This is a genomic window from Marinobacterium lacunae, assembly GCF_000705555.1.
Classification (GTDB): Bacteria; Pseudomonadota; Gammaproteobacteria; order Pseudomonadales; family Balneatricaceae; genus Marinobacterium_D; species Marinobacterium_D lacunae.
In genome coordinates this window covers 115,344-209,293 of sequence record NZ_JMQN01000059.1, presented here as the reverse complement: position 1 = coordinate 209,293, position 93,950 = coordinate 115,344, and the positions used below count along the sequence as shown (strand labels likewise).

Genomic DNA, 93,950 nt, shown 5'->3' with positions numbered 1-93,950 from the left:
TCACACGTAATTATCCATACAAAAATTCAAGTTCGCCCACAAGCGGGCTGGGACCTCCACTGCTGCGCAGTTCCGGCCCCTTAATTGAGCGTTAGCGAATATAATATGATGTGAACCGAGGAATCTATGCGCAGGTTTCTGATTTTAACATTGCTAGCTTTATTATTATCGGCTTGTGCAAATGTATCGCGTTTCGAGAAAAACTCTTTGGTCGCATTTGGAGAATTGCTCGATACCTCTAACGAGCCTCTCTATTATTTAATTCGGATAGACCTGAAGAAGTCTGTTGATTCCCGAATAATGAGTTCTCAATTAAAGTTAACGCCTGAAAGTCCTCCTATTGCAATCGGCGAAATACAGCCAGAATTTGTTGCCAGTTATTTACCGCCGTTCATTCCTCCGCCGCAATGGCCGGACGCCTGGAAGCTAAAGGCAAAGGAGGAACAAGTTTATGCCGGTAACGGGTTTAACATTGTGTTCAAAGAGGGCCAACTTGTCTTCATTGGCATCTGTTCACTTTGTACAGGGGGAAGAGAAGACCCGATTGTCGGCGCACCAGACAGACAACAGTTCTATAGGCTACCCCTGACTTTACGGCAAGTTATAGAGGTATTTGGCAACCCTGATCGTATATATAAAGTGAATGAAGTGAGGTATTGACGCTAACCATAGCTTGCAGACGACGACTAAACGCAGCGCCTGAAGCGCGCGCTAAGCAGAGGAACTAACATGGATAGTGAAATCATTTATCATTTTAAGAAAAATAGAAAGCAGCTATCGCTAACTTATATTCGTATGGGAATAGCTTGTTGGGTTTACATGGCTGGACTCTATGGATATGAGTATTTTTTTGAAACTACTGTTTCACAGAAATTTCAGCTTTACTGGAATATTGTGTTTTTTATAGCGAGTGTTGTTCTTTTCTATGTTGCATGGTGGCATAGAACTCATCCGGCAACTTTCGAGGCAAAAATTACTAAAGACAGATTCATGGTGTCTTACCCAGAAGTTCCCGAATGGTCATTTGATGTAAAAATCGCTGATATAAAAAGATTCGAAAAACGGAATACTTTATCTCACGCAGGGAAAGGAATAATAAAGCACGGAATTCTTTTAAAGGACGGGACTTTCCATCATATATCTATGAACTACGGCAACAGCATCAATAAAATGCATAAAGTTATTCAGTCAATAGCCCCAGAAATCACTTTCCCGAAAAAAGTAAATATGAAAGTATTTGGGCCTATAGCCAAAGATTATGTTGAGTAATTTTTACCTGCTTAACAATCAAGTGGTGTGGGGAACTGTAGTTCCCCCGCTGTAGTGGACACTTCGATCTAATGCAGACGAGGTGTGAAATGCCAGCTTACAAGAACCAGAAGAAGACGCGACAGTACACGAACGAATTCAAAGCCAGAGCTGTTAAGCTGACCCATCTGAGTGGGGCGGGTGTGAAGGGTGTTATGTGTCAATGAGTGACGGAGTATTAAATTGAGAACGAGACAATGTTCTAGGTTGATGATAGTCAATGAGAAAAATGAATTACTTTTGTTCCAATATAAAGATGAGCACAAGCCTGATCCATTTTGGGCAACTGTTGGCGGGGAGTTAAAATCGGGAGAGTCTTATCGTGAAGCCGCAAAACGAGAATTATATGAAGAAACGGGTTTAACAGATGAGATCGGCCCGATGCTGTTAAAACGGGAAGATGTATTTGCTGTCGCTAGGTCAACACCAGCTATTTGGCAGGAGGAGTATTACCTTGTTGAATGTAATTCAAATAGCGAAGTTTTTGCCGCGCAGTGGACTGATGAAGAAAAGTATACCATTCAACAATGGAAGTGGTGGACATTGGCGGAAATGAAAGAAGAGGGTATTCAATCATTTAAACCAGATTGCATACCAAGTTTGTTAGAGTCAATATTAACTACCGAACAAAATACATAAGAAACGCCTTAACAAAGGACGTAAAAGGCTTGGCTATACGCCTGTTAGGCGGACTGTATGGACTCCACCTATTACCACAAGTACTAAAATGACTTAGTAAGGTGGTCGGACTGCCGCTCTACATTCGGCCTGTTTACTGGCTTCTCAGCCATGGCCATGATGAAACGCGCTGAACGGGACCTCATTCGTTAGACGGCCTTAAGTGGCCCTCCGCACAGGCAGGTTTACCCGTTCTGGTCTGAGCCTTACGTCATCAGCGCCCTCGCGATAATCCGGTGGGTGTCTAAATCGTTCGTCGCCTCAGGCGTTGAACGGTTTCGTTATGCCTGGCGATGATATCGAAAACACGCTCGCTCTCGTCGATACGCAGGTTAGCTTGTGGAATTCGCGAGCTTAGTAGTGGGCGCCGCCATAGGCTTCCATACCGATCAGGCAGTGTGGCAATAAATACGAGCAACTTGATACGTGTCAGAGTGCGACGAATGACCGGCTTGCCATGGTCATCGACGCCATAGATACTGAACGAAGTTTTGGCGAGATCAACGCCGATAGTTGAAATAGATATGGAGAACCTCCGATTGATCGCTGCTTATGCCCGCAAGTAAGCGTGGCACCTCAACCTAGGGAGGGGAGTCCATTTCATTCGTTATGCGAAGTTAGACATTAAGCAGTAATTCAATAGAGAAGTAGGGATTTGTTATGATAAAGATCAAGCGGCTCGGCCATGTTTTGCTTAAAACTGAAGATATTGATAGTGCTGTTGAGTTCTACTGTGATGTGCTTGGTTTTGAGCTTGTTGAATTTAAAAGTCAGGGTCACGATAAGATGGCGTTTTTGTCCTTAGGTGAAAAAGGACACGACATTGATCTCATCCAGGTTTCAAAAGGTGAAATTTCTAAAGTAGAAAGATCTAGAATGCACCACATCGCATTCGAGGTGGGCGGCTACGAATCTCTGCGTGATGCATATTTTTTCTTAACTGATAGTGGTGTGGAAATTATAAGAGCTATAGATCATGTCAGCCAAAAAAGTATTTACTTCAAAGATCCTGATGGAAATATTGTTGAGCTGTATCATGAGATTGAAAACTCCATCGACCTTTTTAGAAAGGGTAGGGAGGATGCGGATTCTCCTTTAACTTTCGAAAGGTCCGGCGCATAACAATCTGCAGCACGCGGCCCCAGTCATGCGCACCTATATGTGGTCGCTGCGCTCTTTTGCCCACATATTGGCGCGCGCGGCTGGGCTTTCTTCTCAAATAAAGTGGGTAGACTTTCTGATACTGTTAAGCAGGTCCACCATGATGGGTTCCTCCTGCACATCTTCATGCCAGGCCTACTCAGCCCTCGGTACCAGAATATAACCGTTGAATCAGTACCCGTGTGTCTACGTTTGAGGTAGGATCAGCGAAAACTCAATATACGGTCGTACAATGGATTATTTGCGCATAAACAAGGACGCGTGGGAAAAAAGAACAAAACTCCACGTTGAGTCAACCTTCTATGATGTTGACTCGTTTAAAAAGGGGCGATGTTCTCTTAACCCTATCGAACTAAATCAATTGAGGAGTGTTCAAGGTAAGTCATTACTGCATCTTCAGTGCCATTTTGGGCTTGATACCTTGTCGTGGGCCCGTCTGGGCGCCGACGTTACAGGTGTCGATTTCTCTTCAGATGCGATAAAACAAGCCAACGCATTGAAGCAGGCATTGGGGCTGAGCGCACATTTTATTGAAAGTGATGTTATTCAGTTTGGGAAAACGAATACGCAGCAGTTCGATATCGTATTTACCTCCTACGGTGTTTTGTGTTGGCTACCCAACTTGGCGGATTGGGCAACAACAGTCGCTAAATCATTAAGGGCGGGTGGGGAGTTTCATCTTGTCGAGTTTCACACGGTCAGCGACTTGCTCTCGGGTTACGCCTATTTTCCAAACAGCGAGCCTAGTGTGGAAGAGGAGGGTACATATACAGAAAACTGTGATGGCGAAACATCAACAGTCGTCACTTGGTCTCATCCAATAAGTGAAGTTGTAAACGCCCTTATTAATGCTGGGTTAACTATCGAGTCTTTTTCTGAACATCCGTATAGTCCTTATAATTGCTTTGATGGTTTAGAGTTCGTGCCAGATTTGGGTTATCAGATGTTGTATAACGGGCATCAGGTTCCGTTGGTGTATTCAATTAAAGCGCGGAAAGTGAGCTAATACACTATTAGGATATTTAGTCGTCAACACAAATACACACACTAATAGAAGGATGCGCAGTTATGTCAAATGAGACTGGAAAGCAGGAAGTCCATATTGTCGATATTAAAATGCCATTTATGTCGATGGTCGTGTTTATGGTTAAGTTTGCGATTGCCTCGATACCTGCATTTATTATCATCTCCATTATCTTCACCGTTTTGACCGCTATCTTCGGTGGCATGTTCCACGGCATGCGTTATTAAAAGGGGGGGCGCTAAAGCCCCTTAACGCCTTCAGGCAGTGTCATCGCTGCCAACTGGTCTCGTACGCTGCCTAAAAGGGCTGCTGCTGCCGGGCTCAGCGCACGGCCCCGGCGGGTGATAATGCAGATCTCTCTGTGTAGCTCGGGGTTACGCAGCGGTATGAAGCGCATCCGGGCGAAAGAGTGAGTGTCGGCGGCGAGGGCAGGTAGCACTGAGACACCCAGATTTTGGGCGATCAGGGCGGCAAGTCCCGCTGGGTTGGTCGCTTCAATCAGGGCATCTTTCATTTCGATGGGCAACTGGCCGCTGTCGGCGAAGCGCTCCAGCTGGGCCCGTATGCCGGTATCGCGGCTTAGCAGCATTAGTTCACTGCTGGGTACGTCTTTCCATTCCAGTGTTTTAGCTTGCGCCAGTGGGTGCTGCTGAGGCACGACAAGGCCATAGCGGTCCTGCAATAACGGCTGGTACTCAAGATCCGGCTGTTGAGAGTGGTTGCCGGCTATTGCGAAGTCCACTTCATTGTTTAACACCCGTTGCTCGAGGCTGCCGGCACTGTCGTCACGTATGTGCACACTGATTGTCGGGTGGTGGGCGCGGAAATGCGCCAATGCGCTGGGTAGAAAGCGGGTAACAACCGAAGGCGATCCGGCCAGATTGACGTGCCCTCGTTTGAGTTCGGCGCGGGATTGCAGGTCTGTCATGGCCGCTGAGAAGTCCGAAAGCAGACGTTCGGCCACGGGTAGGAAGCGTTCTCCTTCGTCGGTCAGCAGTACGCGTCGGGTAGTCCGGTCAAAAAGTTTGAGGCCCGCCTGCGTTTCAAGTTGTTGAATCTGAGCGGTTAATGTGGACTGTGTGAGATGAAGCCCTTCAGCTGCTCGGGTAAAACTGCCGCTGTTGGCGACCTCTACGAATGCCTGCAGTTGGCGAATCGATATATTGTTCACGTTCATCGATTAATCTATCGAATTTTATCGTTTGATTGATAAATAAGGATTTTGCATCATGGCGTCCATTGTGACCAGTTTTCCACGCTTTTAACGCACAGGTAGCCGCATGATCCCACGCATCGCCGAGACCGATACCATCAAGGATCTCTATCTCGAGTTTATCGAGGCCCTCAAGAACGACGGGTTCGAGGGGGATCTCAACCCCGACTACGCGAACCGTGTGGTGTTGGCCACCGATAACAGTATTTATCAGATTCTTCCGCAGGCGGTGCTGTATCCGCGCAACGTGCAGGATCTGGTACGCATTGCCGAGTTGGCTGAGCTGCCGCGTTTTTTCGAAGTGGTGCTCAGTGCCCGCGGGGGCGGTACCGGTACCAACGGTCAATCGCTGACCGACGGTCTGGTGGTTGATCTCTCCAAACATATGAATCGCATTTTGGAGATTAACCCGGACGAGCGCTGGGTGCGTGTGCAGGCTGGCGTGGTCAAGGATCAGCTCAACGCGGCGCTTAAGCCGTATGGCCTGTTCTTCGCGCCGGAGCTCTCTACCAGTAACCGCGCCACAGTCGGTGGCATGATCAACACCGACGCCAGCGGTCAGGGTTCGGTGATGTATGGCAAAACCCGCGACCATGTTCTGGAGCTGACAAGTGTTTGGCTCGGTGGCGAGGTTTGGAGCTCAAAGCCGCTTGAAGAGGCTGAGCTTAACGAGGTCAAAGCGCGTGAAGACCGTATCGGCGAAGCGCACCGTGTACTCGATGATGTGTTCACTGAGCACGGGGATCTGATCGAGCGCACCTTCCCCAAGCTGAACCGCTGCCTGACCGGCTATGACTTGGCACACATCCGCGATGAGCAGGGGCGATTCAATCTGAATTCCATTCTCTGCGGTGGCGAGGGTTCGCTGGCGTTTATTGCCGAGGCCAAGCTCAATGTGTTGCCGATTCCGAAGTATTCGGCGCTGGTCAACATTAAGTACGACAGCTTCGAGGCATCACTGCGCGATGCTCAGGCGTTGATGGAGTGGGGGCCCACCTCGATCGAAACGGTGGACTCCAAGGTGCTGAATCTGGCGATGGAGGATATCGTCTGGGATAGTGTTGCCAGCTACTTCCCGCAGAATGAGGGTGAACCTGCGATCAGCGGTATCAACCTGGTGGAGTACACCGGCGATGATGAGGCGAAGCTGCGTGAAGATGTCGATGCATTGTGCCGTCACCTCGACAGCGTAAGCGGTCAGCCCAGTGCAAGCTTCGGCTATACCGTTGCCTACGGGGCTGGCGAGATCAACAAGATCTGGGGAATGCGCAAAAAGTCTGTCGGCCTGCTTGGCAATGCCAAGGGGCAGAAGCGTCCGATCCCCTTTGTCGAGGATACCGCGGTTCCGCCGGAAAACCTGGCGGATTACATCATGGAGTTCCGCAAACTGCTGGATGATCATGGCTTGGCCTACGGTATGTTCGGCCACGTGGACTGCGGTGTGCTGCATGTGCGCCCGGCCATCGACATGAAAGATGAACAGCAGGAAACCCTGATCCGTACGATATCCGATGGTGTTGCGGCACTGACCAAGAAGTACAAAGGCCTGCTGTGGGGTGAGCACGGCAAGGGTGTGCGCTCGGAGTATGCACCGGAGTTCTTCGGCCCGCTGTATCCTCAGCTGCAGCGTATCAAGGGTGTGTTTGACCCGCGTAACCAGATGAATCCGGGCAAGATCGCAACGCCAGCCATTGAGGGCGCCGAGCTACTCAAGATTGATGCCGTTCCGACCCGTGGCCAGCAGGACCGTCAGGTGCCTGAGATTGTGCGCGAGCAATACGACTCTGCGATGAACTGTAACGGTAATGGCGCGTGCTATAACTATGATCCGAACGATGCGATGTGTCCTTCCTGGAAGGGCACCCGAGAACGTATTCACTCTCCGAAAGGGCGTGCGTCTCTGATTCGGGAATGGTTGCGGCTGATGGCGAAGCAGGGGATTAACCCTCTGGATGAGGCCAGCGCCATACGCGGCTCTCGGGGTATAGCCGCTCTGCCGGCGAAGATCCGCAACACCCTGCGCCGCAATAAGGGCGAGTACGACTTCTCCAACGAAGTGCATGACGCGATGATGGGTTGTCTGGCGTGTAAGTCCTGCGTCGGTCAGTGCCCGATAAAGGTGAACGTGCCCGATTTCCGTGCCCGCTTCCTCGAGCTGTACTACGGCCGTTACCTGCGCCCGATGAAAGACTATCTGGTCGGCAGCCTGGAGTTCATGATTCCGACGCTGTCGCGCTTCCCGGCACCCTATAACTGGGCAATGAGTAACACGCTGGTGCGCAGCCTTATGCGCCAGTTCGCCGGCATGGTGGATAGCCCTGTCATCTGTACAAACAGCCTGCGCCAGGGGATGGACGAACGCGGTATCGAGTGGGCCACGCCAAAGATGATCGAATCGCTGAGCGAGAGCCAGCGTGCGCGTGCGGTGATCATCGTGCAGGATGCGTTCACCAGCTACTTCGAGACCCAGCTGGTACTGGATCTGATCGATCTGCTTGGACACCTCGGCTTTTATGTCATGGTGGCGCCGTTTATGCCCAACGGTAAGCCCCTGCACGTACACGGCTTCATGAAAGCGTTCTCCAAGGCGGCCAAGCGTAATGCCAGAATGCTCAGTGAACTTGAGCGTACCGGGGTGTCGATGATCGGTATCGATCCGTCGATGACATTGACCTACCGTCAGGAGTACGCCGATGCCGTAGAGGGGCCGCTGCCGAAGGTGTCGCTTATTCAGGAGTGGCTCAGTGGTGAGCTTGGCCGGATCACACTGGAGCGCGATCTGCCGACCGGTGAGCACAAGTTGCTTGCGCACTGTACCGAGAAGACCTCAGCGGCGCCGTCTCTCAAACAGTGGCAGGCAATCTTTGAGGCGCTTGGGCAGAAGCTGGAGATCATCTCCTCCGGTTGCTGTGGCATGTCCGGTACCTTCGGGCATGAAACCGACAACTATCAGCGCTCAAAGGATATCTACGACTTGAGCTGGCGTAACATTGTCAACAAGCAGGAACATCGCGGCCAGCTGATGGCGACAGGGTACTCATGCCGATCGCAGGTGAAGCGCCTGGATAGTCAGTCTTTGCCGCATCCGCTGCAGGTGCTGCTGGGTGTCGTAAGCCAGAAAGGCTGACAGTCACTGTTTCCCGTAAGTGGCCTTAAGTTGTAATGCAATTGCACCACAGCTGGGCCACTATTGGGTTTTACCATTCAGATGCGTATAAGGAGTGTGCCGTGGAAGACCTTCTCCCTGAACTCTGTGATCAATTCCCCGATAAGGTGCGGGTGGTCGAGCCAATGTTTGCCAACTTCGGTGGACGGGAAAATTTTGGTGGCGAGATCGTCACGATCAAAGCGTTCGAAGACAACTCTCTGGTGCGCGAACAGGTGGCACAGCCCGGCGAGGGCAAAGTGCTGGTTGTTGATGGCGGCGGCTCCATGCGCCGTGCCATGCTCGGCGATATGCTGGCTGAAAAGGCGAGTGCAAACGGCTGGGAAGGGATCATCATCTACGGCTGTATCCGAGATGTGAATGCAATCGGTGCCACCGATATTGGCGTTCAGGCACTCGGTACTCACCCGATGAAAACAGACAAGCGTGGCATCGGTGACCTGAACGTTGAGGTTACATTTGGTGGCGTAACGTTCCGCCCGGGCGAGTATCTGTATGCCGATAATAACGGCATTCTCGTCTCACACGAGAAGCTTGAACTCGCCTGATAGCAATCCTCTGGCTAACAGTGTCAATGGGGCGCCCTAACCGGCGCCCCTTTTTGTTTTTCCGCCCCAATTATTCTGCTACTCATAAGACCTTGGGTTCAGTACGTTTGGTACTGGCTGATCTCCTATACCTCCGTGTTGCTACGGCTGTTGTTCCTATCGACGAACCCGGGGGCCGACCGGCGCTATACGCCGGACTGTCATACTCCCGTAACTATTGTCCCAACCCGTTCCCGCATCTGGCGATCAGCGCGCAAAGCAGCGCATAAACAGGACTCCCGTGCGATATGAAGCCGGACGCGGCATCCCAATAATCGGTCCCCATCAGGTGGGTGAGGGTTAATCCACCTGACTGTCATGACTAATAACAAGGGGATAATATGAAAAAGAAAAACCTGACCCGCTCTCTGCTCGCGCTGGCGATGGCTGCATCTGCTGCTACCGCTCAGGCCGAAATCGTTCTGTACGATAACGAGGGCACTACATTCTCGGCTGATGGTCTGCTCAACGCTTTCTATACCTATCAGGACCAGGGCGATACCAACGTATCCCGCGTCCGCATGGGTTTCCTGCCGAACTATATCGGCTTCAATGTTTCCAAGCAGCAGGGCGATCTGACCGTAGGCGGTCGTTCTTCGTTCTGGGTTAGCATCAACGACGTCAACAACGATGACCTCAACGGTGACAGCGAGACTGATACCGCTATCGATGTGCGTCAGTTCTACGCAACCGTAGACGGTGATTTTGGTCAGGTACTGTTCGGTAAGGACTTCGGTCTTTATGCCCGCAGCAATATCTTCAACGATGAACTGCTGCTGGGCGTTGGCTTTGCGCCGCAGTCTACAGTGCGCACAACCTTCGGTAACATCACCACCGGTTACCCCTACGCTAACCCGAATGCCCAGATCACCTACCGCACACCGAAGTCGAACGGCTTCCAGCTCGCGGTTGGTATGCTGGATCCCAGCTATACCTCTGATCTGAGCACCTACAGCGAAGAGCCTCGCCTTGAAGCAGAGCTGACCTACGGCGCTGAATACGATGGTGTCATGTTCAATGCCTGGCTCAGTGGCGCAACCGGTGAAGCAACGTCCGGTTCGAGCACCGTCGATGCGCAGGGCGTTGCCTACGGCGCGCAGATCGGCGTTGGTGGCTTTAAACTGACCGCCTCCGGCTTCGATCAGCAGGGTATACCCACGACGTTCACCAGCGATGTTTTGGCAGCCGAAACCGATTCGGATGGATATCTCGTTCAGACCTCCTACACTTATGAAGCAGTACGAGGCGTACTATCCTACGGTAATGTCGATGCAGGTGGTGCGACCAGTGAACTCACAGGAGGTGCGCTGTTCTACTCTGTTAACGACAGTTTGAAACTTGTTGCAGAGTACAGTGTCTATGAACCAGAAGGCGGTACTGATATGGATACCATTGCACTCGGTGCAGTACTGACCTGGTAACAATCGTCATCCTTTCAGCTTTCTTGCTGGCCGCAGCCCGAACTCCCCCCTTCATTCGGTCTGCGGCTTTTATTTTTCCCCCCTCCGCCTTACGAATCGTGTATTCAGTACTCAAGTAGCATTAACCCGTTATAGTGGCTGTGCCTACAATCAAGAGAACCAGTGAAAGATATAACGGGAGAACCCCGGATGAATGCCCCTTTGATTAAAGAGCCCGTGCTGACGGCGGTGTCTCGACACCAGGACCCCGAGCGTGCCGCACAAGAGTTAGCACAGAGCCTTCGTCATCCGGATTTGGGGTTCGTTCTGTTCTTCTGTTCCGCTGAATATCCGCTTGAGCGGCTGAGCGTTGAATTGGACAAAGCGTTCGATGGCGTTGAGGTTGCCGGCTGTACCACCGCCGGTGAGGTTACCCCGCAGGGATACGAGCGTGAGTCCATTACCGCGATCGGGTTTGACCGCAACCTGTTTGCTATCGATGTGGCGCTGATCGAATCACTGGAAGGCTTTTCCCTTGCCGATGCGCAAAAGCTCGTCGATGGGCTGGTTAATGCCTGTCGCGAGGACAGGGTTGCACCCATTAAGGGGCATAGTTTCGCGCTTACGCTGCTCGACGGGCTCTCCAGTCAGGAAGAGATGGTGCTGATGACGCTGAATGCCGCGCTGGGCAGCATTCCACAATTTGGCGGCTCCGCGGGCGATGATATCCATCTGACCAACACACATGTTTACCACCGGGGCCGTTTCTACACTCAGGCGGCGGTTGTGATCATGGTAAGTACACCTCTGGATTTCGAGGTGTTCACAACCCATCACATGCACGCGCTTGATGAAAAGCTTGTTGTGACGGCGGCTGATCCCGGTGCCCGCACGGTGTATGAACTCAATGCGGTGCCGGCAGCGGAGGAGTATGCGCGTACGGTCGGAATACCGGTGGACAAGCTGGACAATCAGGTTTTCGCATTCAAGCCGCTGGCGGTGCGTATCGGCAATGAGCATTACGTGCGCTCGATTCAGCGGGTCAACGAAGACGGTAGCCTGACGTTTTACTGTGCTGTCGAAAACGGCATCGTGCTCACCGCTATGCGGCCGGGGTCGATGATCGACAACCTCAGCGCCCGGTTCAATCATATCGAAAGCGAAATGGGAGAGCCGCTGATCACGATCGGCTGTGACTGCTTCCTGCGTCGGCTGGAGCTCGAGTATTGCGGTCAGGCGGAGGAGATGTCCCGTTTCCTGCAGCAACACCGTGTCATTGGCTTTAATACCTATGGTGAACAGTATGACGGTATGCACATCAACCAGACCTTCACAGGCGTCGTCATCGGTCGAAACAACCGGCATGGATGATGCGAGCCCTGCTGAACTGCGTGCGCGCATCGCGGAACTCGAATCCGAAAATGCCCGTCTTCACAAAATTCGCAATGCGCTGGTCGAGCGTGTAGAGGCAAGTAGCGCCCAGCGCGCCGCACCTTACGCCGCATTTGAGCACTCCGTCATTCTGGCCGAGCAGGTGCGTGAGCGCACAGAGGCGCTGAATGCGGCGCTGCATGATCTCAAACACTCAAATCAGGCCCTTAAACAGGCAAACGAGGAAGCGGCGACGGCACATCAGCGCCTGATCGACGCGATCGAGAGTATCTCCGACGCCTTTGCGCTGTTCGATAGAGATAAGCACTTGGTGCTGTTCAATAATCGTTTTCGCGAAATCTGGTCGTTGTGCGGCGTCGATATCCAGCGCGGTATAACGCTGGCTGAGTGTCTGGAACTGGCTGTCGAAAGTAACCTGATCGTCGAAACCCAGGTTGGTAATGAAGACGCTACGATCTATCGCCTGTGTGATGGACGTTGGTTGCAGATGAGCAGCCGGACCACCGGTGATGGTGGGCTTGTGGCGCTGTATACCGATATCACCGAGCTCAAGGCATCCGAGGCTGCGCAGCGTGAGCAGGCGCTGGAGCAGAAGTCGCGACTGCTCAAGAGTACGGTCGACAACCTTTCTCAGGGCGTGGTGTTGATCAACTCCGAAGGTCGGGTTGAGATCTGGAACGATCTGTTTCTTGAACTGTGTGCGCTTGATCGTGAGCAGATGAGCGAGTCGCCCAAGTTTGAGCGTTTGATGGATGGCTCGGAAGTGATGTTGCTGACCCCTGTGTCCAAAGACGAGATCGGTGATCCGCTCATGGAGATGACGCAGGAGTTGAGCGACGGACGTGTTGTCGAGATACGCACACACGCGCTGCCTGCTGGCGGCTACGTCAATACCTATACCGACATTACCGAGCACTCGCGCTACGCCGAAACCCTGCGCGAGAGCGAGCGCTGGATTCGACTGATCACCGACCATGTACCTGCATTGATCGCCTACGTCGGCGAAGATATGCGCTATCAGTTTACCAACAAGGTGTATGACGACTGGTATGGCTGGCCGCGAGGATCATTGCTCGGTGAGACCATCAGTCGCGTACATGGCGACGCTCAGTTTGAGCGTCTGAAACCCTACGCTGAGCGTGCGTTGGCAGGGGAGAGCGTCACCTTCGAGATCGAAGAGGCCAACGCCGCCGGTGAAAACCGGTACCTGCTCAAGGCTTATGTGCCCAATATGGACTCGCAGGGCAAACCGGTTGGTTTCTTTGTCATGATTCGGGATATCACAGAACGTCGCCGCACGGCCATCGCCTTGCAGCAGGCGTATCAGAATCTTGAACAGCGGGTCCGGGAACGAACCTCTGAACTGACTGAGCTCAACCAGCAGTTGCGTCAGGAGATAGGCGAGCGAAAGGCGATTGAGTCGCGTCTGAGGGAGGCCAAGCAGGAGGCCGAGCAGGCTAATCTGTCCAAGACCAAGTTCCTCGCGGCGGTTAGTCACGATCTGCTTCAGCCGCTCAATGCGGCCCGATTGTTTACCGGCGCGTTACTGGAGCAGCCGATGCCTGAGCGCATCGCACACCTGATTGGCTCGGTCAGTAACTCGCTTGAAGATGTCGAGCGTCTACTCAGCACGTTGGTCGATATCTCCAAGCTCGATGCCGGTGTCATCAAACCGGATGTGTCCTCGTTCAGGCTCAATGAGCTGCTCGACAACATCGCGCCCGAGTACACCCATATTGCTCAAAGCGAGAAGATTCACTTCCGTTCAGTCTCCTCAACGGCGGTGGTACAGACGGACCCGGCGTTGCTGGCCCGTATACTGCGAAACCTGCTCTCCAATGCGGTGCGTTATACCGGTGCCGGTGGACAGATCCTGCTTGGCTGTCGCCGTCGCGCCAGTGGCGTGGAAGTCCAAGTATGCGATACCGGCAGCGGTATACCCGCCGATCAGCTGAAAACCATCTTTCAGGAGTTCAAACGAGGGACGAACCAGAGTCAGGACAAGGGCTTGGGGTTGGGGCTTGCCATTGTCGAGAAAATCGTGCGCATGCTGGGGCACAGTATTGAGGTGCGCTCTGAGCCGGGTAAGGGCTCTGTGTTCTCGGTGCTGGTGCCCTATGGCGAACTTGCGCCGCAGCACACTGTGCCCCAGTTGCAGATTAGCGATATCGGTGAGCGGCTCAAGGGCTGCAATATCTGGATGATCGACAATGACCAGTCGATCTGCGATGGCATGGCGACACTGCTCAATGGCTGGGGTTGCAAGGTAACGACGGCGCTAAGTCTCGAGCAGTTACGGGAGCAGGTGGCTGTGGGAACCGCACCGCTGGATCTGCTTATCGCCGACTATCACCTCGATAACAATGTCATCGGTGTTGATGTGGTGCGTGAGATCATGAAACTGAGGCCGGACGAGCCGCCGGTGCTGATGATTACCGCCAACTACAGTAACGAGCTTAAACAGCAGATGCGAGAGCTGGGCTACCAGTTGATGCACAAGCCGATCAGGCCTCTCAAGCTTAAGACCATGCTCAGCCATCTTGTGCAGGGATAGCCGCTACGCCGTATCGCCGTAATGCTGTTGCTTTTGGGTATACATCCGCTTGTCGGCAAGGGTCGTGATCCGATCGACGGGGTCACGATCACTGCAGGCAAACCCGATGCTGAAGCTAATGTCGATAATCTGGCCTTCAATCGTGAGCCGGTGTGTTGCGGCTTCCCGGATGGCCCGATGCATCAGCTGCTCGCACTGAGCGGAGTCGACGTTTTCCAGCAGAGCCACGAACTCGTCGCCACCTGTGCGGCACAAACAGTCACTCTTGCGCATCAGCGATTCAAGAATGTTGGCAACCTCTCTTAGTAGCTGATCGCCGGCCGCATGACCTATATGGTCATTTACATACTTAAGCCCGTTCACGTCGATGGTCATGATACCGAGATGACCACTTCCATTACCGGTACGGTACTTCTCCTGCAAGCTCTGTAGCCTGGCATCGAAGTAGTGTCGATTATAGAGGCCGGTTAGTGCATCGTTATTGGCAAGTTTCTCGAGTTCAAGTGTCAGCATGGCCTGCTCAAGCGTTGCCTGAAGTACAGCGGCAAACAGTGTCAGAGCGTGACTTTTGAAGTCATCGAGATCGAGATGATCGTGCACAATAAAACCGGAACAGCGGCTTTTCAGGTAGATCGGAAACAGCGTGTGTCCTTTGACACCGAAACACCACTGCTGAATGCCCTGTTCGTTCAGTACAGGCGTTTTTTGTTTACGCCATAGCTCGACAAACCCCTCGGGGGCATCGCTGAGCAGTGAAAGCTCGGGAAGCTGATCGCTCCTGTTTACGATAAGGCCCACCCGGGCGTTGAGCAGGCGGCCGAGTGTATAGACGGTCACCTGTCCGATCTCGTCCAGATTTGTCTTGTGTTGAAGGTGAAGCGAGAACATGGTGAGCGCGTTAAACACGTCGATCTGATCAGAGCTGCGCGACAGGCTCTCCTGAAGCGCCTGTGCTGTCGCACGCAGAGTGTCGTTCGTTTCGTTAACGTTGATGAACTTCTGCTGCAACTGCTCTGACATGTCGTCCAGTAGCTCGGAGAGTTCGCTGAATTCATGATAATCCTGCACCTTATTGAAACGGGGACGCTCATGCTCCGGATCCCATCGTTTCAGCGCTAGTGTCATGTCGCGTAGTCGCTCGATCGGTGCGACGAGCCGCCGCGTAAGCCAGGTAGCGACGAAGTAAACGCAGAGCATACCGGTGAGCATCAATAGTAGCGTGTTGAACTCGGCGCCAATGACTCCGAGCATGCTGACCACTTCACGTTGGGTCTTGCCAACGACAAAACTTAAATCGTTACGGCTGGCGCCAAGCTCCATCGATTCATCGAACAGGTGATCGGCAATGGGGACTAACGGCCCATTTGCCGGATAAATCAGGGTGCCGTCCAGGAACAGGTTTAGCTGCGAGACGGGCATATCGGGACTGTCGAGTATCAGGCTGTGGGAAACCAAAGCGTCGACATCGAGTATCACCAGAAAAATGCCGACAACTTCGAATGGGCTGACCAGTGAGTCGCTGGATTTGATGATGGGGCGCATTACGCCCAGTAGCGTTCTATCGTCGCGTCGAGCCGCTTCGGGAAGGATGTCCTGATACTGGACCGCCTGATAGTAAACGCCCGCTCGATTAATCGTGCTGGTGCTGTGTATCAGTGACTGTATCAGACCGAAAAATGGCGCGAGATTCATCTTCAGGGACGAGATAGGACGGGCTTCGCTAACAAACGACGCTTTGTCGATGACCATTGTGGCTAGCGCGTGGGGGTGTGTGTCCAAATACTCCTGCAGAAGATTCGACGTACGGTCGTTAAGTAGATCGAGCCGGACCGATTTGATGACGCTGCCGTCGGCTGCAATTCGGTGCATCTCATCGGTATAGCTGTGCAACTCCCGCCGGAACTCGAACATGCCCCGGCGCAGCGCGTACTCCTGCTCCTGCTGTATACGCAGTTCCGATGCTTTGTACCGGCTGACCAAATGGCTACCGCTTAACAGCAGGGCCGGTACCACGGCTGCAAGCCAGATAAGGGCCGTCAGGGTGCGGCGAAAGCTTTTGGGACGTGCTCTCATTCGCTTCATGGTGCAGGGGTAACATTCTGTCGCTGTGTTTCGACCAGTTGCTGCATTAACTCCGCGGCCTCCTCCCCGGAGAGAAGGTGCAGCTTATGGCGCAGGTAGCCTTTTCGAATCGCGCCCCACGCAAGACTCATGGCGCTGTCGGCTGGCATTGGTCTGGATTTGGACAGGCAGGAGATCATCGCTTTCTCGTTGCCATTCATCTCAGAAACCGCCACGCGGTAGGCGTCGCCAGAAACCGGTAACAGTTTGAGTGAGCGCCAGATCTTCAACTGAACGTCATTACTCTGAAAGTAATGAATAAATGCCAACAGGGCATCGCGCTTGTGTCCAGCAAGGCTGTTGGCTGGAAATGCCAGTACATGGGTCGAAAACATCGGTACGACCGGCTGGCCCGGCGCGATTTCAGGTATGGTGGCGACCCCAAGATTGTCGCCGAGGCGCTCCTGATACTCTTTTAACGCCCAGTCTCCGTTGATCAGGTAGCCAAGCGTTCCAGAAAGAAAGCGTTGCTGACCACAGTTGTAATCGCATTGATCATCAGCAAGCCCGCTCTCGACCAAACCCCGGTAAAAATCGAGCGCTCTGGCCATGGCAGGGGTATCCAGCGTTGGCTCTCCGTCCGTGACCGGTGAGCCGCCAAAGCCACCTAAAAACGGCATTAGCCAGTACATCTCATCTACATTCCAGTCGCTGAAGTATAGCGGCTGTTCGCGATCTTTAAGCCTGAATGCATCGTGCTGACGTCGCATATCTGCCCAAGTGGTGGCCGGTGTCGAGATAATCGCCTTGTTGTAATAGAGAACCAGATGGTTACCCTGGGTGATTGGCACGCCATATAGCGCGCCGTCGCTGCGCGCACTGTTCCAGACATCTTTACCGACATCGTCGGTGCCCATGTCTGCCAGAAGCGGACTGTAGTGCATCAACGGATACAGTCCGACGTGGTCGGCCGGCACAAGCACAATATCGGGTGCATTGCCCTGCTCGATATAGGTGAACATGCGGGTTTTTAGGTCGCCTTGCTGTGCCCAGGCGACCTCGACTTCGATGCCGGTGTCGACGCTGAACTGCTCAACCAAGGGTAACCAGTTACGGTTTTCGTGGGTATAGATGAACTTCAGGCGCTCACTGGCAAAAGCAGATGCTGAGCTAAAAGCGAGAAGAAGGCATAGAAGTAGTCTGTACATCTGGAATCCGCTACACCGGCTATTAGGCCATTGTAGAGGAAGGAGCGGGGGATAAGTATCGCTTTTTATCCCCTGGTCGTAAGACGGTGCGTCTATTACAAGCGTTCTTAGCGGCGCAGATAGTGAGCGAAATCGATATCGCTGGCCGATAGTATCGCCTGAACGCGGTTATGTACCCCAAGCTTGCGCAGAATGGCCGACACGTGAGCCTTGACGGTTGTCTCGGCAATATTGAGGTTATACGCGATCTGCTTGTTCGATTCGCCCTGGGCCATGCGCTCGAGCACCAGTAGTTGTCGGCGTGTGAGTGAGTTGAGCAGTTCCGGCGGAATCTGTGGCTCGTTCATGCGCCGGCTACGTCGATTGTCGCCGCCGCTGGAACGAATGATATCGCTGGGAAGGTAAACGTTGCCGTTTAAAATCTGTTGAAGCGCGTCGGTCATCTGCTGGCGCGGAGCCGATTTGGAGATGAAACCGACCGCGCCACAGGTAATGGCCTGCAGAACGACTTGCTTGTCATCTTCGGCCGAGACAATCACAACCGGTACGGTTGGCGATTCATTGCGCAGCGAGATCAAACCGTTCAACCCGTGCATGCCGGGCATGTTGAGGTCGAGAAGTACAAGGTCGAGATCTTCGTCCTCGGTTGCCAGTTTGAGGGCGGTATCCAGATCTTCGGTTTCGATTGTCTCGGAGCCGGGAAAACCTGACTGGATGACATTGGTGATCGCCTCACGGAACAGCGGGTGATCATCGGCAATCAATATGCGATACACGTCTTTATCCCTCTTATGGTGCTTATTATCGGGGCAATACCCGTATTACACCTTTATGAGCGCGGCGACGAAATTAAACCATCGTGGCAGCGATATGGTACTAAAGTACTGTTTTGATGATTGGGAGTCGCTAACAGTATGATCTTTATTACTGTTTCGCGACAGCCTATCTGCCATAATGGGCCCTATTCAAGAATAGACGAAGTAAAGGTGCTTTCTCGATGCATGATGACAGGCGTCTGCATCCTCGCGTAGACACTGACCTGGACGCTCAGGTTTTGGTGGGGCAGGACAATCTACCGGTAAGAATGGTGAATCTGAGTGTCGGCGGTCTGATGATCGAGGGGAGCGGCCAGTTGGCCGGGCTTTCGGCCTCTCCGGCGACAGGTACGATCGAGATCGGCGTCAGGTTCGATCTTGAGCATCAGCCGGTAAACGGCACGTGCCGTGTGGTGTACAAGCGCCGGCTGTCGGCCGACAAGGCCGCATTGGGTCTTAAAATTATCGATATGGACGAAGCGTTGAGAGCAGCCATCGATCGCTACGTGCGTAAGAATCTGACGTACTGACCGCGTTGTTAAGCGCCATCCTGCTTAGAAAACTTCATCTGTTCAGTTTGTGCGGCGCGTACCGCCAACATCTATCCTTATAAAGGAGTTTTCGCAACATTAAGCAGGATGGGGGGCAGAGCAATGTCTATTTCATCTACAGTGCAACGTTATCTTGAACGTCAGCACATTCCGTATCACCTCAAGCACCACCCGTATACGGAGACCGCAATGACCTCGGCATTCGCGGCAAGAGTGCCCGCGCAGAGGGTTGCCAAGGGTGTGGTTCTCAAGGATGAAGATGGCTTTGTCATGGCGCTGGTGCCCTCTGACAGGCAGGTGAACGTCGACGCCGTGAATCACTCATTGAATAGGTTGTTGGAACCGGCCTCTCAACAGGATGTGAGAATACTGTTCCGTGACTGTGAAGCGGGCGCAGTGCCGTCTTTAGGGATGGCCTACAACATTAAAATGATCTGGGATGACAGCCTCGCACATGAGCAGACATGCTATATGGAGAGCGGAGATCATTCAGAGTTGCTTGAGATCGACAATCCGTCATTTATGCGCCTGATGGAGCATCAACAGCATGGCATGATCTGCCGTTGATTGAAACGCCACCGGCAGACCGCCGCTGCCGGTCAATGATTCGAACTATTTTCCCCCGTCTGTGCTATTTAGGGTTGCAGATTATTCCTATCGCGCAATAATCGAATGCGTTAACGACAATGCGCACCCCATTGAATAGATTGGGAAAAAATATGCTGAATGCACTTTCCGTTATCGCTCGTAGCCGTTTGTTCTGGTTCTTGGTATTGGTCGCCTGTCTACTGCTGGAAGGGACCGCCCTTTATTATCAATATTCTCTTGATTATGGTCCGTGCGTGCTGTGCGTCCACATCCGTGCCTGGATCGCGGGGCTCGGTGCTGTGGCGTTGCTAATGTTTCTTTTGGGCGGCTCAATGGCTGTGCTTGGGCATCTGGCCTCGTTGGCGCTGGCCTCTGGCCTCCTGCGCAGTAGCTGGATTACTTTGGGTGTCGAGCGTGGGACCATAGAGGACAGCTGTACCATGGATCCTCAGTTCCCGTCCTGGCTTCCATTGCATGAGTGGGTTCCGGCTATGTTTGAGCCTTGGGAGCCTTGCGGTTACACGCCGATGCTGCCTTTTGGCATGACCATGGCCGAAGCCCTGGTTCTCATTGGGCTTGCTTGGGTAGCCGTTTCGTTCCTCTTGCTGCTGGCCAGCTTCAGAAAGCCGAAACGAAAGCGCGATCTTTTCCTCTGATAAATCCATCTATACTGCGAACATTGCAGTAACGTTCACGATACAGCGGCGGATGGCCGTTCCGAATCACCAACCGGGAGGCGGCATGGAGATAGAACAGGCCCTGAAGTCAGATGCAGATGATTTGGCGTATCTGATTGATATCGCCGGCGAGGGCATGCCGCAGTATCTCTGGAGCAAACTGGCTGACCCCGGACAAGGAGCGCTAGCGTTGGGTGCTCAACGGGCAGCTCGGGAAGAGGGCGGCTTCAGCTACAGGAATGCTCTGGTATGTCGCGACCGCGGCAATGTGCTTGGCATGATCATCGCCTACCGCTTACCTGCACCCTATGTTGTCGGTGACCTGAATGATTATCCCGAAATCGTTCAGCCGTTGATTCAACTTGAGTCGAAGGCGCCGGGCAGTTGGTACATCAATGCCGTCGCGACCTACGAGGCTGCCAGAGGCCAGGGCGTTGCGCGAATGCTTATGCTAGAGGCTCAGGAGAAGGGGCGCCTTGCTGGATGCTCACTGGCATCGCTTATTGTCGCATCGGGTAACAAGAGCGCACGGCATCTGTACAAGCAGCTTGGCTATGAGGATGTCGCATCCGAGCCAATCATCGAATATCCGGGGTGTCCCTACGGAGGCGATTGGCTATTGATGACCAAACAGTTGGAAGGATAAAGACACCGTTGCGCAAGGTGCGAGACGGTGTCTTTGAGTGGGCTTTGTGATCAAGCAGATTGGAACCGATTCTGACTGCGGCGATGAACCCACTGCATGCCGGCAAGGATGATGCCCAAAGTCCCAAGATAGAACGCCAGATGTATAGCGGTCGGACGCTCCTGGTAACCAACCAGAATGTGCAGTAGCTGGCCGACGACTGACTTTTCTGAGAGCAGGCTACCACTGTTCCACAGAGGCGGCTCGTAGGGCAGTATTCCTGCTTGAATGAGATAACCTGCAGCAGAGGCAGCGAGGCCCGCAGCAAGAAGCAAAATCATCCAGCCGGTAATCTGGAACAGTCGACTGGCAGGAATGCGTAATAAGCCTGAATAGATCAATCGGCCCACCAGAACGCCTGCGGCGACACCAATCAGGCTTCCGCTCAGCATTGAGGTAGTGGAGCTCCCACTTGCGGCGACACTGTACATGAACAGAACCACCTCAGACCCTTCGCGCAGAACCGCCATGCCAGATGCGACGGTCAGAAAGTAAAGCGGCAGAGTTCCGTCGGTTATCTTGGCACTGACATTTTTCAGATGGGCAACCAGCTCTTTGGCGTGGTGCGACATCCAGATGTTATGCCAGGCAAGCATCAATACCGCAGTGAAGAGAATCGCAGCGTTCATGATCTCTTGGCCGGTGCCCTCAAAGGCTCCGGTAATAGAGCGTGCAAAGAGCGCGACGATACACGCCCCCGAAAGTCCTGCAAACAGTCCTGCGCATATCCAGCGGGTGCGGCCCGGTAAACCGCAGGTAGCGGCCATCAAAATACTGATGATCAGCGCTGCTTCCAGTACCTCGCGAAATACGATGACGGCGGAACTAAGCATAAGGCAACCTCAAAGCCGGTTATTCAACGATCAGAGCGCCTTTGGCAGTCGCCTCATGGAACTCGCCCACGAATTCATAACGTCCGGGCTCGAAGGGGCCAACAAATACGGTGCCTTTGCTATTGCCGGGAATGACTTTCTCTATATCAAAATCCTCGCCTTCAAACTCTTCCGGGGAGGCGTCGTCGTTGGAGATAATCAGTTTGACGCGCTCACCAGCCGGGATGGTCAATTCTGCGGGTGAAAACATGTGGTCTTTGATGGAGATCTCGAAAGTGCTCTCTCCGGCCAGGACTGAGGTTGAAATAACACCGAACAACGCAGCGATAAGCAGATTTTTCATGGTGCTTCCTTAGCGATATACAACGAACAAATAATAATCATTATCATATAGGGAGTTTAAGTGCCACGCAATACCACTGTAAATGTCTGGATATTCTTTGCGGGTAATCGACTCAGGTTACATCAGTGCGTTTGGGCAAGGACTGCGAGCGTACCGATCTTCTTGATACCGGTGCGAATGGGATAGAGAACCTGACCGGCCAGCCATTCTGGAAGGATGTCAGCAAATGGGTAACGATCGAGGTCAAGTGCCGGGATATAGGTCTGGGGGGACAGGGTTACGCCGGTTTCGAGTTCTTTCATACGCTGAAACGCCATATGATTAGCTTTCACCAGGCGACCGCGATGGTCGAATGCCAGTAAGCCTTCATGACGCCAATGCGTGAACATGGACCGCGTTGCGTCAATAATGCGTTGGCGGGTCTGGAAGTACTGCTGCGCCAGGTTGGTTTCGATCATCCGCGCAGCGGTTACCGCGAATTCGAGCGCATCGTGCTGATAGGTTTCAGTCAGTCCGGACAGGTCGACGGCGCCGATGACACTGCCGTCATGCGGATCGCGAATGACGTCAGCTGAGCAGGTCCAGTGCTTGATGCCATAGCAGAAATGCTCGGCTCCGTAGAGTTGAATGGGGCCTCTGGCTTTAAGCGCGGTGCCGATAGAATTGGTACCGACCGCATCTTCGCCCCATAGGGCACCTTCTACAAGGTTTACCTTTGTCGCATTGCTCAGAACTTCGTCATCCGACTCCATACGCAGTACTAGCCCATCCTTATCGGCCAGCAGTATCAGACTGTCGGTCTCAAACAGCAGCTCGCCCGCCCGCTTGAGGACAGGTTGCGCAGCGTCGATCAGCTCCCTGTTTTCGCGGCGTTTGTGTTCAAGGTGGTCTTGTTCAGAAAAAGGGGCATGCGACATCAGGGGATCGACGTTCGACTCCTGACAGCGGCGCCAAGAGTCCTCAACAATAGTCCGCATGGTGTTGGCCGGATAACTTTGTGCGACCACGAAGCGCTCCCAGATGTCGAGCAGCTGGTTGTGTTGTTCAGGATTACTTAACAGCTCAGCTTCGGTGCGCATCTGTTGCGTTGAGCGTGCCGCTTGCTCACGTGTATAGAACTGGCCGTGGAGCACAAAGCCGGCGATGACGCCGGGTTTCACTTCGGTCACATGCCCGTTCTCTTTTCTCTGAAGCACCAGCGCTTCCGGCAAGCCGTCAAGCAGGTGCATAGGTGCCTCTCTTCCGTCTGCAAAACGGGAGAGGTGTATTTCACCGGTTTCGAAGTCATAAAAGGCGGGTCGAAAGCCAAGTCCGCGGTTCTCTTCGCTGACACCTCCGCTGCCGCGAAAAATGCGGTTCTGTTCTTTAAGCAAGGCCAAGGTTAACCGTTGCTCGTTTAGCCCCGGTTCTGCCGTACTCTGATTGAGGTGGCTGGGGGTCTTGGCGTTCATTGTGACTCCTGGCATCGCGTGCCGTGTTATGCGTATCTACGCTGAGTATAGTCGCTTGGTGCAGACGGTCGTTTTCTATACCGGAATGATGAATTTTTATCCTGCATTGACCGATGAGTACCGTGTGAGTGCGTTAACGCTTACGGGATAGAATGTGATGAATGAGTTGATAATAGTAATTACACAATCTTCGGGATATCAGTAGAATGTTCTGCTCGTGAACCTGAGCCAAGTCCGCCATGAGCACCGACCCCCAGAGTATGACAGAGACAACCGCCTCCTTGCGTTGGCTGACGTTGTTCAGCATCTGTGTCGCTACCTTTTTGATGCCTCTGAGCCTTTCGTCGGTCAATGTTGCGCTGCCGGCGATCGCCTCTGATCTGCAGGCCGATGCCGTGTTGGTCAGTTGGGTGCCGACAATGAATCTACTCGGCGCGATTGCACTGCAACTGCCCTCGGGCAGAATTGCCGATATTCTGGGTCACAAACGAATATTTCTAGTTGGTGTGCTTCTCTATGCATTGAGCTCTCTGCTGGTGGTGGTGATCGACGATATTCGACCTCTGCTAGTTGTCAGGCTGTTGCAAGGGATATCGAGCGCTATGGTATTTGGCCCGGCTATGGCCATTATCAGCAAGGTGTTTACTGGCAGCAGCAGGGGCATGGCACTGGGTATTACTTCGAGCTCGGTCTATTTGGGGCTCACCTGCGGTCCGTTAATCGGTGGTTGGTTAACCGAGCTGTGGGGCTGGCGCTCGGTATTTCTGGCACCGCTGCCTCTCACCGTCATCACGATGGTGATGGTCGGATTTTTTGTTCAGGAGTCCACTCGAAATGCCGAAGAGCGTCTCGACTGGGTGGGCAGTATCCTGTTTACACTGGCAACCAGTGCACTGTTTATCGGGATTTCCGAAATGCCGAACTTAACCGGTACGCTTCTGGCTAGCACCGGTATCGCATTGATCATCGTGTTTATTTATCAGCAGGAGCGCTCGACCTGGCCGCTGATAAGACTTCGACGCCTGGTGGCGAACCGGGTGTTTTTCAGGTCGATCCAATCCAGCTTTCTGATGTACAGCGCCAACTACCCCTTGCAATTCATGCTCAGCCTGTACTTGCAATATATTCAGGCGTTAACGCCTTTGGAGGCGGGGCAATTGATGCTGCTACAAGCGTTGGTGATGGTTGTCGTTGCACCGTTGGCCGGACGGTTGTCAGACAGGGTCGACCCACGCATTCCGGCAACGACGGGCTGTATTCTATTTGGTGGGGGGTTCGTCAGTCTGTCTTTGGTGCATGCCGACAGCTCGCTAGTCTGGGTCGGCAGCTCTCTGGTGGTCATGGGACTGGGTTTTGGTCTGTTTTCTTCGCCCAACAATAATGCTGCACTCTCCTCGGTGCCGCCGGAACGGTTGGGTATCGGCTCTTCAGTACTGAATATCTCCCGCAGCCTTGGCAACATGATGGGAATGACGGTCGTGGTATTCCTCTTCAACCTGCTGATAGGAAACGCGCAAATAGCGCCTGACCAGTTCCCGGCGCTTATGCAGGCGCTGCAGATATCTTTTCTTATTTGTGCAGGGTATGCCGTGGTTGCCGCCTATACCTCATGGAGCCGGGGTAAAATTTCGCGTTGATCACCCTTTGGGCGGTCCGCTCCGGGCGCTGCGTTCGGGGTTGAAGCTGATGATCGCCAGCACTGTAAACAGGGTTGTGCAGCCAAGCGTTATCGCCAGTGCCTGAATGTTAAGCTGCTGATAGAGGGCAAAGCGAACCAGTTCAACGGCATGTGTAAAGGGGTTGTATTGGCAGATCCAATACAGCCATTCGCTCGATTCACGCATCTTCCATAGCGGGTACAGCGCGGAGGAGAGGAAGAACATGGGGAAAATGACGAAGTTCATGACCCCGGCGAAGTTTTCCAGCTGGCGAATGCGTGCGGATAGAAACAACCCGATGGAGCCAAGCAGCAGTGCAACCAGTACCAGGGCAGGCAGGGCTGTCAGCAGGCCAATAACCGGCGGTTCGACACCGGCAAGCCAGGCGATAGCGAGAAAGGCATACACCTGGAGCAAGGATATCAGGGCGATCGCCAGCAATTTACTGACGAGTAGCCATCCCCTTGGAATCGGGCTCATCAGCAGAACTTTCATACTGCCCATTTCACGGTCATACACCATCGAGAGCGAGCTTTGCATGCCGTTGAATAGCAAAATCATGCAGCAGAGCCCCGGTGCGATGTAAGTCTCGTAGGTTATGTAGGTCTCGTAGGGCGGAATGATGGCCACACCCAGTGCGGCTCGAAACCCTGAGGCAAAGACCACGAGCCAGAGCAGGGGACGTACAAGCGCGCTGAGGAAACGGCTGCGTTGCTGAATAAAGCGCCAGAACTCACGTTTCACGACGCCATTAAAGGCAAATAGATACTGAATAGCACTCATGCGGCCTGTCCTGTCGTACCGGTTAGGTGCTCGAACAGTTCGCCGATTGATTGCGCGTTCTGATCATCACACAGTGCTTGGCCGATACCCTGTGCCAATACCTTACCCTTATGCAGAATGATGGTCGGATCCGAAGTCTTCACCTCTTCCAATATATGGGTTGCCCAAAGCACCGTGAGCCCACGTTGTGCACATAGGTCGCGCACCGCGCCGTTTATCGCTTGCCGGGACGCTACATCAAGACCGGCACTGGCTTCGTCGAGTAGAAGAATAGAAGGGCGGTGAAGCAGAGAACGCGCGATCTCCACCCGTCGTCTGTGACCGCCGTTGAGCGCGCGAACTCGGTCATGGCTGCGATCTTTAAGCCCCAGCCATTCGAGCTCCTGCTCGGCCCTTGCACGAATCTCACGCGTTGATAGCCCGTGCAGCGCGCCGTGGTACTCAAGGTTTTGCAGCACAGTGAGGTCCAGATCCAGAGTGTTTTGCTGGAATACCACGCCCATGTGGGACAAAAACAGTCGAGGCTCGCGGTTGATCGATAGCCCGCCAAACAGTATCTCGCCCTGTTGCAGTTTGAACAGCCGCGTCAACAACGCGAAAAGGGTCGATTTGCCTGCACCGTTCGGCCCCAGAAGCGCGTTGAACTGGCCAGGTTGCAGTGTGATATCGACGCTCTCCAGCGCAACGCGGCTGCCGTATCGGTGGGTGACCGATTTGATCTCCAGCGAAGGTGTCGACATAGAGGGCTCCGTCAAAAGCTGGGCCGGGTGGCGAGCGCCACCCGGCTTAAAGGCTGAGGATCAGTTAACGGTGACAACGCCCCAGGGGTAGCGGCCGACTTTCACGGATTTAATCACCTTGAGATCGTCGACATCGATAACCGAGACATCGCCGCTGACACCGTTGGTGGTCAACAGGTATTTGTTGTCCGGCGTAAACGCCATCTGCCAGACTCGGCGTCCAACAAGCAGGTATTCAAGCACTTCGAATGTTTTGGCATCGATCACAGCGACATGGTTGGCAGGGCCAAGGGCGACGAATGCATAACGCCCGTCCGCGCTGAGTTTGACGCCAACAGGCTGCACTTTGTCCGGATGGATCCCCTTGATCTCGAAGGTGATGTTCTTGATTACCGCGCGTGAGTCTACATCGACCACGGTCACGGTACCGCCGATCTCGGATGATGCCCAGAGCTGTTTACCGTCCGGCGTGAACTGAACATAGCGGGGACGCTGATCCACCAGTGTGTTCTCGACCAGTTCATAGGTACTGGTGTCGATCCAGTGCAGCATGTTGGTGGTTTCGGTTGTATTCACTGCCCAACGGCCATCGGGGCTTACGGCCATGCCTTCGGGTTCGACACCCACTTCAATTTGGGCAACCACTTCGTGAGTTTCAGTATCGACCACGGTGACAAGTGCGTCATCTTCATTGGAGATGTAGAGCATCCTGCCATCCGGGGCCAACGCGAATTGCTCGGGGTCCTCCCCAGATGGCAGGTTCGCGATAATTTTATGTGTTGCAAGGTCAAGTACCTGCACGGTGTCAGAGTCGCTAGCGCAGATATAGAGCTTGGTTTTGTCTTTCGACAACTCGATGCCCCGGGGACGCTCCCCGACATCGATGGTATCGGTGACTGTCCAGGTATCGAGATCCAACACCGATAGTGTGTTGTCCTTCTCATTGGAGATGTAGGCGGTGGCTGCCTGAGTCGCACCGGATAACGTGGCTAAAAGAAGGGCGGCTACAAGTGGTTTCTTATTCATACTTTTCTCTCGTTTTAACGATCCACCCGACAACGGCTCTCCGGCTCGTCATAGCCCAGAGTGTCGAGTTCAGTTTTGGGGTGTAGGAATCCTGCCTGTGGCGATTGAGAGACCAACGCTCTTGGTTGAACCAGCGCGATGGGCTGGCGCAACTGGCCGCTCCAGCCACGGAAATTCAGCTTTCGGCCTTTAAAGGCGGCCAGCTCGAATTGATCGGACAGAAGATAATCTTTGATAGAGGCAGAATCGGCTTTACCCGTGCGGGTGACCGCTTCGGCGATGCTGCGCACCGCTGCCCAGCTGGCGTAGTCCTTTTCGTTCATCCAGCGGCCTGACTGCGCTTCGAAGCGGCTCTGTAACTGAGCGGCACCCCAGGCTTCAATCATTTTGTGCCAACCTACCGGCATCAGACCCTGAGTACCGACAACCGGTCGCGGAAGGCCTGTGTTGTAGGGAAGGAATTCGCCGAAATCGCCACGCTCATCCGCCACAACCACGACGTCATACTCTTTGCCCATGGTGAAAGGTGGCAGTTCTTGCTGAGCGGTGCGCCGTAAGTCGGTGTCGAAGCTCCAGTGTTTCTCCTCGACCACCTTCCCGCCGAATCGTTTGGCGGCGCGTTTTATAGCGGCTGCAAACGCCTCATCGTCGGCGGTGTTTCCGTCGATCAGCATCCAGCGAGACCAGCGTCGCATGATCAGCCACTGGGCGAGCGCATCGGCGAGCATGGCGCGCGATGGGATGGTGTGCAGCATGCCTGGCAGACACTGCGTGGTGCGAAGTGCATCATCCCGACTGCCCGCGTTGATGAGCAGGCTATCCATGGGTAATGCGTCTCTCAACTGCGCCAGCGTGTCGGCAGGTGTGTTTAATATAAAAAGTCGTACGCCCTTGCCATACAGCTCTTTCGCAGACTCGGTGAGCAATTTGGCATCTTCGCTTGAGGATTCATGCAGGGTGTAGTGCTGGTTAAGAAAACGGCCAGTCGTGTTGCTGTCTTTGATGGCAAGGGTGGCGCCTTGCGCACCGGCGTCGTCCGGTTCCGGAATCAGGTTCGAGAGCACCGGTCCCTGGTCGACAATCTGGCCGATATAGGCGATATCGACATTAACAGGCGGCGGTGCCGCGGTTGCCGAAAGCGAGATGATGCCAGAGATAAGCATGAGATGGCGGGCATATTTAAGCATAGCGAATCGTTTTTCTTGTTATCGATACCCCCAGCTTAGGTACTGGTTGATCCCAGTGAAATATGCTGAAGGTCGCAAAGAAATGGTACTCAAGTAGCATTTTTGGGTGCTGAGTAATCCCCTGCTGGCGTTGCCTGAGCCATACCCATCTGACGTTGACCGGAATTTAACCATTGAGGTGAAGAGGTAGGCGCATGCGAAAAACCTTGGCGCTGCAGCTCTTCACGGATAATTTCAAAGCAGGAGGGTATAGTTGACTACTACCAACGGACCATCTTTTGCCTGCCAAGGTGTAATCCCATGAGTGTTGTTGCTGAGCGATGATGATTTGCAGTTCTGTGCGTTCGTGTAATCCGACGCGGACCACATCCGGCTTATAACAAAAACGGGTGAGTATTATGGCAAAGCATCTTCACGTTTCCGCTCTGGCACTGTCTGCACTGATTGCTGCGGGTATCAGCTCTCAGGCGATGGCTCACGGTGATGTGACACCTCAGGGCGTCAACACCGAGGGTTTGACCCCGCTGGGTGAGGAATGGGCTGACACCAACCCCTACCGCAGCCCCAACAAGGATTTCGAGCGTGCTGTTGAGATTGGCTCGTCTGCCTACAACCAAAACTGCGCGCGCTGCCATGGTCTGGAGGCGATTTCGGGCGGTATTGCGCCGGATCTGCGCTTGCTGGCCCCGGACTTCGACGGTGACGAGTGGTTCAAATATCGCGTCATCAACGGTGCTGTCCGTGACGGTAAAGTCTACATGCCGAAAATGGCGGATTACCTGAGTCAGGAGGCGCTCTGGGCAATCAAGACCTATCTGGACGTGCGCCATGATGAGATGGAGTAATATCCCTGCACTGTTTGCACTCTGCCTGCTGATTCTCAGCGGGCAGGTGCAGGCCCGCCTGTATGATGACGTCGTGGCGTCCGGTTACATCCGTATCGGCGTCTATCGTGACTTCCCACCTTATTCCTTCGAGCAGGACGGAAAGCCGGCTGGCATTGATGTCGATCTCGGTCAGGCCATTGCCGATAGTCTCGGTGTTCAACTCAAGCTCCACTGGATCACGCCAGATGAAACCCTGGATGATGATCTGCGCAACAACGTATGGAAAGGCAGTGTGCTCGATAAGAGCGAAGAAAATCCGTTGGCGATGAAAGATGTTGCCGATGTGATGCTGCGTGTACCGTACGACCGCGATTACGCCTATAAGCGTGACTCTCTTGGTCAGCTGATCAACGAGCAGGTGGTGATGATGTCGCCCTATCATCAGGAGCGTTGGCAGCTTGCGTTTGACAGCGAAAAGCTTGAATCAGTGCGCACTCTGGCCAAGTTTCAATACAACCCTATCGGCGTCGAGATCGACAGCCTGCCGGCGTTTTACCTGACGTCCGCGTTGCAAGGACGCATGCGCAACAACACCCATCATTTCGCGAATCCGCGCTTAGCGTTTGATGCGATGAAAGAGGGTGAGGTGAGTGCTGTCATGGCGCTGAGAAGTGAAATCGACTGGCTGCTGTTCCGTGAAGGCGGAGATCGTTATCGCCGTGCGGAAAATGGTTTTCCTGATATGGGTAAGCAGGCGTGGGACATCGGTATCGCCATCAGGGAGAGTGATCGTGACCTCGGTTACGCGGTGGACGGTGTCTTCGAGCATATGATCGGTGACGGATCGATGGATGCGCTGTTTGCGCGCTACGGTGTCACCTATGAAAAACCGAGCCTTTTAACCGCGGCTCAGTAATCCACTCTATACCCCCTTCGAGGCCCGCACGTGTTGCGGGCCTCTTTATATAACTACGACCAAAAGCGCCCGCTATGGGCTCGAAAGTAGTATGTCCCAACGCGTGGTAGCTGATTAGGTTGATAGTGATGGTCTTTTCAAAATCACTAAAACAATAAGTATTGCTATGTATGCCACCCTTCTCAGAATCCTCTTACTGATCGCGCTGTACCTGCCTGCTGCGCTTCAGGCCCAGCCGCTGCCCCAGGTTCGCGTAGGGGTGCTTCAATACGGCACCGGGCATTGGGAGCTGGCCAATATCCAAAACGCTGGGCTTGATCGAGCCCAGGGCTACGAGCTTGTGCCTGTGCCACTGGCTAACAGTTCGGCGGCTTTGCTGGCGCTAACAAGCGGCAGCGTTGATTGGATCATCGGTGACTGGGTTTGGGCGGCCAAACGCTCTCAAAGCGGTGATCCTTTGCGTTTTCTTCCATTCTCTAGCCGCATCGGTGAGGTGATGGTGCCGGTGAGCAGTTCTATCGATAGTGTCGCTTCATTGGTCGGGAAGCGGGTCGGTGTGGCGGGAGGGCCAAACGGTAAAAGTTGGCAGTTACTCTATGCCGCCGCCAAGCAGCAGGGGGTCGATCTGCAAAAAGAAGCTGAGGTTGTATTTGGTGCGCCTCCATTGCTGAGTCGGGAATTGGAATCCGGGCGCCTTGATGCGTTGCTGACGTTCTGGCACTTTGCTGCCCGGCTGGAAGCGCAGGGGCGTTTCAAGACCGCTTTCAGTGCTCAATCAATCTCTGTAACTTTGGGTATAGATGAACGCCTGCCGATGCTTGGCTACCTGGCAGAGGAGAAATGGATCATTGAAAATCAAAAGCTTGCGATGGCTTTTGAACGTTCTGTCTATATTTCAAAAGAGCAGTTGAGATCTGACGAGCCTTGGCGCGCAATACGACCGCTTATGCGGGCTGAATCAGACGCTGTATTTGACGCGCTGAAAGAGGGGTACCGAAAGGGTGAACCACACAGAGCGTTGGATGCAACGCTGATCAGTTCGGCAAGACGAGCATGGCCGTTGCTCGGCGGTGATGGCGAGTTGCCGGTCGGCATTTTCGACGGTGTGGGCGCACAATGATCACCCGTCTTCGCGATTACGTATTGGTACTCGCGGTGCTGGCTGTATTGTGGCAGGTGTTGGCGCAGGTGCTGAACGATCCGCTTTTGCCTTCACCGGCTCAGGTAATGGCCACGATGTGGCATGAAGCAGTTAGGGGTGACCTGATATATCACCTGATGGTTACCCTGAGGCGTGTGGCCATCGCATTTCTGTTTGCGATGGTGTTGGGCGTTCTATGGGGGTGGTGCATGGGGCGATCCAGACGGATGAATCGTCTGTTTGACCCGCTGCTTGTCCTTTTTTTGAATCTCCCGGCACTGGTGCTGATCATCCTGTTGTACGTCTGGATGGGGCTTGTTGAGTCGGCGGCTGTGCTGGCGGTCATCCTCAACAAAGTACCCAATGTGGCCGTTACCCTGCGTGAAGGTGTCAGGAGTCTTGACCCTGAGTTGGAGGCGATGGCTCGCGCCTACCGGTTTACGCTAAGGCAGAGAATTCTCGATCTATGGCTGCCGCAGCTTTTTCCCTATCTCATGGCCGCCATGCGAAGTGGCTTGGCGCTTATCTGGAAAATTGTGCTGGTTGTTGAGCTGCTTGGGCGCTCCGACGGGATCGGATTTCAGTTGCATCTTGCGTTCCAGATGTTCGATGTCTCAACCATTCTCGCCTACAGCTTCAGTTTTATTCTGGTGGTTCAGCTGATTGAGTGGCTGCTTTTGCAGCCGCTTGAGAGGCGTGCGCGGCACTGGCAGGCGGCAGGAGAGGTACAGAATGCTTGAGTTGCGACTGGAGTCGAAATCGTTCTCGCGCCCTGTGCTTGGTCCGTTGGAGTTGAGGATAGAACCGGGGCAACGATTGGCGTTGGTGGGGCCGTCCGGATGTGGCAAAACGACGCTGCTTAATATCGTTGCCGGGCTTGATACGGATTTCCGGGGAGAGCGCATCCAAACACGTGAGAGCTTATGCATCGCGTACATGTTTCAGGAGCCCCGGTTGTTACCTTGGCGCACGGTCGCACAAAACCTTCAGCTTGTGGGGGTTGCGACCGATGAGATTGAAGCACGTCTTGAAGAGGTAGGGCTTGACGGCATAGCGGCGTTATACCCACGCCAGCTATCCCTGGGTATGGCCAGGCGTGTTGCATTGGCACGCGCACTGGCGATCAAACCTGATCTCCTTCTGTTGGATGAGCCTTTGGTGTCGCTAGATCCCGAAACAGCCCTGAAGATGCGACAGCTGGTTAAATCGCTACTGGATCAGCGCCCCTGGATAAGCCTTCTGTTGGTTTCTCACGATCCCGAAGATGCTCGTCAACTGGCTGATGAGTGCATCTATCTGACTGATCAAAAAGTCGGGGTATTACTACCAAGTGAGGAGAAAACTGCTTCTGCCGGTTAATTGTTGAAAAACTGGGGCGCTACAAGAATTAGCTACAGCATCGGGCGAAATATCCCGGTTGTCAGGGACTTTCCCAAACCAATAAGAATGATCCGCAAAGGAGACGACAATGAAACGACTCGGGCTCAGTACAGGCTTTGCAGTTACTGCCCTCGTTGCAGCGATGTCCTCGGCCACCGTTGCACAGGCCGGTGTAACCGACAAAGATATTTTGAACGACCAGATGACGACTGAAGATGTTGTCTCCAACGGTCTTGGTCCTCAGGGCCAGCGCTACAGCCCCTTGACCAAACTGAACACCAAAAACGTGCAGGAACTGCGCCCGGTATGGTCGTTCTCGTTCGGCGGTGAAAAACAGCGTGGCCAGGAGTCTCAGCCTCTGGTCAAGGACGGTGTGATGTATGTCACCGGTTCTTACTCCCGAGTCTTCGCCATCGATGTCAAAACCGGGGACGAAATCTGGGAATACAACGCACGTCTGCCGGATGGCATCATGCCGTGCTGTGACGTTATCAACCGTGGTGTTGCCCTGTATGACGATCTGGTCATCTTCGGTACGCTCGATGCCAAACTGGTTGCCCTGAACAAGGACACCGGCAAGACCGTCTGGAAAAAGACCGTCTCTGATTATCAGGAAGGCTATTCACTGACCGCCGCTCCGTTGATCGTAAATGGCAAGGTGATTACCGGTGTATCTGGCGGTGAATTCGGGGTTGTCGGTAAAGTTGAAGCGTATGACGCTAAAACCGGTGATCTGGTTTGGACCCGTCCGACTGTAGAGGGCCACATGGGCTACATCTACAAAGACGGCAAGAAAGTCGAGAACGGCATCTCCGGCGGCAAGCCGGGCCAGACCTGGCCGGGCGATCTGTGGAAGACCGGTGGTGCGGCAACCTGGCTGGGTGGCTACTACGATCCGGATACCAACAGCATCTTCATCGGTACAGGTAACCCGGCTCCGTGGAACTCCCACATGCGCCCGGGCGATAACCTGTTCTCATCCTCACGTCTGGCGATTGACCCGGATACCGGCAAGATCAAGTGGCACTTCCAGACCACGCCGCACGACGGTTGGGACTTCGACGGTGTTAACGAGCTGATCTCCTTCGATTACACCGACGGTGGCAAGACCGTTAAAGCGGCGGCGACTGCCGACCGTAACGGCTTCTTCTATGTCCTGAACCGCGAGAACGGCAAGTTCATCCGTGGCTTCCCGTTTGTCGACAAGGTTAGCTGGGCTAAGGGTCTCGACGAAAACGGTCGCCCGATCTACGTTGACGAGAACCGCCCGGGTAACCCGGCAGCAGCCGAAAAGGGCAGCACTGTAGTGGCACAGCCTTCATTCCTCGGTGGCAAGAACTGGATGCCGATGGCCTACAGCAAGGATACCGGCTACTTCTACGTGCCCTCTAACGAGTGGGCGATGGATATCTGGAACGAGCCGGTCAACTACAAGAAGGGTGCAGCGTACCTCGGTGCTGGCTTCACCATCCATCCGACCAACGAAGAGTACATCGGCGTACTGCGCGCCATCGATCCGAAGAGTGGTAAAGAGGTATGGCGTTACGAGAACTACGCACCGCTTTGGGGTGGTGTTCTGGCAACCGCCGGTAACCTGGTCTTCACCGGTAACCCTGAAGGCTACCTGATGGCATTCGACGCCAAGAGCGGTGAGATGGTGTACAAGTTCAACACCGGTTCCGGCATCGTCGGCTCGCCGATCACCTGGGAGATGGATGGCGAACAGTATGTTTCCGTCGTATCCGGCTGGGGTGGTGCGGTACCGCTCTGGGGTGGTGAAGTGGCCAAGCGCGTCAAGCACCTGAACCAGGGTGGTTCCGTCTGGACCTTCAAACTGCCGGCTAGTGCCGAGATGGCAAGCAAGTAAATAACGCGTGTTTTAAAAGGGCCTTCGGGCCCTTTTTTCGTATTTAAAGGACTCGACAGACTGAGTCAGTTTGAATTGCTCAACACTAAATCAGCACCGTAGATCAACGTGTGATTGTTTTCGTGACTTGAGTCGTCATCGACTTGAAGGTGGCTGTCCTGCAGGTAGAGGCCCACCACGCCGCGCCGTTGTCTTCTAAACGGAGCCCTGTCAGGGTTTGGCGTAGCGGCCATGCAGTATGCCCACGCGTTCGACGTAGGCTTTGGTTTCCGAATAGGGTGGGATGCCTCCAAACTTGGCAACCGCACCGGGCCCCGCGTTATAGGCCGCTGTGGCAAGTTTGATGTCACCCTTGTAGCGATCAAGTAGGGCAGATAGGTAACGCACGCCCCCGTTTATATTCTGGTGCGGGTCCAGCGCATTATCGACATCAAGATCCTTGGCGGTTGGTGGCATGAGTTGCATCAGGCCAAGTGCACCCTTATTCGAGCGGGCCTTAGGATTAAACGCCGATTCTGCATGGATAACCGCCCGCACCAACGCCGGGTCAACGCCGTACTCGGTGGCGGCAGCGATAATATCTGACTTGAACGCTTCGCGATTCAACGGGGTTTTATACCAGTCAACGGTTGAACCAACTCTACAGGCGTAACAATCGAATCGAAGGACTTCAAAATCCCGTATGTGAAGGGGACGTTGGTCGGTAAAGGCCAGCACGCCGTCGGGGCGGCGGTATTTGTAAACAGTTTCAGTCGAATGGTTGCCTGATGCCCGTTGGCTGGACTTTGACGGGGCGACGTTGGTGTATTCGATGCGTCCGTCAGGATGAACGATGCGCCGGATATTATCGGCACAGGCAACACCCGGCCACGAAACAACGGCACCGCAGAGCAGCGGCAAATACAGCAGTGTTGTGATGATAGGTGATCGTTTAGCCTTCATGGATGTGAGGATACTATTGATAGAGCATATTGAGTAACTGCGCCAGGCTGTTTTCTGCCCTGTGTCAGGTTATTCGATCCTGTGGGGGGCAATGGTAAAGCCGGTCACTTTATAGCCAAGGGTGACCACCTCGCCCACATAGCGCTCGTCACCGGTCGATGCAAATTCGAAGTGATACCGTCGCCATAGGTGGATTTGGCCATCGTCATCGCGCTTAAGCCAGATGGCTCGGAGCGCGACACTTTCGTCAAGCAACTGCAGGTCCATGTCGGCGCAGCCGTTTCGGGCATGACGCAGCGCGATCTCGCGCACTTTCTGCCCCCTCCACCAAAGCAGGCAAAGCGTGCCTGTTATGACCAGCCAGATCAGATCTTTCAGTTCGACCATTTCAATTCCTTTACATGCCCCGCCGGAATCATACCGGATACCGCTGAATGATGTTGAGCACTCAAACGAGCGGCATGTACCTTTGTCGCGTTTGCGACAGCAATCGATGTTCACATGTTTTTATGGGTTAACGCATTACGCCTTTTATCATAGCTATCTCTCTGGAATATAAGAAAAAAGGCCAAAAGTGGTTTTTTGGTAAGCCTTTTGCTGCTCTCCTATGACGGGTATGTTGCGCAAGCGAAACTGAGCGACAAGGCCTGCCATGTCAATTGCAGGAGGGCGGTATGATGGAGAAATTCAAAACGATCAGTGCACAGGAGCTTCCGGAATTGCTGGGGCGGTCCAATGCGCTGCTGCTTGATTGTCGAGATCTGCGCGACTACCGCAGCGGACATATCGAGAATGCGCTGCACCTGCATGACGGTCTGAGAGAATCACTTCTGATGCGTGGCGATAAACACCGCGAGATTGTCATCTATTGCTATCACGGCCATGCCAGCGAACATGTTGCCGAGATGTTCGCCGATTTTGGATTCTCAGAGGTGTACAGCCTGGCAGGCGGATTCAACGCCTGGATAGCGTAGGAGGCCATTATGGAACCGCTTGATCGAGAATTGGCATTGCGGATCGCACTGGCGACCCGAACGCTGCCCGGAGTTGAAGTCGGGGAGCTTCTGTCGATATTGCATGACCGGCTTGGGGCGCCGCTGGATGATGAAAAACTGAAGTCGGTCACCGTGACCAACCTGAAAACAGGGATCGGAAGTCTTGACGGTGAAGAGGACGGTGAGGATATCGGGATCGGGCTTGAGAATATCAAACTGGCGGTACGTTACCTCTGGGGCGAAGAGTCCGATGATGGATTGCCCTCTATCGATCGATATCGCGAGGGGGATATGCCGCATTCGGTTCGCATTGCGGTCGCCTCAAATGGAGGGGCACTTCTCAATGGCCATTTTGGATCTTGCCTGAGATTCCTTGTCTATCAGGTATCGGCGAGTGAGATTCGCTTGGTGGACATCCGCTCTACCATTGAGGCCGATAGCGCACCGGATAAGAATCAGTTCCGCGTGGACCTTATCAAGGATTGCAAAGTGCTGTTTGTGCAGACCATGGGCGGGCCTGCTGCTGCCAAGGTGATTCGCGCCGATATCTATCCGATCAAGGTGCCAGAGTCGGTCGACGCACTCATTAAATTGGCGGAGTTTCAGCGAGTGTTCGAGGCGCCTCCACCCTGGTTTGCGAAGATACTGGGGGTATCGGCTCAGGCGCGTAAACGGTTTATTTCCGATGAGTCCAATTTGGAGGCTATCGAGTAAAGCAGGGGACTGACGTCTATTCGCGCTACACTTTAGGTCATGGGTAATGTCATACCCAACGTTAGAAGAGCGGGAGGCGTGATGGCACTAACAGAGAAAAGCTGCATTCCGTGCAGGGGCGGTATGCCAGCACTTGACCCCGCTGAGGCAGGCGAGCTTGCGCTGCAGGTTCCGCTGTGGACGCTGGCAGAGGGCGGTAAACGTATCCGGCGCGAATTTACCTTTCGTAATTTTGCCGATGCGCTGTCGTTCGTAAACCGAGTGGGTGAGCTGGCCGAAGCGGAAGACCACCATCCCGAGATACGTTTCGGGTGGGGGCATGCAGAGATCGAGCTGTGGACGCACAAGATAGGCGGACTGCATGAAAACGATTTCATCTTGGCAGCCAAAATTGATCAGCTCTGACGGCTTCACGGTGCTGGAAAACAAAACGCCCGCAGTTGCGGGCGTTTTATATTGGGCAGGTTAGCAGGATTTAGCTGTGCTCGCGTAAGAACTCTTCGCTCAGGTTCAGCTCAGTGTTGCTGTTCACCTCAATGCCGCGATTAAGGATGTTGCGTGCGATCTGCTTCGCTTCGTCCAGTGAGTGCATGCTGTAAGTGCCGCACTGGTATTTGTTCAGTTCTGGGATGTCGCCCTCAGCAGCCACGTTCAATACGTCTTCCATCGCGGCGCGCCAGGCGTCGACGACATCCTGTTCGCTCGGGGTGCCGATCAGGCTCATGTAAAAGCCGGTTCTGCAGCCCATCGGTGAAATGTCGATAATCTCTACCGCGTCACCGTTGAGGTGGTCACGCATGAAGCCTGCGAACAGATGCTCAAGCGTGTGGATCCCTTTCTCGGACAGAATCTCCTGATTCGGCAGGCAGAAACGCAGGTCGAACACCGTAATGGCATCACCTTTCGGGGTGTTCATGGTCTTGGCAATACGCACTGCCGGTGCATGCATGCGTGTATGGTCGACTCTAAAGCTGTCCAGAAGTGGCATAGATCATCCTTTCAGACTCGGGTGAATGGTATCAATACGCCAGTATATCGCTTCTCCGACGGTATTTCTCGGATATTGCGGCGGGCGAGCCATTGCGATCAGTACGAAAGTATCGGTTTTTCGCTGCCAAGGGACCATACCGGGAAAGGGGGTGTGCTTACTAAGATGCGAGAGTCGAATAACAAATGGCTTCGCCTGCAAGGCGCAGTCTCTGGACATAAAAACAAAGAGGCTTACGACAATGATCTACGCACAGCCCGGTACAGAAGGTTCTGTTGTAACTTTCCAGCAGCGCTACGGCAACTACATCGGTGGTGAATGGGTAGCGCCGGTTAAGGGTCAGTACTTTACGAATATCACTCCGTGTACTGGCGAAGCTATCTGCGAAATCCCCCGTTCTACCGCAGAAGATATCGAGTTGGCGCTTGACGCCGCTCACAAGGCAAAAGACGCATGGGGCCGTACTTCCGTCACAGAACGCTCCAACATCCTGCTGAAGATTGCTGATCGCATCGAAGCCAATCTTGAAAGACTGGCAGTAGCCGAAACTTGGGACAACGGTAAGGCCGTTCGTGAGACTCTGGCGGCTGACGTTCCGCTTTCTGCCGATCACTTCCGTTACTTCGCCGGCTGTGTCCGCGCTCAGGAAGGTACAATCGGTGAAATCGACGAAAACACCGTTGCTTACCACTTCCACGAGCCGCTGGGTGTTGTCGGTCAGATTATCCCCTGGAACTTCCCGCTGCTGATGGCCGCATGGAAAATCGCACCTGCACTGGCTGCCGGTAACTGTATCGTGCTGAAGCCTGCTGAACAGACTCCGGCTTCGATTCTGGTTCTGATGGAAGTTATCGGCGACCTGCTGCCGGCCGGCGTGCTGAACGTCGTAAACGGCTACGGTGCTGAAGCAGGGCAGGCGCTGGCGACCAGCAAGCGTATCGCCAAGATCGCATTCACAGGTTCTACTCCGGTTGGTTCGCACATCCTCAAGTGTGCCGCTGAGAATATCATTCCGTCTACCGTCGAACTCGGCGGCAAGTCTCCGAACATCTACTTTGAAGATGTGATGGAGCATGAAGACAGCTTCCTGAGCAAGTGTGTCGAAGGTACTGTTCTGGCGTTCTTCAACCAGGGTGAGGTGTGCACCTGTCCGTCCCGTCTGCTGGTTCAGGAGAGCATCTACGAGAAGTTCATCGCCATGGTGATCGAGCGCATCAAGCAGATCAAGCGCGGTAACCCGCTGGATACTGAAACCATGGTCGGTGCTCAGGCATCTCAGGAACAGTATGACAAGATTCTGGGTTACCTGGATATCGGTCGCGAAGAGGGTGCTGAGTGCCTGATCGGCGGTGCAGCCGAGCAGTTGGGCGATAAGCTTAACTCTGGCTTCTACATCCAGCCGACCCTGCTCAAGGGTAACAACAGCATGCGCGTGTTCCAGGAGGAGATCTTCGGGCCGGTAGTCGCTGTTACCACCTTCAAAGATGAAGCTGAAGCACTGGCAATTGCCAACGACACCGAGTTTGGTCTGGGTGCAGGTGTGTGGTCTCGTGACATGAACCGCTCGTACCGCATGGGTCGCGGCATTCAGGCAGGCCGTGTCTGGACCAACTGCTACCATGCGTATCCGGCTCATGCAGCGTTTGGCGGCTATAAGAAGTCAGGTGTTGGCCGTGAAACCCACAAGATGATGCTGGATCACTACCAGCAGACGAAGAACCTGCTGGTCAGCTACAGCACCGATCCGCTGGGCTTCTTCTAAACGTATCTCTGTCCGTTGTGCTTGAACAGGGATAGCTCCGGGGGCTTCGGCCCCCACTATTCCAGGCCTTGTCCCCCACGAGGCTGCCGTCACTAAGCGCACTCTTCGGCTCCTTCGGGAGCCGATTTTTTTTCTATCCCGTCGCATGTTGTCTCTGTTCGTTTTGGGCGAGGCCAGCGCATTGCTACCATTTCGGGGCGCATTTAGTTCCAAAGTACCATATTGATTAGGATGGGCGGCTCCTAAGATCAAGGTGTGTTCAACAATAACAAACGAGGTAATACCTATGTGGACCAAGCCCGCTTTCACTGATCTGCGTATCGGCTTCGAAGTCACCATGTACTTCGCTAACCGTTAATCGCGCGCTCCGAGTGAAGCTGCCGACGATTTGTCGGTAGCCTTCCTCTCAGCCCGGATAGAACGTTCCTCTCCATCCACTCTGGGCCAAATACAATAACAATGAAAATACAGATCCTGGGTTCGGCCGCCGGCGGTGGTTTTCCGCAGTGGAACTGCAACTGCGATAACTGCACCGGTGTTCGTAACGGCACCCTTAACGCCAAGCCCCGCACGCAATCCTCCATCGCCGTTTCCAGCAACGGTATCGACTGGGTGCTGTTCAACGCATCCCCCGATATCCGTGCTCAACTGGCCGATTTCTCACCGATGCAACCGGCACGTGCCAAACGCGACACCGGCATTGGTGCCATCGTGCTGATGGACAGCCAGATCGACCACACCACCGGCTTGCTGATGCTGCGCGAAGGCTGTCCGCTCGATGTTTGGTGTACCGACATGGTTCACCAGGACCTGACGAGCGGCTTCCCGGTATTTAACATGCTGGAACACTGGAATGGCGGTCTGAATCGAAAACGCATTCCAGTGGAGGATGCGGTAAACCGATTCACCATCGAGTGTGCGCCGGGTCTTGAGTTTATTGCCGTACCGCTGATCTCCAGTGCTCCCCCTTATTCACCACACCGTAACGACCCCCATCCGGGCGACAACATCGGTGTGTTGATCCGCGATACCCAGAGCGGCAAATCCCTGTTCTATGCTCCCGGCCTTGGCCGGATCGAACCCCACCTGCCGGCGATGATGGCTGAGGCTGATTGCCTGTTGGTGGACGGCACCCTGTGGCGTGATGACGAGATGGCCCATAACGGCGTCGGCGACAAGCTTGGCGTCCATATGGGTCACCTGGCTCAATCGGGCGAGGGCGGCATGATCGCCTTTCTTGATACTTTAGATAAGCCGCGCAAGGTGCTGATTCATATCAACAATACTAACCCGATCCTGATCGAGGACTCGCCCGAACGCGCTGAATTGGCTGCTCACGGGATAGAGGTCTCGTACGACGGTATGAGCATAGAGCTGTAGGAGTGTCCGCATGAGTACACAAGCACCGATGAGTCGCGAAGCGTTTGAACAGGCCTTAAGGGCCAAGGGCGATCTCTACCATATTCACCACCCCTATCATGTCGATATGTATGCCGGGCGCTCGACGCCTGAACAGATCCGTGGCTGGGTGGCCAACCGCTTTTACTACCAGATCAATATCCCGCTCAAGGATGCCGCGATTCTGGCCAACTGCCCTGACCGTGAAGTAAGGCGCAAGTGGGTTCAGCGTATTCTCGACCACGACGGATATGACGATGCCGAAGGTGGTATCGAGGCCTGGCTGCGCCTCGGTGAGGCCGTAGGGCTGACACGCGAAGAGATTCTGTCGCAGGAGCATGTGCTGCCGGGCGTGCGCTTCGCGGTAGACGCCTATGTGAACTTCGCCCGGCGCGCCGGTTGGGAAGAGGCGGCCAGTTCGTCGCTCACCGAAATGTTCGCGCCGACTATCCACCAGTCGCGTCTGGATGCTTGGCCGGATCACTACCCGTGGATTAAGGAAGAGGGCTACCAGTACTTCCGTAACCGGCTGACCGAAGCGCGCCGCGATGTTAAACATGGCCTCGAGATCACGCTGGACTTCTACGACACCCGCGAGAAACAGGAGCGGATGTTGGAGATTCTCCAGTTCAAGCTGGACGTACTCTGGACCATGCTCGATGCCATGAGTATGGCTTACGAGATGGAGCGCCCCCCTTACCATACTGTAACCAGGGACAAGGTGTATCACCGAGGATTATTCCGATGAACGCAGCCGTTAAAACCGATTTTCGCGTCCCCGTCCTGGGCAGCCTGTTCCGGTTTCAATGGGAACCTGCCCAGCAAGCGTATGTCCTGCTTTACCCGGAAGGGATGGTCAAGTTGAACGAAAGCGCGGGCGAAATACTATCCTTGGTAGATGGGCAGCGTAACGTAAGCGCCATCACCGCGGCGTTGAGGGAAAAATTCCCGCAGGCGGGTGATCTTAGCCGTGACATCACCGAGTTTCTGGAGGTGGCCCGTGAACAGCACTGGATCGACTACCGCTAATACGCTGGCGCGCGAGCAGAAACCACACGGGCAGCCACTCTGGCTGCTCGCGGAGTTAACCTATAAATGTCCGCTGCAGTGTCCATACTGCAGTAACCCTCTGGATTTCGCCGACACCGGTGCTGAACTGACCACAGATGAATGGATCAGCGTCTTTCGTCAGGCACGCGAGATGGGCGCCGCTCAGCTTGGCTTCTCGGGTGGGGAGCCTCTGGTTCGGCAGGATCTTGAGCAACTGATTGCCGAAGCAAGAAAGCTGGGTTACTACACCAACCTGATCACATCCGGTATAGGTCTTAGTGCCGAACGAATCGCAGCGTTTCGCGAGGCGGGACTGGACCATATACAAGTGAGCTTTCAGGCCTCGGACGAAGAGGTCAACAACATGTTGGCCGGTTCAAAAAAGGCGTTTCAGCAGAAGCTTAAGATCGCCCGCGAAGTGAAAGCGCAGGGCTATCCGATGGTGCTTAACTTCGTGACCCATAAGCACAACATCGACCAGATCGACCGGATTATCGAGTTGTGTGTGGAGCTTGGGGCCGACTACGTCGAACTTGCGACCTGTCAGTACTACGGGTGGGCGTATGAAAACCGTGAGCAACTGTTGCCGACGCGTGCCCAGCTTGAACGGGCGGAACGGATTACCAACGAGTACCGTGAAACGCTCAAGGCCGAGGGCAACCCGATACGGTTGATATTTGTCACACCCGATTACTACGAGGAACGTCCGAAGAAGTGTATGAACGGCTGGGGCGAGATCTTCCTGACGGTGACGCCGGACGGTACAGCGTTGCCGTGCCATAGTGCCCGCATGCTGCCGATTGAATTTCCGAATGTTAAGCAGCAGTCGATCGAGGCGATCTGGAACGCGTCGAACGGTTTCAATCATTTTCGTGGCGATGAGTGGATGCAGGAACCTTGTCGCTCGTGCGACGAAAAGGAGAAGGATCATGGCGGCTGTCGTTGTCAGGCCTATCTGATGACGGGCGATATGAATGCCGCTGATCCGGTATGTGCCAAATCGCCTGACCATCACCTGATTGAGGCTGCGCGGGCTTCAGCCGAGGCTGAGCATCCCGCTACCGCGATCACCTATCGCAATGAGCGCAACTCCCGTGTTTTTGCACGATCCGGTTGAGCACCCCATCTCGGCCGCTGAAGCGGTCAAGGCGGTACGCGAATACGCCGGGCTGAGAACGCAAGGTGGCTCGGCGTACGGTGTCAGTTTCGATAGCCGTACCGGTAAAAACCAGCTCTGCCGCTTCGAAGCGGGAGAGCTGGAGTCGATCTTGCCGGCAGAGTTCAGTGTCCGAAGCCGAGTCCACGAGTACGGCGGTGGCGCCTGGTGCCTCTCCAGTCATAACGCGTTCTTCGTCAACGACAGTGATCAGCAGATTTGGTGTGCGAGTCTCTCGGGTGGTTTTGCACGTCAACTCACATCCATGCATCGATCACGCTTTGCAGACCTTACCTTTGACAGCGTACGGCAACGGCTCATCGCGATCTGCGAAACTCACACGCAGGGGCAACCTGAGCCTGAGAATCGCCTGGTCAGTGTCGGTAGCGACGGCCGGGTAAGAGTGTTGGCAGAGGGGGCTGACTTTTACGCGTCGCCCGCGCTGAGCCCTGACGGTTCGGAGTTGGCATGGGTAGAGTGGGATCACCCGAATCAACCCTGGCTAAGCACTCGCGTGTGCGCGGCGTCTTTGTCGGACCTTGGTTATCCAAAAGAGAAGCGTGTTGTATCCGATGTCGAGCGCGCCTGGGTTCAGCCGCGCTTCTCACCTGATGGGGTGTTGCATGCGGTGGTCGATCGTGATGACTGGTGGTCAATAGAATCGTTCAATGGCGAGGCGTTTACACCTTTGTCGGGTGACAAACCGGCCGATACTGAGTTTGCCTCTGCACCCTGGCAATTTGGGTTATCGTCCTATGGTTGGGATGAGAACGGGGCGCTTTGGGCGATAGGTCAGCATAGGGGCTATTCGAACCTCTATCGGCACGATGGTATTCGTTGGCAGCGGCTATGCCTTGATCTAAAAGCAAGCCGCTTACACTCCCTGGCGCTGGCCGATGGAGAGATCTGTTGCGTCGCCGAATTCAGTAATCGGCAGCCGATGGTGTTGAGGATCAGCGGCACGCCCGATACTTACGCAGTTAATGGCTATGCACTCCACGGTGGAGAGTTCCCGGATTATCCTGTTACAAACCCCGAGCCGTGTGGGGCTCCTCTCCCGGACGGCAGTCGCGTGCCTTATTTTCTGTATCGCGGGGTGAGTGCGGGCGTGGCCCCTAGCCCCACGATCATCTTTATACATGGCGGGCCCACCGCATCAACAGCGCCGATACTGAAGTCTGCCATACAGTTTTGGACCCAACGCGGTTACATGGTCGCCGACGTCAACTATCGTGGCAGCACCGGTTATGGGCGCAGCTATAGGATGATGCTGGCCGGTCGTTGGGGCGAGTCCGATGTAGAGGATGTGGAAAGTGTTGCACATGATTTGATCTACCGAGGGTTGGCAGATCCGGGCGCCATGTTCATTCGGGGCAACAGCGCCGGGGGCTATACCGCGTTAAGTGCACTTGCCAATAGCAGCCTGTTTACGGCAGGTGCCAGCCTTTACGGGGTATCCGAGCCATCGCGCCTGAATGATGTAACCCACAAGTTCGAGTCCCGATACCTCTCTTGGCTAATTGGAGATCCGGTTGCAGACAGTACGCGCTACTTGGAGCGCTCACCCCTGCATAATGCCCATAGGATAAGTTCACCTGTTATCTTTTTTCAGGGAGAAGAGGATAAGGTGGTATTGCCCGAGCAGACTCGCGAAATGGCAACGCGTTTAAGAGAGCAGGGCGTCCCGGTTGAAACGCATTATTTCAGTGACGAAGGCCATGGTTTTAGGTCTCCCGTGAACCAAATCAGCGTGTTGGAGCTTGAGCTGGCATTCTATTCGCGCTGGATATCCCAGTAAGGGTTACGCCTGACGTTACATTCCTCTACCGTTACCTGTCTCACGATCCCCGCACAACCTGACCCTCTTGGGATAGCGTCGGGCTGGGGATACGTGGACTTATGGTATTTTATTGGCATGATCTTGATCCTGACATCGCATGAATGGTCAATGCCGGCCATCCGGTAACGTCAAGGCATGAGCGCAGGTCAGGGCGCTAAAACACGGCGATAAAAGTGGAAAGCTGTAGATGAAAGGAAGTTGTTTGTGTGGGGCTGTCACCTATGAGCTTGATCAAATAGACATGCCGATAGGACACTGTCATTGCAACACATGCCGCAAGGCCCACGCGGCCGCATTCAATACCACAGCGGGTGTGCTGCGAGAGCATTTCCGTTGGTTGACAGGCGAAGACACGTTATCGGTATTTGAGTCCTCGCCGGGTAAACTCAGGCACTTCTGTTCAGTCTGTGGGTCTCACCTGATGGCAGAGCGGGTGGGCAAGCCCCATGTCGTGGTCCGCGTGGCGACTCTGGATGACGATCCCGGAATGAGCCCGCAATACCATATTTGGACCTCCCACAACCAGCCCTGGCTATCATATGAGGGGCTGGCAGAGTTTGAGCGGTGGCAGCCGGACAGGTCTTGATATTGCGGCTGGTCATGCGCGTTGCAAATTTCGTATGGCGGTACCAAAGGTGAAGTGCTGTTGGCGGAGTTTTGTCGCATACTTCAGAGTCTTAGAGACAACAATAATTAAAGATGCGGCAGCTGTTATGCCGCCAAGCTTGAGGCAGGAACCATGTCCAACGAAGTTTCCAGTCTTCGGAAGTTTGTCGCGCCAGAGATCATATTCGGCAGCGGCGCACGGAAAATGGTCGGCAACTATGCCAAAACCTTCGGTGCACAGCGTGTAATGCTTGTATCAGATCCGGGGGTGGTTAACGCTGGCTGGGTCTTGGAGATCGAAACGTTACTGCATGAGCAGGGACTGGATGTGGTGCGCTTTACCGATGTGTCACCGAATCCTCGCACTGAGGAGGTGATGCGCGGCGCGGAGATCTACCGGGAGAAAGGGTGTGACGTCATTGTCGCGATCGGCGGTGGCAGCCCGATGGACCGTGCCAAGGGTATCGGCATCGTGAGTACGCACGGTGAACAGATACGGGTCTTTGAAGGCATTGACCAGACCACCTATCCTATTCCGCCGCTTATTTTTATTCCGACTACGGCTGGTACATCGGCGGATGTGTCCCAGTTCGCGATCATTACCGATCTAGAACAGCGGGTTAAGTTTTCCATCGTCAGCAAATCGGTTGTGCCGGATGTGTCGTTGATCGACCCGGATACGACCAGCACCATGTCGCCGTTTTTGACCGCCTGTACGGGAGTCGATGCTCTGGTTCATGCCATAGAAGCATTTGTGTCGACCGGCAGCGGCGCGTTGACTGATATGCATGCACTCGATGCTATTCGTCTGATCAATAACCACTTGGCGTTACTCGTCGAACAGCCTGAAGACAAGTATCTGCGTGAGCAGATCATGCTGGGCTCTATGAAAGCAGGGCTTGCCTTTTCAAACGCCATTCTCGGTGCGGTACATGCCATGTCCCACAGTCTGGGCGGTTATCTCGATCTGCCGCATGGTCTTTGCAACGCAATGCTTGTTGAGCATGTTATCGATTACAACTACACCTCGGCACAGGAGCGTTTTGCAGTGATTGCCCAAACGATGGGTATCGATACCCGCGGTTTGACCAGCAAGCAGATACAGAAACGGTTGCATAATCATGTCACTGCGCTCAAGCGCGATGTGGGGCTGAAAAGCACGTTGGGCAAGTATGGCGTCAATGTGTCCGATATCCCATATCTGAGTGCCAATGCTATTAAAGACCCTTGTATCTTGACCAACCCGCGTCGCTCGAATCTGCGCGACGTCGAGACCGTGTATGAAGAAGCCCTCTGAGCCGTCTGTATCTGTAGATGACTTGATCGGACTGGGTGGGCAGTCTGCCCGCAAAAGCTACTACCCCGCACTACAACGCAAGATTGAAGAGCTTGAGAACGAACGGAATCGTTACAAGTGGCTGTTCGAGAATGCCTTACACGGCATTTTTCAAGCCAGCATGGATGGTTTAATTGAGCGGGCCAATCCTACTTTAGCCCGCATCTGCGCTGTTGACGACGGTGTGCTGACCGATGGCCAGGTTACGCTTTCCTGCCTGCTGGAGGGCGGAGAGGAGGAGTTCGCAAAGATACGCGTCCGCTTGGCGAGCGAAGGCCAACTCTTCCTCTATCAGACGCGTTTGAAGCGCTCGGGCGGCGGTTTGATTCACGTGTCGATGCACATGCTGTTAAGACCCGATGAACACGAGACGATCATAGAGGGATTTGTTGCCGACATCACAGAGCGCGTTCGTATGCAGAACCAGATGCAGGCGATCAATGAAGCGCTCGAGCAGCGGGTGAGCGAACGTACCTATGAGCTTTTGCAGTTGAATGACCGCTTGCGTGAGGAGGTGGCTGAGCGTCATGCAGCCGAACAGCAGATGGCGTTGGCGAAAGAGGCCGCTGAAAACGCGAATAGGAGCAAAGACAAGTATCTGGCAGCCGCCAGTCACGATCTCCTTCAGCCACTGAATGCCGCGCGTTTGCTGGTATCCGCGTTGCGAGAGCGCGAAATCGGCGATTATGAGGGCGATCTGGTCGAGAGGGTTCACCGTGCGCTATCGGGCGCTGAACATCTACTGTCAGACCTGCTTGATATCTCCAAGCTGGATCAAAATGCGGTCCAGCCGGATATGCAATCCTTCCCGCTATCTCATCTGCTTCGCAATATGGAAGCTGAGTTCCAGTCGCTGGCGCATGAAGCTGGTTTGGCGTTTCGTATTCGCGCGCCGAATCTTGCAGTGCGCTCCGATTTACGTCTGCTGTCACGTATACTGAGAAACCTTATAGGTAACGCAATACGGTATACCGAAAACGGTACTGTTCTGCTTTCGATGCGTCGTCGAGGGGATCAGGTGTTGATCGAGGTTTGGGACACCGGCCCTGGAATTCCTAATGAGCAGAGAGAGGAGATATTTCTTGAGTTTCGTCAGCTCAAGAAGCGCGGGCCGAAAAAGGGCGGTGTGGGGCTTGGGCTAGCGATTGTTGACCGGATTGCCCGGGTTCTTGGGTATCATATTCAGCTCGATTCGATCGAAGGCAAGGGGTCTCGTTTTGGATTGCTTGTCCCGCTTGCCGATGGGGGGGATGTGGTCAAACGGTTCGAGCCCGTTCCGCATCAGAGTGATGCCCTGAAAGGTGAGCGTATACTGGTGGTTGATAATGAGCCCGAAATCCTTGTCAGTATGCGTGCTTTGCTGGAGGGTTGGGGTTGTCGGGTGTCGACTGTCGAGAGCCTTGATGAAGCGCTTGAAGCGCGTTTGGAACGCCCCGCCATGATCCTCGCTGATTACCATCTGGACAACGATGCCACTGGCATTGATGCGGTGCAAAAATTAAGAAAATACTTTAATCACCCGGTGCCGGCCGCGATATTGACTGCAGATCGAAGCGGAGAAACCCGCAGGCTGTTTAGAGAAAAGGGTTTGGCGGTTTTGAACAAGCCGCTCAAGCCGGGGAAGTTAAGAGCATTGATGAACCATCTGCTCGAACAATGACCGGACTGGCTGGACACTGAGGGGTTAAAGGAATTTATCCATACAGTTCTTTGATCGATACGTTGGGTTACAAGCACGCGCAGATGTGCACTGACGGCCGAGACTGTAGACGAACAATCAAGATTCCAATTTTCCAATTAACCTTAGTTCTGCTGTAAGGAAATTTTTATGACAGGTACCAGTAGCCTCTATCAGCACGTCGTCATTGTTGGCGGCGGAGCGGGAGGCTTGGAACTCGCAACCCGTTTGGGGCGCAAATATGGCCGCAAGGGGTTGAAAGTAACCTTGGTTGATCGCGAGACCACTCACGTCTGGAAACCGTTGCTACATGAGGTGGCGACCGGGCGTCTGGATTCAAGTATCGATGAGCTCAGCTATCGCGCTCAGGCGCGTCAGGCTGGCTTCCAGTTCCAGATCGGAAGTCTGGAAGGTCTCGACAGGGGACAGCGCTGTATACGTCTAGCACCACTGCTTAATAGCGCCGGTGAAGAGTTGGTGCCGGCTCGTACGCTCTATTACGACTATCTTGTGCTGGCTATTGGCAGTCAGACCAATGATTTCGGTGTGCCGGGCGTTAAACAGCACTGCTGTTTCCTTGATGATCGAAACCAGGCGGATAACTTCCATAACCAACTGCTGAACACCTGCCTCAAACTGAGTGCTCAGAGCAGCGACAGCACGCTTCGAATTTCGATTGTAGGCGGAGGTGCCACCGGCGTAGAGCTTTCGGCGGAACTGTATAACTCAGCGCAGGAGTTGGTTTCATACGGGGTGTCGAATATAGAGCCGAGCAGCATGAAACTGACGCTAATCGAGGCTAGCCCTCAGATTCTTGGTGCACTGCCGACCCGTATATCTGCTGCGGTGCGTACAGAGCTGAGAAAGTTGGGTGTTGATGTGCGCGAGAAAACGCAGGTTGTTGAAGTTCGAGAGGGCGAGATCGTCACGAGTGAGGGGGAGGTTATTCCTGCCGATCTCATGGTCTGGGCTGCCGGTGTTAAAGCTCCCGAACTGCTCCAGACACTGGACGGTCTTGAGTGCAATAACCGCAATCAGCTTGTAGTTGGGGCAGACCTGAGAACAACCCGTGATGAGCGTATTTTTGCGATAGGTGATTGTGCCGCGTGCGTTCGAAGGGATGAGGCAGGTGGCCTTGTGCCCCCGCGTGCTCAAGCCGCCCACCAGATGGCGAGCCACCTGTATACCCACTTCTCTCGCATCCTTAACGGCGATGATATTCCGGCCTACGAATACCGTGACTACGGCTCGCTGGTGTCGTTGAGTAAGTATTCAACTGTCGGCAACCTCATGGGTAACCTTACTCGTGGTAGCGTCATGGTTGAAGGTCACCTGGCGCGTCTTGTATATGTGTCACTCTACCGTATGCATCAGATAGCACTTTATGGTTACGTTAAAACCGCCCTTGTGACGCTTGTGTCACGCATCAACAAGGTAATTCGGCCACGAATGAAACTGCATTGATAAACTGAACAAAGGCCGGTCATCACATGACCGGCCTTTTTGGTTCGCTTCTTGCTATTCCTCTACCTGACAGGCTCACCGGAGCTGCTCAGGATTTCCCCTTCCAATATCAGCAGCTCCGGCTCGGCCTGCGCTATTGACGCTTTCTACCGTGCAGGACGAGGTGAAACACTTTTTTGTGTCGTAATTCCGCCATTGTATCTACGTGTATTAGGCAGGTGATCGCGTCGTGTTTGTGACAATTAATCTGGAGAGTCTGTCGATAAAGCGACCTTGAGCGTTGAACGCTCGGGCGAAACATCGAATCGGGGTGTGTTGAATGGATACTGAGCTGGACTGGTCTGAATATGAGAGCGCAGGACTCGGTGATGCATATGCCGATATTCCCAAAGAGGGTGGTGACTTTGCCAAGGCTGTATCGGTGTGCATCAACAGCATGGTGTGCCTGCGTCCAATCGAGCGAGGCGTCATGTGTCCCAGCTTTCGCGTCCACGGCGATGCTATGTTCTCACCGGGAGGCAGGAGTCGCCTGCTCAAACGGATGCTCAATGGCGACATCTCAGATGACGAGCAGCGTCTGCTGGACCGAGCGATGGCAGCGTGTGTCTCATGCAAAGGTTGCAAACGTGAATGTGATACCAATCTCGACATTGCGACGATTCGTGTTGAGTATCTTGCACAAAAGATTCAACGTAGCGGTGTAACGCTAAGGCAACGCGCGTTCGCTGCATTGCCGGACCTATTGCATTACCCGCGTGTAGCCAGATTCGCCGTAAGCGCTATCAACTCCTGCGCCTTGTTCAGAAAGTGGTTGTCACTTAGCGACGATCATCCGTTACCGATACCTGTTAAAGCATTGTCACTGGTGCCCAAAGAACAACCAGATAGCGCGCGAGAGGTGGTGCTGTGGGTCGATAGTTTCACTGCAGCGTACGCGCCAGAAGCTGCCTCAGCAGCGCTGCAGGTGCTTGAGGCCAGCGGGTTTAGGGTTTTTATCGTTCGAGGCCTGTGTGGCGGGCGAAGTGCCTATTCGCAAGGGCTAGTCGCAAAAGCGCGCAAAGATGCGGTACGGCTGATCAAGTCACTCGAGGCGCATATCAAGGCCGGTCGAGCGGTGATTGGCCTTGAGCCATCGACCTTGCTAATGCTCAGAGATGAACTGCGGGCTTTAGGGCTGGGTACCCGCGTTGATGAGTTGGCAAACAACGCCTATCTATTTGAGGAGTTTCTTGCACGCGAGTTGAATGGAGGGCGTCTCAAGTTGCCGTTGAGGTCAGCGTCGGACGAGCCGCCTGTGATGGTTCATGGTCATTGCCACCAGAAATCGGTGGGGGCGATGAAATCAATGCGCAAAATACTCAAACAGGTACCCGGTCTTGAGTTTGAATTTATTGAAGCATCATGCTGTGGAGGTGCAGGTAGCTTTGGGTTCGAGGTCGAGAATGCAGCCGATGCTCGTGCGATGGCCGAATTGGTTTTGATGCCTGTACTTAGGGCGCGCAGTGAATCACAGCTGGTTGCCAATGGGTTTTCTTGCCGTGAACAGGTTGCGCGTCTAGGTGGCCCTAAAGGGATTCACGTGGCAGAACTGCTGGCGCGTTATCTCGCCTGAAGGTGTCGCCGGGGTTGTGTTTATTGTGGTGATTCCTATATACAGGGACTCCCTAGCACTTAATAGCAAGGAGTCCCTTTTTGTATAAACTGCTGATCTTCGATTGGGATGGAACCCTGATCGATTCACAAGCCCGAATTATTGCCAGTATGCAGGCGGCAGCGGCGGAGCTTGGCCATGAGGCTCTGTGCCCGGAAGCTGTCAGGAATATTATTGGGCTTGGGTTGCCTGAAGCGATCCGCGCACTCATTCCCGAGATCGATCCAGACGGGATAGAGTTGATGCGTGAGCGATACGCCCACCACTTTCTTTTCCAGAACGATACGCCTACCGAGCTATATCCGGGCGTGTCGGACACCTTGGCGCGGTTGCGTGACCGGGGATACCGTCTGGCGGTTGCAACGGGCAAGAGCCGTCGCGGCCTTGATCGTGTGCTCGAGGAAACAGGACTTGGCGGGCTTTTCGAAATCACCCGCTGCGCCGATGAGACCAAATCCAAGCCGGATCCGTGCATGTTGATCGAAATCCTGGACGAAACCGGAGTTCAGGCTGGCGAAGCGCTGATGATTGGCGATACTGAATATGATTTGGAAATGGGTAGCCGAATCAAAATGCCAACAGTGGCCGTGAGTTACGGCGCGCATCATCTGGATCGCCTGAAGCCTTATCGTCCTGAAACCGAGATCCACCACTTTCCGGAACTGGAGATCTGGCTTGACAGTCTCAACGACGAATTAACGCTGAGGACAGAATCGTGACACAGAACCCTTGGGGTGAAGAGGAAAACGCGCAGCAAGCGTCGAATGGGCATGTCGCAAGTCAGAACCAAAGCCGATCAGGTAGTGATACGCGTGAGTGGCGTCTCATTGAAAAGCTGGTAAACGGACTGCACGTCGAGCACCGGCGTACGAGACGCTGGGGTATTTTTTTCAAGTTCCTGACCTTTGCCTATCTGTTTGCGTTGCTGGGTATTTACCTTTACAACGACACGCCGGAGATCGCCTCGCCGGCTTCTGATACCCATGTTGCCGTGGTGCGGGTTGAGGGGGCAATCGCTGATGGTGAAAAAGCGAATGCTGATTCTCTTATCTGGTCTATTCGCAAGGCGTTTGAGAACAAGCACAGTACAGCGGTTCTACTGCGTATCAATAGTCCCGGTGGCAGCCCGGTTCAGGCAGGCTATGTCTATGACGAAATTAAGCGCCTGCGTGAAAAATATCCTGAGAAAAAGGTGTATGCGGTCATTAGCGATATAGGTGCGTCCGGTGCTTACTACATTGCAGCCGCCGCTGATGAGATATATGCCGACAAGGCGAGTCTGGTGGGTTCTATCGGGGTTGTATCGGCGAGTTTTGGCTTTGTCGACCTGATGGGCAAGCTGGGAGTAGAGAGGCGCATGCTCACGGCTGGCGAGCACAAGGGGTTGTTGGATCCGTTCACACCGTTGCAAAGCTCGGAGCGTGAATTCTGGCAGACGATACTCGATACGACACATAAGCAGTTTATCGAGCAGGTCAGGGCAGGACGAGGTGATCGTCTGAAAGAGAATGACGAGCTGTTTTCCGGTCTGGTCTGGACCGGCGAGCAGGCCGTTGATCTGGGGCTTGTCGATGGCTTGGGGAGCGCGAGCTATGTCGCGCGTGATGTTATCGGTGTTGACTCACTGGTCGATTACAGCGCCAAGGGTAGTCCGTTGGAGCAGTTGATCGACCGTTTGGGTGTCAGCATGGCCAGTCACTTGGCCAACATGGTTGGATTGGGTGGCGGCGTTCAACTTCGCTGACATTTATCTACGACTTGATGTACTGGTGAGCAATTAATCGCCCGCCAGTACATCGAGGCCCTCACTTTGCAACATGTCCACCAGTCGTATTAGCGGCAAGCCAATCAGAGAGTTCGGGTCGTCTCCCTGTAATGCCCGAAAAAGTGCTATACCAAGTCCTTCTGATTTAAAGCTTCCAGCACAGTCATAAGGCTTTTCTCGGATCAGATAGTTTTCTATCTGTTTGGGAGTTAGCTCTCGAAAAACAACATCGAATTCAATTGTATCCAGCTGATACTGGCCGGTGTTTGCATTGAGGAGGCAAAGCCCCGTTAGGAATTTTACCGTGCGCCCAGACGTCAGCGAGAGCTGTTCAATAGCCCGTGAGTGGGTGAGAGGCTTGCCCAGAATATGATCGTCGAGTGTAGCAACCTGGTCGGAGCCAATGATCAATGCATTGGGGTGCCGCGTGGCGACTGCGCGCGCCTTCTCAAGAGAAAGTCTTTTAACAAGGTCATCGGCGTTTTCATTTTCTTGGCTGCTTTCATCAATATCTGGCCGATCACATATATAATCAAGCCCCAGCTTATCCAGAAGTGCGCGTCGGTAGCTTGAGCTTGAAGCCAAAACGAGGGTGGGAGCCATGCAGAAATTTCCCCTTGAACCGTACTTTTCGTGAAAGCGGCATATTAACGATAATTTTATGAATTAAAACGCCTGCTTTCCTTTGACAGGCATCTCATTGGCACCTAGAATTGCGCGCTTATGTCGTACGGTCCTTTACCGAAAAGAGTTGACCCGCGCAAATTAGCTGAGCGGGAAGTGAAAATCGAGGGTATTGCTGCTGTTTCTGCAATGCCGCGTCTTAGCTCGCTTCTTGCTAACGAGTCTGGTGAAGTCCAGGTCTCTTTGTTGTTTGCGTTGGATGAGCAGCGTTTAAGAACCGTCTCCGGATCGGCGAGCGGCAGCGTCATGCTGACCTGCCAGCGGTGCCTTGAACCGGTGTCGGTGGATGTTGAGGCTGAAGTCAATCTGGCTATGGTGCTCAACGAGGAACAGGCTAAAAATCTGCCCCGGTATTACGATCCGCTGATCGTCGAGGCTGAGGATGTCGAGCTGCTGTCACTGATTGAGGATGAACTGATTCTAAGCCTTCCGCTGGTTGCGTACCACGAAGACTGTTCGATTCAGACCTCTTTCGGCGACGTTGATGAGGCGGCCCGGACGCAGGAAAAAAAACCAAACCCATTCAGTGTATTGGCCGAACTTAAAAACAAGGCCGATAAGAGTTGAACTAGGAGCTACACAACCATGGCAGTACAGCAGAACAAAAAGTCTCGTTCCCGTCGCGATATGCGTCGTTCACATGATGCGCTGAGCGGCCCGACTCTGTCTGTCGACGCGACTACCGGTGAAACTCACCGTCGTCATCACGTCAGCGCTGACGGTTTCTATCGTGGTCGTCAGGTTATCGAAGCCAAGGGCGACGAATAAGCTTGACCGGATCGTATTGCATCAGCGTTGATGCAATGGGCGGGGACTTCGGTCCCCGCGTTACTGTTGCAGCGTCCAGTGATGCGCTCAAGCGTCACCCGCAGCTTCAGATTCTGTTGGTAGGTCAGTCTGACGCCATCAGGAATCATCTTCGCCGCTGTCGCGGCAAACATCTCCAACGCCTCGAAATAGTTCACGCTGACGACGTTGTCGCGATGAATGAAAAACCTTCTCTTGCTCTGCGTAATCGCCGCGAGTCTTCAATGTGGAAATCGCTCGAGCTAGTAGCCCAGGGGCGTGCGCAAGCGTGTATCAGCGCTGGCAATACCGGCGCGTTAATGGCCATGAGTCGATTGGTTCTGGGCATGCTGCCGGGCATTGAGCGGCCGGCGATCGTCGCTGCTATTCCTACCCTCAAGGGGCACAGCTACATGCTGGACCTCGGCGCTAATATCGATTCAAGTGCGCAGCAGTTGCTTCAGTTCGCCATTATGGGGTCGGTCATGGTTTCCGCGATTGATCGGCGGGATCGTCCTCTTGTCGGGTTGTTGAATGTCGGCTCCGAGGATAACAAGGGTACTGGATGCGTGAGAGAAGCCAGTCGATTGATTCAGGGGCATGGCGGGTTGAATTTTATCGGCTATCTTGAGGGGGATGACCTGTTCTCGGGTCGGGCAGATCTGGTGGTGTGTGATGGCTTTGTCGGCAATATCGCACTCAAGAGCTGCGAAGGGCTTTCAAAGCTGCTTGTGCGCAAGGTGCAGGGCAGTTTTCGGCGCAACCCTTACCGCCGTCTCGTTGCTTTGCTGGCGACTCCGATACTGCGCGAGCTTAAGAGACAGCTGGACCCGGGGCGCAGAAATGGTGCGACGCTGCTTGGATTGAAAGGTGTTGTCGTGAAAAGTCATGGGGGGGCTAATCGCACCTACTTTGGTTATGCCATTGATCAGGCACTTGAAGAGGCGCGGCTGAATGTTCCCGCCTTGATTGCCGACCGGGTCGCGGTAGAGGTTGCTCGCTGTCGTTCCGACGGCGTGGATGATGTGGCAAGTCATTCTAAAAACTGACGAATACTGTAAACTACGCCACCCGATACCTGCTGCACGAAATGCGTGACGCAGGCTGATAGAAACACGGTTAGATGAGGACGTCATGTCGCAGTCGCTTGCTTTTGTGTTCCCCGGTCAGGGCTCTCAGCATCTTGGTATGCTCTCAGAACTTGCCGAACAGCATCCGATTATTGAACAGACTTTCCAGGAGGCTTCCGATGCTCTGGGTCAGGATCTATGGTCGCTGGCGCAATCAGGCCCGGAAGAGCTGCTGAACAGTACCGAAAACACCCAGCCTGTGTTGCTGACCTCCGGCGTTGCGCTTTGGCGTCTTTGGGAGCAGCTTGGCGGATCGGCACCGTCGGTTATGGCCGGCCATAGCCTGGGCGAATACACAGCTCTTGTATGCGCAGGTGCGATCAATTTTGCTGATGGCGTGCGGCTGGTGCGTGCACGCGGCGAGTTTATGCAGAGTGCGGTCCCTGCGGGAGCCGGTGGTATGGCCGCCATTCTGGGGCTAGACGATGAAGCAGTCGCCGAGGCTTGTGCTGGTGCCGCCCAGGGGCAGGTCGTGTCCGCGGTGAATTTCAATTGCCCGGGTCAGGTTGTTATAGCTGGCGAGAAAGCAGCGGTAGAGCGCGGTATCGAAGCCTGTAAAGCGGCTGGTGCCAAACGCGCCATTGCGCTTCCGGTCAGCGTACCGTCCCACTGTGCGCTGATGAAGCCTGCGGCTGAGCGTATGGGTGAGGCGCTTGCCAGCATCGATTTGAGAATGCCGATTATAAAAGTCGTGCAGAACGTGACAGCAGAAGCGCCCAGCGATATCGATGAGCTCAAGGCTAACCTGCTCGCGCAGCTTTACAGCCCGGTTCTCTGGACTGACAGTGTCCGCAACATGGTGACCTGCGGTGTTACTACAGCGGTCGAGTGCGGTCCGGGCAAGGTGCTTGCCGGGTTGAACAAGAAGATCGATCGTGCGCTGGAAGTCGTTGCGATCAACGATGAGGCAGGGCTTGCCAAGGCGCTAGCACTTTGATTCAAATGCCTCGGGTTTGATGTTGGGATCAGGGGCGATAAGAAGGAATGGGTGAATGAGTATAGAAGGCAAAGTTGCTCTGGTTACCGGTGCAACCCGCGGTATAGGCAAGGCGATTGCAGAAAATCTGGCCTCGCAGGGCGCGGTTGTGATTGGTACGGCAACCAGTGAGGGCGGAGCGGCAGCAATCAGTGAGTATCTGGCATCGGCCGGCAACAGCGGTAAAGGCTTGGTGCTCAACGTCGCTGATGCAGAATCGATTGATAGCGTTGTAAAGGCTATTCAGGCCGAATTTGGCGCCATCGAAATACTTGTAAACAATGCAGGTATTACTCGCGACAACCTGATGATGCGAATGAAAGACGATGAGTGGGATTCTGTTATCGACACGAATTTGACCTCGGTTTATCGTTTGGCCAAAGGCTGTCTGCGCGGAATGACCAAAGCTCGCTGGGGCCGTATTGTCAGTGTAAGCTCTGTGGTTGCCTCTATGGGCAATGCAGGCCAGGCAAACTATGCGGCGGCAAAATCCGGTATGGAAGGCTTTACGCGGGCTCTGGCGCGTGAGCTCGGTTCACGCAACGTAACTGTAAACTGCGTGGCTCCCGGCTTTATCGATACCGATATGACCTCCGGATTGCCTGAAGAGCACAAAGCAAACCTTCAGGCTCAGATTCCGATGAACCGTTTGGGCAAGCCCGAAGAGATCGCCTCCGTTGTTGGTTTTCTGTGCAGCGAAGGTGGTGCATATATCACCGGCGAGACCATTCAGGTTAACGGTGGAATGTACATGGCTTGATCAGGCTCAGCCTGCAAGCGTGTTTAGTCGTCATGTCTGATGTAGAAAGAATTGTTTTTTTCGCCGATTTGAGGATAATTGGCCGTCAGCTTGACGAGAAAAAATCCAAGCCGTCACGCTTGCGAGGGCGTTGCGGGTTTTACTAAAATTCCGTCACGCATCTTGGGATGTGATGGTGTTGAGAAGACAATAGGAAGAGATATGAGCAACATTGAAGAGCGCGTTAAGAAAATCATCGCTGAGCAGCTGGGCGTTAAAGAGGAAGAAGTCACCAAAGAAGCTTCCTTCGTTGAGGATCTGGGCGCCGACTCTCTGGACACTGTTGAGCTGGTAATGGCGCTGGAAGAGGAATTCGAAACTGAAATTCCTGATGAAGAAGCTGAAAAAATCACCACTGTTCAGCTGGCGATCGATTACATCAACGCACATCAGTAATCTATCCCACAAGGTTTGATCGAAAAGCCGCATCTATATGCCTGTATAGTGCGGCTTTTCTTTTGGCAGCTTGCAGTGCTGGAGGACAAACATGTCTCGCAGAAGAGTGGTGGTGACCGGAATAGGGTTGCTGACGCCGGTCGGTAACACTGTCACAGCGACATGGGACAACATTCTTAAGGGCAAAAGCGGTGCATCGAATATCGAGCATTTCGACGCCAGCCAGTATGGCACTCGCTTTTCCGCTTCCGTAAAAGGTTTTGATATCGAACCGTACATGAGCGCCAAAGAGGCGCGTAAAATGGATCTGTTTATCCAGTACGGTATGGTAGCTGCCATTCAGGCGGTCGAGGATGCCGGGCTTGAGGTCAGCGAAGAGAATTCGGCCCGAATCGGATGCGCGTTGGGTTCAGGTATCGGTGGTCTTCCGATGATTGAGAAAACCCACGATGTACTGAATGCATTGGGTCCTCGTCGTGTATCCCCGTTTTTTGTTCCGGGAAGTATCATCAACATGATCTCCGGTAATCTGGCGATCAAGTATGGTTTCCGTGGCCCCAATATCGCTATTACGACTGCGTGTACTACCGGTACGCATAACATCGGTCACGCCATGCGCATGATTCAGTATGGTGATGCCGATGTGATGGTGGCCGGTGGTGCAGAGATGGCGACAACCCCTCTGGGTGTTGCTGGCTTCTCTGCGGCACGTGCACTGTCTACCCGTAACGAGTCGCCCGAAACGGCCAGCCGGCCTTGGGATCGAGACCGCGACGGGTTCGTATTGGGCGATGGCGCGGGTGTTCTGGTGCTTGAAGAATACGAATACGCAAAAGCCCGCGGTGCGAAGATCTACTGTGAGGTTTCTGGTTTCGGCATGAGTGATGATGCCTTCCATATGACGGCGCCGCCGGAAGATGGATCGGGCGCTGCGCTGTCCATGTCGAATGCGATTCGTGATTCAGGATTGAACGCAGATCAGATCCACTATATCAACGCGCATGGCACATCTACGCCAGCCGGGGATATCGCGGAGTCCAATGCAGCAAAACGTGTGCTGGGCAATGCGGCTGGTCAGGTTCGCATGAGCTCTACCAAGTCGATGATTGGACATCTGCTTGGTGCAGCGGGCGCGGTTGAGGCGGCCTTCTGTGTACTGGCAATTCGGGATCAGGTAGCACCTCCGACGATCAACCTCGACAACCCGTCTGAGGGTTGTGACCTCAACTACGTAGCTCATACGGCTCAGCAATGTCGGATAGATGCAGCGATGTCGAACTCTTTCGGGTTCGGCGGCACTAACGGTACGTTGGTCTTCAATAAGCTATAAAAAACGGGAGGCTTAGCCTCCCGTTTTACCTTTCTGCGCTGATAATCGATGGCATCGACAATATTCATCAATGGGCAGCCCGGTGATTCAGTAAGTACTTCTGATCGCGGCTTGGCCTATGGTCAGGGTGTTTTTGAGACAATCCTCATACGGTCCGGGCGAGCACAGTTCTGGGAATGGCATATGGAGCGGTTGGAAGAGGGCTGCCGCCGGCTTGCCATCCCGTGTGATGGTCTGCTCCAGCAGCTTGAGAACGAATTGCCAGAGCTGTCCCCGGACGGTGTACTCAAGATTGTCGTAACAAGAGGGGCCGGCGGCAGGGGGTATGCGGTAACTGAACCGCTGGAGCCGACACGCATTATTCAACTATCGGACCTCCCCACGTGGCCGGACAATCCATTGCAAGCAGGCATTAGGGTTCGAAGGTGTCGTACTGTACTTGCACAGCAGCCTCTCCTTGCCGGCATCAAACATCTCAACAGGCTAGAGCAGGTGTTGGCTCGAGCGGAATGGGCCGATACTTCTATTCGTGAAGGACTGGTCTGCGATACGGCTGGCAACCTGATTGAAGGCACGATGAGTAACGTGTTTTTTGTTCGCGATGGTGTGTTATGTACACCTGACCTGTCTCAGGCCGGAGTAGCAGGTGTCTTGAGACGCTGGGTGATTGATATGGCTCGGAAGAATGGATGGCCCGTCAGGGTAGGTAGCTTTCAGTTTGATGATATTGAATCTGCCGATGAGGTATTTCTCTGTAACAGCATTATTGGCATTTGGCCGGTCGTTCAGTTTGAAGATGTCTGTTTTACGATTGGGGAAAGGTGTCGAACTCTGCAGTCGCTTCTTGAGGTGGAGTACCGCGCGTGATGATAAAACGGTTTGTGACTTTTCTGGTTGTCCTGGCGGTGGCTATTGGTGCGGTCGCCGCCTGGGCATGGCGTGACTATCAACACTATATTCACAGTCCCGCCAATATTAATGAGCCAACAAGCTATCTCGTTAAAAAAGGCCAGTATTACAACGCGTTAGTGGACGATCTTAATGATAAATCGATCATTGGAAATGCGCTGTATATGCGTGTTTTGGCTCGTATCGAGCCTGCGTTATCAAGCATAAAAGCGGGCGAGTATAGGCTTGAGCCGGGTATGAGTCCGCATGATATTGTGAAGAAAATTGCGAACGGCGATACGGTGCGTTACCAGTTCACCATCATCGAGGGAAGTCGCTGGTCGGACCTTCGTGCAAGTCTTGCAAAAGAAACAATGCTCGGGCAGTCCCTTGAGGGTAAAAGCGATGAGCAGGTATTAGAGGCGTTGGGACTTGAGGCCAAGTCGCCTGAGGGAATGTTTCTGGCCGAGACATACCAGTTTGAGCGCGGAATGTCCGATATCGACCTTTTGGCGCGCGCTAACAAAGCATTGCAAAACACTTTGGACGCTGCGTGGGCTTCGCGTCGGGAGAAACTTCCGCTCAACTCTCCGTATGACGCGCTGATTCTGGCGTCCATTGTTGAGAAAGAGACGGCAGTTCCGGAAGAGCGCCCCCGCATAGCCGGTGTTTTTACGCGGCGCCTTGAGCGAGGCATGCGCCTACAGACAGATCCGACCGTTATCTATGGCATGGGTGACGCCTACAAAGGGAACATTCGGCGCTCTGATCTTCGAAAAGCGACTCCCTACAATACTTATGTGATCAACGGGCTGCCGCCTACACCTATTGCGATGGTCGGACCTGATGCCATACAGGCGGCCGTTTCTCCAGCCTCAGGTAACGAGCTTTATTTTGTGGCGCGTGGTGATGGCAGCCATCATTTCTCTGCCACACTGACTGAACATAACAAGGCGGTTGCGCGCTACCAGCTTAAACGCACAAAAAATTACCGCTCAAGTCCGGAAAACTGACATGTCTGGCTATTTCATTACCCTGGAAGGTATCGAAGGGGTTGGTAAAACCACCAACCTCAATTATGTTCGCCAATGTCTTGAGGAACGCGGGATTGAGGTTGTTGTGACGCGAGAGCCCGGCGGCACCCCGCTTGGCGAGGAAATTCGCGAACTGCTGCTGACCCCGAGAGACGAGGCGGTTTCGGAGATGGCTGAACTCCTCATGATGTTCGCAGCACGTGCACAACACCTGTTTGCGGTGATAGAGCCGGCCCTTGCCAGAGGCGCTTGGGTACTCTGCGACCGCTTTACCGATGCCACCTTCGCCTATCAGGGAGGCGGACGTCAACTTGCCGCCGAGCCTGTTGCGATGTTGGAGCGCCTGGTTCAGAAAGAGCGTCGGCCGGATTTGACGTTGTTGCTCGATCTACCGGTCGAAATTGGCTTGTCACGCGCGCATGCCAGAGGTAAACCCGATCGATTTGAGGCCGAGCGTGTCGAGTTCTTTCAACGGGTGCGGGATGCCTATCTTGAGCGTGCACAGCAGGAAGCTTCCCGCATCACTGTTATTGATGCAGCGCCGTCTCTCGATCAGGTTCAGCGCCAAATTGATCAGGCTCTGGCACGTTTGGAGCGGAAATGAGTATAGACGAGCAGATTTATCCCTGGCTTACTGACCAGTGGGCGCATGTCATCCAGCAGCATGGCAGGGGGCGGTTGCCTCACGCGTTACTGTTAAGTGGGCCTGCCGGTATTGGGAAGGCGGCTTTCGGTTCAGCGCTGGCTCACGTGCTGCTCTGCCATAACCCACAGGATGGTGCGCCTTGTGGGCGTTGTCGCAGTTGCGAGCTCATTGCCAGTGGTCATCATCCTGACCGTTTGTTCCTGCACCCGGAAGAGCCGGGCAAGCCTATTCGGGTGGATCAGGTTCGCGAATTGACCAATGTGTTGCACAGTACCGCTCAGCAGGGCGGTTACAGAATCATGATCATGGAGCCCGCCGAGGCGATGAACGTGGCGGCAGCCAACGCGCTTCTAAAAACCCTAGAAGAGCCCGGGCAAGACACGCTTCTGATTCTGGTTTGCCATCAGCTCGGGCAGTTGATGCCGACTATCCGCAGCCGCTGTCAGCGTATTGAGTTTTCATTGCCGTCGAATGAGCAAAGCAGAGGTTGGCTCGCCCAGAAGCTGGGAATGGGTGAGGATGAGGCGGAAAAGCTATTGGCAATCGCCCAGGGTGCGCCTTTGGGCGCCGTAGCACTCAAGCAGGGAGAGTTGCTTGATCTGCGACGTTCATTCATGAGCGGACTGGCCGATCTGCTTAGAGATCGTACGGACGCTATTGCGCTTGCTCAAAAGCTACACAAAGAGGAGCTGATTCACCTCTTGGATTGGTGGTTGAGCCTGCTGGCTGACATCGTAAGGCTGCAGTCTGGCGCCGAAAATGCTGATCTCAATAATGTCGATATGACAAAAATGCTTTCGGCTGTTGCCAATCGGGCCGACAGAGTTAGAATCTTTACTTTGGTTGATCGCGTTCAGGATGAGCGTAAAAGCCTCATGTTGCGACATAACCCGAATCGTCAGCTGCTTCTGGAGAAACTCATGTTCGACTGGAGAGCGCTGATTCGTTAAGCAGGAGAGCAGTTGTTCATGTCGATCGTGCCCAGAATCAGTCACGGCATCTTATCGCTAGTGATTGGCAACAAAGAGGACCTCCTGAAGGCATACATGCCCTTCATCAATAATGGTGGGCTGTTTATACCGACCACTCGCTCCTATCAGTTGGGTGAAGAGGTATTTATGCTGATGACGCTGATGGAGGAGCCTGACAAGATTCCCGTTACCGGCAGGGTTGTTTGGGTAACCCCCCGCGCGGCCCAAGGTGGCAGAATACCGGGCATCGGTATCCAACTTTCCACCGAAGATGTTCAGTTAGTCGGCAAGCTCGAAACCTACCTTGCGGGTGCTCTGGGCAAAGGCCGCCGCACAAACACGCTATAAAATCTGGAATTTCATGTTTATAGATTCACATTGCCACTTGGATCGGCTGGACCTCGCTCGTCATGACGGGTCTTTAGCCAAGCTTATCGAGACAGCCGGCGCGGCAGGTGTCGATGAAATGCTGTGCGTCGCTATTGATCTTGACCAGTTCGAGGATATGTATGCTCAGGTCAAGCCGTTTCCCAATGTTTATGCCTCTGCCGGCATCCATCCCTGCCACGTAGGCGATTGCCCATTTGACGAAGCGCGTTTGCGTACTGCAGCTGGACAGGCGCGTATCGTCGCTCTGGGCGAAACCGGGCTCGATTACCATTACAGTGCAGAACTGGCCGAGCAGCAGAGGGAAAGCTTTGCCGGGCATTTAAGGCTTGGCAGTGAACTCGGTCTTCCGGTGATCGTGCATACCCGTGAGGCGCGCGAGGATACGTTGAACATCATTCGCCAGTATGCCGACCCCGAGGTTGGAGGCGTATTGCACTGCTTCACCGAGTCGCTCGATATGGCGATGGCTGCACTGGATTTGAATTTCTTCATCTCCTTTTCGGGCATCATCACATTTCGTAACGCCGAAGAGTTGCGCGATGTTGTTCGTGCGGTTCCCATGGAGAAGATGCTGATCGAGACAGACTCTCCCTATCTCGCACCGGTACCCTATCGGGGCAAGCAGAATGAGCCGACCTATGTGCCGGAAGTTGCTCGCTGTATAGCAGACATCAAGGGCGTTTCGGTTGAAGAGGTCGCTGAGATTACGCGCAATAACTTCTACCGTCTGTTCAGCAAGGCACGCTTAAACTGACAACTGCGGGCGCCCACATGGCGCCCGTTTTTCCTTCTGCTCTGGCATTCATATTTCACCCATTCCTATTCGTATTGCGATTTTCCTTGTCCGCACACTTGCATCCGTAACGCTATCTCGCGTTGAATGGGATTAGACTAAAGTCTAACCCCGCAGTCTGGCTGCGCTTGGGATGTCTAAGGAGCTGTTCAATGAGAAGACCGGTGCGAATTGCCGTTACAGGTGCAGCAGGCGCTATAAGCAATAGCCTGCTGTTTAAAGTGGCTAGCGGGGAGATGTTCGGCAAAGACCAGCCCGTCATCCTGCAGCTTATCGAGATGCCAGGCCGCATGGAGGCACTGCGTGGTCTTGCGATGGAGCTTGAAGATTGCGCGTATCCACTGCTGCACACGATCACGCTGCATGACAATGTGGAAGAGGGCTTCAATAACATCCATTACGCCTTACTGATCGGTGCCCGTCCCCGTGGACCCGGCATGGAACGCAGTGATCTGCTTGAGTCCAATGCCGAGATATTTACCCGTCAGGGCAGGGCGCTGAATGACTACGCCAACCGTGACGTAAAAGTACTTGTTGTCGGCAACCCCGCCAACACAAATGCGCTAATCGCAAGCCGAAACGCACCTAAACTTAGCCCGTCACAATTTACTGCGCTGACTCGACTCGACCATAACCGCGCCAAAGGTATTCTCGCGAATCATACGGGCGCCAATCCGCGTAATATCGGTCGAATCGTAATCTGGGGTAACCATTCCACTACGCAGTATCCCGACCTTCATCATGCTACGGTGCTGGATGAGCCGGTCATGAATCAAATCGATTTCGACTGGTATCAAAACGTGTTCATTCCCAAAATTCAGAACCGTGGCGCTGAGATTATCGAAGCACGTAGCGTCTCCAGCGCAGCCTCGGCTGCACAAGCGGTGGTAGACCATATGCGGGACTGGATTCTGGGCACCGATGCGGGTGAAATCGTCAGCATGGGTATTGTCAGTGACGGCAGTTACGGCGTGGAGAAGGGGATCTTCTACTCGTTTCCCGTACGCTGTGATTATGGGCGTTACCAAATTGTTCGGGGGTTGGATATATCGGAGTGGGGGCGTGAGCGGATGCGTCTGACCGAAGCTGAGCTATTGGACGAGAAGGCGGCAGTTAATCATCTATTGCCGCCGGAAACCGAGGCTTCACACCAGAACCTCTCTATTTGTCTGCGCTCGGGTGTGACACTCTATGCGGATGGGACAGGACCGGATGCTTCGTCCAAGTATCTCACTACCAACCGGGTAATGTGATGATGTAAAAAAGCCCCTCAATGAGGGGCTTTTTAGAATGGATCTCAATCAGATATGAGTGCCTATCATTTCGTCGTCTGTGGCCGGGGTAATGGTCAGCAGCATCTTGGACAGGTCCAGCAGAATGATCAGCAGGCCGTTGTGATAGCAGACGCCCTGAACGAAACGTTTGCTGCTCTCATCGCCAGATGCGTTCGGCGCACGGTCCACTTCATTTTGCGGCAGGTTGAGTACCTCGTCGACACTGTCGACAACCAGGCCAATAACCTCAGATTCGTTAAATTCAACAACAATGATTCGGGTTTCATCATCCGGCTGCGCGCGAGGCATGCGGAACATCTGTCGGGTATCGATAACCGTCACAACATTACCGCGAAGGTTGATGATACCCAGAACTGACACGTCTGCTCCTGGAACCGGCGTAATCTCGCTGTAGCGAAGGACCTCTTTGACCTGCATGACGTCGATGCCATACAGCTCATTGTCGACACGAAAGGTGGCCCACTGATGGTAGACAATGTCTTCCTGCTGGGATTTTCGAGACTTGGTTTCCTGCTTGTTCTTGTCCAGTTTTTTGAGCATTTGCAACTGTTCGGCAGCGGCTTCTAAACTCATGCGGAGTACCCTGTCAGTTCAGTTCGATCTCGCTTGGTTTGATTGCCAAGCTACCAGATCTGTATTGTAAGAGCGACAGGCACAGTATCACATAGCGCCGGTCGCATTGAAAAGTCTGTTAAAGACAGTTATCGGGCTTGGGCAAACCTGCCAACCGCGCACTGACCTTGGCAGGGCTCCCGGGAAAAAGCTGCATCAAATAAATGCTTTTGCCTTTTTCATCGCCCAGCTTTTGTTTGACAGCTTTCACCAATGGTCTCATCGCGGGAGCGTGTTCATATAATGCATAAAACTCGCGCAGAAGATACAGAATCTCCCAATGCGCCTCTGTCAGTGACAGCCCCTCTTGTTGGGCAAGCGTTTCCGCGACCTCAGGACTCCACTGGGAAAGGTCTGCCAGGTAGCCCTCGTCATCGAACTCAATGCTCTGTAGCAGGATGTTTTTGTCTGTCATCAGAACCAGCTCACAACCTTGTGATGCGAAACACAGAGCTGCACGAATCCGGAGTCATCGATACATTCGAGCGTGCTATTGCCCACGCCTCGTGAGCGGATATCGGCCTCAAGCGCGAAGACACGTCCCGGAATTGAAGCAAGCTGATCGGAATAGGCCGGTAGGGCCCAGTAAACGCCATCTTCAATTAACAGCAGTGAATCCTGTTCATCCATGGCTGATAGTGCGCTTTGAAAACAAGCGGTATTGGCCGGGGCTTGATTCAGTGTATGAAGAATCATATCAAATACTCAGTACATGACGGTGTTGAGACAAAAGCTGCGGCAGTTCAGCGTCCCCGACAACCTCCACCGGCAGAATCAGGTCATCAGTGCCCAGCCCTCTCGAATCCAGCGATGAACGACTTACGCAGAGACGCTCGATGTCGTAAAGCGGCAGTGATTGTTGCACAGCATTCAGATTCTTCTGGGAGATCTCGGTCGGTGATTGCCCCTTCAGCAGTTGAAATACCCCGTCATCGAGAAAGAGCAATGTGACGGGCTGTTCGAATACGGAGCAGGTGAGTGCAGCATCCAGTGCATCCCGGGCCGCGGAACTGCCGTACGGAGCCGCGCGCGTCATAATTAGAATGCCTTCAGCGCTCATGATCGCCCTCCAAAGGTAACAACGCGATCGGACTGGATGCAGGCCTCTACGAGCTGACCAAGCCCCGATAGCTCAAACTGTTCAGCGAGATTCCAATGTGCCTTCTTGTAGCGTCCAGCCTCATGCTCATTGATCAACCCTCGACGTACGGCCGCGGCAATGCAGACTACAAGATCCAGTTTGTGTTCTCTGGCTAGCGCTTGCCATTGCTCCGGAATACTCACCTCATCCTGAGGCAGGCAGGTGAGGGCAGAACCGTTATGTACGCCGTCGCGATAAAAAAATACTCGGTGGATGCTGTGCCCGGCATCCAGTAAGGCACGCGCGAATCTGAGAGCGGTCTCTGCTCCCTGACATTGGATGGGCGGTGCCTGAACAACTATGGAGAAGATCATCCGCGCTCTCTATAACACTGTGTAGAACCAGGCGGCCACCTGCCGCCAACCATTAAAAAAGCCCCGTCATCTTACCAGATTGACGGGGCTTTTTACCGATTATGGCGTGTCTGGATCAGTCGTCGCTGAAAGCGCCAACCAGAGACAGCAGGTGTATGAACAGGTTGTAGATGCTCAGGTAGAGGCTCACAGTGGCCATGACATAGTTGGTGTAGTGGCCATTGACGATGTTGCTGGTGTCATACAGTACGAAGCCAGCCATCAGCATGACCACGACTGCGGAGAAAGCCAGATGCAGGCCGGATACGTTGACGCCAAACATCGGCAACACGAACAGCGCCACCATCGCGACCAGGGCAACCATCATGCCTGCAGCCAGGAACCCGCCCATGAAGCTGAAGTCTTTACGGCTAGTCAGCGCGTAGGCAGATAGGCCGAAGAAGGTGATAGCTGTCATACCCAGTGCAGTAGCGACAATTTGGCCACCGTTAGGTAGAGCCAGGTATTGGTTAAGAATGGGGCCAAGTCCAAAGCCGAGAAGGCCTGTGAATGCGAAAGTCAGCGGTAGTGCTGCTGCACTATTCTGTTTCTTGTGGAGAACGAACAGCAGGACGAAGCTGAGAATGACGCTGCCAAGGTATGCCATGAATGGCGGGTTTATGGCCATGGAGATAACCGCTGTAACGGTACTCAATAGCATTGTCATCGACAAAAGCAGGTAGGTGTTGCGGATTACCTTGCTGGTGTCGGAAGTGGCAACATGTGCGTTTTGGGGAAGGGGGCGTACATTCGCCATGGTGTTCCTCGCTCGTTTTAAAATGATTAGAAACAATAATGGTTATACTTACGCAATTTTCAAGTGTTTGGACCATTTGACATCGAGAAGATTCCACGTAAACTGCCCTGCGTTTGCGGAGGGATGGCTGAGTGGTTGAAAGCACCGGTCTTGAAAACCGACGAGTCGCGAGGCTCCCAGGGTTCGAATCCCTGTCCCTCCGCCAACTTTTCTTCTTTGGCTTGTTACAGAACCCGTCAACTGAGTCCCCATTCCGGTGAGTGACCCCAATCCAACCGTCGATTCTCAGCCCCAGATACTGTTCGAGGATGATTGGATAATTGCCGTCGACAAGCCTGCAGGCCTGTTGGTGCATCCGAGCTGGATAGCGCCGGCCAAAACACCCAATCTTGTTTCATGGCTGCGTGAACGCTATCCCGGCGAGAAAATTCACACCGTTCATCGTCTGGACAGGGCGACATCAGGCGTAATTCTCTTTACCCGCAATAAAGATGTGGCTCACGCGCTTCAAACAGCGTTCAGTGAGCGACAGGTTCTTAAACGATACCTGTGTGTGGTACGAGGCTGGACGGACGAGTCCGGGGAGATAGACTACGCGCTCAAGCCAATTCACGACCGCATAGCCGATGCTCACGCGAATCCGGATAAACCTGCCCAGGAGGCCGTTTCCAGCTTTCGGCGTTTAGGATGTGTGGAGCTGCCAATTGCGATTGGGCGCTACCCTGTGGCCCGCTACTCGCTGGTAGAGGTATGCCCCAAAACGGGGCGCAAGCATCAGATTCGTCGTCATATGAAACACATATTTCACCCCCTCGTTGGCGATACCAAGCATGGGGAAGGTCGGCACAATCGATTGTTCCGAGAGCACTTCGGGCTTCATCGATTGCTTCTGATGGCGACTGAAATAACCTTCACGCATCCGGTCACAAAAGAGGAAATAGCCGTCAAGGCTCCGGTCTCCGACGAGGTCGATCGGCTGTTTTCGGAATTCGGGTGGCAAGGACTGTACCCAGCCCCCGTTAGAGGCCGTGAAGGTGGTACCGAAATTGCCTAAGAAATGATGTTATAAATAAGATCTAACATATGTAGTCACAAGGATGATTACTCATTGCCTACATATGTTGAAAATCAATGCCGGTACTTACCGGCCAAATTATCAAAAAAATCAGTGAAAACACCTGTCATGACAACACCTCCCTCGTTAGCCGATCTGCTGAAAACGTCTGGAACATTGCGGGTCGCCATAATCGGCGCAATGGATCAGGAGGTTGAAGAGCTCAAGGAAGCGCTCATCGATCACACGCATGAAGTGATTGCCGGATTCGATTTTTATACGGGCAAGCTCAATGGAACCGACGTCGTACTGCTTAAATCGGGCATCGGGAAAGTGAATGCCGCAATAGGCTGCTCAATTCTGCTGTATCACTATCAACCGACTTGCGTGATCAATACCGGCTCTGCCGGGGGCTTTGATGCCGCTCTCGAGGTCGGGGACGTGGTGATATCGCAAGAGGTGCGCCATCATGATGTGGATCTGACTGTATTCGGGTACGAGTCCGGTCAGGTACCGGGAATGCCGCCGGCATTCACGCCGGACCCTTTGCTCGTTAAATTTGCGGAACAGAGCATCAATCAGACAGACGGTATCAAAACCGTAAGAGGCTTGATTGCAACAGGTGATACCTTTATGAACTGTCCGGAAAAGGTGGAGGGAACTCGGCGTCTTTTCCCGACCATGAAGGCCTGTGAAATGGAGGCAGCAGGTATTGCTCAAACCTGCCACCGCTTCGGTACACCTTTTATCATTATTCGTGCGTTATCCGATATCGCGGGCAAACAGTCGGACGTTTCGTTTGAGCAATTCCTCGACAAGGCTGCGCATCACTCTGCCGAGATGGTTATGGCCATCACTGAACGCCTGCGGCGACACGTTAGTCAGTGACACTGAAGATCAAGGAGTTGACGTGAGCAACTCCTTGATCTTCGATTTCCACTCCTGACCGGCCCATTCCTCGGTGCCCGTAATTACCTGAACCAACTCTCCCTGACGGTTGAACAGGTAACTCATTGGCAGCCCCTTTAAATTGAACTCCTTGAATGTGCGACCCTCCTTATCGAGGAGTATTGTCAGCGCTAGTGGTGAGTCCAATCGCGACTTAAATGCCGCGATATCCTCTGATGTCTCGCCAGCGCTAATCGCGATGACACTGAACGCCTCCTGAGCGAACGCTTGATCAAGCTTGTCCAGATCGGGCATTTCACGTACGCATGGCGGGCACCAGGTAGCCCAAAAGTTTATCAGCAGCACTTCGCCCCGATGTTGTGCTAGAGAGTAGGGTTGACCGTCAGGCGTCTCAAAGCTCAATGTATAGATCTCCGGGGCATCCTGTTCTGTAGCCTGTCCCGGAGTAGCCAGTACGCATAACATCAGGAAGAGTAAAAAGTGCTTCGGCATTTCAGCGTTCCTCTGTGGCGCCAATTGCAGATCCCTGCTTTGCGGCAGGATGTAGCCTTGAGCTTCAGAGGGATAGTTTAGCTTAAGTCTTTGTATTTAGGAGAAAGGTATGGCGAAGGTGGCATTTATCGGTCTTGGAACGATGGGTTACCCGATGGCGGGGCATCTGGCCAAGGCCGGGCATGATGTCTGTGTTTATAATCGTACGCACGCGAAAGCGGAAAGTTGGGTATCCCAGTACGGACATCGCTGCGCACAAACGCCTTCGGAAGCTGCGGAAGGTGCTGAGTTCGTAATGACATGTGTCGGCAACGATAATGATCTTGCTCAGGTCACGCTGGGTGAAGACGGCGTGCTCAAGAGCCTCAAGCCCAACGCGATTCTCATCGATCACACAACGGCGTCAGCCGAAATCGCACGTACTCTGAGCAATGCCTGCGAAGAAAGAGGGTGTGAGTTTCTCGACGCCCCCGTATCAGGCGGCCAGGCCGGTGCTGAAAACGGAGTGCTGAGTGTGATGGCCGGCGGAGGGCATAACGCCTACCTCCGCGCAGAACCCGTTATCGCCGCGTATGCCAAGGCATCGAAGCACCTGGGAGCCGCAGGCAGCGGGCAATTAACGAAAATGGTCAATCAGATCTGTATTGCCGGACTGCTGCAGGGGCTCGCCGAGGCGACCCATTTCCTCAAGAGGTCGGGTCTTGATGGTGAGGAGGTATTCGACGTCATTCAGCATGGTGCAGCCGGTTCGTGGCAGATGGTCAATCGCCACAAGACGATGCTCAACGATGAATTTGATTTTGGTTTCGCCGTGGACTGGATGCGGAAAGATCTGTCCCTCGTGCTCGATGAGGCGCGCAGAAACGGGGCACGCCTGCCGGTTACAGCATTAGTCGATCAGTTTTACGCTGACGTGCAGAATCTCGGGGGCGGGCGGTGGGATACATCAAGCCTTTTGAAGCGTCTGGAGCCCGGCGAATAACGCCTTTGCAGTACCTTTGGCGTACTGGCAATACTGCCGTGAATCGTTATAATGCGCAAAATTTCATCAGAGCGCGGCTCACCGCGCCTTAAACAATCTCCATGAGAGGTTCAAGTTCTATGGCTGATATCGATAAGTACACGCTGGTTTCCTTCGCACCGAGCATCGTCATTGTAGCGGCAATGATCGTCGGCACTTTCGTTGCAGTGCGATTCCTGAAGAAAGTCATTGCTCAGGACGCTGCTAAAGCAGGTGAGTAAGCCAGATATACCGAAAAAGGCCGCCATAGCGGCCTTTTTTGTGCCCGCACCACAGCAATCAGTTGTCCTCCTGCGGCCAGCTATCCGCCACTACAAAACCCCGTGAACACTCTTCCCAGTTGTTACCCCGTTTTACCACCGCTACCACCAGGTTGGCCCCGCGCTCTTCATAAAGCTGAGCTTGCAGTTCGCTAAAAGACAATGCAGGGGTTGCCAGCATCCATGCCGGTAGGAGCCAATCCGGTTTGCGCACCAGCATGTAGAAGGTGTTGGGCTTCTGTATCAAGACAAGTTCGGAGTGGGTAATCCACCACCCTCGCAAGTGGCTGGGGTTAATTGCGCAGGCTTGATGCGCCGTCAAGGGGCGTAGCGGGTGATAGAACAACCAGCCTTTAACCCAAAGTGCCGAATCCATTGGCTGTGTGACGCCAAGTTCAGCAAGGGTGAGAAGGGCTTCTGGCTGACGCGCAAGCTCGATCTGGTGCCCCAGCATGCGTTGCCACTTGGCGGCCAGGCAGTCATCGCGCCGGGTGCCAATATAGTGGTCGAGAGATTCGCCGCTACCATCCAGCAGATACAGTTTCAGTGCGACCTCAAGATGAAGCCACCGCTGGTTCATCTGCACTAGAAAATCGAATTCACCAAGCGTTCTTCGACCATCTTTTATCTGTATGTTTCTTTTTATATCAGAGACATAAGCGTTACGTTTCAGGTGATGGTAGACTATGTTTTCGAAATGCTCGCCAAGGCGCCAACGTGGCTGGTAATCGATTTTCTCGATACACTGTCGGTTGCACCAATCGATTTCAGTCGGACGCTGAAGTTTGGCAGGTGGAAGCAGTAGATCGGGCGTATCGATCAACCATTCCAACTCGGCCTGAAGCCGTTGAGGGTGAGTGCTGGGAAGGTAGGGAGGACGTCGATTCACATCTGCCTCAAAAGTGCCTAGAGTATGCCGCATTCAACACATAGATTGACAGACAGGGGCGCACAATGACAGCAATGACCAAACGTCAGGCACTTCACCTCCAAAACGAAATGCAGCAGAGCAATCGTCAGAGCAAGCGCCATCCGTTGTTGTCCGAGACCGATATCAACAATATTCTGGTCAATGGTGCCAAGATCTCGCTTAGCAAGTTAAAGCGCGCGAAAACCTTTGACGCAAGACTCTACTATTTTGCGGAAATAGGGGTGTTTCTCGAAGTGTCGCTCTCCAGAGGTGCCGGCATATCCGACGAGACCCGCAATCACCTGCGCGAGATCCATCTCGAGGCTACGCACTGGCATATGCAGGCCAATAAACAATTCAACCTGGCATCCGCCTGACAGGTGCTGCTCCAGTCGTGACCGCCACTGAAGACTCTCTATTCGATAGCAAGGCTTTTCTGTCCCGCCTGACGTCGCGCCCTGGCGTTTACCAGATGTATGACGTCAACGGGGCGATTCTGTATGTCGGTAAAGCGCGGAATCTCAAAAATCGTGTTTCGAGTTACTTCCGCGCGAGCGGCCTTACAACCAAGACGATGGCGCTGGTTGCGAAGATCGCGCGCATCGAGGTAACGGTAACCAATAGCGAAACCGAAGCGCTGCTTCTCGAGCAAAACCTCATCAAAGAGTTGCGTCCGCCCTATAACATTCTGCTGCGTGACGACAAATCCTACCCGTATATATTGATCACCGATAAGGATGAGTACCCCGCTGTGCGATTTCAGCGGGGCGCGAAAAAGGGGAAAGGGCGCTATTTTGGCCCCTTCCCGAGCGGTTCTGCTGTTCGCGAGAGCCTTCATATCCTGCAGAAAGTGTTTCTGATTCGTCAGTGTGAAGACAGCTTTTTCCGAAACCGCTCACGACCCTGTCTGCAGTATCAGATCAAACGCTGCAGCGGCCCCTGTGTCGGGTTGATCACGCCTGAGCAATATCGTGAAGATCTGCGCCATGCCACCATGTTTCTTGAAGGGCGTAATCAAACCATCATGGATGAACTCGGCGCTCAGATGGATGCGGCGTCCGCGGAGTTGAACTTCGAAAAGGCGGCAGAACTAAGAGACCAGATAAGTCGTCTGCGTCAGGTGCAGGAGCAACAGTATGTTTCAGGCCTGCAAGGTGATGCCGACGTATTCGGCTGCGCTATGCAAGCCGGCGGTACCGTTGTACACGGGCTGTTTGTGCGCCAGGGACGCGTAATCGGCAGCAAGGTCTACCATCCGCGCGTATCGATAGAAGAAAGCCCGGCTGATGTGCTAGCCGCCTTCATTGGCCAGTTTTATTTAGCCGGTATCCGTGAGATTCCAGATCAACTGATACTGAGTTACGAACTTGAGGAAAACGATGCTCTGGCCCAAGCGCTGAGCCAGAAACGCGGACGGAACGTATCCATTACCCACAAGGTGCGTGGTGACAGGGCGGGCTGGCAGCGACTGGCACAAACCAATGCCGAGCAGCAACTGGCCAGCCATCTGGCCAACAAGCAGAATATCCACGGTCGTTATCTGGCGTTGCAAGATCTATTGGGACTCGACAGTCTGCCTCAGCGCCTTGAGTGTTTTGACATCAGTCACAGTTCCGGCGAAGCAACAGTGGCCTCCTGCGTTGTATTTGATGGAAATGGCCCGCTTAAATCGGACTACCGGACATTCAATATCGAAGGGATCACGCCCGGCGATGATTACGCGGCTATGCATCAGGCGCTGACGCGCCGCTACACGCGTTTGAAAAAGGGAGAGGGCAAGCTACCGGACATCCTCGTAATCGACGGTGGCAAAGGGCAGGTTGCACAAGCGATGGAGGTCTTGGGTAGTCTGCAGATCGACGAAGTACTGGTGATCGGTATCGCCAAGGGACCGACACGAAAAGCCGGTTTCGAAGTGCTTGTGAGCGGTGAGACCGGCGCTGAGCAGATGTTGCAGGGAGACTCGGCGGCGTTGCACCTGTTGCAACATATACGCGATGAGGCTCACCGGTTTGCCATTACCGGCCACCGTGCGCGCCGCGGCAAGGCGCGCAAGCAATCCAGGCTTGAAGGTATTCCCGGTATAGGTCCTAAAAGAAGGCGTGAGTTGCTGCGCTATTTTGGCGGCGTCCGTGAGATTGAAAGCGCCAGTGTTGAAGAAATCGCAAAAGTCTCTACCATTAGCCGGGCATTAGCGGAGGAGATCCACGCCGCGCTGCACCCCGAACATTGAGCGCCATTCCGACAGGCTGTAGATCCTTAGATGAAAATACCCAATATCCTCACGCTGCTGCGGATTGTCCTGATTCCGGTCTTTGTACTGGTTTATTATCTGCCGTTTCCGTGGGCGCCACTTGCGTCTGCCGCTATTTTTTCACTGGCAGCGATAACCGACTGGTTTGATGGCTACCTTGCACGCAAGCTTAATCAGACCTCGCCGTTCGGCGCGTTTCTGGATCCCGTTGCCGACAAGTTGATGGTCGCGGCTGCCTTGGTCGTTCTGGTCGAGACCTTCGCCGAACCCTGGATGACCATTCCCGCTGTCGTAATAATTGGGCGCGAGATTGTGATCTCGGCATTGAGAGAGTGGATGGCCGAGCTTGGCAAGCGGGCCAATGTGGCCGTGTCGATGATAGGCAAGATCAAAACCACCCTTCAGATGATGTCTATCATCGCGTTATTGGCATTTCCGCCACTGACGCTGTTGTCCTGGGTAGGCGTAGGGGCACTTTACGGCGCTGCGATTCTGACCCTCTGGTCCATGTTCATTTATCTGCGGGCGGCCTGGCCTTTCCTGATAGAAGATATTTGAGCCGTATATAGCATGCGGCTCGTATTCGGCTTGAATAACCTAAGTGGTTAATCTTTAAGCAAAAATAATTCAAACATCTTGTTGACACACCGGAACATAGCTCTATAATACGCACCACTTGTTGAGACGACGCGGGAATAGCTCAGTTGGTAGAGCACAACCTTGCCAAGGTTGGGGTCGCGAGTTCGAGTCTCGTTTCCCGCTCCAACAAGTGTTCAAAGAATGGCTGGATGGCAGAGTGGTCATGCAGCGGACTGCAACTCCGTGTACGCCGGTTCGATTCCGACTCCAGCCTCCATTCTTTCAGCTTCCTGCTGAATCTTGATCCACCCAGCCCCGGTGGTGAAATTGGTAGACACAAGGGATTTAAAATCCCTCGGCCTTCGGCTGTACCGGTTCGACTCCGGTCCGGGGCACCAATCCTTTTCAGCGTATCATCTGACAAAACTTTCCCATCCTAGCGTTGTGGTTCGTACTAAGCTTTACCTATCTTTTACCCAAACGAGGGAAGGGAGAGGTATGAGTCGATGGTTGTGCCTAGCGTTGTCGTGTCTGGCTTCAGTATCTTTCATCCATAGCGCGGCCTTCGCCGATGACGGCATGAAGCACCCGCGGATATATGCGGTGTACTGGCGTGGCTGTGAAGAGTCCTGTCAGGGTTATCGGGACTATCTCGAAGCGCATATGCCCGGTGCCGAGCTGATTATTCGGGATGCGGCCCGCGATCGCGATCGCCTGCCGGGTTTTCTTGAAGAGGCGCGTGCGTTTCAACCGGATCTGCTGCTGTCATGGGGCACGACTGTAACGCTTGCCCTTGCAGGGACTCTGTCCGATCTCGGCAACACCGCTTTCAATCATGAGTTGCCGCAAATATTCACGCTAGTGGCCGACCCTGTTGGGGCTGGTATCATCAAAAGCCTGGATGAAACGGGCAGGGCGAACCTGACTGGCACGCTGAATCGTGTGCCGGAAGAGGTGAATATTAATGCCATGCGCACCTATCTTCCGTCATTCAAACGCCTCGGCCTCATCTACAACCGAAACGAGCGCAACTCCGTCCTTAAAAAAGAGGAGCTGGAAGCGCTGGCCCCAAAGATGGGCTTCGAGCTTGTTGCACTTGAGTTGGCGCTTGATTCCAGTGGAGTGCCGCTCGCCGCCGATATACCCGACAAGCTCACCCACCTTAAGCAGCTTGATGTGGACTTTATCTATCTGGGGTCAAGCTCATTCCTGAACGAACAGAGCGCGGTTTTTACCTCGTCAGCCGTCGAAGCGGGGCTGCCGGTCCTGAGCCCTTATGAAAGTCAGGTCAGAGAGTCTGATGCTCTGATGTCGGTCTCGGCGCGCTATTATCAGGTCGGAGAGCTGGCGGGTGAACTAACGCTCCGGATTATAAAAGATGGCGTTGAGCCCGGCAGTTTACCTGTGGCGCGTATGACCGAGTTTGCTTATGTGGTTAACATGGATGTCGCGCGCAGGCTGAATCTTTTCCCGTCTGTCGAGATTTTGCAGTTCGCTGAAACGGTTAAAAACTGATTCGCCGCATATGTCCGGCCAGTAGCAATACAAGTGCGCCGGCAATCAGCCATATGCTTATACAGGCAATGGCAAAGGGGTAGCCATACTCGCCAGCCAGAAATGCGATGGCAAGCAGGCCAATGATGCTGCCGCCGCGCTCGAGCACCCTCAGGCTGCTCAGGATGCCGGCTTCGCCCACTGCCTTTAGCTCATCGCGCTCTGCCAACCGGATCGCTATCGATACCTCCGGATCCCGTATAAGGCCCTGTCCGATACCGACGGCCACGACTGCGCCCACCATCCCCCAGTAGTCTGGCCAGATAGCCGTTATTCCCAGAGAGACGGCCGCTGTGATTAATCCTGTCAACGCGAGAGTCCCGGCTTTGATCCTGCTCTCAAACAGGCGGGAAGAGAGGGAAACGGTTGTCATGACCGATAGAAAGTAGAGCATCACCACACGTGCAACTTCGGCAGCCGATGCGCCCAGTGCGTCAAACTGGAGTGCCACTATGAAGGCGATAAACGCTTGAATCATGATATTGCTTGGCACTGCAATACAGGCAACAAGCAATAGAAAGCGGATGTTCTTTAAAGGGCGTACCAAATCGATAACGTGAGGTATTTTGGCTGCGCCATTGCCCGGGTTGTTCGGTATGCATGTCCACACAAAAGCACCCGCTACGAGCGCTATCAGTGCCCCCACTAAAAACACGGCGGGAGCGCCCGTCCGATCAGCAATAATGCCGCCGGCTGCAGCACCTGTAAAAATGCCCGCAAACAGGGCTGATGTAAAAAGCCCCAGAGACTTCGCGCGCATAGCTTTAGGGGCCACATGCAGTACGTAGTCCTGACAGGCGTTGGTGGCCAGCGCATACCCAAAGCCCGAAAGTGTGCGAAATATGATGAGCGCGATGGTTGATGCTGCCTGTGAAAGCCCCAGATTGGCCAGCAGAATCAAAGTAGTGGCCAGAATTAATAGATTTCGAAAGCCCAGATGCGAGATCAGCGCCCTGACGCAGGGGGCGCCGATCGTGTTAGCCAGTAGATAGCCCGCCAACGGCAGGCTTAGGACGATGCCGGTATCGATCCATGACAGTGGGTTCTCGACAATCCTTGTGTATACCGGCAAGAAAGAGATGGAGAGCGCATCTGTCATGCCGCAGAAAAAAAGAGGAAGGCGAATGTCGTTCAGGTACGCAAACTGAAGTGTTTTGGGTGCCTGCATGGCAACTACCCTTGCGCGCTTGGACAGGAAGGCTGCCGCTTGATCAAGCTCGGTGCGCGCGCGAGTGCCAAGATCGGCGCTGAAGTCTCCAGCGGCTTGAAGATCAAGCAGGTAGCCAAGTCGATTGAAAGGCCCAGTCATCGAAAAGCTCAAGGTAACAATCAGTACCTGATACGCAAGCAGTATCGCAATGAGCAGGACCACCGCGATATCCAGAAGCAGAAATCGTAACTGCATCGCGAAATAATGCGGGTTTGCCTCCACTTCTATATGGCCGATGCGTGTATTACCGCTAAGAATGGGGAATTCTCGGTTTTGCAGGCGCACACCCCAGAGCCCGCTTGAGCCCTGCATATGATTACCGGCCTCTACAACGGGGTCATCACGCGTTGATTCGATCACCGACAGATAGGACACTTCCGGAAAGAGTTGAAGCAATTCATTGAAATAGCGTTCGCCCCCTACCAACCCCTGCAGCGGCACACCGGCGCTGACGGCTCGTTGTATATTGCTGCTGGCGACCGAGCCTATCAACGCTACGCGCTCGGCCTGCTCCGGCTCAAAGGATGACCGGACCTGACTGAATGCATACCATCCCTGCGCAAAGACAGCACACAGCAGCACAATGGTAAGGCTGGGTAGAACGCGGCGACTGATCGCTCTGGCAGCAGGCGAATCCGGAGCCTGCTTTACCATATGGCGTGTTGCGTCTAACGCAGTTGAGGGTGCGCATGTGCTATCGCATTGGTTGTTGCTTGAGTGATTAAGCCTTAGATAGTACTGCTCTTCCGCCTGAATCAGTTTTTGGTGCAGTACTTTGATCTCCTCACCGAAAAGGCCGTGTACCTCGGTTTTCGGTAGAGTGGGGGCAGGCGTGTCCGGCAGGCGGCTTGAGAATTGGGCAAGCAATGATTTAACCGATCCAAAGTCTCGTATCGCCCCGGCTAATTGCAGCCGCAGAATGCACCACGCCAAACCTGAAAATGATAGCCAGGCCAACAGGAATGCCTTGGTTATGCGCATTTGAAGCGCATCACAGACTTTCGTAAACGCTTCTTTGTCGTAGATTGCCACTATCCATCCGGCGATAGTGCCATCCCGCCTTGGTATCGAGACCGCGCTGACAAGTGCAGCATCAGACTCGGCTGACCAACGGCCGTTGTCCTGAAGTTTCATAGCCTGATACAGCGGTTTGTCTATATAGGCATCTTGTGATCGGGGAGATGAGTAGATGATGGCGCCATCGGCCTCGATTACGAAGATCTGTCTGATGTTGGGGTCTTTATTGCGCGCATGCGCCAGTACATCGTTGGCATTGCGCAGCATGCCCAGGGGCAGCCCCATGTTTACGATCGGCCTGAATGCGTTTGAGGTGGATAGGGCTATGACACCGAGGCGCTGCTTGAGCAGGCTTGCCAGAGTTGCATTGTGTTGAAGGATCATCAAAGCGCTCAGAATTGCGAGCACCAGTCCTAAAATTGCCGTTACGCTTAGCCAGCTGCGCCAAAGGATCGACATCCATTCCCGTCCAGCAACAGATTTTGAGGATAGTCTGAAGTATGGCGGTGAAATTCGGATTCGTCGAAAGAAGGGTGAGGCTCGCGAGGCTCGCGAGCCTTATATTAACGCGTTGTATCAGACGGGATGAGCCCACAGATCGTATTCGTCGGCTTCTTCGACCTCGACCAGTAAGCGCTCACCGGGCTTGAGGTGTGTTTGGTTGTCCAGGAAAACCAGGCCATCGATTTCCGGGGCGTCGGCTTGAGAGCGGCAGACCGCGCCTTCCTCGACCACTTCATCGACGATAACTTCAATCGTTTTGCCAACCTTCTGCTGCAGCTTGGCCGCACTGATGCGTTGCTGTACTTCCATGAATCGCTCCCAGCGCTCCTGCTTTACGGCCTCTTCAACCGGGTTCGGGAGTTCGTTGGCTGTAGCGCCCTCGACCGGTGAATACTGGAAACATCCAACCCGATCGAGCTGGGCCTCTTCAAGGAAATCGAGCAGCGTCTGGAAATCCTCTTCGGTTTCACCGGGGAAGCCAACGATAAAGGTTGATCTCAGGGTGATGTCCGGGCACTGCTGGCGCCACTTTTCGATGCGGTGCAAGACTTTTTCGGCGTGCGCCGGACGACGCATGTTTTTAAGCACCGAAGGCGAGGCGTGCTGGAAGGGAATATCAAGATAGGGAAGAATCTTACCCTCAGCCATCATCGGGATGATTTCATCAACGTGAGGGTAGGGATACACATAATGCAGACGCACCCACACGCCGAGCTTTCCGAGCTCTTCGCACAGCTCTTTCATGCGGGTTTTGACTGGCTTACCGTCCCAGAAGTCGAGCTTGTAGCGCGTATCGACACCGTAGGCGCTGGTATCCTGCGAAATAACGAGCAGCTCCTGAACGCCATTTTCAGCCAAACGACGTGCCTCACTCAGCACGTCGCCGACTGGTCGGCTTACAAGATCGCCGCGGAAAGACGGGATGATACAAAAGGTGCAGCGGTGGTTGCAGCCTTCAGATATTTTCAGGTAGGCGTAGTGACGTGGCGTCAGCTTAACCCCAGTATCCGGAACAAGACTGGTAAATGGATTGTGGGTAGGGCGGGGCGCTACTTGGTGAACCTGCTGCATTACCTGGTCATACTGATGCGGGCCGCTGACGGCGAGCACCTTCGGGTGTACCTCTCGAATAAGGTCTTCTTTGGCGCCAAGGCAGCCGGTAACGATGACCTTGCCGTTCTCCTTAAGTGCTTCCCCAATGCTGTCCAGCGACTCTTGAACGGCACTGTCGATAAAGCCGCAGGTGTTGACCAGTACAACATCGGCTCCGTCGTACGAGGGGCTGATCTCATAACCTTCGGTCCGTAACTGAGTCAGGATCCTCTCGGAGTCGACGGTATTTTTGGGACAGCCCAGGCTGACGAAGCCAACTTTCGGAGAACTCATAAAAACCACCCGGTGTAATCGTGTATTCAGGACGCGCGATTCTAGCTGAAGATCAATAAATGCGCGACTCGGTACTCGCCGGCAATGCTAAACATGCTAATATCGAGGGCATAATACATATTATTTGATACATATGGTGTATTTATGACACAGCCCAGCAGCACTCGGGCCCGCGTATTCGAGGCGGCAGACCTTCTGCTTGAGCAAGGGATTCGCCCCACGCAGCAGGCTGTTCGTGAACAGATCGGTAGCGGAAGCCTAACCACGATCAACAAGGCGCTCAACGATTGGTGGCGCACCTTGGGCGAGCGTATTACGCGCCAGCAACAGCACCCCGAGCTGCCTGAGCCGGTATTGAATATCGCCAACCAGCTTTGGGACAGGGCGCTGGCATACGCCGAAAACCGATTCGAAGAGCAACGCCAGCAACTCGAGCACAGAGAAGCCGAATTGCGCGGGCAGATTGCACGTAGCGAGCAGGGCGGGCATCAGGCGATGCAGGAGCTTCAGGCGCAGAATGGCAGATTGCTTGAACGCTACGAGAAGCTCGCTGACGAGAAACATGAGCTTGAACAAAGGCTTCTGAAGGCGGACGAGCATCATTACCGGCTCAAAACCGAAAATGAAGAGCTGCATCGCAAGCTCCGCCAGCAGGAGTTGATGGCAAATGGCAGCCAGGGCGGTGGCGAGGCACTGATAGAAGCTCGCGTCAGGCTGAGCATCCAGGAGGAGGAGCTTGCTCGCCTTCGCTCGCGTAACGATGAGCTGAATCGCGAAAATGCGATGCTGCGCCAGCAAGTTCAAAAGCAACCGCTTTAGATGCCAATTTACCTGAATTTATACTCGTATCGGATTGATTAGTATGGAATATCAGATCGATATAAACAGTGAGCAAGATGAAATAGTCGCACTCATAAACAGTGCTGTCAGCGGTGACACTATCTGCTGTAAGCGGGAGTCGCAGTTTGAGATCTGCAAGAGCGCACTGCTACAGGCAAAGCTTGCAGGGGTGACAATTTGCCTGCTTGATCAGGACGACTATGTCATCCGTCAGACCTCCAGTAAAAAGCGCAATCAGGTAAAAGGCCCCAGGCTGACCGATCGCCAACTGGTTGTAATCAAAGCGCTGGAGAAGGTGTTGGCGCACTGTCGAAAAGAGGGCGTTGCACTTATCGGTTACAGTGACGAGTTAGTTGCAATGCCTGATAGCGTGGCAGCCTGCGATCTGGCTTCTGCTTATGCGGTGGAGGTGGATTCATCCGGTTGCTATAGAGGGGCCGACGGTATTGATTCGTCTATCTTGCCTTGAATAGAATTTAGCTAGAACGAAACCGCGTCGCCAGAAATGGCCTTCCAAGGCAGAGATTTTTTGATGAGCAACCCGATTCGCGTACTACTGGTGGACGATCACTCAATCGTTCGATTTGGATACCAGCAGCTTCTGATGGAAAACCCGGCGATCAAGGTTGTAGCGGAGGCCGAGAACTGTGCCGACGCTTTGAATTGCTACCGTTTACACACGCCTGATGTTGTTATTCTGGACCTTTCCATGCCGATGGATAGCAGCTCGGAGGAAGTGCAATCAACTGCAGGCGGGCTTGAAGCCATACGCCGCATTCTTAGTCACGACAACGACGCTCGCATTCTGGTGGTGTCTGGCCTGGATACCAACCCATACCCTCAGCGTGCTGTTCAGGCCGGGGTTCAGGGTTATGTTACCAAGAGAAATGCGTCGTCAGAGCTAAAACAGGCGGTCGAGAATATCGCCTCAGGGAAGGTGTTTTACTCGAAATCAATCCTGCATCTTATTGATACAAAAAAGGATAACTCCGAAGAAAGTCAGTTATCACAGCTGACGAGTCGCGAGCTTGAAATCTTTTCGATGATTGCTGAAGGGCACTCGGTCAACCATATCGCCGAGATGATGCATTTAAGCCCGAAAACCATTCACGCGCACCGCGCGAATCTGATGCGCAAGCTGGGTATCAGTTCCAACTCGGACATCATACACATTGCCATGCGGGCGGGCATTCTGCAGACCTGACAGATTGCGTGCTAACGTTTTATTAGCCGCACGTTATAGGCGCAGTAGCAGGAAAGAGTATGACCGACACTCCGGATATTCCTTCACAGGACCAGCAGATCAACGATTCGCTGGCGCTTTGGCAACTCATACAGGTTGGCGACTTGATTCAGGTTGAGGCCAACCTCCTTTCAGACGAAGGGCGCCCTCAGCTGCGTTCAAATCGATACTATGAGGTGGTCGCCAAATCCGATGGCAGTAATGGGCATTACGGCTTCTATGTCCAGTCGGATCTCACCAACGAGGTGATAGAGGTCTTTGCAGGTTTTGTGATGGATTACCAGCGGGCAGCCACACCCCCTCATCACGCATGAAAAGGGGGATGGAAGGCTTACTCATGAGGTGCCGAGGTAGGCACTGAAAGTCTTCGGAGCTGCTCGACACTGCCGGGACGCCCCATCAGGAAGCCCTGGATTTCATCGCAACGCTGCTCACGCAGAAATTGCAGTTGCTCCGCTGTCTCGACTCCTTCGGCAACCACCCTCAGCCTTAAGTTGTGGGACATACTGATGATAGCCCGAACCAGATTCTCATCATCCTGGTCGCCTGGGATATCACGAATGAACGAATAGTCGATTTTCACGGTGTTGACCGGCAGTTTCTTGAGGTACATGAGGGATGAGTATCCGGTGCCGAAATCGTCCACCGCCAATCGCACGCCCAGCGCCCTGATTTGCGAAAGCACAGGAATAAACTGATCGATGTTCTCCATGACGTAGGTTTCGGTGATTTCAAGTTCGAGCAGGTGAGGCGGGAGATTGAACCGATACAGGGTATCTTCGATATCTTTTATAAGGTCGCGGTCACGCAGCTGACGGGGGGAAAGATTCACAGACAGCAGAATATTGAATCCGTCGCGGTGCAGTATCGACGCTTCTCGACAGGCCTCGTTCAATACAAAGCGCCCGATCTCGACAATCAGGTTACTGCTCTCGGCTATGGGTATGAACTCGCCAGGCGATACTGTCCCAAAAACAGGGTGATGCCAACGAACAAGGGCTTCTGCGGCCAATACGCGGCTGGCGGAGATGTCGAAGCGGGGTTGATACTCGACAAAAAGCTGGCGTCTGACCAGTGCATCTCTCAGCCCCTCTTCAAGTTGGTAGCGTCGCTGATGTTTGGCGTTAATGGCGGGGTCGAAAAAGTAGCACGCGTTGCGACCGCTCATCTTGGCTTCGTACATGGCGAGGTCTGCGTTGTTGAGCATCGCTTCCGGATCTTCGCCGCTATCCAGTCCCATAGCGATGCCGATACTGGCCGAGCTGAAGCAGTGGTTAGTACCCAGCTCGAATGGCTCACGCAGGACGTGCAGTATGCGCGTCGCGATCGCTTGTGCCTGCGACCGTGTGCTCACATCGGCAATGATAACGGTGAATTCGTCGCCTCCAAGACGGGCGACAGTATCTTTAGCTTGTACGCAGGTTCTCAGTCGATCGGCCACCTGTCTAAGGAAGGCATCCCCAAGCGCATGGCCATGCGAATCGTTGATCGATTTGAAATTATCGATATCGATAAATAGCACCGCGGTAGTGTCCGGTGCGCGCAATAACTGCTTCATCAGCCGTTGATGGAACTGACTTCGGTTGGGCAGACCTGTCAGTGCATCGTATAACGCCAGTTGCTCGAGCTTTCGCTCGGCTTGCTTGAGATTGGTGATGTCGCTGAACAGCAGGGCAGAGCGCTGCTGTCCATCACGCCCCGGTAGCTGCGTAATGGACACCAAAACCGGCAGAGACGAACCGTCGGCGCGTACGAGGCTGCACTCGCCCTGCCAAGCTTCATGGCCATGCAGATGCAGGCTGATCTGGGGGTGCGTGCTCAGAAAGCGACTCAGCACAAGTGTGCCGCCAAACTCATCAGCGTTGCACATCGACTGAAATGCACGGTTGGCCGATATAACCTGATTATCGGCATCGAGTACGATAATCGCTTCATTGGTTGCCGCAACCACCTGATGCGCAAGGTCAAGCTCCTCTTGCACCTTCTTGATTGTCGAAATGTCGGTTGCGATACAACCAACCGACATGACTGCGCCGTCGTCGTCGAGTATGGGGAATTTGCTCAACAGGAAGATGCGTGCGGCACTGCCTTCCCCCAATTCAGATTCGTATTGAATGGGGCGCCCGCTCTCTATAACGTGCCTGTCCGTTTCCTGGGCGCGAGCAAGCGCCTCGCCTTTTAACAGTTCGTCGTCGCGTCTGCCGACGATCTTATCCGGCTGCAATGCCAGCGTGCTGGCCAGCTTTTCGCTCGCTAGCAAGTAGCGACGTTCCAGATCTTTGATGAAAATCAAGTCAGGCGCGTTATCGATGATGCTGGAGAGGCGCTTATCGCGTTCGCGGATTCGTAAAAGCATGCGCTCGACAGCACGGCCCACACGTGCGAACTCTTTGAATTTGGAGCCGCTGAATGGCTGGGGCGATCCGCTCTCAGGGACCTGTTCTGCGTATTGCGCAAGATGAGAGAGCGCGCCACGCGTCATCTTTCGGATCACCAGCATGGCCAGGATACCCAAAATGACCACGAGTAGAAGGGCATAGGAGAGCTGGGACAAGTAAGCACTTTGCAGCCCCTGATAAGCGCTGTTCGGCAATACTGACAATACAGAGTAGGGCGTGCTCTGATCGATACTGAAGGTATGCTCTCGCAGAATCGTGTCGCCTCGCATGTAAAGGCCGTTGTTCAGCGGTGTAGCCAATGGATCCACCGACGCCTGAAACCCTTTTCTCGATATTTTATCGAGCACCTGACCATCGCTGACGATGTAAATGGCATCGGAGTTGAAAAGACTCTGCAGTTGGCTGGTAATCCAGAAGTTGTCATTCAGCAGCACGAAACAGTTCAACGTGCCTACGACCTGGCCGTCAACCTCACTGGTGACCGGAATACTTAACAGCAGCAAGGCATAGCGGGTGCTCCCGATGGTCGCGCTCACGCTACGCCATGCGCCGGGCACGCCGTACCGCTGACTTAACTCGGTAAGCGGGAGCGGCAGGTTGAGCATGCTCACGTTGGCGGCCGCTACGGCTCGCCCGGATGTGGTCGTCACCGTTATCGCATCGATTTGCTGACCGCTGCTGCCGGCCAGAAAAGCGTCGATCGTATGTGACACGAGATCCAGATCGCCTGTACGCAGGCCATCGCGGATTCCACGAATGTGGCTGACCTCATTAAACAGCAGTTCGATGTTGCTGAACTTGGACTTTAGCAGACTGTCCAGTGCACGCTGATCACGCTCATAGCTCAACCTGACTTCGTGCTGAAGTGCATGTTGAGACCCCAGATACGCAGGGGTGATCAGAATGGCTGACGTAACGGCCAGCAACACTAGAACAAGTGACAGGATGAACGTAGAGAATCGCAACACCCTATTCATTGCGGCGCATCCGTTGTGTCACTTAAACGAAACGCCTGCTCGATCAGTTTCTGAAGGCTCTCCGGTGGCATATCCGTATCAATCAGTCTTAATTCACCTGCAAACACGTGTGGAACTTGCTCAGCCCGCTGTAGCAGATCAAGCTTTATCGCTTCAGCCATGGCGATACCGTTATCGTCATTAATGCGCATGACCGTCAGATCAAGCCCTTCGTGCCCAAGCGCCTCAAGCTCTGCAGCACCGCCGCCCCAACCATTTAACAGCACATCGGTTCGCCCCATCTCTCGGAGTGCCCGAAGCGCACCCAGGGCAACATCGGTCGAGCACGCAAAGATCATCTTCAAATCTGGATTTTGTTTCAGCGTATCAAGTGTGGCCTGATACGCGCGCTCCTGCTGACCATCGGTGTAGTAGGCAGCTACCTGCTGAACCTCGGCATAGCGCGCAGCTTCTGCTGCAAAGGTGTCGCCACGCATCTGGCTGACATAGCCAGGCGAGAAATAGAGTAGCAGGTACTTTCCTCGGTAATTGATCTTCTCCAGCATCCAGTTGGCCATTAGCTTTGTGCCTTCCGCGTGATCGAAGCCGACATACAGAAAGGGCGGATAGGATTGCCAGTCCACGAGCGGCGTCGTGATGTTCTGAAGAATCAGCTTGGGTTTTCCCTGGGCAAGAATGCGCTCGATCATCCGCCCCTGAGGGGCTACATCGAGGGTGAATGCAAGGTAATCCGGCTGCCACTCCAGTGCGCGTGCAAGCTGTCGGCTCTGTAACGCGGTATCGACCGATGGGTGAGAAAAGAATGACCTCAACTCAAACGGAATTTTAAGGTCGCCAAGACGCTTCTCCAGCGCGGTTTGGCTGCGCCTCCAGTAATCGGAAGCCTGGATGCCCGGATATACGAGCGCGATCTTGACGGGTGAGTCTGTGTTTAGCTGCGCTGGAATCGCATCCTCTCTCACGGCGTCTGCAAAATGTGATGCAACGTTGTGCTGGTCCGGGTGCTGCCGGTAATACTGCTCAAGCCTTACATACTCAGAAGCGGCGTGCGTGCAAAGCGGCTGCATCACCCACATCATCAGGGTGGCATATTGAATAAAACGTGAAAGTCGAATTGCTGAAGACATACCCGCCAACTCCCTTTAGCAAGTCCTCGCAGAGCGCGAAGACATGGTCCTCGCTGTAAGCTTAGTTCAGCTAGAGCGAAGCGTTGTTTTCTAATTCTTATAACGGTACGACTATCTCGACGCGGGTCAGCAGCTTCCCATATGGAAATACGCAAATCAATCGTACTCTTTTGAATTTAATGGTTTTTAATGCGGCAGATCAGGGATGTGAAGCTATGGGGAAGTGTCGAAAGTGCAAAATCTATAAATAAAAAAACCACCCGGAACATCAGCAGATGCGAACCGGGTGGTTTTTGGTAACAGCGCGTTATACGGTACGCAGAACCTGCTTGAAGAAGCGTGCCAGACCTGCGTAATCATCCAGCGGCAACACCTCGGCTACATACTGGTCAGGCCGGACTATCACGATGCAGCCACGCTCCTTGTCGATGCCGCGCATATCATAGATATTCTGGCCGCCGCCTGAAGAGGCAGGGCGGTTGTCTGCACAAAATACCTTCTCGTAATCCCGCAGCCCGTATCTGCCTTTCTGTGGTGCCAGTATCGGGTGGATGGTGCCCGTCTCAACAGCCTGATGATGCTGCTGGAATACTGCGCGCACATCGATGACTGAATCGGGATCAGCTCCGAGAGGTGTATGGGCCTTCAACGGTGAGTTTGCATCGTTTGCCAAGTATTCACACAGCGCTTTGACACCACACTGCGCAGACATCGGCTCAGCAGAATCCCCAAACACATAGACACGGTATGCGCCGTTGGCAGTGTGGCAATGACCCAGCTGAACCGGCTTGGCATCACCCTGACGCACGACTGGTGCGGAGTGGAAGCGCTTGCCTACAGTCAGGCCGGTCGCCAATGCCTGATGAGCACCCTCACTGACCATGATTGACGGGCGATACTGAATGGATACCCCGGCGGTATACTCACCGAAAAGCTGGAAGTAACGCTGGAAGTCTGCGGGGTCCACGCCATCCGGATTCTCGGCAGACTTTGGCTTGGCGCTGAACATGGCCGAGAACTCGCGATCGAAATCGATCAGGGCCTGACCATACTCGCGTCGCTCTGCTGAATATGTCTTCAGGATCTCCTGATCGGCAAGGCCTGTAAGCACGTGCGCCAGTTTCCAGCCCAGGTTCCATGTATCCATCACCGAGGTGTTCAAACCCTGTCCGGCTTTAGGGCTGTGGGTGTGACACGCATCACCTGCCAGGAATACGCGGGCAGGGCGGCCATCTTCAGAGTCATCAAACGCGGTGGTAATGCGTTGGCCGATCTCGTATACGCTCCACCACGCAACCTCTTTTACATCGATCGTGTAGGGCTGCATGATGCGGTTGGCGGCGGCGATCAGCACCTCAGGCGTCATCTGATCGCGGGCAACACGCTGGTTATCCTTAAGCTTATCCAGCTCAATATACAGACGAACCATGTAGCCACCCTCACGCGGGATGATCAGCATGTTGCCTTCATTGTTGGAGTGGATCAGTGATTTCAGGCGGATATCTGGAAAATCGGTGTTGAGCAGAACATCCATTACACCCCATGCCTGATTAAGCGCATCGCCGACCAGCTCTTTACCAATCGCTGTACGCACACCGGAGCGGGCACCATCACAGCCAACAACGTACTTGGCTTTAACCGTCTCGGTCTCCTGGGTGTACTGAGAAAAGTTCACCAAGCGCTCAAGTTTTACCGTAACAGGGTATTCACCACCCTCAGGGTCGACTTCCAGACCCAGCAGCTTGCGCTGATAGTGCGGTTCGATTTTGCCCGGGGCCTGACGCATTACACGCAGGAATTCGTCGTGGACACGCGCCTGGTTGATAATCAGGTGTGGCATTTCAGACAGGTCATCCGCCACATCCTGTACTTTGCCGCTACGCGCGATCTGGCTTGGCTTGTCTTCTGCAGGCTTCCAGAAGGCGGCTTCGCTTACCTGATAGGCTTCCTGCTTGATCTGATCGGCGAAGCCATATGCCTGAAACATTTCGATAGTGCGGCACGCGATACCGTCGGCCTGGCCCACCAGAAGACGGTCGTCCTTCTGATCGACGATGGCAACCTTGATATCACCAAACTGGGAAAGCTGAGCGGCAAGGTTCAAGCCCGCCGGGCCACAACCCACGATAAGAACATCAACATATTCAGGCATCGGGCGTTTGATTGGCGGCGGAACAACTGCATCCTGAGGGTCGGAAAATCGCGGATCGCCCGGATGAAAGCCGTTGAGATGAAACTGCATGTTGGGGTTCCTCTTCTTGTGTTTTGCCTAACTCTAGCCAAAACTCTGATATAGGTAATAATTGGTTTTTATCTCAAGACTAAAAGTATTTGCATACATGAATCCTAACCTACTGAAGCAATTGGCAATCGTGGTAAAGCAAGGATCGCTAAGCCGTGCGTGTGAGCAGCTTTTCATTACACAGCCGACACTCACACGGTCGATCCAGCAGATAGAAGCCAAAGTGGGTGCACCTGTTTTGACCCGCACCCGTTATGGCGTTACGCCTACTGAAGTTGGTGCACGCCTGGCTCAGATCGGGGAGCGCATACTGGCCGAATCCGAACATGGAGAAGAGGTGATTCGGCAATGGCACAGCGGCTATCAAAGCGAGTTTACGCTTGGGATTGACCCGCTTTGGGAGTTTGCGTTCTTCAAGGAGATGACATCGAGCCTCCTGTCTGAGAAGCGTCACGTATTCCATCTACGCACCGGGTCGGCCGCTATTCAGATTCAATTACTGCAAGAGGGGAAGCTAGACTTTCTGTTGGCGCCGGCTCATCTCACAGTCTCCCAAAGCGCACTTGAGCGCGAACTTTTGTTCAAAGACAGGTCCGGTGTATTTGTGGGCAAGAAATCGCCATTAGTGGGCAGCGGAAAGCCTGTATCACTTGAAGTACTCGCGCAGCAGCAATGGATGATTGCAGGTGCAAGTGCCGGTTTTTTGGATGGGCAAGGTGAGCTGGCAGGGCCTCAGGCTGCCCGCATGGCCTTTACCGGCAGCATCCGTTCAGTTCTACACCTGCTCAATACAACCGATATGCTGGTGAGACTGCCGGCGCGCCTTGCGCTCATGACGGGTGAGATCAACACCGACCAACTTATCGAGGTTGAAGGAAAGCCGGGGCCTCGCCGCGACTTTGCCCTGTGGTCGAAGTCGGAAAATGGCGAACGGCCTGAGCACGTGAAGGTGAGGGAGGTTATTGGTGAGATTGTCCGTAAACTGGATCAACAGACCGACACGTTTGGATTGGCGCTTTAAATAACTCGCACACCGGTCAACCCGATAATGCCGATAATGCTATTTATCGGCATTCGCATTTAACACATTGTTTTTGCTAGACTATCTTGCATCCTATCAGGTACAGATGCGATGCAGACATTTCCGCCCGCCATGCCACTATTCGATGCCGTGCAGCATCTTGAAGATGGCAACCCGACCGTTAATCAATACCTGGCAAATGTGACGCTCAGGCGCGTTCATGATGCTGCATTTGTTTATGAGTTAGCCGTCGACTGGTTGTTAGAGCAGCGCCACAGCGAGAACAACTTCAAAACCTATAGAAGCGAGCTGACCACCTTCCTGTTTTGGGCGTTTGAGATAGAAGAGGTGTCAGTGGCCGATATAACACGGCGCGCACTCAGCCGGTACATCGAGTTTTGCCTCAAGCCACCACAGACGCTCATCGCGTACCGCAACGTTGCCCAGTTCGTTCTGAGCAAGGAAATAGCTGAGCGGGTGCCAAATCCAATTTGGCGGCCATTCCTGGGCAAGAAGCGTGAAGGTATAGAATTGCCTTACACAATCTCCGATAAAGCCTTGAAAATAAAGCTTTCGATACTCTCATCGTTCTATTCGTTCTTGATTAATGAGGAGTATACAGAACGCAATCCTGCTATGGCGCTGATGAACAATGGTCGCTTCAAGAGCCTCTCGCAAAACCTCAAAATGACCAACGACGACGAGAGTGTGAAGGCATTCACAGAGTTGCAGTGGTCGTATGTTGTGTCTACCGCACAACGATTGGCCGATGAATCGCCTGAGCAACATGAAAGAACGCTGTTTCTCATCAGCCTTATGTATGCCTGTTACCTGAGAATCTCCGAAGTAGCCGCAAGGCCCGGATTTTCGCCGGTTATGGGGCAATTCAGACGGGATTCAAAGACTGGCGTATGGGGATTCTATCTACCACTGAGTAAAGGCGGGAAAAAGCGCACGGTGGCTGTTTCCAATCAGCTACTGGAATCACTCAAGCGTTACAGAACCCATCTGGGAATAAGGCCATTACCGGTACCGAGCGAAGATACGCCGCTGTTCATCAGACACCAGGCGGCTGGCCGTGGTCGCGATGCAGGTCTTGTTAACGCCAATCTGGGCATTAGACAGATCAGGGAATCGATTGACCGTGTGATTCAGCAAGCGGCCGACAATGCCGAACAGGATGGCTTTCATCAGGATGCGCAGGAGATGCGCCAGATGACACCGCACAGCATTCGGCATACGGGTATATCGCACGACATCAATCTAAACAACAGGCCGCTGTCGCATGTTCAAGCCGATGCCGGACACGACAGTATCGACACCACATCCCAGTATCTTCACACCACAAGGGTGGAGCGCCATGAGTCCGCGGCGCACAAACCGCTGGACCATCTAGCGATCTCTT

Annotated in this window: 95 protein-coding genes, 4 tRNA genes and 1 pseudogene (1 of these 100 only partly in view); 71 read left to right on the top strand and 29 right to left on the bottom strand. The window is 53.8% G+C overall.

Annotated features, from left to right (window positions below):
• Positions 1 to 126 precede the first annotated feature (126 nt).
• From ADIMK_RS20555 to ADIMK_RS20545, 3 genes are all read left to right on the top strand, one after another.
• Entirely contained in the window at positions 127 to 660 is a 534-nt protein-coding gene (locus ADIMK_RS20555; protein ID WP_036192140.1) for a hypothetical protein, read from the top strand.
• Positions 661 to 729: 69 nt separating this feature from the next.
• Positions 730 to 1,269 (top strand): hypothetical protein, encoded by a 540-nt coding sequence (locus tag ADIMK_RS20550; RefSeq protein WP_036192131.1) that lies wholly within the window; start codon positions 730 to 732, stop codon positions 1,267 to 1,269.
• Positions 1,270 to 1,518: 249 nt separating this feature from the next.
• A complete protein-coding gene (locus ADIMK_RS20545; protein WP_081849900.1) occupies positions 1,519 to 1,947 on the top strand; it encodes an NUDIX hydrolase in 429 nt (142 codons plus the stop codon).
• Between the two features lie 396 nt (positions 1,948 to 2,343).
• Here the strand turns inward: ADIMK_RS20545 and ADIMK_RS22265 are convergent.
• Positions 2,344 to 2,512: pseudogene (locus ADIMK_RS22265) on the bottom strand (IS110 family transposase); the annotation flags it as partial.
• Positions 2,513 to 2,646: 134 nt separating this feature from the next.
• On the opposite strand from ADIMK_RS22265, the gene ADIMK_RS21575 reads away from it, so the two are divergent.
• The 3 genes from ADIMK_RS21575 to ADIMK_RS20530 all read left to right on the top strand — a co-directional run bounded on the left by ADIMK_RS21575 (position 2,647) and on the right by ADIMK_RS20530 (position 4,398).
• Entirely contained in the window at positions 2,647 to 3,108 is a 462-nt protein-coding gene (locus ADIMK_RS21575) for a VOC family protein (protein ID WP_051693187.1), read from the top strand.
• A 271-nt stretch (positions 3,109 to 3,379) separates the two neighbouring features.
• Positions 3,380 to 4,153 (top strand): class I SAM-dependent methyltransferase, encoded by a 774-nt coding sequence (locus tag ADIMK_RS20535; protein ID WP_036192127.1) that lies wholly within the window; start codon positions 3,380 to 3,382, stop codon positions 4,151 to 4,153.
• Positions 4,154 to 4,215: 62 nt separating this feature from the next.
• Positions 4,216 to 4,398: a hypothetical protein gene (locus tag ADIMK_RS20530; protein WP_036192124.1), complete on the top strand. Its 183-nt coding sequence runs from the start codon at positions 4,216 to 4,218 to the stop codon at positions 4,396 to 4,398.
• 11 nt (positions 4,399 to 4,409) lie between these two features.
• Here the strand turns inward: ADIMK_RS20530 and ADIMK_RS20525 are convergent, their stop codons facing one another.
• Positions 4,410 to 5,348, bottom strand: coding sequence for a LysR family transcriptional regulator (locus tag ADIMK_RS20525; protein ID WP_036192123.1), 939 nt, complete (start codon positions 5,346 to 5,348; stop codon positions 4,410 to 4,412).
• 103 nt (positions 5,349 to 5,451) lie between these two features.
• On the opposite strand from ADIMK_RS20525, the gene ydiJ reads away from it, so the two are divergent.
• The 5 genes from ydiJ to ADIMK_RS20500 all read left to right on the top strand — a co-directional run bounded on the left by ydiJ (position 5,452) and on the right by ADIMK_RS20500 (position 14,483).
• Positions 5,452 to 8,511 carry a D-2-hydroxyglutarate dehydrogenase YdiJ gene (gene ydiJ / locus ADIMK_RS20520; RefSeq protein WP_036192122.1) on the top strand — a complete coding sequence of 1,020 codons (3,060 nt, stop codon included), beginning with the start codon at positions 5,452 to 5,454 and terminating at the stop codon, positions 8,509 to 8,511.
• A 101-nt stretch (positions 8,512 to 8,612) separates the two neighbouring features.
• On the top strand, positions 8,613 to 9,098 hold the full coding sequence (rraA, locus tag ADIMK_RS20515; RefSeq protein WP_036192121.1) for a ribonuclease E activity regulator RraA: 486 nt from the start codon (positions 8,613 to 8,615) through the stop codon (positions 9,096 to 9,098).
• Between the two features lie 380 nt (positions 9,099 to 9,478).
• A complete protein-coding gene (locus ADIMK_RS20510) occupies positions 9,479 to 10,558 on the top strand; it encodes a porin (RefSeq protein WP_036192120.1) in 1,080 nt (359 codons plus the stop codon).
• 189 nt (positions 10,559 to 10,747) lie between these two features.
• Entirely contained in the window at positions 10,748 to 11,908 is a 1,161-nt protein-coding gene (gene nosP, locus ADIMK_RS20505; RefSeq protein WP_036192119.1) for a nitric oxide-sensing protein NosP, read from the top strand.
• Positions 11,841 to 14,483: a hybrid sensor histidine kinase/response regulator gene (locus ADIMK_RS20500; protein WP_081849899.1), complete on the top strand. Its 2,643-nt coding sequence runs from the start codon at positions 11,841 to 11,843 to the stop codon at positions 14,481 to 14,483. Before nosP ends, ADIMK_RS20500 begins: the two co-directional genes overlap by 68 nt.
• Positions 14,484 to 14,486: 3 nt before the next feature.
• Here ADIMK_RS20500 and ADIMK_RS21570 read toward each other — a convergent pair whose 3' ends face one another.
• From ADIMK_RS21570 to ADIMK_RS20485, 3 genes are all read right to left on the bottom strand, one after another.
• A complete protein-coding gene (locus ADIMK_RS21570) occupies positions 14,487 to 16,565 on the bottom strand; it encodes a GGDEF domain-containing protein (RefSeq protein WP_081849898.1) in 2,079 nt (692 codons plus the stop codon).
• Positions 16,562 to 17,752 (bottom strand): sugar ABC transporter substrate-binding protein, encoded by a 1,191-nt coding sequence (locus ADIMK_RS20490; RefSeq protein ID WP_051693185.1) that lies wholly within the window; start codon positions 17,750 to 17,752, stop codon positions 16,562 to 16,564. Before ADIMK_RS20490 ends, ADIMK_RS21570 begins: the two co-directional genes overlap by 4 nt.
• A 107-nt stretch (positions 17,753 to 17,859) precedes the next feature.
• Complete coding sequence (locus tag ADIMK_RS20485; RefSeq protein ID WP_036192117.1) at positions 17,860 to 18,528, bottom strand: response regulator; 669 nt, start codon at positions 18,526 to 18,528, stop codon at positions 17,860 to 17,862.
• A 221-nt stretch (positions 18,529 to 18,749) separates the two neighbouring features.
• Between ADIMK_RS20485 and ADIMK_RS20480 the strand changes: the two genes are divergently transcribed.
• The 4 genes from ADIMK_RS20480 to ADIMK_RS20465 all read left to right on the top strand — a co-directional run bounded on the left by ADIMK_RS20480 (position 18,750) and on the right by ADIMK_RS20465 (position 21,029).
• Positions 18,750 to 19,097 carry a PilZ domain-containing protein gene (locus ADIMK_RS20480; RefSeq protein WP_036192116.1) on the top strand — a complete coding sequence of 116 codons (348 nt, stop codon included), beginning with the start codon at positions 18,750 to 18,752 and terminating at the stop codon, positions 19,095 to 19,097.
• 108 nt (positions 19,098 to 19,205) lie between these two features.
• On the top strand, positions 19,206 to 19,685 hold the full coding sequence (locus ADIMK_RS20475) for an aminoacyl-tRNA deacylase (protein ID WP_368085840.1): 480 nt from the start codon (positions 19,206 to 19,208) through the stop codon (positions 19,683 to 19,685).
• Positions 19,686 to 19,837: 152 nt separating this feature from the next.
• Positions 19,838 to 20,362: a disulfide bond formation protein B gene (locus tag ADIMK_RS20470; protein WP_036192115.1), complete on the top strand. Its 525-nt coding sequence runs from the start codon at positions 19,838 to 19,840 to the stop codon at positions 20,360 to 20,362.
• 85 nt (positions 20,363 to 20,447) lie between these two features.
• Complete coding sequence (locus ADIMK_RS20465) at positions 20,448 to 21,029, top strand: GNAT family N-acetyltransferase (RefSeq protein ID WP_036192114.1); 582 nt, start codon at positions 20,448 to 20,450, stop codon at positions 21,027 to 21,029.
• Positions 21,030 to 21,079: 50 nt separating this feature from the next.
• Here ADIMK_RS20465 and ADIMK_RS20460 read toward each other — a convergent pair whose 3' ends face one another.
• The 3 genes from ADIMK_RS20460 to ADIMK_RS21565 all read right to left on the bottom strand — a co-directional run bounded on the left by ADIMK_RS20460 (position 21,080) and on the right by ADIMK_RS21565 (position 23,695).
• Positions 21,080 to 21,901 carry an FTR1 family iron permease gene (locus ADIMK_RS20460; RefSeq protein WP_036192111.1) on the bottom strand — a complete coding sequence of 274 codons (822 nt, stop codon included), beginning with the start codon at positions 21,899 to 21,901 and terminating at the stop codon, positions 21,080 to 21,082.
• A 19-nt stretch (positions 21,902 to 21,920) separates the two neighbouring features.
• Positions 21,921 to 22,244: a cupredoxin domain-containing protein gene (locus ADIMK_RS20455; RefSeq protein ID WP_036192108.1), complete on the bottom strand. Its 324-nt coding sequence runs from the start codon at positions 22,242 to 22,244 to the stop codon at positions 21,921 to 21,923.
• Between the two features lie 122 nt (positions 22,245 to 22,366).
• The gene (locus ADIMK_RS21565; protein WP_051693184.1) at positions 22,367 to 23,695 is read right to left on the bottom strand and encodes a sigma-54-dependent Fis family transcriptional regulator; all 1,329 of its coding nucleotides are present in this window, start codon (positions 23,693 to 23,695) and stop codon (positions 22,367 to 22,369) included.
• 260 nt (positions 23,696 to 23,955) lie between these two features.
• On the opposite strand from ADIMK_RS21565, the gene ADIMK_RS20445 reads away from it, so the two are divergent.
• Complete coding sequence (locus ADIMK_RS20445; RefSeq protein ID WP_156043020.1) at positions 23,956 to 25,332, top strand: MFS transporter; 1,377 nt, start codon at positions 23,956 to 23,958, stop codon at positions 25,330 to 25,332.
• Here the strand turns inward: ADIMK_RS20445 and ADIMK_RS20440 are convergent, their stop codons facing one another.
• From ADIMK_RS20440 to ADIMK_RS20425, 4 genes are read right to left on the bottom strand one after another with little or no spacing between them, the layout of a single operon-like run.
• Entirely contained in the window at positions 25,333 to 26,136 is an 804-nt protein-coding gene (locus ADIMK_RS20440; RefSeq protein ID WP_036192101.1) for an ABC transporter permease, read from the bottom strand.
• Positions 26,133 to 26,876, bottom strand: a complete 744-nt coding sequence (locus ADIMK_RS20435) for an ABC transporter ATP-binding protein (protein ID WP_036192098.1) — start codon at positions 26,874 to 26,876, stop codon at positions 26,133 to 26,135. Before ADIMK_RS20435 ends, ADIMK_RS20440 begins: the two co-directional genes overlap by 4 nt.
• Positions 26,877 to 26,936: 60 nt before the next feature.
• On the bottom strand, positions 26,937 to 27,902 hold the full coding sequence (locus tag ADIMK_RS20430; RefSeq protein WP_036192095.1) for a YVTN family beta-propeller repeat protein: 966 nt from the start codon (positions 27,900 to 27,902) through the stop codon (positions 26,937 to 26,939).
• Positions 27,903 to 27,916: 14 nt separating this feature from the next.
• Positions 27,917 to 29,089 carry an ABC transporter substrate-binding protein gene (locus ADIMK_RS20425; RefSeq protein ID WP_036192091.1) on the bottom strand — a complete coding sequence of 391 codons (1,173 nt, stop codon included), beginning with the start codon at positions 29,087 to 29,089 and terminating at the stop codon, positions 27,917 to 27,919.
• Between the two features lie 398 nt (positions 29,090 to 29,487).
• Here ADIMK_RS20425 and pedF point away from each other — a divergent pair, with 398 nt between their 5' ends.
• The 6 genes from pedF (at position 29,488) to ADIMK_RS20395 (ending at position 35,220) form a co-directional block, all read left to right on the top strand.
• The gene (gene pedF / locus ADIMK_RS20420) at positions 29,488 to 29,934 is read left to right on the top strand and encodes a cytochrome c-550 PedF (protein WP_036192087.1); all 447 of its coding nucleotides are present in this window, start codon (positions 29,488 to 29,490) and stop codon (positions 29,932 to 29,934) included.
• The gene (locus ADIMK_RS20415) at positions 29,918 to 30,832 is read left to right on the top strand and encodes a substrate-binding periplasmic protein (protein ID WP_036192084.1); all 915 of its coding nucleotides are present in this window, start codon (positions 29,918 to 29,920) and stop codon (positions 30,830 to 30,832) included. The genes pedF and ADIMK_RS20415 overlap by 17 nt, the downstream gene beginning before the upstream one ends.
• A 166-nt stretch (positions 30,833 to 30,998) precedes the next feature.
• The gene (locus ADIMK_RS20410; protein ID WP_051693183.1) at positions 30,999 to 31,952 is read left to right on the top strand and encodes an ABC transporter substrate-binding protein; all 954 of its coding nucleotides are present in this window, start codon (positions 30,999 to 31,001) and stop codon (positions 31,950 to 31,952) included.
• A complete protein-coding gene (locus tag ADIMK_RS20405; protein WP_036192082.1) occupies positions 31,949 to 32,713 on the top strand; it encodes an ABC transporter permease in 765 nt (254 codons plus the stop codon). Before ADIMK_RS20410 ends, ADIMK_RS20405 begins: the two co-directional genes overlap by 4 nt.
• The gene (locus tag ADIMK_RS20400; protein ID WP_051693182.1) at positions 32,706 to 33,332 is read left to right on the top strand and encodes an ATP-binding cassette domain-containing protein; all 627 of its coding nucleotides are present in this window, start codon (positions 32,706 to 32,708) and stop codon (positions 33,330 to 33,332) included. The genes ADIMK_RS20405 and ADIMK_RS20400 overlap by 8 nt, the downstream gene beginning before the upstream one ends.
• A gap of 109 nt (positions 33,333 to 33,441) precedes the next feature.
• Entirely contained in the window at positions 33,442 to 35,220 is a 1,779-nt protein-coding gene (locus ADIMK_RS20395) for a PQQ-dependent methanol/ethanol family dehydrogenase (protein WP_036192079.1), read from the top strand.
• A gap of 210 nt (positions 35,221 to 35,430) precedes the next feature.
• On the opposite strand, the gene ADIMK_RS20390 is transcribed toward ADIMK_RS20395, so the two are convergent.
• Both ADIMK_RS20390 and ADIMK_RS20385 read right to left on the bottom strand, forming a co-directional pair.
• Positions 35,431 to 36,162 (bottom strand): lytic transglycosylase domain-containing protein, encoded by a 732-nt coding sequence (locus ADIMK_RS20390; RefSeq protein ID WP_036192075.1) that lies wholly within the window; start codon positions 36,160 to 36,162, stop codon positions 35,431 to 35,433.
• A 69-nt stretch (positions 36,163 to 36,231) separates the two neighbouring features.
• Positions 36,232 to 36,549 (bottom strand): DUF3301 domain-containing protein, encoded by a 318-nt coding sequence (locus ADIMK_RS20385; protein WP_051693181.1) that lies wholly within the window; start codon positions 36,547 to 36,549, stop codon positions 36,232 to 36,234.
• A 287-nt stretch (positions 36,550 to 36,836) separates the two neighbouring features.
• Between ADIMK_RS20385 and ADIMK_RS20380 the strand changes: the two genes are divergently transcribed.
• The 3 genes from ADIMK_RS20380 to ADIMK_RS20370 all read left to right on the top strand — a co-directional run bounded on the left by ADIMK_RS20380 (position 36,837) and on the right by ADIMK_RS20370 (position 38,276).
• Positions 36,837 to 37,136 carry a rhodanese-like domain-containing protein gene (locus ADIMK_RS20380; protein ID WP_197027600.1) on the top strand — a complete coding sequence of 100 codons (300 nt, stop codon included), beginning with the start codon at positions 36,837 to 36,839 and terminating at the stop codon, positions 37,134 to 37,136.
• 9 nt (positions 37,137 to 37,145) lie between these two features.
• Entirely contained in the window at positions 37,146 to 37,871 is a 726-nt protein-coding gene (locus ADIMK_RS20375; protein WP_036192072.1) for a dinitrogenase iron-molybdenum cofactor biosynthesis protein, read from the top strand.
• A 123-nt stretch (positions 37,872 to 37,994) separates the two neighbouring features.
• Positions 37,995 to 38,276, top strand: coding sequence for a 4a-hydroxytetrahydrobiopterin dehydratase (locus tag ADIMK_RS20370; RefSeq protein ID WP_231517106.1), 282 nt, complete (start codon positions 37,995 to 37,997; stop codon positions 38,274 to 38,276).
• Between the two features lie 70 nt (positions 38,277 to 38,346).
• Here ADIMK_RS20370 and luxS read toward each other — a convergent pair whose 3' ends face one another.
• Positions 38,347 to 38,859, bottom strand: coding sequence for an S-ribosylhomocysteine lyase (gene luxS, locus ADIMK_RS20365; RefSeq protein WP_036192068.1), 513 nt, complete (start codon positions 38,857 to 38,859; stop codon positions 38,347 to 38,349).
• Positions 38,860 to 39,100: 241 nt separating this feature from the next.
• Between luxS and exaC the strand changes: the two genes are divergently transcribed.
• The 14 genes from exaC to sppA all read left to right on the top strand — a co-directional run bounded on the left by exaC (position 39,101) and on the right by sppA (position 54,544).
• The gene (gene exaC, locus ADIMK_RS20360; RefSeq protein ID WP_036192066.1) at positions 39,101 to 40,621 is read left to right on the top strand and encodes an acetaldehyde dehydrogenase ExaC; all 1,521 of its coding nucleotides are present in this window, start codon (positions 39,101 to 39,103) and stop codon (positions 40,619 to 40,621) included.
• Between the two features lie 286 nt (positions 40,622 to 40,907).
• The gene (gene pqqA / locus ADIMK_RS21845) at positions 40,908 to 40,979 is read left to right on the top strand and encodes a pyrroloquinoline quinone precursor peptide PqqA (RefSeq protein WP_003253598.1); all 72 of its coding nucleotides are present in this window, start codon (positions 40,908 to 40,910) and stop codon (positions 40,977 to 40,979) included.
• A 101-nt stretch (positions 40,980 to 41,080) separates the two neighbouring features.
• On the top strand, positions 41,081 to 42,001 hold the full coding sequence (gene pqqB, locus ADIMK_RS20355; protein ID WP_036192064.1) for a pyrroloquinoline quinone biosynthesis protein PqqB: 921 nt from the start codon (positions 41,081 to 41,083) through the stop codon (positions 41,999 to 42,001).
• Positions 42,002 to 42,011: 10 nt separating this feature from the next.
• Positions 42,012 to 42,767: a pyrroloquinoline-quinone synthase PqqC gene (gene pqqC, locus ADIMK_RS20350; protein WP_036192062.1), complete on the top strand. Its 756-nt coding sequence runs from the start codon at positions 42,012 to 42,014 to the stop codon at positions 42,765 to 42,767.
• Positions 42,764 to 43,048 (top strand): pyrroloquinoline quinone biosynthesis peptide chaperone PqqD, encoded by a 285-nt coding sequence (gene pqqD, locus ADIMK_RS20345; RefSeq protein ID WP_036192060.1) that lies wholly within the window; start codon positions 42,764 to 42,766, stop codon positions 43,046 to 43,048. The genes pqqC and pqqD overlap by 4 nt, the downstream gene beginning before the upstream one ends.
• The gene (gene pqqE / locus ADIMK_RS20340) at positions 43,020 to 44,186 is read left to right on the top strand and encodes a pyrroloquinoline quinone biosynthesis protein PqqE (RefSeq protein ID WP_036192058.1); all 1,167 of its coding nucleotides are present in this window, start codon (positions 43,020 to 43,022) and stop codon (positions 44,184 to 44,186) included. Before pqqD ends, pqqE begins: the two co-directional genes overlap by 29 nt.
• Positions 44,149 to 46,023: a S9 family peptidase gene (locus ADIMK_RS20335; protein ID WP_081849896.1), complete on the top strand. Its 1,875-nt coding sequence runs from the start codon at positions 44,149 to 44,151 to the stop codon at positions 46,021 to 46,023. The genes pqqE and ADIMK_RS20335 overlap by 38 nt, the downstream gene beginning before the upstream one ends.
• A gap of 229 nt (positions 46,024 to 46,252) precedes the next feature.
• On the top strand, positions 46,253 to 46,651 hold the full coding sequence (locus ADIMK_RS21840; RefSeq protein ID WP_081849895.1) for a GFA family protein: 399 nt from the start codon (positions 46,253 to 46,255) through the stop codon (positions 46,649 to 46,651).
• A 153-nt stretch (positions 46,652 to 46,804) separates the two neighbouring features.
• Positions 46,805 to 47,968, top strand: a complete 1,164-nt coding sequence (gene ercA / locus ADIMK_RS20330; protein ID WP_036192055.1) for an alcohol dehydrogenase-like regulatory protein ErcA — start codon at positions 46,805 to 46,807, stop codon at positions 47,966 to 47,968.
• Positions 47,952 to 49,667 carry a PAS domain-containing hybrid sensor histidine kinase/response regulator gene (locus tag ADIMK_RS20325; RefSeq protein ID WP_036192052.1) on the top strand — a complete coding sequence of 572 codons (1,716 nt, stop codon included), beginning with the start codon at positions 47,952 to 47,954 and terminating at the stop codon, positions 49,665 to 49,667. Before ercA ends, ADIMK_RS20325 begins: the two co-directional genes overlap by 17 nt.
• A 168-nt stretch (positions 49,668 to 49,835) precedes the next feature.
• On the top strand, positions 49,836 to 51,149 hold the full coding sequence (locus ADIMK_RS20320) for an NAD(P)/FAD-dependent oxidoreductase (RefSeq protein WP_036192049.1): 1,314 nt from the start codon (positions 49,836 to 49,838) through the stop codon (positions 51,147 to 51,149).
• Positions 51,150 to 51,468: 319 nt separating this feature from the next.
• Positions 51,469 to 52,761 (top strand): (Fe-S)-binding protein, encoded by a 1,293-nt coding sequence (locus ADIMK_RS20315; protein ID WP_036192046.1) that lies wholly within the window; start codon positions 51,469 to 51,471, stop codon positions 52,759 to 52,761.
• Positions 52,762 to 52,841: 80 nt separating this feature from the next.
• Complete coding sequence (locus tag ADIMK_RS20310; RefSeq protein WP_036192043.1) at positions 52,842 to 53,519, top strand: HAD-IA family hydrolase; 678 nt, start codon at positions 52,842 to 52,844, stop codon at positions 53,517 to 53,519.
• The gene (gene sppA / locus ADIMK_RS20305) at positions 53,516 to 54,544 is read left to right on the top strand and encodes a signal peptide peptidase SppA (RefSeq protein ID WP_036192040.1); all 1,029 of its coding nucleotides are present in this window, start codon (positions 53,516 to 53,518) and stop codon (positions 54,542 to 54,544) included. Before ADIMK_RS20310 ends, sppA begins: the two co-directional genes overlap by 4 nt.
• Positions 54,545 to 54,577: 33 nt before the next feature.
• On the opposite strand, the gene ADIMK_RS20300 is transcribed toward sppA, so the two are convergent.
• A complete protein-coding gene (locus ADIMK_RS20300; protein ID WP_036192037.1) occupies positions 54,578 to 55,168 on the bottom strand; it encodes a Maf family protein in 591 nt (196 codons plus the stop codon).
• Between the two features lie 120 nt (positions 55,169 to 55,288).
• Between ADIMK_RS20300 and ADIMK_RS20295 the strand changes: the two genes are divergently transcribed.
• The 14 genes from ADIMK_RS20295 (at position 55,289) to ADIMK_RS20230 (ending at position 66,641) form a co-directional block, all read left to right on the top strand.
• Positions 55,289 to 55,816: a YceD family protein gene (locus tag ADIMK_RS20295; RefSeq protein WP_036192034.1), complete on the top strand. Its 528-nt coding sequence runs from the start codon at positions 55,289 to 55,291 to the stop codon at positions 55,814 to 55,816.
• Between the two features lie 18 nt (positions 55,817 to 55,834).
• Positions 55,835 to 56,017, top strand: a complete 183-nt coding sequence (gene rpmF / locus ADIMK_RS20290; protein ID WP_036192031.1) for a 50S ribosomal protein L32 — start codon at positions 55,835 to 55,837, stop codon at positions 56,015 to 56,017.
• A gap of 2 nt (positions 56,018 to 56,019) precedes the next feature.
• The gene (plsX, locus tag ADIMK_RS20285; protein WP_081849894.1) at positions 56,020 to 57,084 is read left to right on the top strand and encodes a phosphate acyltransferase PlsX; all 1,065 of its coding nucleotides are present in this window, start codon (positions 56,020 to 56,022) and stop codon (positions 57,082 to 57,084) included.
• A gap of 85 nt (positions 57,085 to 57,169) precedes the next feature.
• Positions 57,170 to 58,102: an ACP S-malonyltransferase gene (gene fabD / locus ADIMK_RS20280; protein ID WP_036192028.1), complete on the top strand. Its 933-nt coding sequence runs from the start codon at positions 57,170 to 57,172 to the stop codon at positions 58,100 to 58,102.
• 55 nt (positions 58,103 to 58,157) lie between these two features.
• A complete protein-coding gene (gene fabG / locus ADIMK_RS20275; protein WP_036192025.1) occupies positions 58,158 to 58,901 on the top strand; it encodes a 3-oxoacyl-ACP reductase FabG in 744 nt (247 codons plus the stop codon).
• Between the two features lie 201 nt (positions 58,902 to 59,102).
• Entirely contained in the window at positions 59,103 to 59,336 is a 234-nt protein-coding gene (gene acpP / locus ADIMK_RS20270; protein WP_027854376.1) for an acyl carrier protein, read from the top strand.
• Between the two features lie 91 nt (positions 59,337 to 59,427).
• A complete protein-coding gene (gene fabF / locus ADIMK_RS20265; RefSeq protein ID WP_036192022.1) occupies positions 59,428 to 60,666 on the top strand; it encodes a beta-ketoacyl-ACP synthase II in 1,239 nt (412 codons plus the stop codon).
• A 48-nt stretch (positions 60,667 to 60,714) separates the two neighbouring features.
• A complete protein-coding gene (gene pabC / locus ADIMK_RS20260; protein ID WP_036192020.1) occupies positions 60,715 to 61,533 on the top strand; it encodes an aminodeoxychorismate lyase in 819 nt (272 codons plus the stop codon).
• Entirely contained in the window at positions 61,533 to 62,567 is a 1,035-nt protein-coding gene (mltG, locus tag ADIMK_RS20255; RefSeq protein WP_036192018.1) for an endolytic transglycosylase MltG, read from the top strand. Before pabC ends, mltG begins: the two co-directional genes overlap by 1 nt.
• Before the next feature lies 1 nt (position 62,568).
• Entirely contained in the window at positions 62,569 to 63,192 is a 624-nt protein-coding gene (gene tmk, locus ADIMK_RS20250; protein WP_036192016.1) for a dTMP kinase, read from the top strand.
• Positions 63,189 to 64,184 carry a DNA polymerase III subunit delta' gene (locus ADIMK_RS20245; RefSeq protein ID WP_036192013.1) on the top strand — a complete coding sequence of 332 codons (996 nt, stop codon included), beginning with the start codon at positions 63,189 to 63,191 and terminating at the stop codon, positions 64,182 to 64,184. The genes tmk and ADIMK_RS20245 overlap by 4 nt, the downstream gene beginning before the upstream one ends.
• An 18-nt stretch (positions 64,185 to 64,202) precedes the next feature.
• A complete protein-coding gene (locus ADIMK_RS20240) occupies positions 64,203 to 64,553 on the top strand; it encodes a PilZ domain-containing protein (protein ID WP_036192011.1) in 351 nt (116 codons plus the stop codon).
• A 13-nt stretch (positions 64,554 to 64,566) separates the two neighbouring features.
• On the top strand, positions 64,567 to 65,349 hold the full coding sequence (locus ADIMK_RS20235) for a TatD family hydrolase (protein WP_036192010.1): 783 nt from the start codon (positions 64,567 to 64,569) through the stop codon (positions 65,347 to 65,349).
• Positions 65,350 to 65,540: 191 nt separating this feature from the next.
• Positions 65,541 to 66,641, top strand: a complete 1,101-nt coding sequence (locus ADIMK_RS20230; protein ID WP_036192008.1) for a malate dehydrogenase — start codon at positions 65,541 to 65,543, stop codon at positions 66,639 to 66,641.
• A 48-nt stretch (positions 66,642 to 66,689) separates the two neighbouring features.
• On the opposite strand, the gene ADIMK_RS20225 is transcribed toward ADIMK_RS20230, so the two are convergent.
• From ADIMK_RS20225 to ADIMK_RS20200, 6 genes are all read right to left on the bottom strand, one after another.
• Positions 66,690 to 67,256: a chemotaxis protein CheW gene (locus tag ADIMK_RS20225; RefSeq protein ID WP_081849893.1), complete on the bottom strand. Its 567-nt coding sequence runs from the start codon at positions 67,254 to 67,256 to the stop codon at positions 66,690 to 66,692.
• Positions 67,257 to 67,374: 118 nt separating this feature from the next.
• Complete coding sequence (locus tag ADIMK_RS20220) at positions 67,375 to 67,710, bottom strand: TusE/DsrC/DsvC family sulfur relay protein (RefSeq protein WP_036192007.1); 336 nt, start codon at positions 67,708 to 67,710, stop codon at positions 67,375 to 67,377.
• A complete protein-coding gene (tusB, locus tag ADIMK_RS20215) occupies positions 67,710 to 67,991 on the bottom strand; it encodes a sulfurtransferase complex subunit TusB (protein ID WP_036192004.1) in 282 nt (93 codons plus the stop codon). The genes ADIMK_RS20220 and tusB overlap by 1 nt, the downstream gene beginning before the upstream one ends.
• A gap of 1 nt (position 67,992) precedes the next feature.
• Positions 67,993 to 68,355 carry a sulfurtransferase complex subunit TusC gene (tusC, locus tag ADIMK_RS20210; protein ID WP_036192001.1) on the bottom strand — a complete coding sequence of 121 codons (363 nt, stop codon included), beginning with the start codon at positions 68,353 to 68,355 and terminating at the stop codon, positions 67,993 to 67,995.
• Positions 68,352 to 68,750: a sulfurtransferase complex subunit TusD gene (gene tusD, locus ADIMK_RS20205; protein ID WP_036191998.1), complete on the bottom strand. Its 399-nt coding sequence runs from the start codon at positions 68,748 to 68,750 to the stop codon at positions 68,352 to 68,354. Before tusD ends, tusC begins: the two co-directional genes overlap by 4 nt.
• Positions 68,751 to 68,865: 115 nt before the next feature.
• Complete coding sequence (locus ADIMK_RS20200; RefSeq protein WP_036191996.1) at positions 68,866 to 69,546, bottom strand: Bax inhibitor-1/YccA family protein; 681 nt, start codon at positions 69,544 to 69,546, stop codon at positions 68,866 to 68,868.
• A 117-nt stretch (positions 69,547 to 69,663) separates the two neighbouring features.
• Here ADIMK_RS20200 and ADIMK_RS20195 point away from each other — a divergent pair.
• The 3 genes from ADIMK_RS20195 (at position 69,664) to mtnN (ending at position 71,488) form a co-directional block, all read left to right on the top strand.
• Positions 69,664 to 69,751 (top strand) — tRNA-Ser (locus ADIMK_RS20195).
• Between the two features lie 51 nt (positions 69,752 to 69,802).
• Positions 69,803 to 70,600 (top strand): pseudouridine synthase, encoded by a 798-nt coding sequence (locus tag ADIMK_RS20190; protein WP_051693178.1) that lies wholly within the window; start codon positions 69,803 to 69,805, stop codon positions 70,598 to 70,600.
• Between the two features lie 129 nt (positions 70,601 to 70,729).
• Positions 70,730 to 71,488 (top strand): 5'-methylthioadenosine/S-adenosylhomocysteine nucleosidase, encoded by a 759-nt coding sequence (gene mtnN, locus ADIMK_RS20185; RefSeq protein ID WP_197027602.1) that lies wholly within the window; start codon positions 70,730 to 70,732, stop codon positions 71,486 to 71,488.
• Positions 71,489 to 71,497: 9 nt separating this feature from the next.
• Here the strand turns inward: mtnN and ADIMK_RS20180 are convergent, their stop codons facing one another.
• Positions 71,498 to 72,001 (bottom strand): TlpA disulfide reductase family protein, encoded by a 504-nt coding sequence (locus ADIMK_RS20180; RefSeq protein WP_051693177.1) that lies wholly within the window; start codon positions 71,999 to 72,001, stop codon positions 71,498 to 71,500.
• Positions 72,002 to 72,110: 109 nt separating this feature from the next.
• Between ADIMK_RS20180 and ADIMK_RS20175 the strand changes: the two genes are divergently transcribed.
• Positions 72,111 to 72,983, top strand: coding sequence for an NAD(P)-dependent oxidoreductase (locus ADIMK_RS20175; RefSeq protein WP_036191992.1), 873 nt, complete (start codon positions 72,111 to 72,113; stop codon positions 72,981 to 72,983).
• Positions 72,984 to 73,102: 119 nt separating this feature from the next.
• Complete coding sequence (locus ADIMK_RS22155; protein ID WP_197027599.1) at positions 73,103 to 73,243, top strand: hypothetical protein; 141 nt, start codon at positions 73,103 to 73,105, stop codon at positions 73,241 to 73,243.
• Between the two features lie 58 nt (positions 73,244 to 73,301).
• Here ADIMK_RS22155 and ADIMK_RS20170 read toward each other — a convergent pair whose 3' ends face one another.
• Positions 73,302 to 74,171 carry a DUF1853 family protein gene (locus ADIMK_RS20170; RefSeq protein ID WP_197027598.1) on the bottom strand — a complete coding sequence of 290 codons (870 nt, stop codon included), beginning with the start codon at positions 74,169 to 74,171 and terminating at the stop codon, positions 73,302 to 73,304.
• 65 nt (positions 74,172 to 74,236) lie between these two features.
• Here ADIMK_RS20170 and ADIMK_RS20165 point away from each other — a divergent pair, with 65 nt between their 5' ends.
• From ADIMK_RS20165 to ADIMK_RS20135, 7 genes are all read left to right on the top strand, one after another.
• Complete coding sequence (locus ADIMK_RS20165; protein ID WP_036191988.1) at positions 74,237 to 74,569, top strand: hypothetical protein; 333 nt, start codon at positions 74,237 to 74,239, stop codon at positions 74,567 to 74,569.
• Between the two features lie 95 nt (positions 74,570 to 74,664).
• Positions 74,665 to 76,425: an excinuclease ABC subunit UvrC gene (uvrC, locus tag ADIMK_RS20160; RefSeq protein ID WP_231517109.1), complete on the top strand. Its 1,761-nt coding sequence runs from the start codon at positions 74,665 to 74,667 to the stop codon at positions 76,423 to 76,425.
• A gap of 30 nt (positions 76,426 to 76,455) precedes the next feature.
• Complete coding sequence (pgsA, locus tag ADIMK_RS20155) at positions 76,456 to 77,004, top strand: CDP-diacylglycerol--glycerol-3-phosphate 3-phosphatidyltransferase (protein ID WP_036191983.1); 549 nt, start codon at positions 76,456 to 76,458, stop codon at positions 77,002 to 77,004.
• A gap of 131 nt (positions 77,005 to 77,135) precedes the next feature.
• Positions 77,136 to 77,211: transfer RNA gene (locus tag ADIMK_RS20150), tRNA-Gly, on the top strand.
• Between the two features lie 17 nt (positions 77,212 to 77,228).
• Positions 77,229 to 77,302 (top strand) — tRNA-Cys (locus ADIMK_RS20145).
• A 35-nt stretch (positions 77,303 to 77,337) separates the two neighbouring features.
• Positions 77,338 to 77,423, top strand: a tRNA-Leu gene (locus ADIMK_RS20140).
• A gap of 100 nt (positions 77,424 to 77,523) precedes the next feature.
• Positions 77,524 to 78,540 carry an ABC transporter substrate-binding protein gene (locus tag ADIMK_RS20135; RefSeq protein WP_036191980.1) on the top strand — a complete coding sequence of 339 codons (1,017 nt, stop codon included), beginning with the start codon at positions 77,524 to 77,526 and terminating at the stop codon, positions 78,538 to 78,540.
• Here ADIMK_RS20135 and ADIMK_RS20130 read toward each other — a convergent pair.
• Positions 78,530 to 81,265, bottom strand: a complete 2,736-nt coding sequence (locus ADIMK_RS20130; protein WP_036191979.1) for an MFS transporter — start codon at positions 81,263 to 81,265, stop codon at positions 78,530 to 78,532. The two genes, ADIMK_RS20135 and ADIMK_RS20130, sit on opposite strands and share 11 nt — an antisense overlap.
• Before the next feature lie 117 nt (positions 81,266 to 81,382).
• Entirely contained in the window at positions 81,383 to 82,696 is a 1,314-nt protein-coding gene (rimO, locus tag ADIMK_RS20125; protein ID WP_036191976.1) for a 30S ribosomal protein S12 methylthiotransferase RimO, read from the bottom strand.
• Positions 82,697 to 82,840: 144 nt separating this feature from the next.
• Here rimO and ADIMK_RS21560 point away from each other — a divergent pair, with 144 nt between their 5' ends.
• The 4 genes from ADIMK_RS21560 (at position 82,841) to ADIMK_RS20105 (ending at position 85,093) form a co-directional block, all read left to right on the top strand.
• Complete coding sequence (locus ADIMK_RS21560) at positions 82,841 to 83,515, top strand: DNA-binding protein (RefSeq protein WP_051693175.1); 675 nt, start codon at positions 82,841 to 82,843, stop codon at positions 83,513 to 83,515.
• 43 nt (positions 83,516 to 83,558) lie between these two features.
• Entirely contained in the window at positions 83,559 to 84,005 is a 447-nt protein-coding gene (locus ADIMK_RS20115) for a hypothetical protein (protein ID WP_036191974.1), read from the top strand.
• 63 nt (positions 84,006 to 84,068) lie between these two features.
• Complete coding sequence (locus ADIMK_RS20110; RefSeq protein ID WP_036191971.1) at positions 84,069 to 84,740, top strand: response regulator; 672 nt, start codon at positions 84,069 to 84,071, stop codon at positions 84,738 to 84,740.
• Positions 84,741 to 84,799: 59 nt separating this feature from the next.
• A complete protein-coding gene (locus ADIMK_RS20105) occupies positions 84,800 to 85,093 on the top strand; it encodes a hypothetical protein (protein WP_036191969.1) in 294 nt (97 codons plus the stop codon).
• A 17-nt stretch (positions 85,094 to 85,110) separates the two neighbouring features.
• Here ADIMK_RS20105 and ADIMK_RS21555 read toward each other — a convergent pair whose 3' ends face one another.
• From ADIMK_RS21555 to ADIMK_RS20090, 3 genes are all read right to left on the bottom strand, one after another.
• Positions 85,111 to 88,155, bottom strand: coding sequence for an EAL domain-containing protein (locus ADIMK_RS21555; RefSeq protein ID WP_051693174.1), 3,045 nt, complete (start codon positions 88,153 to 88,155; stop codon positions 85,111 to 85,113).
• Positions 88,152 to 89,282 carry a substrate-binding domain-containing protein gene (locus tag ADIMK_RS20095; protein ID WP_036191967.1) on the bottom strand — a complete coding sequence of 377 codons (1,131 nt, stop codon included), beginning with the start codon at positions 89,280 to 89,282 and terminating at the stop codon, positions 88,152 to 88,154. The genes ADIMK_RS21555 and ADIMK_RS20095 overlap by 4 nt, the downstream gene beginning before the upstream one ends.
• Positions 89,283 to 89,589: 307 nt before the next feature.
• A complete protein-coding gene (locus ADIMK_RS20090; RefSeq protein ID WP_036191965.1) occupies positions 89,590 to 91,524 on the bottom strand; it encodes an FAD-dependent monooxygenase in 1,935 nt (644 codons plus the stop codon).
• Positions 91,525 to 91,621: 97 nt separating this feature from the next.
• Here ADIMK_RS20090 and ADIMK_RS20085 point away from each other — a divergent pair, with 97 nt between their 5' ends.
• On the top strand, positions 91,622 to 92,545 hold the full coding sequence (locus ADIMK_RS20085) for a LysR family transcriptional regulator (RefSeq protein ID WP_036191963.1): 924 nt from the start codon (positions 91,622 to 91,624) through the stop codon (positions 92,543 to 92,545).
• A 111-nt stretch (positions 92,546 to 92,656) separates the two neighbouring features.
• On the top strand, positions 92,657 to 93,950 hold the 5' portion of the coding sequence (locus ADIMK_RS20080; RefSeq protein WP_051693173.1) for a tyrosine-type recombinase/integrase. 35 nt of this gene lie beyond the right edge of the window; only the first 1,294 of its 1,329 coding nucleotides appear in the window; the start codon lies at positions 92,657 to 92,659; the stop codon falls past the right edge of the window.

Bases quoted from the DNA above. Each gene is read 5' to 3' on its own strand.
- ADIMK_RS20555 (WP_036192140.1), top strand. From the start codon at position 127: ATGCGCAGGTTTCTGATTTTAACATTGCTAGCTTTATTATTATCGGCT.
- ADIMK_RS20550 (WP_036192131.1), top strand. From the start codon at position 730: ATGGATAGTGAAATCATTTATCATTTTAAGAAAAATAGAAAGCAGCTA.
- ADIMK_RS20545 (WP_081849900.1), top strand. From the start codon at position 1,519: ATGATAGTCAATGAGAAAAATGAATTACTTTTGTTCCAATATAAAGAT.
- ADIMK_RS21575 (WP_051693187.1), top strand. From the start codon at position 2,647: ATGATAAAGATCAAGCGGCTCGGCCATGTTTTGCTTAAAACTGAAGAT.
- ADIMK_RS20535 (WP_036192127.1), top strand. From the start codon at position 3,380: ATGGATTATTTGCGCATAAACAAGGACGCGTGGGAAAAAAGAACAAAA.
- ADIMK_RS20530 (WP_036192124.1), top strand. From the start codon at position 4,216: ATGTCAAATGAGACTGGAAAGCAGGAAGTCCATATTGTCGATATTAAA.
- ADIMK_RS20525 (WP_036192123.1), bottom strand. From the start codon at position 5,348: ATGAACGTGAACAATATATCGATTCGCCAACTGCAGGCATTCGTAGAG.
- ydiJ (WP_036192122.1), top strand. From the start codon at position 5,452: ATGATCCCACGCATCGCCGAGACCGATACCATCAAGGATCTCTATCTC.
- ADIMK_RS20510 (WP_036192120.1), top strand. From the start codon at position 9,479: ATGAAAAAGAAAAACCTGACCCGCTCTCTGCTCGCGCTGGCGATGGCT.
- nosP (WP_036192119.1), top strand. From the start codon at position 10,748: ATGAATGCCCCTTTGATTAAAGAGCCCGTGCTGACGGCGGTGTCTCGA.
- ADIMK_RS20500 (WP_081849899.1), top strand. From the start codon at position 11,841: ATGACGGTATGCACATCAACCAGACCTTCACAGGCGTCGTCATCGGTC.
- ADIMK_RS21570 (WP_081849898.1), bottom strand. From the start codon at position 16,565: ATGAAGCGAATGAGAGCACGTCCCAAAAGCTTTCGCCGCACCCTGACG.
- ADIMK_RS20490 (WP_051693185.1), bottom strand. From the start codon at position 17,752: ATGTACAGACTACTTCTATGCCTTCTTCTCGCTTTTAGCTCAGCATCT.
- ADIMK_RS20480 (WP_036192116.1), top strand. From the start codon at position 18,750: ATGCATGATGACAGGCGTCTGCATCCTCGCGTAGACACTGACCTGGAC.
- ADIMK_RS20475 (WP_368085840.1), top strand. From the start codon at position 19,206: ATGGGGGGCAGAGCAATGTCTATTTCATCTACAGTGCAACGTTATCTT.
- ADIMK_RS20470 (WP_036192115.1), top strand. From the start codon at position 19,838: ATGCTGAATGCACTTTCCGTTATCGCTCGTAGCCGTTTGTTCTGGTTC.
- ADIMK_RS20465 (WP_036192114.1), top strand. From the start codon at position 20,448: ATGGAGATAGAACAGGCCCTGAAGTCAGATGCAGATGATTTGGCGTAT.
- ADIMK_RS20460 (WP_036192111.1), bottom strand. From the start codon at position 21,901: ATGCTTAGTTCCGCCGTCATCGTATTTCGCGAGGTACTGGAAGCAGCG.
- ADIMK_RS20455 (WP_036192108.1), bottom strand. From the start codon at position 22,244: ATGAAAAATCTGCTTATCGCTGCGTTGTTCGGTGTTATTTCAACCTCA.
- ADIMK_RS21565 (WP_051693184.1), bottom strand. From the start codon at position 23,695: ATGAACGCCAAGACCCCCAGCCACCTCAATCAGAGTACGGCAGAACCG.
- ADIMK_RS20445 (WP_156043020.1), top strand. From the start codon at position 23,956: ATGACAGAGACAACCGCCTCCTTGCGTTGGCTGACGTTGTTCAGCATC.
- ADIMK_RS20440 (WP_036192101.1), bottom strand. From the start codon at position 26,136: ATGAGTGCTATTCAGTATCTATTTGCCTTTAATGGCGTCGTGAAACGT.
- ADIMK_RS20435 (WP_036192098.1), bottom strand. From the start codon at position 26,876: ATGTCGACACCTTCGCTGGAGATCAAATCGGTCACCCACCGATACGGC.
- ADIMK_RS20430 (WP_036192095.1), bottom strand. From the start codon at position 27,902: ATGAATAAGAAACCACTTGTAGCCGCCCTTCTTTTAGCCACGTTATCC.
- ADIMK_RS20425 (WP_036192091.1), bottom strand. From the start codon at position 29,089: ATGCTTAAATATGCCCGCCATCTCATGCTTATCTCTGGCATCATCTCG.
- pedF (WP_036192087.1), top strand. From the start codon at position 29,488: ATGGCAAAGCATCTTCACGTTTCCGCTCTGGCACTGTCTGCACTGATT.
- ADIMK_RS20415 (WP_036192084.1), top strand. From the start codon at position 29,918: ATGATGAGATGGAGTAATATCCCTGCACTGTTTGCACTCTGCCTGCTG.
- ADIMK_RS20410 (WP_051693183.1), top strand. From the start codon at position 30,999: ATGTATGCCACCCTTCTCAGAATCCTCTTACTGATCGCGCTGTACCTG.
- ADIMK_RS20405 (WP_036192082.1), top strand. From the start codon at position 31,949: ATGATCACCCGTCTTCGCGATTACGTATTGGTACTCGCGGTGCTGGCT.
- ADIMK_RS20400 (WP_051693182.1), top strand. From the start codon at position 32,706: ATGCTTGAGTTGCGACTGGAGTCGAAATCGTTCTCGCGCCCTGTGCTT.
- ADIMK_RS20395 (WP_036192079.1), top strand. From the start codon at position 33,442: ATGAAACGACTCGGGCTCAGTACAGGCTTTGCAGTTACTGCCCTCGTT.
- ADIMK_RS20390 (WP_036192075.1), bottom strand. From the start codon at position 36,162: ATGAAGGCTAAACGATCACCTATCATCACAACACTGCTGTATTTGCCG.
- ADIMK_RS20385 (WP_051693181.1), bottom strand. From the start codon at position 36,549: ATGGTCGAACTGAAAGATCTGATCTGGCTGGTCATAACAGGCACGCTT.
- ADIMK_RS20380 (WP_197027600.1), top strand. From the start codon at position 36,837: ATGATGGAGAAATTCAAAACGATCAGTGCACAGGAGCTTCCGGAATTG.
- ADIMK_RS20375 (WP_036192072.1), top strand. From the start codon at position 37,146: ATGGAACCGCTTGATCGAGAATTGGCATTGCGGATCGCACTGGCGACC.
- ADIMK_RS20370 (WP_231517106.1), top strand. From the start codon at position 37,995: ATGCCAGCACTTGACCCCGCTGAGGCAGGCGAGCTTGCGCTGCAGGTT.
- luxS (WP_036192068.1), bottom strand. From the start codon at position 38,859: ATGCCACTTCTGGACAGCTTTAGAGTCGACCATACACGCATGCATGCA.
- exaC (WP_036192066.1), top strand. From the start codon at position 39,101: ATGATCTACGCACAGCCCGGTACAGAAGGTTCTGTTGTAACTTTCCAG.
- pqqB (WP_036192064.1), top strand. From the start codon at position 41,081: ATGAAAATACAGATCCTGGGTTCGGCCGCCGGCGGTGGTTTTCCGCAG.
- pqqC (WP_036192062.1), top strand. From the start codon at position 42,012: ATGAGTACACAAGCACCGATGAGTCGCGAAGCGTTTGAACAGGCCTTA.
- pqqD (WP_036192060.1), top strand. From the start codon at position 42,764: ATGAACGCAGCCGTTAAAACCGATTTTCGCGTCCCCGTCCTGGGCAGC.
- ADIMK_RS20335 (WP_081849896.1), top strand. From the start codon at position 44,149: ATGAGCGCAACTCCCGTGTTTTTGCACGATCCGGTTGAGCACCCCATC.
- ADIMK_RS21840 (WP_081849895.1), top strand. From the start codon at position 46,253: ATGAAAGGAAGTTGTTTGTGTGGGGCTGTCACCTATGAGCTTGATCAA.
- ercA (WP_036192055.1), top strand. From the start codon at position 46,805: ATGTCCAACGAAGTTTCCAGTCTTCGGAAGTTTGTCGCGCCAGAGATC.
- ADIMK_RS20325 (WP_036192052.1), top strand. From the start codon at position 47,952: ATGAAGAAGCCCTCTGAGCCGTCTGTATCTGTAGATGACTTGATCGGA.
- ADIMK_RS20320 (WP_036192049.1), top strand. From the start codon at position 49,836: ATGACAGGTACCAGTAGCCTCTATCAGCACGTCGTCATTGTTGGCGGC.
- ADIMK_RS20315 (WP_036192046.1), top strand. From the start codon at position 51,469: ATGGATACTGAGCTGGACTGGTCTGAATATGAGAGCGCAGGACTCGGT.
- ADIMK_RS20300 (WP_036192037.1), bottom strand. From the start codon at position 55,168: ATGGCTCCCACCCTCGTTTTGGCTTCAAGCTCAAGCTACCGACGCGCA.
- ADIMK_RS20295 (WP_036192034.1), top strand. From the start codon at position 55,289: ATGTCGTACGGTCCTTTACCGAAAAGAGTTGACCCGCGCAAATTAGCT.
- rpmF (WP_036192031.1), top strand. From the start codon at position 55,835: ATGGCAGTACAGCAGAACAAAAAGTCTCGTTCCCGTCGCGATATGCGT.
- fabD (WP_036192028.1), top strand. From the start codon at position 57,170: ATGTCGCAGTCGCTTGCTTTTGTGTTCCCCGGTCAGGGCTCTCAGCAT.
- fabG (WP_036192025.1), top strand. From the start codon at position 58,158: ATGAGTATAGAAGGCAAAGTTGCTCTGGTTACCGGTGCAACCCGCGGT.
- acpP (WP_027854376.1), top strand. From the start codon at position 59,103: ATGAGCAACATTGAAGAGCGCGTTAAGAAAATCATCGCTGAGCAGCTG.
- fabF (WP_036192022.1), top strand. From the start codon at position 59,428: ATGTCTCGCAGAAGAGTGGTGGTGACCGGAATAGGGTTGCTGACGCCG.
- pabC (WP_036192020.1), top strand. From the start codon at position 60,715: ATGGCATCGACAATATTCATCAATGGGCAGCCCGGTGATTCAGTAAGT.
- mltG (WP_036192018.1), top strand. From the start codon at position 61,533: ATGATAAAACGGTTTGTGACTTTTCTGGTTGTCCTGGCGGTGGCTATT.
- tmk (WP_036192016.1), top strand. From the start codon at position 62,569: ATGTCTGGCTATTTCATTACCCTGGAAGGTATCGAAGGGGTTGGTAAA.
- ADIMK_RS20245 (WP_036192013.1), top strand. From the start codon at position 63,189: ATGAGTATAGACGAGCAGATTTATCCCTGGCTTACTGACCAGTGGGCG.
- ADIMK_RS20240 (WP_036192011.1), top strand. From the start codon at position 64,203: ATGTCGATCGTGCCCAGAATCAGTCACGGCATCTTATCGCTAGTGATT.
- ADIMK_RS20235 (WP_036192010.1), top strand. From the start codon at position 64,567: ATGTTTATAGATTCACATTGCCACTTGGATCGGCTGGACCTCGCTCGT.
- ADIMK_RS20230 (WP_036192008.1), top strand. From the start codon at position 65,541: ATGAGAAGACCGGTGCGAATTGCCGTTACAGGTGCAGCAGGCGCTATA.
- ADIMK_RS20225 (WP_081849893.1), bottom strand. From the start codon at position 67,256: ATGAGTTTAGAAGCCGCTGCCGAACAGTTGCAAATGCTCAAAAAACTG.
- ADIMK_RS20220 (WP_036192007.1), bottom strand. From the start codon at position 67,710: ATGACAGACAAAAACATCCTGCTACAGAGCATTGAGTTCGATGACGAG.
- tusB (WP_036192004.1), bottom strand. From the start codon at position 67,991: ATGATTCTTCATACACTGAATCAAGCCCCGGCCAATACCGCTTGTTTT.
- tusC (WP_036192001.1), bottom strand. From the start codon at position 68,355: ATGAGCGCTGAAGGCATTCTAATTATGACGCGCGCGGCTCCGTACGGC.
- tusD (WP_036191998.1), bottom strand. From the start codon at position 68,750: ATGATCTTCTCCATAGTTGTTCAGGCACCGCCCATCCAATGTCAGGGA.
- ADIMK_RS20200 (WP_036191996.1), bottom strand. From the start codon at position 69,546: ATGGCGAATGTACGCCCCCTTCCCCAAAACGCACATGTTGCCACTTCC.
- mtnN (WP_197027602.1), top strand. From the start codon at position 70,730: ATGACAACACCTCCCTCGTTAGCCGATCTGCTGAAAACGTCTGGAACA.
- ADIMK_RS20180 (WP_051693177.1), bottom strand. From the start codon at position 72,001: ATGCCGAAGCACTTTTTACTCTTCCTGATGTTATGCGTACTGGCTACT.
- ADIMK_RS20175 (WP_036191992.1), top strand. From the start codon at position 72,111: ATGGCGAAGGTGGCATTTATCGGTCTTGGAACGATGGGTTACCCGATG.
- ADIMK_RS22155 (WP_197027599.1), top strand. From the start codon at position 73,103: ATGGCTGATATCGATAAGTACACGCTGGTTTCCTTCGCACCGAGCATC.
- ADIMK_RS20165 (WP_036191988.1), top strand. From the start codon at position 74,237: ATGACAGCAATGACCAAACGTCAGGCACTTCACCTCCAAAACGAAATG.
- uvrC (WP_231517109.1), top strand. From the start codon at position 74,665: ATGTATGACGTCAACGGGGCGATTCTGTATGTCGGTAAAGCGCGGAAT.
- pgsA (WP_036191983.1), top strand. From the start codon at position 76,456: ATGAAAATACCCAATATCCTCACGCTGCTGCGGATTGTCCTGATTCCG.
- ADIMK_RS20135 (WP_036191980.1), top strand. From the start codon at position 77,524: ATGAGTCGATGGTTGTGCCTAGCGTTGTCGTGTCTGGCTTCAGTATCT.
- ADIMK_RS20130 (WP_036191979.1), bottom strand. From the start codon at position 81,265: ATGTCGATCCTTTGGCGCAGCTGGCTAAGCGTAACGGCAATTTTAGGA.
- rimO (WP_036191976.1), bottom strand. From the start codon at position 82,696: ATGAGTTCTCCGAAAGTTGGCTTCGTCAGCCTGGGCTGTCCCAAAAAT.
- ADIMK_RS21560 (WP_051693175.1), top strand. From the start codon at position 82,841: ATGACACAGCCCAGCAGCACTCGGGCCCGCGTATTCGAGGCGGCAGAC.
- ADIMK_RS20115 (WP_036191974.1), top strand. From the start codon at position 83,559: ATGGAATATCAGATCGATATAAACAGTGAGCAAGATGAAATAGTCGCA.
- ADIMK_RS20110 (WP_036191971.1), top strand. From the start codon at position 84,069: ATGAGCAACCCGATTCGCGTACTACTGGTGGACGATCACTCAATCGTT.
- ADIMK_RS20105 (WP_036191969.1), top strand. From the start codon at position 84,800: ATGACCGACACTCCGGATATTCCTTCACAGGACCAGCAGATCAACGAT.
- ADIMK_RS21555 (WP_051693174.1), bottom strand. From the start codon at position 88,155: ATGAATAGGGTGTTGCGATTCTCTACGTTCATCCTGTCACTTGTTCTA.
- ADIMK_RS20095 (WP_036191967.1), bottom strand. From the start codon at position 89,282: ATGTCTTCAGCAATTCGACTTTCACGTTTTATTCAATATGCCACCCTG.
- ADIMK_RS20090 (WP_036191965.1), bottom strand. From the start codon at position 91,524: ATGCAGTTTCATCTCAACGGCTTTCATCCGGGCGATCCGCGATTTTCC.
- ADIMK_RS20085 (WP_036191963.1), top strand. From the start codon at position 91,622: ATGAATCCTAACCTACTGAAGCAATTGGCAATCGTGGTAAAGCAAGGA.